This window comes from Enterobacter chengduensis (genome assembly GCF_001984825.2).
GTDB classification, from domain to species: Bacteria; Pseudomonadota; Gammaproteobacteria; order Enterobacterales; family Enterobacteriaceae; genus Enterobacter; species Enterobacter chengduensis.
Window position 1 is genome coordinate 4,289,713 of record NZ_CP043318.1, and the last position, 113,306, is coordinate 4,403,018.

102 protein-coding genes, 2 tRNA genes, 13 pseudogenes and 1 riboswitch (2 of these 118 only partly in view) are annotated in these 113,306 nt (G+C 55.4%); of the genes and pseudogenes, 53 read left to right on the plus strand and 64 right to left on the minus strand.

Going from position 1 to position 113,306, the window contains the following annotated elements; genetic code table 11:
• Both exbD and exbB read right to left on the minus strand, forming a co-directional pair.
• A protein-coding gene (gene exbD, locus FY206_RS20730) for a TonB system transport protein ExbD (protein WP_032643392.1) crosses the window boundary here: on the minus strand, positions 1-372 show its 5' portion. Its footprint begins 54 nt before the window's first position; only the first 372 of its 426 coding nucleotides appear in the window; its start codon is at positions 370-372; its stop codon lies off the left edge, out of view.
• Positions 373-376: 4 nt separating this feature from the next.
• The gene (gene exbB, locus FY206_RS20735; protein WP_032643394.1) at positions 377-1,108 is read right to left on the minus strand and encodes a tol-pal system-associated acyl-CoA thioesterase; all 732 of its coding nucleotides are present in this window, start codon (positions 1,106-1,108) and stop codon (positions 377-379) included.
• Between the two features lie 251 nt (positions 1,109-1,359).
• Here exbB and metC point away from each other — a divergent pair, with 251 nt between their 5' ends.
• Both metC and yghB read left to right on the plus strand, forming a co-directional pair.
• Positions 1,360-2,547 carry a cystathionine beta-lyase gene (metC, locus tag FY206_RS20740; RefSeq protein WP_032643397.1) on the plus strand — a complete coding sequence of 396 codons (1,188 nt, stop codon included), beginning with the start codon at positions 1,360-1,362 and terminating at the stop codon, positions 2,545-2,547.
• 142 nt (positions 2,548-2,689) lie between these two features.
• Positions 2,690-3,349 carry a DedA family general envelope maintenance protein YghB gene (gene yghB, locus FY206_RS20745; RefSeq protein WP_023309176.1) on the plus strand — a complete coding sequence of 220 codons (660 nt, stop codon included), beginning with the start codon at positions 2,690-2,692 and terminating at the stop codon, positions 3,347-3,349.
• 45 nt (positions 3,350-3,394) lie between these two features.
• On the opposite strand, the gene FY206_RS20750 is transcribed toward yghB, so the two are convergent.
• Complete coding sequence (locus FY206_RS20750; RefSeq protein WP_032643400.1) at positions 3,395-4,294, minus strand: AraC family transcriptional regulator; 900 nt, start codon at positions 4,292-4,294, stop codon at positions 3,395-3,397.
• A 195-nt stretch (positions 4,295-4,489) separates the two neighbouring features.
• Between FY206_RS20750 and yqhD the strand changes: the two genes are divergently transcribed.
• Positions 4,490-5,653: an alcohol dehydrogenase gene (gene yqhD / locus FY206_RS20755; protein WP_032643402.1), complete on the plus strand. Its 1,164-nt coding sequence runs from the start codon at positions 4,490-4,492 to the stop codon at positions 5,651-5,653.
• Between the two features lie 104 nt (positions 5,654-5,757).
• Positions 5,758-6,585 carry a 2,5-didehydrogluconate reductase DkgA gene (gene dkgA, locus FY206_RS20760; protein ID WP_032643404.1) on the plus strand — a complete coding sequence of 276 codons (828 nt, stop codon included), beginning with the start codon at positions 5,758-5,760 and terminating at the stop codon, positions 6,583-6,585.
• An 84-nt stretch (positions 6,586-6,669) separates the two neighbouring features.
• On the opposite strand, the gene FY206_RS20765 is transcribed toward dkgA, so the two are convergent.
• From FY206_RS20765 to FY206_RS20780, 4 genes and pseudogenes are all read right to left on the minus strand, one after another.
• On the minus strand, positions 6,670-7,812 hold the full coding sequence (locus FY206_RS20765) for an IS481 family transposase (protein ID WP_032638743.1): 1,143 nt from the start codon (positions 7,810-7,812) through the stop codon (positions 6,670-6,672).
• A 120-nt stretch (positions 7,813-7,932) separates the two neighbouring features.
• Positions 7,933-8,946 (minus strand): annotated as a pseudogene (locus tag FY206_RS20770) (radical SAM protein); the annotation flags it as partial.
• A 114-nt stretch (positions 8,947-9,060) separates the two neighbouring features.
• Positions 9,061-9,390 carry a hypothetical protein gene (locus FY206_RS20775; RefSeq protein ID WP_000140246.1) on the minus strand — a complete coding sequence of 110 codons (330 nt, stop codon included), beginning with the start codon at positions 9,388-9,390 and terminating at the stop codon, positions 9,061-9,063.
• A gap of 204 nt (positions 9,391-9,594) precedes the next feature.
• Positions 9,595-12,870 carry a P-loop NTPase fold protein gene (locus FY206_RS20780; RefSeq protein ID WP_021242119.1) on the minus strand — a complete coding sequence of 1,092 codons (3,276 nt, stop codon included), beginning with the start codon at positions 12,868-12,870 and terminating at the stop codon, positions 9,595-9,597.
• Positions 12,871-13,728: 858 nt separating this feature from the next.
• Here FY206_RS20780 and FY206_RS20785 point away from each other — a divergent pair.
• From FY206_RS20785 to fghA, 6 genes are all read left to right on the plus strand, one after another.
• The gene (locus FY206_RS20785) at positions 13,729-14,025 is read left to right on the plus strand and encodes a helix-turn-helix transcriptional regulator (protein WP_017384073.1); all 297 of its coding nucleotides are present in this window, start codon (positions 13,729-13,731) and stop codon (positions 14,023-14,025) included.
• Between the two features lie 536 nt (positions 14,026-14,561).
• A protein-coding gene (locus tag FY206_RS20790) for an IS1 family transposase (RefSeq protein ID WP_223479951.1) occupies positions 14,562-15,259 on the plus strand; the annotation gives its coding sequence in 2 pieces (ribosomal slippage) (positions 14,562-14,811 and positions 14,811-15,259; 699 coding nt in all).
• A 113-nt stretch (positions 15,260-15,372) separates the two neighbouring features.
• Complete coding sequence (frmR, locus tag FY206_RS20795) at positions 15,373-15,648, plus strand: formaldehyde-responsive transcriptional repressor FrmR (RefSeq protein WP_017384071.1); 276 nt, start codon at positions 15,373-15,375, stop codon at positions 15,646-15,648.
• Positions 15,649-15,682: 34 nt separating this feature from the next.
• The gene (gene frmA, locus FY206_RS20800) at positions 15,683-16,792 is read left to right on the plus strand and encodes an S-(hydroxymethyl)glutathione dehydrogenase (RefSeq protein ID WP_017384070.1); all 1,110 of its coding nucleotides are present in this window, start codon (positions 15,683-15,685) and stop codon (positions 16,790-16,792) included.
• Positions 16,793-16,835: 43 nt separating this feature from the next.
• The gene (locus FY206_RS20805) at positions 16,836-17,234 is read left to right on the plus strand and encodes a VOC family protein (protein ID WP_012561111.1); all 399 of its coding nucleotides are present in this window, start codon (positions 16,836-16,838) and stop codon (positions 17,232-17,234) included.
• Between the two features lie 64 nt (positions 17,235-17,298).
• On the plus strand, positions 17,299-18,135 hold the full coding sequence (gene fghA, locus FY206_RS20810) for an S-formylglutathione hydrolase (RefSeq protein ID WP_012561110.1): 837 nt from the start codon (positions 17,299-17,301) through the stop codon (positions 18,133-18,135).
• 27 nt (positions 18,136-18,162) lie between these two features.
• Here fghA and FY206_RS20815 read toward each other — a convergent pair.
• The 4 genes and pseudogenes from FY206_RS20815 to FY206_RS20835 all read right to left on the minus strand — a co-directional run.
• A pseudogene (locus tag FY206_RS20815) lies at positions 18,163-18,315 on the minus strand (recombinase family protein); the annotation flags it as partial.
• Positions 18,316-18,429: 114 nt separating this feature from the next.
• Positions 18,430-18,706 (minus strand): annotated as a pseudogene (locus tag FY206_RS20820) (IS3 family transposase); the annotation flags it as partial.
• Between the two features lie 16 nt (positions 18,707-18,722).
• On the minus strand, positions 18,723-19,799 hold the full coding sequence (locus FY206_RS20825) for an IS110 family RNA-guided transposase (RefSeq protein ID WP_077064597.1): 1,077 nt from the start codon (positions 19,797-19,799) through the stop codon (positions 18,723-18,725).
• A 272-nt stretch (positions 19,800-20,071) separates the two neighbouring features.
• Positions 20,072-20,940: pseudogene (locus tag FY206_RS20835) on the minus strand (IS3 family transposase); the annotation flags it as partial.
• Positions 20,941-21,021: 81 nt separating this feature from the next.
• Here FY206_RS20835 and FY206_RS25870 point away from each other — a divergent pair.
• From FY206_RS25870 to tnpC, 3 genes and pseudogenes are all read left to right on the plus strand, one after another.
• Positions 21,022-21,342 (plus strand): annotated as a pseudogene (locus tag FY206_RS25870) (IS66-like element accessory protein TnpA); the annotation flags it as partial.
• Positions 21,339-21,689 (plus strand): IS66 family insertion sequence element accessory protein TnpB, encoded by a 351-nt coding sequence (gene tnpB, locus FY206_RS20845; protein WP_016151369.1) that lies wholly within the window; start codon positions 21,339-21,341, stop codon positions 21,687-21,689. The pseudogene FY206_RS25870 and the gene tnpB, both read left to right, overlap by 4 nt.
• 30 nt (positions 21,690-21,719) lie before the next feature.
• Positions 21,720-23,312, plus strand: a pseudogene (gene tnpC / locus FY206_RS20850) (IS66 family transposase).
• Positions 23,313-23,511: 199 nt separating this feature from the next.
• On the opposite strand, the pseudogene FY206_RS20855 reads toward tnpC, so the two are convergent.
• The 3 genes and pseudogenes from FY206_RS20855 to FY206_RS20870 form a co-directional block, all read right to left on the minus strand.
• Positions 23,512-23,796, minus strand: a pseudogene (locus FY206_RS20855) (copper-binding protein); the annotation flags it as partial.
• A gap of 56 nt (positions 23,797-23,852) precedes the next feature.
• Positions 23,853-24,821 carry an IS5-like element IS903B family transposase gene (locus FY206_RS20860; protein WP_022649395.1) on the minus strand — a complete coding sequence of 323 codons (969 nt, stop codon included), beginning with the start codon at positions 24,819-24,821 and terminating at the stop codon, positions 23,853-23,855.
• 55 nt (positions 24,822-24,876) lie between these two features.
• A pseudogene (locus FY206_RS20870) lies at positions 24,877-26,052 on the minus strand (YgiQ family radical SAM protein); the annotation flags it as partial.
• Between the two features lie 199 nt (positions 26,053-26,251).
• On the opposite strand from FY206_RS20870, the gene FY206_RS20875 reads away from it, so the two are divergent.
• Positions 26,252-27,727: a TrkH family potassium uptake protein gene (locus tag FY206_RS20875; RefSeq protein ID WP_077064479.1), complete on the plus strand. Its 1,476-nt coding sequence runs from the start codon at positions 26,252-26,254 to the stop codon at positions 27,725-27,727.
• A 30-nt stretch (positions 27,728-27,757) separates the two neighbouring features.
• On the opposite strand, the gene ftsP is transcribed toward FY206_RS20875, so the two are convergent.
• The 4 genes from ftsP to FY206_RS20895 form a co-directional block, all read right to left on the minus strand.
• Positions 27,758-29,170, minus strand: a complete 1,413-nt coding sequence (gene ftsP, locus FY206_RS20880; protein ID WP_032642049.1) for a cell division protein FtsP — start codon at positions 29,168-29,170, stop codon at positions 27,758-27,760.
• Between the two features lie 58 nt (positions 29,171-29,228).
• On the minus strand, positions 29,229-29,966 hold the full coding sequence (gene plsC / locus FY206_RS20885) for a 1-acylglycerol-3-phosphate O-acyltransferase (RefSeq protein WP_024906505.1): 738 nt from the start codon (positions 29,964-29,966) through the stop codon (positions 29,229-29,231).
• Positions 29,967-30,129: 163 nt separating this feature from the next.
• The gene (parC, locus tag FY206_RS20890; RefSeq protein ID WP_077064480.1) at positions 30,130-32,388 is read right to left on the minus strand and encodes a DNA topoisomerase IV subunit A; all 2,259 of its coding nucleotides are present in this window, start codon (positions 32,386-32,388) and stop codon (positions 30,130-30,132) included.
• A gap of 117 nt (positions 32,389-32,505) precedes the next feature.
• The gene (locus FY206_RS20895; protein ID WP_029485199.1) at positions 32,506-32,907 is read right to left on the minus strand and encodes a YgiW/YdeI family stress tolerance OB fold protein; all 402 of its coding nucleotides are present in this window, start codon (positions 32,905-32,907) and stop codon (positions 32,506-32,508) included.
• 139 nt (positions 32,908-33,046) lie between these two features.
• On the opposite strand from FY206_RS20895, the gene qseB reads away from it, so the two are divergent.
• The 4 genes from qseB (at position 33,047) to FY206_RS20915 (ending at position 36,073) form a co-directional block, all read left to right on the plus strand.
• Entirely contained in the window at positions 33,047-33,706 is a 660-nt protein-coding gene (gene qseB / locus FY206_RS20900) for a quorum sensing response regulator transcription factor QseB (protein ID WP_032642053.1), read from the plus strand.
• On the plus strand, positions 33,703-35,040 hold the full coding sequence (gene qseC, locus FY206_RS20905) for a quorum sensing histidine kinase QseC (protein WP_032642054.1): 1,338 nt from the start codon (positions 33,703-33,705) through the stop codon (positions 35,038-35,040). The genes qseB and qseC overlap by 4 nt, the downstream gene beginning before the upstream one ends.
• A 105-nt stretch (positions 35,041-35,145) precedes the next feature.
• Positions 35,146-35,727 (plus strand): NAD(P)H-dependent oxidoreductase, encoded by a 582-nt coding sequence (locus FY206_RS20910; protein ID WP_032642056.1) that lies wholly within the window; start codon positions 35,146-35,148, stop codon positions 35,725-35,727.
• A gap of 31 nt (positions 35,728-35,758) precedes the next feature.
• Positions 35,759-36,073: a putative quinol monooxygenase gene (locus FY206_RS20915; protein ID WP_032642059.1), complete on the plus strand. Its 315-nt coding sequence runs from the start codon at positions 35,759-35,761 to the stop codon at positions 36,071-36,073.
• Positions 36,074-36,157: 84 nt separating this feature from the next.
• On the opposite strand, the gene FY206_RS20920 is transcribed toward FY206_RS20915, so the two are convergent.
• The 5 genes from FY206_RS20920 to FY206_RS20940 are packed head-to-tail and all read right to left on the minus strand — an operon-like array spanning position 36,158 to position 40,819.
• Positions 36,158-37,033, minus strand: coding sequence for a MurR/RpiR family transcriptional regulator (locus tag FY206_RS20920; protein ID WP_077064482.1), 876 nt, complete (start codon positions 37,031-37,033; stop codon positions 36,158-36,160).
• On the minus strand, positions 37,030-37,980 hold the full coding sequence (locus FY206_RS20925) for an iron-siderophore ABC transporter substrate-binding protein (RefSeq protein WP_032642697.1): 951 nt from the start codon (positions 37,978-37,980) through the stop codon (positions 37,030-37,032). Before FY206_RS20925 ends, FY206_RS20920 begins: the two co-directional genes overlap by 4 nt.
• 9 nt (positions 37,981-37,989) lie before the next feature.
• Entirely contained in the window at positions 37,990-39,030 is a 1,041-nt protein-coding gene (locus tag FY206_RS20930; RefSeq protein WP_032642064.1) for a FecCD family ABC transporter permease, read from the minus strand.
• On the minus strand, positions 39,027-40,010 hold the full coding sequence (locus FY206_RS20935; RefSeq protein ID WP_032642065.1) for a FecCD family ABC transporter permease: 984 nt from the start codon (positions 40,008-40,010) through the stop codon (positions 39,027-39,029). The genes FY206_RS20930 and FY206_RS20935 overlap by 4 nt, the downstream gene beginning before the upstream one ends.
• Positions 40,007-40,819 (minus strand): ABC transporter ATP-binding protein, encoded by an 813-nt coding sequence (locus tag FY206_RS20940; protein ID WP_032642067.1) that lies wholly within the window; start codon positions 40,817-40,819, stop codon positions 40,007-40,009. Before FY206_RS20940 ends, FY206_RS20935 begins: the two co-directional genes overlap by 4 nt.
• A 386-nt stretch (positions 40,820-41,205) precedes the next feature.
• Here FY206_RS20940 and FY206_RS20945 point away from each other — a divergent pair, with 386 nt between their 5' ends.
• Positions 41,206-43,347, plus strand: coding sequence for a TonB-dependent siderophore receptor (locus tag FY206_RS20945; RefSeq protein ID WP_032642069.1), 2,142 nt, complete (start codon positions 41,206-41,208; stop codon positions 43,345-43,347).
• Between the two features lie 126 nt (positions 43,348-43,473).
• Here the strand turns inward: FY206_RS20945 and parE are convergent, their stop codons facing one another.
• Genes parE through nudF form a run of 5 tightly spaced genes read right to left on the minus strand, consistent with a single transcriptional unit; the run spans position 43,474 to position 47,882 of the window.
• Entirely contained in the window at positions 43,474-45,366 is a 1,893-nt protein-coding gene (gene parE / locus FY206_RS20950) for a DNA topoisomerase IV subunit B (RefSeq protein WP_032642071.1), read from the minus strand.
• A 28-nt stretch (positions 45,367-45,394) separates the two neighbouring features.
• On the minus strand, positions 45,395-45,976 hold the full coding sequence (yqiA, locus tag FY206_RS20955) for an esterase YqiA (RefSeq protein WP_008502976.1): 582 nt from the start codon (positions 45,974-45,976) through the stop codon (positions 45,395-45,397).
• Complete coding sequence (gene cpdA / locus FY206_RS20960) at positions 45,976-46,803, minus strand: 3',5'-cyclic-AMP phosphodiesterase (RefSeq protein WP_032642074.1); 828 nt, start codon at positions 46,801-46,803, stop codon at positions 45,976-45,978. Before cpdA ends, yqiA begins: the two co-directional genes overlap by 1 nt.
• Before the next feature lie 27 nt (positions 46,804-46,830).
• Positions 46,831-47,253 carry a DUF1249 family protein gene (locus tag FY206_RS20965; protein WP_003862516.1) on the minus strand — a complete coding sequence of 141 codons (423 nt, stop codon included), beginning with the start codon at positions 47,251-47,253 and terminating at the stop codon, positions 46,831-46,833.
• Positions 47,250-47,882 carry an ADP-ribose diphosphatase gene (gene nudF, locus FY206_RS20970; RefSeq protein ID WP_008502974.1) on the minus strand — a complete coding sequence of 211 codons (633 nt, stop codon included), beginning with the start codon at positions 47,880-47,882 and terminating at the stop codon, positions 47,250-47,252. Before nudF ends, FY206_RS20965 begins: the two co-directional genes overlap by 4 nt.
• Positions 47,883-48,087: 205 nt before the next feature.
• On the opposite strand from nudF, the gene tolC reads away from it, so the two are divergent.
• The 5 genes from tolC (at position 48,088) to FY206_RS25675 (ending at position 52,846) form a co-directional block, all read left to right on the plus strand.
• Positions 48,088-49,566, plus strand: coding sequence for an outer membrane channel protein TolC (tolC, locus tag FY206_RS20975; RefSeq protein WP_032642076.1), 1,479 nt, complete (start codon positions 48,088-48,090; stop codon positions 49,564-49,566).
• Between the two features lie 190 nt (positions 49,567-49,756).
• Positions 49,757-50,425 (plus strand): DUF1190 family protein, encoded by a 669-nt coding sequence (locus FY206_RS20980; protein ID WP_032642078.1) that lies wholly within the window; start codon positions 49,757-49,759, stop codon positions 50,423-50,425.
• Between the two features lie 2 nt (positions 50,426-50,427).
• A complete protein-coding gene (locus FY206_RS20985) occupies positions 50,428-51,588 on the plus strand; it encodes a glutathionylspermidine synthase family protein (RefSeq protein ID WP_032642080.1) in 1,161 nt (386 codons plus the stop codon).
• Positions 51,589-51,713: 125 nt separating this feature from the next.
• Entirely contained in the window at positions 51,714-52,460 is a 747-nt protein-coding gene (locus FY206_RS25670; protein WP_080283015.1) for a helix-turn-helix domain-containing protein, read from the plus strand.
• Positions 52,445-52,846 carry an integrase core domain-containing protein gene (locus FY206_RS25675; RefSeq protein WP_050488820.1) on the plus strand — a complete coding sequence of 134 codons (402 nt, stop codon included), beginning with the start codon at positions 52,445-52,447 and terminating at the stop codon, positions 52,844-52,846. The genes FY206_RS25670 and FY206_RS25675 overlap by 16 nt, the downstream gene beginning before the upstream one ends.
• Positions 52,847-52,965: 119 nt before the next feature.
• Here FY206_RS25675 and ygiD read toward each other — a convergent pair whose 3' ends face one another.
• Positions 52,966-53,754, minus strand: coding sequence for a 4,5-DOPA-extradiol-dioxygenase (ygiD, locus tag FY206_RS21000; protein ID WP_032642083.1), 789 nt, complete (start codon positions 53,752-53,754; stop codon positions 52,966-52,968).
• A gap of 196 nt (positions 53,755-53,950) precedes the next feature.
• On the opposite strand from ygiD, the gene zupT reads away from it, so the two are divergent.
• From zupT to FY206_RS21025, 5 genes are all read left to right on the plus strand, one after another.
• Positions 53,951-54,724 carry a zinc transporter ZupT gene (zupT, locus tag FY206_RS21005; RefSeq protein WP_032642085.1) on the plus strand — a complete coding sequence of 258 codons (774 nt, stop codon included), beginning with the start codon at positions 53,951-53,953 and terminating at the stop codon, positions 54,722-54,724.
• A gap of 361 nt (positions 54,725-55,085) precedes the next feature.
• Complete coding sequence (locus FY206_RS21010; RefSeq protein ID WP_032642087.1) at positions 55,086-55,646, plus strand: fimbrial protein; 561 nt, start codon at positions 55,086-55,088, stop codon at positions 55,644-55,646.
• A gap of 74 nt (positions 55,647-55,720) precedes the next feature.
• A complete protein-coding gene (locus tag FY206_RS21015; RefSeq protein ID WP_032642089.1) occupies positions 55,721-58,159 on the plus strand; it encodes a fimbria/pilus outer membrane usher protein in 2,439 nt (812 codons plus the stop codon).
• 6 nt (positions 58,160-58,165) lie between these two features.
• A complete protein-coding gene (locus FY206_RS21020; protein WP_032642091.1) occupies positions 58,166-58,927 on the plus strand; it encodes a fimbrial biogenesis chaperone in 762 nt (253 codons plus the stop codon).
• Positions 58,911-59,972, plus strand: coding sequence for a type 1 fimbrial protein (locus FY206_RS21025; protein WP_032642094.1), 1,062 nt, complete (start codon positions 58,911-58,913; stop codon positions 59,970-59,972). The genes FY206_RS21020 and FY206_RS21025 overlap by 17 nt, the downstream gene beginning before the upstream one ends.
• Before the next feature lie 44 nt (positions 59,973-60,016).
• On the opposite strand, the gene ribB is transcribed toward FY206_RS21025, so the two are convergent.
• Positions 60,017-60,670 (minus strand): 3,4-dihydroxy-2-butanone-4-phosphate synthase, encoded by a 654-nt coding sequence (gene ribB / locus FY206_RS21030; RefSeq protein WP_032642096.1) that lies wholly within the window; start codon positions 60,668-60,670, stop codon positions 60,017-60,019.
• Positions 60,671-60,776: 106 nt separating this feature from the next.
• A riboswitch (FMN riboswitch) is annotated at positions 60,777-60,927 on the minus strand.
• 119 nt (positions 60,928-61,046) lie between these two features.
• Here ribB and ubiK point away from each other — a divergent pair.
• Positions 61,047-61,343 (plus strand): ubiquinone biosynthesis accessory factor UbiK, encoded by a 297-nt coding sequence (gene ubiK, locus FY206_RS21035; protein WP_014071796.1) that lies wholly within the window; start codon positions 61,047-61,049, stop codon positions 61,341-61,343.
• Positions 61,344-61,458: 115 nt separating this feature from the next.
• On the opposite strand, the gene hldE is transcribed toward ubiK, so the two are convergent.
• The 3 genes from hldE to FY206_RS21050 are packed head-to-tail and all read right to left on the minus strand — an operon-like array spanning position 61,459 to position 67,108.
• A complete protein-coding gene (gene hldE / locus FY206_RS21040; protein ID WP_032642099.1) occupies positions 61,459-62,889 on the minus strand; it encodes a bifunctional D-glycero-beta-D-manno-heptose-7-phosphate kinase/D-glycero-beta-D-manno-heptose 1-phosphate adenylyltransferase HldE in 1,431 nt (476 codons plus the stop codon).
• A 40-nt stretch (positions 62,890-62,929) separates the two neighbouring features.
• Positions 62,930-65,785, minus strand: coding sequence for a bifunctional [glutamate--ammonia ligase]-adenylyl-L-tyrosine phosphorylase/[glutamate--ammonia-ligase] adenylyltransferase (gene glnE / locus FY206_RS21045; RefSeq protein WP_032642102.1), 2,856 nt, complete (start codon positions 65,783-65,785; stop codon positions 62,930-62,932).
• Positions 65,786-65,806: 21 nt separating this feature from the next.
• Positions 65,807-67,108, minus strand: a complete 1,302-nt coding sequence (locus tag FY206_RS21050; RefSeq protein WP_032642104.1) for a CYTH domain-containing protein — start codon at positions 67,106-67,108, stop codon at positions 65,807-65,809.
• Positions 67,109-67,337: 229 nt separating this feature from the next.
• On the opposite strand from FY206_RS21050, the gene FY206_RS21055 reads away from it, so the two are divergent.
• Together FY206_RS21055 and FY206_RS21060 are read left to right on the plus strand one after the other, a co-directional pair.
• Positions 67,338-67,958: a TIGR04211 family SH3 domain-containing protein gene (locus FY206_RS21055; protein ID WP_024906484.1), complete on the plus strand. Its 621-nt coding sequence runs from the start codon at positions 67,338-67,340 to the stop codon at positions 67,956-67,958.
• 60 nt (positions 67,959-68,018) lie between these two features.
• Complete coding sequence (locus FY206_RS21060) at positions 68,019-69,260, plus strand: multifunctional CCA addition/repair protein (RefSeq protein WP_032642106.1); 1,242 nt, start codon at positions 68,019-68,021, stop codon at positions 69,258-69,260.
• Positions 69,261-69,273: 13 nt separating this feature from the next.
• Here the strand turns inward: FY206_RS21060 and bacA are convergent, their stop codons facing one another.
• Complete coding sequence (gene bacA / locus FY206_RS21065) at positions 69,274-70,095, minus strand: undecaprenyl-diphosphate phosphatase (RefSeq protein ID WP_032642108.1); 822 nt, start codon at positions 70,093-70,095, stop codon at positions 69,274-69,276.
• Positions 70,096-70,201: 106 nt separating this feature from the next.
• Positions 70,202-70,570, minus strand: a complete 369-nt coding sequence (gene folB, locus FY206_RS21070) for a bifunctional dihydroneopterin aldolase/7,8-dihydroneopterin epimerase (protein WP_008502956.1) — start codon at positions 70,568-70,570, stop codon at positions 70,202-70,204.
• Between the two features lie 107 nt (positions 70,571-70,677).
• Between folB and plsY the strand changes: the two genes are divergently transcribed.
• Positions 70,678-71,292: a glycerol-3-phosphate 1-O-acyltransferase PlsY gene (gene plsY, locus FY206_RS21075; RefSeq protein ID WP_008502955.1), complete on the plus strand. Its 615-nt coding sequence runs from the start codon at positions 70,678-70,680 to the stop codon at positions 71,290-71,292.
• 90 nt (positions 71,293-71,382) lie between these two features.
• Positions 71,383-72,849 (plus strand): MFS transporter, encoded by a 1,467-nt coding sequence (locus FY206_RS21080; protein WP_032642111.1) that lies wholly within the window; start codon positions 71,383-71,385, stop codon positions 72,847-72,849.
• A gap of 40 nt (positions 72,850-72,889) precedes the next feature.
• Here FY206_RS21080 and FY206_RS21085 read toward each other — a convergent pair whose 3' ends face one another.
• Entirely contained in the window at positions 72,890-73,312 is a 423-nt protein-coding gene (locus FY206_RS21085) for a MarR family winged helix-turn-helix transcriptional regulator (protein WP_032642113.1), read from the minus strand.
• Positions 73,313-73,458: 146 nt separating this feature from the next.
• Between FY206_RS21085 and FY206_RS21090 the strand changes: the two genes are divergently transcribed.
• From FY206_RS21090 to ureG, 9 genes are all read left to right on the plus strand, one after another.
• The gene (locus FY206_RS21090; protein WP_032642115.1) at positions 73,459-74,472 is read left to right on the plus strand and encodes an alpha/beta hydrolase; all 1,014 of its coding nucleotides are present in this window, start codon (positions 73,459-73,461) and stop codon (positions 74,470-74,472) included.
• A gap of 145 nt (positions 74,473-74,617) precedes the next feature.
• Positions 74,618-75,445 carry an urease accessory protein UreD gene (locus FY206_RS21095; RefSeq protein WP_032642117.1) on the plus strand — a complete coding sequence of 276 codons (828 nt, stop codon included), beginning with the start codon at positions 74,618-74,620 and terminating at the stop codon, positions 75,443-75,445.
• A 10-nt stretch (positions 75,446-75,455) separates the two neighbouring features.
• Positions 75,456-75,758 carry an urease subunit gamma gene (locus tag FY206_RS21100; RefSeq protein ID WP_006811999.1) on the plus strand — a complete coding sequence of 101 codons (303 nt, stop codon included), beginning with the start codon at positions 75,456-75,458 and terminating at the stop codon, positions 75,756-75,758.
• A gap of 10 nt (positions 75,759-75,768) precedes the next feature.
• The gene (locus tag FY206_RS21105) at positions 75,769-76,083 is read left to right on the plus strand and encodes an urease subunit beta (protein WP_032642120.1); all 315 of its coding nucleotides are present in this window, start codon (positions 75,769-75,771) and stop codon (positions 76,081-76,083) included.
• Positions 76,076-77,779 carry an urease subunit alpha gene (gene ureC, locus FY206_RS21110; RefSeq protein WP_032642122.1) on the plus strand — a complete coding sequence of 568 codons (1,704 nt, stop codon included), beginning with the start codon at positions 76,076-76,078 and terminating at the stop codon, positions 77,777-77,779. Before FY206_RS21105 ends, ureC begins: the two co-directional genes overlap by 8 nt.
• A gap of 9 nt (positions 77,780-77,788) precedes the next feature.
• Positions 77,789-78,253: an urease accessory protein UreE gene (ureE, locus tag FY206_RS21115; RefSeq protein ID WP_032642124.1), complete on the plus strand. Its 465-nt coding sequence runs from the start codon at positions 77,789-77,791 to the stop codon at positions 78,251-78,253.
• A gap of 9 nt (positions 78,254-78,262) precedes the next feature.
• Positions 78,263-78,802, plus strand: coding sequence for a HupE/UreJ family protein (locus FY206_RS21120; RefSeq protein WP_032642126.1), 540 nt, complete (start codon positions 78,263-78,265; stop codon positions 78,800-78,802).
• Positions 78,802-79,476: an urease accessory protein UreF gene (locus tag FY206_RS21125; RefSeq protein ID WP_032642128.1), complete on the plus strand. Its 675-nt coding sequence runs from the start codon at positions 78,802-78,804 to the stop codon at positions 79,474-79,476. Before FY206_RS21120 ends, FY206_RS21125 begins: the two co-directional genes overlap by 1 nt.
• 9 nt (positions 79,477-79,485) lie before the next feature.
• Complete coding sequence (ureG, locus tag FY206_RS21130; protein ID WP_032642132.1) at positions 79,486-80,103, plus strand: urease accessory protein UreG; 618 nt, start codon at positions 79,486-79,488, stop codon at positions 80,101-80,103.
• Between the two features lie 87 nt (positions 80,104-80,190).
• On the opposite strand, the gene tsaD is transcribed toward ureG, so the two are convergent.
• The gene (gene tsaD, locus FY206_RS21135) at positions 80,191-81,204 is read right to left on the minus strand and encodes a tRNA (adenosine(37)-N6)-threonylcarbamoyltransferase complex transferase subunit TsaD (protein WP_032642134.1); all 1,014 of its coding nucleotides are present in this window, start codon (positions 81,202-81,204) and stop codon (positions 80,191-80,193) included.
• A gap of 236 nt (positions 81,205-81,440) precedes the next feature.
• On the opposite strand from tsaD, the gene rpsU reads away from it, so the two are divergent.
• The 3 genes from rpsU to rpoD all read left to right on the plus strand — a co-directional run bounded on the left by rpsU (position 81,441) and on the right by rpoD (position 85,529).
• The gene (gene rpsU, locus FY206_RS21140) at positions 81,441-81,656 is read left to right on the plus strand and encodes a 30S ribosomal protein S21 (protein WP_001144069.1); all 216 of its coding nucleotides are present in this window, start codon (positions 81,441-81,443) and stop codon (positions 81,654-81,656) included.
• A gap of 115 nt (positions 81,657-81,771) precedes the next feature.
• The gene (gene dnaG, locus FY206_RS21145) at positions 81,772-83,517 is read left to right on the plus strand and encodes a DNA primase (protein ID WP_032642136.1); all 1,746 of its coding nucleotides are present in this window, start codon (positions 81,772-81,774) and stop codon (positions 83,515-83,517) included.
• Positions 83,518-83,681: 164 nt separating this feature from the next.
• Complete coding sequence (rpoD, locus tag FY206_RS21150; RefSeq protein ID WP_032642138.1) at positions 83,682-85,529, plus strand: RNA polymerase sigma factor RpoD; 1,848 nt, start codon at positions 83,682-83,684, stop codon at positions 85,527-85,529.
• Between the two features lie 102 nt (positions 85,530-85,631).
• On the opposite strand, the gene mug is transcribed toward rpoD, so the two are convergent.
• On the minus strand, positions 85,632-86,138 hold the full coding sequence (gene mug / locus FY206_RS21155; RefSeq protein WP_032642140.1) for a G/U mismatch-specific DNA glycosylase: 507 nt from the start codon (positions 86,136-86,138) through the stop codon (positions 85,632-85,634).
• A 125-nt stretch (positions 86,139-86,263) separates the two neighbouring features.
• Here mug and FY206_RS21160 point away from each other — a divergent pair.
• Positions 86,264-86,339: transfer RNA gene (locus tag FY206_RS21160), tRNA-Ile, on the plus strand.
• A 545-nt stretch (positions 86,340-86,884) separates the two neighbouring features.
• Positions 86,885-87,903: pseudogene (locus tag FY206_RS21165) on the plus strand (phage portal protein).
• A 31-nt stretch (positions 87,904-87,934) separates the two neighbouring features.
• Here FY206_RS21165 and FY206_RS21170 read toward each other — a convergent pair.
• The 10 genes from FY206_RS21170 to FY206_RS21215 form a co-directional block, all read right to left on the minus strand.
• The gene (locus tag FY206_RS21170) at positions 87,935-88,675 is read right to left on the minus strand and encodes an HIRAN domain-containing protein (RefSeq protein WP_077064483.1); all 741 of its coding nucleotides are present in this window, start codon (positions 88,673-88,675) and stop codon (positions 87,935-87,937) included.
• Positions 88,672-89,586 (minus strand): HipA domain-containing protein, encoded by a 915-nt coding sequence (locus tag FY206_RS21175; RefSeq protein WP_077064484.1) that lies wholly within the window; start codon positions 89,584-89,586, stop codon positions 88,672-88,674. Before FY206_RS21175 ends, FY206_RS21170 begins: the two co-directional genes overlap by 4 nt.
• Positions 89,587-89,941: 355 nt before the next feature.
• Complete coding sequence (locus FY206_RS21180) at positions 89,942-90,754, minus strand: hypothetical protein (protein WP_149067768.1); 813 nt, start codon at positions 90,752-90,754, stop codon at positions 89,942-89,944.
• A gap of 19 nt (positions 90,755-90,773) precedes the next feature.
• The gene (locus FY206_RS21185) at positions 90,774-91,046 is read right to left on the minus strand and encodes an ogr/Delta-like zinc finger family protein (RefSeq protein ID WP_048958009.1); all 273 of its coding nucleotides are present in this window, start codon (positions 91,044-91,046) and stop codon (positions 90,774-90,776) included.
• Positions 91,046-91,807 (minus strand): phage polarity suppression protein, encoded by a 762-nt coding sequence (locus FY206_RS21190; RefSeq protein WP_149067769.1) that lies wholly within the window; start codon positions 91,805-91,807, stop codon positions 91,046-91,048. Before FY206_RS21190 ends, FY206_RS21185 begins: the two co-directional genes overlap by 1 nt.
• A 400-nt stretch (positions 91,808-92,207) precedes the next feature.
• Positions 92,208-94,880: a TOPRIM and DUF927 domain-containing protein gene (locus FY206_RS21195; RefSeq protein ID WP_149067770.1), complete on the minus strand. Its 2,673-nt coding sequence runs from the start codon at positions 94,878-94,880 to the stop codon at positions 92,208-92,210.
• On the minus strand, positions 94,877-95,260 hold the full coding sequence (locus FY206_RS21200) for a DUF5375 family protein (RefSeq protein WP_149067771.1): 384 nt from the start codon (positions 95,258-95,260) through the stop codon (positions 94,877-94,879). Before FY206_RS21200 ends, FY206_RS21195 begins: the two co-directional genes overlap by 4 nt.
• Positions 95,257-95,541 (minus strand): hypothetical protein, encoded by a 285-nt coding sequence (locus FY206_RS21205; RefSeq protein ID WP_149067774.1) that lies wholly within the window; start codon positions 95,539-95,541, stop codon positions 95,257-95,259. The genes FY206_RS21200 and FY206_RS21205 overlap by 4 nt, the downstream gene beginning before the upstream one ends.
• Before the next feature lie 31 nt (positions 95,542-95,572).
• A complete protein-coding gene (locus tag FY206_RS21210) occupies positions 95,573-95,932 on the minus strand; it encodes a hypothetical protein (RefSeq protein ID WP_142631409.1) in 360 nt (119 codons plus the stop codon).
• Positions 95,925-96,101: a host cell division inhibitor Icd-like protein gene (locus FY206_RS21215; protein ID WP_001118612.1), complete on the minus strand. Its 177-nt coding sequence runs from the start codon at positions 96,099-96,101 to the stop codon at positions 95,925-95,927. Before FY206_RS21215 ends, FY206_RS21210 begins: the two co-directional genes overlap by 8 nt.
• A 175-nt stretch (positions 96,102-96,276) precedes the next feature.
• Between FY206_RS21215 and FY206_RS25385 the strand changes: the two genes are divergently transcribed.
• Complete coding sequence (locus tag FY206_RS25385; RefSeq protein WP_165473091.1) at positions 96,277-96,453, plus strand: YlcI/YnfO family protein; 177 nt, start codon at positions 96,277-96,279, stop codon at positions 96,451-96,453.
• Between the two features lie 30 nt (positions 96,454-96,483).
• Here the strand turns inward: FY206_RS25385 and FY206_RS21220 are convergent, their stop codons facing one another.
• The 3 genes from FY206_RS21220 to FY206_RS21230 form a co-directional block, all read right to left on the minus strand.
• Positions 96,484-96,675: a helix-turn-helix domain-containing protein gene (locus FY206_RS21220; protein ID WP_077064514.1), complete on the minus strand. Its 192-nt coding sequence runs from the start codon at positions 96,673-96,675 to the stop codon at positions 96,484-96,486.
• Between the two features lie 146 nt (positions 96,676-96,821).
• Positions 96,822-97,604, minus strand: coding sequence for a hypothetical protein (locus FY206_RS21225; protein WP_131825686.1), 783 nt, complete (start codon positions 97,602-97,604; stop codon positions 96,822-96,824).
• Positions 97,601-99,001, minus strand: a complete 1,401-nt coding sequence (locus FY206_RS21230) for a site-specific integrase (RefSeq protein ID WP_077064513.1) — start codon at positions 98,999-99,001, stop codon at positions 97,601-97,603. Before FY206_RS21230 ends, FY206_RS21225 begins: the two co-directional genes overlap by 4 nt.
• 159 nt (positions 99,002-99,160) lie before the next feature.
• Here FY206_RS21230 and FY206_RS21235 point away from each other — a divergent pair.
• Positions 99,161-99,237, plus strand: a tRNA-OTHER gene (locus FY206_RS21235).
• 723 nt (positions 99,238-99,960) lie between these two features.
• Here FY206_RS21235 and FY206_RS21240 read toward each other — a convergent pair.
• From FY206_RS21240 to FY206_RS25480, 7 genes and pseudogenes are all read right to left on the minus strand, one after another.
• Positions 99,961-100,221, minus strand: coding sequence for a bacteriocin immunity protein (locus FY206_RS21240; RefSeq protein ID WP_032642188.1), 261 nt, complete (start codon positions 100,219-100,221; stop codon positions 99,961-99,963).
• A 1-nt stretch (position 100,222) separates the two neighbouring features.
• The gene (locus tag FY206_RS25780; protein WP_322934277.1) at positions 100,223-100,585 is read right to left on the minus strand and encodes an HNH endonuclease signature motif containing protein; all 363 of its coding nucleotides are present in this window, start codon (positions 100,583-100,585) and stop codon (positions 100,223-100,225) included.
• A gap of 38 nt (positions 100,586-100,623) precedes the next feature.
• Positions 100,624-101,568 carry an S-type pyocin domain-containing protein gene (locus FY206_RS21245; protein WP_243144147.1) on the minus strand — a complete coding sequence of 315 codons (945 nt, stop codon included), beginning with the start codon at positions 101,566-101,568 and terminating at the stop codon, positions 100,624-100,626.
• A 149-nt stretch (positions 101,569-101,717) separates the two neighbouring features.
• Positions 101,718-101,978, minus strand: coding sequence for a DUF7683 domain-containing protein (locus tag FY206_RS21250; RefSeq protein WP_032642191.1), 261 nt, complete (start codon positions 101,976-101,978; stop codon positions 101,718-101,720).
• The gene (locus FY206_RS21255) at positions 101,975-103,540 is read right to left on the minus strand and encodes a colicin E3/pyocin S6 family cytotoxin (RefSeq protein WP_045890496.1); all 1,566 of its coding nucleotides are present in this window, start codon (positions 103,538-103,540) and stop codon (positions 101,975-101,977) included. Before FY206_RS21255 ends, FY206_RS21250 begins: the two co-directional genes overlap by 4 nt.
• Positions 103,541-103,543: 3 nt before the next feature.
• Positions 103,544-104,029, minus strand: a complete 486-nt coding sequence (locus FY206_RS21260) for a hypothetical protein (RefSeq protein WP_032642195.1) — start codon at positions 104,027-104,029, stop codon at positions 103,544-103,546.
• A 208-nt stretch (positions 104,030-104,237) separates the two neighbouring features.
• A pseudogene (locus tag FY206_RS25480) lies at positions 104,238-105,196 on the minus strand (hemagglutinin repeat-containing protein); the annotation flags it as partial.
• Between the two features lie 296 nt (positions 105,197-105,492).
• On the opposite strand from FY206_RS25480, the pseudogene FY206_RS21270 reads away from it, so the two are divergent.
• Positions 105,493-105,945, plus strand: a pseudogene (locus FY206_RS21270) (SymE family type I addiction module toxin).
• 67 nt (positions 105,946-106,012) lie between these two features.
• Here the strand turns inward: FY206_RS21270 and FY206_RS21275 are convergent.
• The 3 genes and pseudogenes from FY206_RS21275 to FY206_RS21285 form a co-directional block, all read right to left on the minus strand.
• A complete protein-coding gene (locus FY206_RS21275; RefSeq protein ID WP_032642209.1) occupies positions 106,013-106,348 on the minus strand; it encodes a hypothetical protein in 336 nt (111 codons plus the stop codon).
• Positions 106,348-107,376, minus strand: a pseudogene (locus FY206_RS21280) (DNA/RNA non-specific endonuclease); the annotation flags it as partial. The gene FY206_RS21275 and the pseudogene FY206_RS21280, both read right to left, overlap by 1 nt.
• Positions 107,367-107,969 (minus strand): annotated as a pseudogene (locus FY206_RS21285) (POTRA domain-containing protein); the annotation flags it as partial. The pseudogenes FY206_RS21285 and FY206_RS21280, both read right to left, overlap by 10 nt.
• A gap of 288 nt (positions 107,970-108,257) precedes the next feature.
• Between FY206_RS21285 and FY206_RS21290 the strand changes: the two are divergent.
• Positions 108,258-109,427, plus strand: a complete 1,170-nt coding sequence (locus tag FY206_RS21290; protein ID WP_032642211.1) for a coiled-coil domain-containing protein — start codon at positions 108,258-108,260, stop codon at positions 109,425-109,427.
• On the opposite strand, the gene FY206_RS21295 is transcribed toward FY206_RS21290, so the two are convergent.
• Entirely contained in the window at positions 109,428-110,192 is a 765-nt protein-coding gene (locus FY206_RS21295; protein ID WP_032642212.1) for a siderophore-interacting protein, read from the minus strand.
• A 147-nt stretch (positions 110,193-110,339) separates the two neighbouring features.
• Between FY206_RS21295 and FY206_RS21300 the strand changes: the two genes are divergently transcribed.
• Positions 110,340-110,834 (plus strand): PadR family transcriptional regulator, encoded by a 495-nt coding sequence (locus FY206_RS21300; RefSeq protein ID WP_032642214.1) that lies wholly within the window; start codon positions 110,340-110,342, stop codon positions 110,832-110,834.
• Here FY206_RS21300 and FY206_RS21305 read toward each other — a convergent pair.
• Together FY206_RS21305 and FY206_RS21310 are read right to left on the minus strand one after the other, a co-directional pair.
• Positions 110,831-112,390 (minus strand): methyl-accepting chemotaxis protein, encoded by a 1,560-nt coding sequence (locus FY206_RS21305; protein WP_045890495.1) that lies wholly within the window; start codon positions 112,388-112,390, stop codon positions 110,831-110,833. The two genes, FY206_RS21300 and FY206_RS21305, sit on opposite strands and share 4 nt — an antisense overlap.
• Positions 112,391-112,726: 336 nt before the next feature.
• A protein-coding gene (locus FY206_RS21310; protein ID WP_032642218.1) for a methyl-accepting chemotaxis protein crosses the window boundary here: on the minus strand, positions 112,727-113,306 show its 3' portion. 941 nt of this gene lie beyond the right edge of the window; only the last 580 of its 1,521 coding nucleotides appear in the window; its start codon lies off the right edge, out of view — the gene reads right to left on this strand; its stop codon occupies positions 112,727-112,729.

A 113,306-nucleotide genomic window follows, 5' to 3' on the forward strand; every position in this document is an offset into this window, starting at 1 on the left:
CTGATGCAGCGTGTCCATTACCTTCATCATGGTTTCATAATCTACGGTTTTATCCGCACGGAAGAAGACGGTGGTGTCCTTCTTGCCGCCGGTAAGCTGATCCAGGGCTGGAATAACCGAAGCGTCCGTTACCGGGTCGTTGCCCAGGAACATCGATTTATCGGCTTTCACGGAAAGATAAATAGGCTTTTCCGGACGCGGCTGCGGCTGGCTCGATGAGGCTGGCAGATTCACCTTCACATCAACCGTCGCCAGCGGCGCGGCCACCATGAAGATAATCAGCAGAACCAGCATGACGTCGATAAACGGCGTCACGTTGATCTCATGCATTTCGCCGTTATCGTCCAGATTTTCGTTTAGACGCATCGCCATAGTATCAACCCACGCGCAGTTTGGACGCCGCGTGCACCGGCTTAACCGAGCTGGCATTCAGGTCGAGATCGCGGCTTTGCAGCAGCAGGACCTGCGCGGCAACGTCACCGAGCGTCGCTTTATAGCTGCCAATCATGCGCGCGAAGATGTTGTAGATAACCACCGCCGGGATAGCGGCAACCAGGCCGATTGCCGTCGCCAGCAGCGCTTCTGCGATACCCGGCGCCACGACCGCCAGGTTGGTGGTTTGGGTCTGCGCGATACCGATAAAGCTGTTCATGATGCCCCACACCGTACCGAAGAGACCCACGAACGGTGAGATCGCGCCGATGGTTGCCAGATAACCGTTGCCGCGTCCCATGTGTCGGCCAACGGCCGCGACGCGACGCTCCAGGCGGAAACCGGTACGTTCTTTGATGCCTTCGTTATCTTCACTGCCCGCTGAGAGTTCCAGCTCGTTTTGGGCTTCATTCACTAGCAGGGTCGTCAGGCTTTTCGCGTGGAAAGATGAGGTCATGTCTGAAGCCTGATCCAGAGAGCGGGCTTCAGCCAGCTGCTGCTGCTCACGCTTGAGGCGACGCTTCTGCGAAAGCAGCTCGGCGCTTTTGCTGAAGAAGATAGCCCAGGTGACAACGGACGCCAGAATCAGGCCGATCATCACAATCTTAACCACGATGTCAGCATGCTGATACATGCCCCAAACGGAGAGATCCGTCTGCATCAAATTATTACCCACTCTGTATCTCCAGGACGCAAATCACAAAATCTGAACGTAATAATATCAAAACGCCGTCGAATTGATAGTAGTTCTCATTAGTATTTGCATGGTGCCGTAATTTTCGCTCACTTTCCTTGCGCTTACGCAGTAAAAATTTCTTATGCGGATTTTTGCTAATATTTTCTGCTTATTCGATAAGCCTGCGGGTGCAGTTTTTTGCAATCGTGGTAGTCTGGACGTCCAGACGTATAAAAACAGGGTTAGCGAACATGACTAAGAAGCATCTTGATACCACGCTGGTACAGGCAGGACGCAGCAAAAAATATACGCAAGGATCGGTTAACAGCGTGATTCAACGCGCTTCCTCGCTGGTGTTTGACACCGTTGAGGAGAAAAAAATCGCCACGCGCAACCGCGCAAAAGGCGGGCTGTTTTATGGCCGTCGCGGCACGCTAACCCATTTTTCTCTGCAGGAAGCGATGTGCGAGCTGGAAGGCGGCGCAGGCTGCGCGCTGTTCCCGTGCGGGGCGGCGGCGGTCGCCAACACCATTCTGGCGTTTGTGGAACAGGGCGACCATATCCTGATGACCAACACCGCCTATGAACCCAGCCAGGACTTCTGCACCAAAATCCTCAGCAAGCTCGGCGTGACGACGGGCTGGTTCGACCCGCTGATTGGTGAAGGTATTGCTGAACTTATTCAGCCAAACACGCGCATTGTGTTCCTGGAATCGCCGGGGTCGCTCACCATGGAAGTGCACGACGTGCCCGCAATCGTAAAGGCCGTGCGCAGCAAAGCGCCGGAAGCCATCATCATGATTGACAACACCTGGGCGGCGGGCGTGCTGTTTAAGGCGCTGGAATTCGACATTGATATCTCGATTCAGGCGGCGACGAAATACCTGATTGGCCACTCTGACGGCATGATTGGCACGGCGGTCTCCAACGCGCGCTGCTGGGATCGGCTGCGTGAGAATGCCTACCTGATGGGCCAGATGGTGGATGCCGACACGGCCTACATGACCAGCCGCGGACTCCGCACGCTGGGCGTTCGCCTGCGTCAGCACCATGAAAGCAGCCTGAAGGTGGCGGAGTGGCTGGCGCAGCATCCGCAGGTTGAGCGCGTGAATCACCCCGCGTTACCGGGCAGCAAAGGGCACGAATTCTGGCAGCGTGACTTTACGGGCTGCAGCGGGTTGTTCTCGTTCGTGCTGAAAAAACGGCTGAATAACGACGAGCTGGCGAGCTATCTGGATAATTTTACCCTTTTCAGCATGGCCTACTCCTGGGGCGGTTTTGAATCCCTGATTCTGCCCAACCAGCCGGAACAGGTTGCGGCTTTGCGCCCCGGCGGCGAGGTGGACTTTACCGGCACCCTGATTCGACTGCATATCGGTTTAGAAAATGTTGACGATTTAATTGCGGATTTGTCAGCAGGGTTTGAACGTATCGTGTAGAGTGCAGGCTGAAATGTACTCTCTGGACGCTTTTGTGAACACCGCAAGCAGAAAAGTCTGTATGAGTTGCGCCCGGGATCAAACCCAACGGGCGAATTAGGGAGTACAATAGCTTCATATCTGCTGTTCCACAGGAAAGTCCATGGCTGTTATTCAAGATATTATCGCGGCGCTCTGGCAACACGACTTTGCCGCGCTGGCGGATCCTCACGTCGTCGGTATCGTCTATCTGGTGATGTTCGCAACGCTGTTTCTGGAAAATGGATTACTGCCAGCCTCTTTTTTACCCGGTGACAGCCTCCTTTTACTTGCCGGGGCGTTAATCGGGAAAGGCGTCATGGACTTCACGCCCACGATGGTGATTCTCACCTCCGCCGCCAGCCTCGGCTGCTGGCTGAGCTATCTGCAGGGCCGCTGGCTGGGAAATACCCGCGTCGTGAAGGGCTGGCTGGCGCAGTTACCGCATAAATACCATCAGCGTGCGACCTGCATGTTCGACCGACACGGCCTGCTGGCACTGCTGGCGGGGCGTTTCCTCGCGTTCGTTCGCACTCTTCTGCCGACGATGGCGGGCATTTCCGGCCTGTCGAACCGCCGCTTCCAGTTCTTTAACTGGCTGAGCGCCCTGCTGTGGGTTGGCGTGGTAACAACGCTCGGCTACGCGCTGAATATGATCCCCTTTGTGAAACACCACGAAGATCAGGTGATGACCTTCCTGATGGTGCTGCCGATGTTCCTGCTGGTGGCGGGTCTGGTGGGAACCATTGCGGTGGTGATTAAGAAGAAGTACTGCAGCGCGTGATCCCCTCACCCTGACCCTCTCCCCATAGGGGAGAGGGAAAAAAGCCTAAGCTCCCTGCATCGTTCTGATACGTGACGCATCCTCTCCCGGCGTAACGCCGAAATAGCGCTTAAACTCCCGACTGAACTGCGAGGCACTTTCGTAGCCCACCCGCATCGCCGCCGCGCTGGCCTTCATGCCGTCGTGGATCATCAGCATCCGCGCCTTGTGCAGCCGGTAGGTTTTGAGGTACTGCAGCGGCGAGGTGCTGGTCACCGACTTAAAATTATGGTGAAACGCCGAGACGCTCATGTTCGCTTCCGCCGCCAGCTGGTCGACGCTGAGGTTTTCAGTGTACTGGCTTTCGATACGCTTGAGCACGCGGCTTATCAGGCTGAAGTGGGTCTGACGGCTCACCAGGGCCAGCAGCGCCCCGCCGCCCGGCCCCAGCAGCACGTGGTAGAGAATTTCGCGGACGATCTGCTTGCCGAGAATGCGCGCGTCCAGCGGCCTCTCCATTACGTCCAGCAGACGCTCGATGGCGCAGAGGATCTCTTCCGACAGCGTCGCCGAGTTGATTCCGCTCGACGCCATCGACGGCTGGAAGAGTTCATCTTCGCCAATCTCCATCAGCAGCTCCTGAAGCTGGAGGATGTCGACGTTGACGCGAATTCCCGCCAGCGGAACGACCTCTGTCGCGAAAGTTTCACATTCAAAGGGTAAAGGTACTGTCAGGAGCAGATATTCATTGGTGTCGTAGCGGAACACGCGCTCGTTGATATAGCCAATTTTATGGCCCGAGAAGAGAAAAACGATCCCCGGCTGGTACATAACCGGCGTGCGCGTCCCGGGCTGCGTGCCGTAGAGCAGGCGAATGTCCGGCAGCAGATCGCCTGCACGATTTTCATTATCTATCAATCTCTTAATCTGCGCAGTGAGCTGCTGGCAGATAGCCTCACGGTTCATCTTGCGTTACTCCGGGTACGGTTTTCGACGTTAACAGTGTGCGTGCTTTTCCGCGCTTTCTCCAGCGCTCTGTAGAAATGGGCAAGACATCGGCAGGAATGTGCATTGAGGGCATAGCCCCGGACCGCCACAATGTGCAGCATCAGGTAGCCATCAGTGCCGCCACGGTTTTTCACCCACTTAAGGGAACGAGCAATGAACAACTTTAATCTTCACACCCCCACCCGCATTCTGTTTGGTAAAGACGCTATCGCTGACCTGCGCGCGCAGATCCCCGCTGACGCCCGCGTGCTGATCACCTACGGTGGCGGAAGCGTGAAAAAAACCGGCGTGCTGGATCAGGTTTACAGCGCCCTGGACGGTCTGGACGTGCGCGAGTTCGGCGGCATCGAGCCAAACCCGTCTTATGAGACGCTAATGAATGCGGTGAAAATCGCCCGCGAAGACAACATCACCTTCCTGCTGGCGGTCGGCGGCGGTTCCGTGCTGGACGGCACCAAATTCATCGCGGCTGCAGCGCACTACGCTGACGGCATCGATCCGTGGCACATTCTGGAAACCCGCGGCAGCGACATCAAAAGCGCTATCCCAATGGGCTCCGTGCTGACCCTGCCAGCGACCGGTTCTGAATCCAACAAGGGCGCGGTGATCTCCCGTAAAACCACCGGCGACAAACAGGCCTTCATGAACGAACACGTTCAGCCGGTCTTCGCGGTCCTGGATCCGGTTTACACCTACACTCTCCCTGCGCGTCAGGTGGCGAACGGCGTGGTCGATGCTTTTGTTCATACCGTTGAGCAGTACGTAACCTACCCGGTAAATGCCAAAATTCAGGATCGCTTCGCGGAAGGCATTCTGCTGACGCTGATTGAAGAAGGTCCGAAGGCGCTGAAAGAGCCGGAAAATTATGACGTTCGCGCCAACGTCATGTGGGCCGCAACGCAGGCGCTGAACGGCCTGATCGGCGCTGGCGTGCCGCAGGACTGGGCAACCCACATGCTGGGCCACGAGCTGACGGCGATGCACGGTCTGGATCACGCCCAGACGCTGGCGGTCGTGCTGCCCGCGCTGTGGAACGAAAAACGGGATACCAAACGCGGCAAGCTGCTGCAGTACGCCGAGCGCGTGTGGAATATCACCGAGGGTTCTGACGACGCGCGTATTGACGCGGCTATCGAAGCGACGCGCAGCTTCTTTGAAAGCCTGGGCGTGCCAACGCGCCTGTCTGGCTATGGTCTGGACGGTAGCTCCATCCCTGCTCTGCTGGCGAAACTCGAAGAGCACGGCATGACCCAGCTGGGCGAGCACGGCGACATCACGCTGGACGTCAGCCGTCGTATTTACGAGGCGGCACGCTAAGCCTTTTTGCCTCTCGCCTTTCGTTTTTTGACATTTCGTCCAGACTTAATGCACACCCCATCGCCGGAGGAACCCTCCGGCGATGCGCACCTGAAGGAGGAAAAATGGCAAACCAAACCGTAATCAAGCTGCAGGACGGCAACGTGATGCCCCAGCTGGGGCTAGGTGTATGGAAAGCCGGTAACGACGAGGTCGTCTCCGCCATTCATAAAGCCCTGGAAGTCGGCTACCGGTCGATTGATACCGCCGCCGCGTACAAAAATGAGGACGGCGTGGGTAAGGCACTGGCCAGCGCCGGCGTTCCTCGCGATGAGCTATTCATCACCACGAAGCTGTGGAATGACGATCAAAAGCGCCCCCGCGAAGCCCTGCAGGAGAGTCTGGAAAAACTCCAGCTCGACTTCGTCGACCTGTATCTGATGCACTGGCCGGTTCCGGCCATCGACCATTATGTCGAGGCCTGGAAAGGGATGATTGCGCTGCAAAAAGAGGGGCTGGTGAAAAGCATCGGCGTCTGTAACTTCCAGGTGCATCACCTGCAGCGGCTGATTGACGAGACCGGCGTCGCGCCCGTCATTAACCAGATCGAGCTGCACCCGCTGATGCAGCAGCGTCAGCTTCACGCCTGGAACGCCACGCATAAAATCCAGACCGAGTCCTGGAGCCCGCTGGCGCAGGGCGGTGAAGGGGTATTCGATCAGAAAATTATCCGCGAGCTGGCGGATAAATACGGTAAAACGCCCGCGCAAATCGTCATTCGCTGGCATCTGGACAACGGCCTGGTCGTCATTCCGAAATCGGTCACGCCATCGCGTATCGCCGAGAACTTCGACGTCTGGGATTTCCGCCTGGACAAAGATGAGCTGGGTGAGATTGCGAAGCTGGACAAGGGCAAGCGTTTAGGCCCGGATCCGGATCAGTTTGGCGGGTAGTTTCCCCTCACCCTAACCCTCTCCCGCAGGGTGTACGGTCCGGGGACATGGTAGACAGGTGTTCGGGGACATGGTGAACACTTTTTAACATCCTTTACCCATGGTGATCGACTTTTTCTTCAGGTCGATCACCCCCACTTTCGTGCTGTACCACCACACTTCATAGCAGCCATCCTCCTGCGTCTCCTTCAGCCCCACCCGTTCTCCCCTGAACGCCTTTCCTGCATTCAGACTGGCTCCCTGTAAGCTCAGCTTCCCGCTGATATCCACTTTCCTGACCAGCACACCTTCATCATATTCCGGGGGCGTCACGCTGCCGCCGTACTGCCGCGCAGACGGCTGATAGCGTGAGGCCGGGACCGCCATATCCAGCGCCTCGTGCGGGCGTTCAAGGTTATAGACCGTCCGCCAGTGGTCGAAGGCACGCTGCAGCTCGCCGCTGTCCGCGAACCATTTCCCCTGCAGCACTTCCGCCTTCAGGCTGCGGTGAAAACGCTCCAGCTTGCCCTGCGTCTGCGGATGATAAGGCCGGGAATGGCCCACCCGGATACCGTGGCGCATCAGCCACAGCTCCAGCGCCGTCCAGGTGCCGGTTGTGTCGCCCCACGGTGAGCCGTTATCCATCGTCATCCGGTCCGGCAGGCCGTAGCGTTCAAAGACGCTGACCAGCTGTTGCTGCACGGTCTCACGCCGTTCATCGGTACAGTGTGTGAGGCACAGGGAAAAACGGGAGTGGTCGTCGAGCAGGGTGAGCGGATGGCAACGGCCGCCGCCAAAGGGGAAGTGCCCCTTAAAATCCATCTGCCAGAGCCGGTTCGGGGCGTCATGTTCGAACCGTCCGGTGGCCGGAATACCCGGAGCCGTGCCGGGCAGCAGGCCGTGACGGGCCATCAGGTTATGGACAGTGCTGAAGGCAGGCATACGGTGTCCCTGGTCTTCCAGCCAGCGCTTAATCTTGCGGGCGCCCCAGCGTTCATGACGCTCATGTGCCATGCGCAGCAGGGCGGTGACGTCGTCAGACGAGCGGTTGGGGGAATGATGCGGCGTGCGGGGGCGGTCCTGCAGGCCGGGTTCGCCCTCGACAGCCCAGCGCTGAAGCCACTTGTAGCCGGTAGCAGGTGAAATGCCGAAGCGACGGCAGAGGGAACGGATGTTCGCCCCGTCCTGCGAGGCGAACAAAACAAACTCGGTACGTAATGACATGGTATCTCTCGCATCCCACGGCATAAGCGACTCCATAAACGGGTTCTTATGCCTTAGTTGTAAGTGTCTACCATGTCCCCGAACAAGTGTTCACTATGTCCCCGGACTGTACACAGGGAGAGGGCCGGGGTGAGGGCATCATCGTTATCCGATCTTACGTTTTCCCGTTTTTTTCGTCCCCGAAGCCCCACCGTTCGAACGCTGATGCACAATCGGGGTGTGCTTGGTCAGCGCCGGGCGCGTATTGCGATTCTGGCGGCGCGCTTCGCGCATCTCATCCAGCGTCGGGGCCGGTACCAGGCAGTCGCGGCGCGAGCCGATCAGGTGTTTTTTACCCATCTCTTCCAGCGCCTGACGGATCAGCGGCCAGTTTTTCGGATCGTGATAGCGCAGCAGCGCCTTGTGCAGACGACGCTGTTTATCCCCTTTCGGCACCACCACCTCTTCACTCTTGTAGCCAATCTTACTCAGCGGGTTCTTGCCGGTGTAATACATGGTCGTCGAGTTGGCGAGCGGTGACGGATAGAAGTTCTGCACCTGATCCAGACGGAAGCGACGCTGCTTCAGCCACAGCGCCAGGTTTACCATGTCCTCATCGCGCGTGCCCGGGTGGGCGGAGATGAAGTATGGGATCAGATACTGCTCTTTACCCGCCTGCTTCGAGTAGGTGTCGAACAGCTCTTTAAAGCGATCGTAGCTCCCCATGCCCGGCTTCATCATCTTCGACAGCGGGCCTTCCTCGGTGTGCTCCGGCGCAATCTTCAGGTAGCCGCCAACGTGGTGCGTCGCCAGCTCTTTAATGTAGCGCGGATCTTCCACGGCGATGTCGTAACGTACCCCGGAAGCGATGAGGATCTTCTTGATGCCCTTGAGATCGCGCGCGCGGCGGTAGAGGTTGATCGTCGGCTCGTGGTTGGTGTCCATGTGCTCGCAAATGCTCGGATAGACGCAGGAGAGACGGCGGCAGGTTTGCTCCGCGCGCGGCGATTTGCAGCGCAGCATGTACATGTTCGCGGTTGGGCCGCCAAGATCGGAGATCACGCCGGTAAAGCCCGGTACCGAGTCGCGAATCGCTTCGATCTCGTTGATGATCGAATCTTCAGAGCGGCTCTGGATAATACGCCCCTCGTGCTCGGTAATAGAGCAGAGCGAGCACCCTATAATTCTGATCATTTAGAAATTTTTTTGCGTTTAAAATCAATGAATTGAAAGATTTCATTTTTCTAAGTCTGATAAAACAGATGAAAACCCAACTGACTATACTCATAAAACTCAATCTTTGCGCTGCTGTACGATACCAGTAATTACAGGTGCCGAGTTTAACATCATGAAAAGTAGCCCAATAATGAATGACGCAACGCCAGCTGCGGTGCCTAACTTCTGACTGAACACCATTGAAACAAAGTACATATTTGGGATAAAAACGGACATAGCAATCACGAAAAGTAACTTATTCAGATAATTATTTATTCGGGTCTTAACCTCAACTCTATCATAAAAAGCCATCGAAACGTAAGCAGTTATCAGTGAATAAAAAGACCATGTCATATAGTTAACCGATTCATTAAATGCCTCTCGCAAAAGCAAAGCACTTTCTGTCATTCCCTACCTCATTAAATCAATAGAAAATAAATCTGAATAATTTATTTTTAAAAGAAAAGAACACAACATAACTTCAGTAGTTATGATTAATCCCTGAATGATTATTTCTTAGCAAGATATAACATGCTTAATGTATATCAGGCAATAAAAAAACTCCCAAAGACCACCGCTGTGGTCTTCAGGTATAGGATTTAAAGAACGAACTCAGTCCGGAAACGTATCACTATCTTCTGTAACGTCCGCTTTCTCTGGTAACATTCTGTTTTTAATATACTGTGAATTCCTGCAGATGAGAGGAAAAATCTCCGAGTTATTCATTATACAACTCGTTGCCGTACGGGCGTCCTCCGGAGACCATGATGAAAATGAAAACGTCTGACGGTCAAGCCATTGAGACAATAATACATTATCAACAGAAGCGCTAAACAGCGCCGCAATAGCCCTGCGTTCAACGGCCTTCTCAGGTTCAATAAACGACAACTCATTATGAAAACGGGTAATAATCGCAATACGGCTGTCAATACGAATATGTCTTTCAAGTAAGACATCGTGCAACTCATCAAGTACAGTCTCTCTCTGGGTATCGTCGAGGCAAGACCACAGAAAATGAATGTTCTCGGCATTTGTGACAACGTCTGGCTCTGCATCACGGAACCATGATGCAAAGATACCCACACTACCTTCCATCCGGATATGCTGCCCCTGAAGTTGCATTTGTTCAAGGATAAAGCGCATGTTCACAGGAAGAACCGTAAAACACTCAATAAGCCTTTCAGAAGAACTAAATACTCCACATGCCAGGGCGTTCAGCTTTTTCTTCAAAATATCAAACTGCTCACCTGACTGATATACGTCATGGAGAAATACTGGACCCATAGCATTCACATCAGACTCAATTATTTTCTCTGACAGTGCTTTTTGACGCTCTCGCACAAATATTAAAAGAGAGGTTGCATTTGTAGCTTCTTTGATGACGTCATACTGACCTTTAACAAAGCTCAGGACAGGTATATTCACCAGAAGACCTAAATCAACAATCCTGCCAACAGCATTTTTGATGTACGGCAGAACATTTTTATCCTTAAGTGCTATAAAGATACTCTCGGCAGTACGTAGATAACGAAGATATGCAGCCAAAGCCAGGTCAAACCGTTCCTCACCAATATGTTCACTGTACGACTCGATACCGGCATAGTTACCATGGAGCACCATGTGAGCAACAGCCTGTGCAGCAAATTCCGCAGGGAAGAGATTCCTCGTCGCCGTATTATTAAGATAATATTGATTTAAAACATTATTATTCCAGTCCGGGCTCAGAACAATTTTTCTGAAATGGATAACGTCCTCAACAACCTGACGATTTTTAAGCGTCATTATTGCAGAGCTAACCTGAGCCCCACCTGTACCATCATTCTTTCCAATTACGTTCTGTACCGCCTTCGATGCAATATTGATATGCCGGATAATTCCCGGATTAAAAAGGTCTATCTGAGGTTGCTCAGCTCCATAGCGTAACATCTCCTCCCGACCGTGATTTCCGATATCTAGTGTGCCAATTTTCAGGTTTGACAAGGTCTCTTCATTATTGACAAGGTATTCCACATAAAATACGCCATCTACAAAATTCTCCATTTTATTCAGTAGTGATTCACCGGCCAGAACAGAGTATGAATCAGCTTCCTGCAGCAACGTCTTCGTGGATTCAGCCTCCAATTTTTCTGAATCCTGAATTTCATCAAGTTTACTCACAATAAACGATATTTGCCTTTCGACGAAAGGCTCTAGGCTTATCCGCCCGTCAGCCATCAGTTTCTGCAGACTCAATACGAAACCTTCATCATTCTTTTCTCTGAGTGAAACAGCATAACTCTGATTCAGCATTTGCACTGCGACTTTGAGTTGCGGTTCGGCGAGAGCCTGACACTTCTCATCCATCCGGCTATAAGAAACCAGCCAGTCTCGCATCTGAATATGTGGTGCCACTCGCTGCCATGCTTCAGCGAAACCCCACAAGGCCGTCAGTTCTTCAAGCCGTGGGATATTTATAGCACCAATCGCGTCTTTAAGAGGCGTATCAAGCAACTCGCTCCTGGCAAGCTCCACCGTGGACTGATAGTGGATGCTCATCAGAAATTCGCTCCATCTTTCTGTATCGTTATTAAAAATTCGGGATATTTGTTGATAAGTTAGCGAGAGCATCTCGTCAAAATCATCCGGAGCAATACCGGGTTCGGTCTGACTAGCTTTGGGATCGCGAAGTAATACTTTAATATCTCGCTCCCCGTATCTGACCACCAGTAAGTAGAGAGCAATAAGAATATGGCGATGATCTTCTGTTGCAGGAACGGTAAGGTTCAGAATATGAATATCATTAACAAACTTCTTCATTAATCGCGGTGTGATACGAGGATACTCAGAGGGTTTCCAGCGCTCAAGCAACACCGTTGCTTCCCGGCACGCTATCCCTGCATCCTCATTTACTGTTTCTTTCCAGTACTGCCTTAACGCTTCCTGCCATCCTGCCGAAATAAGAGGAGGAACCTGAAAACTTACAGGAATCCGCTTTGCAATAAACTCACGCCCGCTGAAACCCGCCACAGAAAGTGAGGCTGAAACCTGTCTTGCCGAATAGGGCACCACTATCCTGAAGTGTTCATGAGTGGCTCCGGCAATAAGCTCCATATCACTCCAGAGCTCTTTCACTTTGTCTGCACTGATTCGGTCCAGATTATCAATGATAAGGATGAAGCGATCTCCATGGGAAATGACCTCTTTGGAGGTAAATCCCTGCAGAGCTTCAGCCAGCTCAATAGCTCCGACCTCCTTATTAACTAGCCAAGTCTCTTCAATCCTGTCAGTACTGTTGCGTTTGAACAAATCACCAATACTCGAATACCCTTTCTTTCTGTACCATTCCATGTTCTGCAGGCATGCCAGTCCTGCGACCATAATGGCAGGAGAAAGAAACGCGGCCACCTCAACATAAAAAAGCCACCCTAATAATGACTCCTTGTTAGTAAAATATTGATTAAGGTCTGTTAGCACATAACGAAGCATCTGCACGGAAAGCAATGACAGTAAAATAAAAACGACGGTCAACCAGCTTAGCCTGCTGCTGACCCTCTTGTCGTATTCAACGATGTTACCCAGAGCCAGATTTTTATACTTATCCAACACATCCCGGGAGCCCGGACATTGTAGGCTGACCCCGTGGTGGATGACATCGATAAGCGCTTTTTTAGTTGAGCCATGATGGTAACGTTCTGCATCAAAGTTAATGAACGTAAAATCATCTTTAAGCTTTTTCTGCAGGAACTTCAATATTGTTGACTTACCTGAACCCAGCTCACCTTCCAGACCAATAATATTGACATCAGGTGTCCTGATGATCTGAGCCACATTCTCTGCAACTTTTTCATGACTGCTGCCTCTAAACATATCCTGGTCAGCGGGTGATTCCGTCTGCAATCGTAGAGTCATTCAGCAATTTCCTTCGTTATAACGTAAGATTCTTTCACTATTAGACACAGTACAGAGCCCACAGCAACCAAATGACTGCAGCCGGGGCAGTTTAGTTTTAAGCATGCATAAGCCGATTTCGATGGAATCCCTTTCACACAATAATATTGAATTGAAGCAATGAAAACATTAATGTGTTTGTTGTGACTAGCTGCAGGGGCCTGGAAGAAATTCCAAAGCCTGACAAACCGGAACAGGGCTTGCTCTGCTCCGGTTTTATCCAGTTCATCTTGAAGCCCTTGTTTTTGTTACATATCCCTGCTCACTCTTTCAGCCATTGTTAAGCTTCTTGTGTGTAATCTGCGAATAATACGGATGCAAAATTGATGCAATGGATTATACATACCTACAGCGCACGTTACGCTGAGCTGAATCGAATTTCAGAGAACGTTCTTCGCTATTACCCTGCCCAGCCAGTTGAACACATTTTATCATCCGGCCCCGAGAGTGACATGTTCTCTGCCTGGTACAGCCTTCATCAGAGTCAAACTAGACGTTATTTACAGGCAAAAGAAGACAGCTACAGAGCTTAAGTCTGACATTATTCGTGGCTGTGTCTGCCTTCGGAGTTTTCAGCTTATCCCGATAACAGCGGTTTTGAAAAATTGACGTTTTTTACACCGGTACATTGCCCGAACGCAATCTCCCCCGTAGCGAAATACCGCCCCGCAGAAAATCGTCCATGCTCGGCATGCCCCTGGAACATCAGCATCTTTTCAATAAAGGTTTTACAGCCTATAGTCTGTATAACACAAAATACACCTTACCTGCTGTATTACAGGGCGGTACTCCCTACTCAGTCTGCGAGGCAGGTCACTTATGAATAATCAGTTCCCGATAAAAACGCTGAACCAGCTCAGACCTGTGCTAATCGGGTTTCGCAAAATCAAGGGCTTCACGCAAAAAGATGTGTCTGAGAGGCTTGGCGTAACGCAGCAAACCTATGCCCGCCTGGAAGCAAACCCTGCTAGCGCCAGTATTGATCGTCTGTACAAGGTATTCAGTATTCTGGGCGTAGAAATAACGCTGTCATCTATTTCCCCTTCACCCTTCATTTCCCACACAGAGATGAGGGGGGCATTTGACAGCACTCCCGCCAGACGGGAGAAATGGTGACTATTAGAAGTTTGCTAGTTTTGTCGAATGACGCCAACTACATGTCCGCATCCATCGAGTAGTGGCTTCAAGCCACGATTGTCACTGCCTCCGCTGCCTTTTTCCAGTAACTCTCTCCTTTTAATTCTAATATTTAGGGGTGTCAACGCAAAGCAGAAACGGCACCTTCTTTGCGAGACAGAAATGACCTGTGATTGCCTGGCCGATTTATGGCAGCTAAGTGCGAGAAGCGGATATAGCGAATTCGCCATTGTACGGGATTAGCAGGTTTACTGAAGCAACCTGCGATGGCGTTATGGCAATAGTCAGTCCCCTGTCCAGTCGGCATAGGTGGCCACCTCGTCACCGCCGGGGATAAACTGATTGAAGCCTCCGCGCAAAATCACTTATTCTTTTCCGTTAATAAAATGCAGGAGCAAAGTCATGACTGGCGAAATTCGTGGGCGAGGCAGGCCACGAAAAACAGAGAGTACCTATACAGGGTAAGGGTGCCAACTTACTGATTTAGTGTATGATGGTGTTTTTGAGGTGCTCCAGTGGCTTCTGTTTCTATCAGCTGTCCCTCCTGTTCAGCTACTGAAGGCGTGGTGCGTAACGGTAAAAGTACTGCCGGACATCAGCGCTATCTCTGCTCTCACTGCCGTAAAACATGGCAGCTACAGTTCACTTACATCGCCTCTCAGCCCGGTACACACCAGAAAATTATTGATATGGCCATGAATGGCGTCGGATGTCGCGCCAGTGCACGCATTATGGGCGTTGGCCTCAACACGATTTTACGACACTTAAAAAACTCAGGCCGCAGTCGGTAAACTCACGCATACAACCGGGCAGTGACGTTATTGTTTGCGCGGAAATGGACGAACAGTGGGGTTACGTCGGCGCTAAATCACGCCAGCGCTGGTTGTTTTACGCGTATGACAGGATACGGAGGACGGTTGTGGCGCACGTATTCGGTGAACGCACGTTGGTCACGCTGGAGCGTCTTCTGGGCCTGCTGTCGGCCTTTGAGGTCGTGGTATGGATGACGGATGGCTGGCCGCTTTATGAATCACGCCTGAAGGGAGAACTGCACGTTATCAGCAAGCGATATACGCAGCGCATTGAGCGGCATAACCTGAATCTGAGGCAGCATCTGGCAAGGCTGGGCAGGAAGTCACTGTCTTTCTCAAAATCGGTGGAGCTGCATGACAAAGTCATCGGGCATTATCTGAACATAAAACACTATCAGTAAGTTGGAGTCATTACCGGTGCTCTGATATATTTATTATACTATAGTGGGGTATGTGTTGATCTTAATGTAATACTCCCCTATAGTATAAGAAATACAGAGCAGTGAGGTAAGCAATGCCCAGTACTCCTGAAGAGAAAAAAAAGGTCCTAACCCGGGTTCGCCGTATCCGGGGTCAGATTGATGCTCTGGAAAGAGCACTTGAAAGTGGCGCTGAATGCCGTTCCGTTCTCCAGCAAATCGCCGCCGTCCGGGGCGCCGCTAACGGACTGATGGCAGAGGTGCTGGAGAGCCACATACGGGAAACCTTTGACCAGAATGACAGCTACAGTCATGAAGTCAGTAAATCAGTTGACGATACGATTGAGCTGGTTCGTGCCTATCTTAAATAGGTGAGGCCATTATTACATTGAGGATATATTACGTATGAAATCACGTGCCGCTGTTGCATTTGCACCAGGGAAGCCCCTGGAGATTGTTGAAATTGATGTTGCTCCGCCTAAAAAAGGCGAGGTGCTGATTAAAAACACCCACACAGGTGTCTGCCATACCGATGCCTTTACCCTCTCAGGGAATGACCCTGAGGGCGTTTTCCCGGTGGTTCTCGGCCACGAGGGAGCCGGTATCGTCGTTGAAGTTGGTGAAGGCGTCACCAGTGTGAAGCCGGGTGACCATGTTATTCCGCTCTACACCGCTGAATGCGGGGAGTGTGAATTCTGCCAGTCCGGTAAAACGAACCTCTGTGTATCGGTTCGCGAGACTCAGGGCAAAGGACTGATGCCTGACGGGACCACTCGCTTTTCATACAACGGTCAGCCTCTTTACCACTACATGGGATGTTCCACATTCAGTGAATACACCGTTGTGGCCGAGGTTTCTCTGGCAAAAATTAACCCGGAGGCGAACCATGAACACGTCTGCCTGTTGGGTTGTGGCGTGACTACCGGTATTGGCGCCGTCCATAACACGGCTAAAGTGCAGCCGGGCGATTCAGTTGCCATTTTTGGTCTGGGGGCAATTGGTCTGGCTGCGGTACAGGGGGCCCGTCAGGCAAAAGCGGGACGTATTATCGCTATCGATACTAATCCGACAAAATTTGACCTGGCCCGTCAGTTCGGGGCCACTGACTGCATTAACCCGAATGATTATGACAAACCGATTAAAGATGTTCTGCTGGATATCAACAAGTGGGGTATTGACCATACCTTTGAATGTATCGGTAACGTTAACGTCATGCGTGCAGCGCTGGAAAGTGCTCACCGTGGGTGGGGGCAGTCCGTTGTCATTGGTGTCGCAGGGGCCGGACAGGAGATTTCCACCCGTCCTTTCCAGCTGGTCACCGGGCGCGTATGGAAAGGTTCCGCGTTTGGCGGAGTAAAAGGCCGCACTCAGCTCCCCGGTATGGTCGAGGATGCCATGAAGGGGGATATTGACCTTGAGCCATTTGTAACCCATACGATGACACTGGATGAAATCAATGACGCCTTCGAGCTTATGCATGAAGGCAAATCTATCCGGACAGTGATTCATTACTGATCCCATCAGAATTTTAATCAACTCAAACTGAAGGAAGTGGAAAATGACAACTCCGGTAATTTCTGGTGACGGCATCTTTTCTCATGTGTTCATTGGCGCAGCCGATGTCGAGAAATCCTCCGCATTTTACGATGTCGTCCTGGGCACGCTTGGTATCAATAACCTCGGCCCGTTTGGCAACGGCTGGGTACTCTATGGCCGCGAAAAGCCGGCATTTATCATTGCCCGTCCGGGCAACGGTGAAGCACCTTCCGCTAACGGGGTGACTGTCGGCTTCGCTGCTGCCACCCCGGAAGAGGTTGATGCTTTCCATGCTGCCGGCCTTGCCGCCGGTGGAGCTGATGAAGGTCAACCTGGCCCGCGTGGTCACCTTCCCGGGGCCTATGCTGCCTACCTGCGGGATCCGGCGGGTAACAAAATCACGGCGTATACGTTTATCTGACGTCCGGATTTAAAGATACTTCCCCTGGCTTCGGTCAGGGGAAATAACCATGAGATAACGGCTGATGGAACTCATTGAGCAGCATGCCAGCTCTGGCGGCTGGCAAAACGTGTACCGGCATTATTCACAATCCCTTAATTGTGAAATGAATTTCGGTGTGTATCTTCCTCCCAAAGCAGTAACAGAAAAACTGCCGGTACTATACTGGTTGTCGGGCCTGACCTGTACTGAGCAGAATTTCATCACCAAATCAGGTATGCAGCATTATGCAGCCCGGCATAACGTCATCGTTGTTGTCCCGGATACCAGTCCCCGGGGTAATAATGTCCCGGATGCCGACAGTTACGATCTTGGCCAGGGGGCCGGTTTTTATCTGAACGCGACGGAACAGCCGTGGAATGTTCATTACAGGATGTATGACTATATTCTCAGAGAGCTTCCGGATGTCGTCATGAATCATTTTCCTGCAACGGCAAGAAAATCTATATCCGGTCATTCTATGGGAGGGCTGGGTGCTCTGGTGCTGGCTCTGCGAAATCCTGGTGAATATGTGAGCGTATCAGCATTTTCCCCGATAGTATCGCCTTCTCAGGTGCCATGGGGGCAACAGGCATTTAGCGCTTACCTGGGTGAAAACAGAAAAACGTGGGAAGCCTACGATCCAGTCAGCCTCATTTTACAGGGTGAAAAATTACCAGAAATCTTCATTGATCAGGGGCTGAGTGACGCCTTTTATGAAGAGCAACTGCGCACCAAAATCCTTGAGAGAGTATGCAATGAGATGAACCTCAATGCGTCGTTCCGATATCATACTGGATACGACCACAGCTATTATTTCATTTCCAGCTTTATTGGTGAGCACATTGCTTACCATGCCAACAGGCTCAGGCTGTCAGCATGAGTTGATTTCCAGCCTCAGAAAATGTGCTTAATTTTCAGGCCTGAACAGGGCCTGAACCCTGCAGACCTGAGATGTACTGTAACTGGTGGCTTCAGCAGTTTCTCTTATGCTCAGTTTCTTGACCTGTCGGTAATACAGAACTTTCTTATGTCGTTCCTGATCGGCCTGTTTGCCCCGGTGAATAGCCACGGATAATCTAGACACTTCCGAGCCGTTGATGGACTGACCCCGCCCCGGTAGACGATCCTGCCCTATAGTTTGGACTGACCCCACGCCTGTAGACAAATCCTGTCCTCACGACGAGGCCTGTTCGAAGGCCTCCGGACTGACGCCGCCGAGGTGGCTGTGGCGCCGGGACCGGTTATAGAAGACTTCAATGTAATCGAAGATCCGCCCGGGCCAGATCCCTGGTTTTATATATGCGTTTTCTGATCCGTTCTTTTTTCAGCGAACTGAAGAACGATTCGGCCACCGCATTATCCCAGCAGTTGCCACGCCGGCTCATGCTCGGCGCCAGGTTATTGGCCCGGTAGAAGCGCTGCCAGTCGTCACTGCCGTACTGGCTGCCCTGGACGCCCTTCTAAGAGTCAAGCTGTTATCGGGATACTGTTGATCCGCCTGTTTTGATTGCGCAGTAACGTGTAAACTTCGCGGGAGATATATCGCTTTAGACAGCGTATCGCTTCCATTTTTGTATGTCCTTCGGCTACACGCCTGGCGACATATTCCTTTGTTTTTGCGTCAGTTCGTAAGCGTCCGATGGCGATGATGTGAAGTGCACTATTTGCAGCACGATCTCCACCACGATTAAGTCGGTAACGGTTCGTTTTTCCAGAAGAAACGGGGACCGGGCTGACACCACACAGTGCCGCAAATCCTGATTCTGATCTTAACCGTTGAGGATTGTCTCCGGCAGTGATCAGCAACTGTGAAGCGCTTTCGTATCCGATAGCATTACGTTTAATCAGCTCAGGTGCCAACTCGTCGACAATTGCCGCAATCATGACATCCAGATCAGCGATTTCGTCATGTAACTCGAGATAGCGTCGGGCAAGGGACTTTAATGAAATGCGATAAACGTTGGTTACATTGCGGTATTCACTGGCATCAGGTCTCCAGGAACCCAGGGTCCTGATGAGCTGCATGCGCGTCATATTTCTGAGCTGTTCACGTAATTCATCCGGGGCAGAGATAATATTTGAATGGATAATCTGGAGAGCGACTCTGCGGGCTGATATTGCTGTTTTTCGGCAAGTTTTTAATACCCGCAGGGACTCAATCATGCCATCACGCGTTTTGGGAGTAACTGTCCTGATGCCTGAGAATGCTGCATGAGCGGCACATTCAGCATCAATTGTGTCACTTTTACCCCGTTTGCGTCGCTCCATCCGGTCTGGAGCAGTCACCTCAAGAACTTCTAACCCGGCGTTCTGAAAATAACGAAGCAAACCGGAACCATAGGTACCTGTGCACTCAACACCAATTCGCTTTAATGTCCCAAACGAGGTCATCCATGCCAGCATCTGCCGGCAACCTTGTCGTGTTGTGGAGAAATACTGAGTCCCAAGGACTTTATTGTTCTGATCTACGACAGCGGCAACGTGCAAATCTTTATGTGTATCCACGCCACCCACAACGGCAGCTTCGGTAACTTTATCAACCATGACAGAGCTCCTGTGAGGAAACAGAGTTGAATCTCCAGACAGATAACCTGGACAGGACAGTAACGAGACAAGCCGTCAGGCCCTTCTTGAGTCACGCGCATCGGTGAGGAGATGCCTCGCATGAAGGCGCTTCCGGCAACCGACGGGTCCAGGGCAGGACACAAAAGGTCGATCGCTGTGTGAGTCAGGATGCGGGAAGGTCTTCACTGCATCAGTAATCACACCAATCTGGTTAAACGGCAAACTAAGTGGTGGTAAAGACTGACATCGGCATTATTACTATCGCTGTGGAACATCACCCCGACGGGCTTACCACGGGTTTCCCATGCCATTTCCAGTGCTTTCATGGTGAGCCTGCTGTCCGGCGAGAACGACATGGCCCAGCCCACTGGTTTTCTTGCGAACAGGTCGAGAACAACGGCGAGGTACGCCCAGCGCTTACCCGTCCAGATATAGGTCACATCACCGCACCACACCTGATTTGGTTCCGTTACGGCGAACTGTCGCTCAAGATGATTCGGGATAGCAACGTGCTCATGACCGCCACGCTTATACCGGTGAGTCGGCTGCTGGCAACTGACCAGCCCCAGCTCTTTCATGAGTCTGCCAGCAAGCCAGCGCCCCATCTGGTAGTCTCTCTGGGTTGCCATTGTGGCGATGCTTCTTGCTCCGGCAGAGCCGTGGCTGATGCCATGAAGTTCAAGTACCTGACTGCGTAATACAGCCCGTCTGCCGTCTGGCTTTTCAGGACGGTTTTTCCAGTATTTGCAGCTGCTGCGATGAACCCCGAACACATGGCAGAGAGTGGCCACAGGATAACGCGCCCTGAGTTTCCCGATTATCGAGAACTGTTCAGGGAGTCTGACATCAAGAGCGCGGTAGCCTTTTTTAATATTTCATTTTCCATTTCAATACGTTGTAGCTTTTTCCTGAGCTCACGGATTTCAATTTGTTCCGGGGTAATGGGGGAGGCTTTTGGTGTTTTGCCCTGCCGTTCATCACGTAATTGTTTCACCCATCGCGTCATTGTGGAAAGGCCGACATCCATAGCGCTGGCTGCATCTGCCACGGTGTAGTTCTGGTCAACGACCAGTTGAGCGGATTCGCGTTTAAACTCTGCGCTGAAATTTCTTTTTTTCATTATGACACCTGTGTTGTTCTGAGGTGAGCATATCACCTCTGTTCAGGTGGCCAAATTCAGTAAACCACTTCATATCAGCCTGGAGCCTGTGTTGCCCGGTTGGCGCGGGATAATGGAATTAATGACAATCTGCTGTTTACCTGGCGCCAGCGTTACAGACATCTTCTGCCCGATGAAATACAACGGTCAATCAGAGAGCAAGACTCTGTTATCCCCGTTGTCCTGCCTGATATGGTCCTGTCACACCATGCTGAGCCGCACTATGAACCCGCCGCTCCAGCCTGCCGCGAGGCCATGACATGCGAGGTGACTGTCGGCGGTGCCAGCCTGCGTCTGTCCGGGGATTTATCACCTGCACTTCTGAAAACGCTGATCCGCGAGCTGAGCGGGAGGAGCCGATGATACCCTTACCGTCAGGCACTCGTATCTGGCTGGTTGCCGGGGTCACCGATATGCGTAAGTCCTTCAATGGTCTGGGCGAACTGGTCCAGCATGTTCTTGATGACAATCCGTTCTCCGGCCACCTGTTTATCTTCCGTGGTCGTAAAGGTGACACCGTGAGGATCCTCTGGGCTGATGCTGACGGTCTGTGTCTGTTTACCAAACGTCTGGAAGAGGGACAGTTCGTCTGGCCTGCTGTACGCGACGGCAAAATCGCCATCACCCGCTCACAACTCGCCATGCTCCTCGATAAGCTGGACTGGCGGAAACCTAAAACTGCACGCCTTAACTCACTGACGATGTTGTAAAAAGCGCATGACCGCATTATAAATGGGGTCATGAGTCAGGACTATCTCGCCCGTATCGCTGCGCTGGAAGACGCGCTTCGCCAGAAAGACAGCCAGCTCAGTCTCGTTGCTGAGACTGAGTCGTTCCTGCGTTCAGCGCTGGCCCGCGCAGAAGAGAAAATAGAGAACGAAGAGCGTGAAATAGAACATCTGCGGGCTCAGATAGAAAAACTGCGCCGAATGCTGTTCGGTACCCGTTCAGAAAAGCTACGCCGGCAGGTCGAAGAAGCCGAAGCCCTGCTGAAACAGCAGGAGCAGCAAAGCGATCGTTACAACGGCCGGGACAATGATCAGCAGGTTCCGCGTCAGTTGCGCCAGTCCCGTCATCGTCGCCCGTTACCGGAACATCTTCCCCGCGAAATAAACAGACTGGAGCCAGCTGAAACCAGCTGTCCTGGTTGCGGTAGTGATATGGCCTATCTCAGCGAAGTCAGCGCGGAGCAACTGGAGCTGGTCTCCAGCGCCCTGAAAGTGATCCGCACGGTCAGGGTGAAAAAGGCCTGTACCCGATGCGACTGCGTCGTTGAAGCGCCAGCGCCCTCACGTCCTATCGACCGGGGCATCGCCGGGCCGGGTCTGCTGGCCCGCGTGTTAACGGCCAAATACTGTGAACACCTGCCGCTGTATCGCCAGTGCGAAATCTTTGCCCGTCAGGGTGTGGATCTGAGTCGTGCGCTGCTCTCCAACTGGGTGGATGCGTGCTGCCGGTTAATGGCCCCGCTGGATGAAGCCCTCTACCACTACGTGATGGACTGCCGCAAACTGCATACGGATGACACTCCGGTGCCCGTGCTGGCGCCGGGCAGAAAGAAGACGAAAACCGGGCGTATCTGGACATATGTCCGTGATAACAGAAGCGCGGGTTCATCAGATCCGCCAGCGGCATGGTTCGCCTTCTCACCGGACCGACAGGGGAAACACCCTCAGCAACATCTTCGGCACTATCATGGCGTGCTGCAGGCAGATGCCTTCGCAGGGTACGACAGGTTGTTCAGCGCAGAGCGTGAAGGTGGCCCGTTGACAGAAGCGGCATGCTGGGCTCATGCGCGGCGCAAAATCCATGACGTCTATATCAGCACCCGGACGGCCACAGCAGAGGAGGCTCTGAAGCGCATCAGTGAGTTATACGCGATAGAAGAGGAAATACGCGGCCTTCCGGCATCTCAGCGGCTGGCCGCCAGACGGTCCCGAAGTTAACCGTTGCTGATATCCCTGCATGACTGGTTGGTGGAGAAAAGTGCCACTCTGTCGAAAAAATCCCGGTTAGGCGAGGCGTTCGCTTATGCACTGAACCAGTGGGATGCCCTGTGTTACTACTGCGATGATGGTCTGGCAGAGCCGGATAATAACGCTGCTGAGCGCGCGCTACGAGCGGTCTGTCTGGGCAAGAAAAACTACATCTTCTTCGGCAGTGATCATGGTGGTGAACGTGGTGCCCTGCTGTATGGTCTGATCGGAACGTGCAGGCTGAACGGTATCGATCCAGAGGGTTACCTTCGCCATATCCTGAGCGTATTGCCGGAGTGGCCCATCAACAAAGTGGCCGAACTGCTGCCATGGAACGTAGATCTCACCAATAAATAGCCGTCAATACGGCGCTCACTTAACGCTTACGTTCACCTGAGGTGTTTTTGTAGTTATCTGGCGTTACGTGACAGTGTTGGTCAGATACTTCCACCTCTTCAGAGTTAAAGTTTGATATATGGGAAAAAAACGCTCCCGGACGGGAGCGTAAGCCAGTGACTTCGGCGTCAAATGAGGGTCTGACAAGTGGAGCTGCGGGTTAATTCTGGGTGATCTGGCTGCGATGCTTTTCAGCCTGCTGCTGATGAATAACGGAAGATAGACCATTATTCGCCTTCTCATGCACAACAGCGGCTTTCTCATGCTCGTTCATTTCGGAAAATGGCTTAGCAGTTTCTTGGGTGTTCTCAGGTTTGGATTTCATCATTTTTTTATGCATTTCAGCCATGTCCTGATGGGCAGCAGAATTGCCGTTTTGCATCATTTCATGGGACATTGCGGCCTGATCGTGACCGCTCATATCCATCATTTTCATGCTCTCCCCGGCTTTGTTGAATAAATCAGATTTCGGGTAAGTCTCCCCCGTAGCGGGTTGTGTTTTCAGGCAATACGCACGCTTTCAGGCATACCTGCTTTCGTCATTTTGTTCAGCGCTCGTACCAGGGCCATAGCCTCTGCAACCTGACCATCGTAGTCACGCAGTGTCAGTGAACCTCCGAACAGCTGTTTTACCCGGTACATCGCCGTTTCCGCTATCGAGCGACGGTTATAATCTGTTGTCCATTTCCACCGCGCATTACTCCCGGTCAGCCGCTGATTCGCAACAGCACGGTTACGGTCTGCATATTCACCGGGCCAGTAACCCGCGCCTTTTCGGGGCGGGATAAGCGCGCTGATTTTCTTACGCCGCAGTTCATCGTGACAGAGCCGGGTGTCGTAAGCGCCGTCTGCCGATGCTGCCCTGATTTTTCTGTGAGTCTGCCGGATAAGACCCGGGAAGGCTTCTGAGTCCGTCACATTGTTCAGCGACAGGTCTGCACAGATGATTTCATGTGTGTTGCTGTCAACTGCCAGATGCAACTTTCGCCAGATACGGCGGCGTTCCTGGCCATGTTTTTTGACTTTCCATTCGCCTTCACCAAAGACCTTCAGCCCGGTGGAATCAATCACCAGATGCGCGATTTCACCCCGGGTGGGCGTTTTGAAACTGACATTAACCGACTTTGCGCGCTTGCTGACACTGGTGTAATCCGGGCAGCGCAACGGAACATTCATCAGTGTAAAAATGGAATCAATAAAACCCTGTGCAGCCCGCAGGGTCAACCTGAACACGCGTTTAATGACCAGAACGGTGGTGATGGCGAGATCAGAATAGCGCTGAGGTCTTCCCCGTGATGAAGGCGTTGCCGACTCATACCAGGCCTGAATAGCTTCATCATCCAGCCAGAAAGTTATGGAGCCACGGTTGATGAGGGCTTTATTGTAGGTGGGCCAGTTGGTGATTTTGAACTTTTGCTTTGCCACGGAACGGTCTGCGTTGTCGGGAAGATGCGTGATCTGATCCTTCAACTCAGCAAAAGTTCGATTTATTCAACAAAGCCTCTAAATACATAAAAACAAGAGTAAACGAGCAGCCGCCGAAGCAGCCGCGCATGATGTTGATCGAGAAGCGGATCATCTCATACGCCGGAATACGGGCGTTGCCGTACGCCGGGTGCGGCACGCGCTTGTACGGCAGCGCGAAGACGCTGTCCATCTCTTCGGTGGAGAGCGGGATGGCCGGCGGGTTGATCCAGATAAAGCGCTCGCCGTGCTTCTGCATCAGCGCGCGGGCGCAGCCCGGGTTGGTTTCATGGTGCAGAATACGGGACGCATGGGCGTAGAGCACCTTGTCGGCTTTCACCTTCTCGTAGGACGGCAGCAGCACGTAGGTCTTTTCCCACGGCTTCGGGCGCGGCGGCTGCACGACGATAGCCTTCGCTTCCGCTTTCTTTGGCTCTACCGGTTTGTTATCCGCACACGGCAGATCGTCGCCATACGGGTGTGGGATCGGGTCGATTTTGCCCGGCATATCGATGATGCGGGAATCCACGCCGCGCCAGCCCGGCAGCGCCTCTTTCACCATGATGGCGGTATTGCGCACGTCGCGGATGCTGCTCACCGGCTCGCCCTGCGACAGACGGTGCGCCACTTCCACCAGCGGACGCTCGCCGTTGCCGTAAATCAGCATGTCGGCTTTGGAATCCACCAGCACCGAGCGGCGCACGGTATCAGACCAGTAGTCGTAATGCGCGGTGCGGCGCAGGCTCGCCTCGATGCCGCCCAGGATCACCGGCACGTCTTTCCAGGCTTCTTTACAGCGCTGGGTGTAGACGAGGGTAGCGCGGTCAGGGCGTTTACCCGCCACGTTATCGGGCGTGTAGGCATCGTCATGACGCAGCTTACGGTCGGCGGTGTAGCGGTTGATCATTGAATCCATGTTGCCTGCGGTCACGCCGAAGAACAGGTTCGGTTTGCCCAGACGCATAAAGTCGTCTTTGCTGTTCCAGTCAGGCTGGGAGATGATCCCCACGCGGAAGCCCTGCGCCTCAAGCATACGGCCACAGATGGCCATGCCGAAGCTCGGATGGTCAACGTAGGCGTCGCCCGTAACCAGAATGATGTCGCAGCTGTCCCAGCCCAGCTGGTCCATCTCTTCCCGGGACATCGGCAGGAACGGCGCCGGTCCAAAGCAGGCCGCCCAGTACTGGGGCCAGGAGAAGAGGTCACGATCCGGCTGGATCAGGGAAATTGCGCTCATAATGCTTCCGAAGAAAAAATAGACAAAAGGAGCGGGATTATACGCTGTTCATCCGTCCAATTTGAAGAAAAGGATGCAGGAAGCAGGCAGATATTCGTGGAAGCCGTTAAAATACGGCGCCCTGAAAATTTTGAATCATAATATTCACTATATTTTCCGGTGATTTGCCCCGGAACGTGTTATTGCGCGGAGTTCTGTTGTGACGTCCAACGATTCGTTACATGTATCCCAGCTGCGGGTTGTCCTTCACCTCTGCGGTTTTCTGGTTTTGCTGTACAGCCTTTCCATGCTGCCGCCGATGGTTGTCGCCCTACTGAATAAAGAGCGGACCTACTTTGCCTTCCTGACCACCTTTTTAACCTTTTTTACTCTCGGGGGGTTAGCCTGGCGGGCGACCCGTCACGCCGGGATACAGCTGCGCACCCGTGACGGTTTCGTGATTATTGTGCTGTTCTGGCTACTGTTTTCAGTGATAAGCGCCATGCCGCTTTGGATGGATGACGGGTTACAGCTCTCCTTTGCCGACGCGCTCTTTGAAGGGGTTTCCGGGATCACCACCACCGGGGCAACGGTGATCGGGGACGTCAGCGCCCTGCCTAAATCTTACCTTTATTACCGCGCTCAGCTCAATTTCATTGGCGGGTTAGGCGTTATCGTGCTGGCCGTCGCGGTCCTGCCGCTGCTGGGCATCGGGGGCATGAAGCTCTATCAGTCAGAAATGCCGGGGCCGTTCAAGGAGGAGCGTCTTACGCCCCGCCTTGCCGATACCGCGCGCACGCTGTGGTTGACCTATTTCGCGCTGGGCGTGGCCTGCACCCTGGCCTACTGGCTGGCGGGAATGTCCTTTTTTGACGCCCTCTGTCACGGGCTTTCGACAGTGTCGCTGGGCGGGTTCTCCACCCGCAGCGAGAGCATTGGTTTTTATGACAGCCACGCAATAGAGCTGGTTGCCGGGGCCTTTTCGCTGCTTTCTGCCTTTAACTTTACCCTCTGGTACGTCGCCATTGTCAGACGCACGCTGAAACCGATCCTTAGCAGCCCGGAGGTCAAATTCTTTCTCGGTGCCGCCGCGCTGATTATCCTCATCACCGCCTGGCAGGTCTGGCATGCGGGAATGTACAACCCCACGGATAGCCTGGTGCACGCCTTCTTCCTTGCCAGCTCAATGATGACCGATAACGGTCTCGCGACGGCCGACTACGCCCAATGGCCCACCCACACTATCTTCCTGCTGTTGAGCGCCAGCTTTTTTGGCGGCTGCGTCGGCTCGACCTGCGGCGGGATCAAAGCCCTGCGTTTTCTCATTATGTTCAAGCAGAGTATTCAGGAGATGAATCAGCTGGCCCATCCGCGCGCGCTGCTGAGCATTAAGGTGGGCAAAAGCGTGGTGAATGAACGCGTCCTGCGTTCGGTATGGAGCTTCTTTTTTCTCTACGTGATGATTACCGGCTTTTTTGTCTGGTCGCTCAATCTGATGGGCTACGACCTGTTTACGTCATTCGCCACGGTTGCCGCCTGCATAAACAACATGGGGCTGGGGTTTGGCGAGACGGCCTCAACGTTTGGTACCTTAACCGAAGGGGCAAAACTGCTGATGTGCGCGGCGATGATCCTGGGGCGTCTGGAAATTTACCCGGTGCTGATTCTGTTTTCGCGCTTTTTCTGGCGGGCATAAACCATTCCCGGCGAACCGGGAATGTCAGGATTATGGCGCAGGGTTGATCAGCATCTGCCCCACGGAGCCCCTGTCCATCATCTCCAGCGTCTGGCTGTGGAACAGGAACGGGAAGTGCGGCCACGAAGGCTGGCCGTAGTAGACAAGCAGCTCCACCTGGCCGTCCACCCAGACGGTATCTTTCCAGCCGCGATCTTCCGGGAACGGCATCGCGCCGTTAACGTTGCGGATCAGGAATGACACCCCTTCAATATGGAACGACTGCGGCATGTCTGAACGCACCGTCCAGCGCTCCCAGGTGCCCTGCTGGGCGGTGATGTCGATGCGGTTGACGTCCCACAGCGCGCCGTTGATGCCCGGATCGTCGCCCAGGCTGATATCACGGCTGCGCACCGGCGAACCGCTCACGATCTCCTGCGGCAGCAGGCGCATGGGCAGGCTATCGGTCACCAGCGGCAGCAGGCCGGTTGGGCGCAGGGTCAGCACCAGGGTTGAGACCAGAATGCTCGACGGTTCAAAGAACCCGCGAATACGGTCAACGATGCTGGCCGCTTCGCCGCAGGTGACAGAAACTTCATCCCCGTTGGTCATATCAATGAGAACTTCGCGACGCTCACCCGGCGAGAGCGCCAGCTGCTTCACGGATACCGGCGCCGGTAAAAAGCCCTGATCGCCGGAGATCACGTGCAGCGGACGGCCATCGCTCATCTGGAGCTGGTAGCGGCGCGAGTTGGAGGCATTCAGCAGGCGCAGGCGCACCCAGCCGCGAGACACTTCCACGTACGGGCTTTGCGCGCCGTTAACCAGCAGCGTATCGCCGACGAAGCCGCCGCTGCCCGGCTCGCTGTATTCCGGCGTACCGAAATTATCCAGACGTTTGTCCTGGATGATAATCGGGAAGTCATCCACGCCGTAATGGTTGGGAATCGGCAGGGATTTGCTGACCTCATCTTCCACCAGCCACATGCCGGCCAGGCCGTTATAGACCTGCTGCGCCGTGCGGTTAGGCGTGTTGGCGTGATACCACAGGGTGGCCGCGCTCTGGCGAATGGGCAGCACGGGCGCCCAGTCGGCGCTGGGTGACATCATTCGCGCCGCGCCGCCAATCAGCGGGCCGGGTACCTGTAAACCGCTGATGGTCATGGCGACGTTTTCAGGAGTACGGTTACTGTAGATAAGCTTTACGTCATCGCCATTCCACACGCGGATGGTCGGCCCAAGATAACGTCCGTTAATCCCCCAGACCGGCGCACGCGTCCCCTGGGTGAAGGACCAGTGGCTGCGCTGCAGCGTCAGGAAAAGCGGCTGACCGCGACGGGATTCAATTAATGGCGGAATGGGCAGCGGCTGTTGCTGCCCGGCGGCGCTGGCTGTCAGCGGCATCGCACCCGCACAGAGGGCGATCCCTGAAGCCTGAATAAACTGACGCCGACTGAGTGACATATAAGCTCCATCTGAAACGACTAACAACGCGGGAATTCGTTTTCCCTTCAACGCCGGGTTAAATTTTACCGGCGGCTTCTCTCTCTGCGACTTCTTTATCGAGCAGCGCAATATGCTCAGCCATCAGATCGCGGCAATGCGCTGCCAGCTCGCGCACCTGATCTTTACCGTATTTGCTGGTATCAACGGGCGGCAGCATTTCGACAATCACCAGCCCGTTATTCAGGCGGTTAAGATTAATCTTATTCGAAGTATTCGAAACGCACACAGGAATAATTGGAACACCAGCCGCAATTGCGGCATGAAATGCACCGGTTTTAAACGGCAGCAGGCCGCGACCGCGGCTGCGCGTTCCTTCCGGGAACATCCAGATGGAGATTTTGCGCTTTTTAAAATGGTTCACCACTTCCGCAATGGTGCTGTGCGCTTTTGCACGGTTGTTACGGTCGATCAGCAGGTTACCGGTCAGCCAGTACAGCTGGCCAAAAAACGGGATCCACAGCAGGCTTTTTTTGCCCACCGTCACGGTCGGTGGCAGCACGATATTGGAGGCCGTGACCATATCGTAGTTATTCTGATGGTTGGCGATATAGATGGCGTTACCGAAATTCTCCGCCCCTTCCGGCAGACGTTTTTCAACCTTCAGGCCAAACAGCGGCGCAAGACGCCCGAACATATGGCCAAAGGTGGCGACATGCTTCGGATTGCGCGGGCTGAAAAGGCAATAAATAGAGCCGAAAATACAGACCAGAATACAGTAGATAACGGTAAGAATAAGACGAACAATATATAGCATAGCGACCTCTGAAGCCCCAACAGCTGACAATTATACTTCACCTGTGGCCAGGTAAGGACTTTATTACGAGCGCGTATTGTTAATCGCAACGCACGAATTAACAACGATTTTACGGGAAATTTTCTTGAAATTCCCCCTCCGGACAGAGGGGGATAACACGACATTACTCTTCGCTGTCACCCGCCGCGCCGCGTGCAGGAGAGTCAATCTCCACGCGGTCGATGCGCTGCAGGCCGCGCATCAGCGAGCCGCGACGACCGCGCTCGCCCACCACCTTCTGCAGCTCTTCCGGACGAAGCTTGATTTTGCGCTTGCCGACGTGAATGGTCAGCGTGCTCTGCGGCGGGAGGAGGAAGAGGTGCGCCAGGCTATCTTCGCCTTTCGCGGCCTCCGCCGACGGGATGTTGACGATCTTGTTGCCCTTGCCTTTCGACAGCTCCGGCAGATCGCTGACCGGGAACATCAGCATACGACCGGCGGTGGTGATCGCCAGCAGCATGTCGCTTTCGTTCTCAATCACCAGCGGTGCCATCACGCGGGCGTTGTCCGGCAGGCTAATCAGCGCCTTACCCGCACGGTTACGGGAAACCAGATCGTTAAAGGTACAGATAAACCCGTAGCCCGCATCGGACGCCAGCAGCAGCTTCTGGTCATCGGCTTCCATCAGCATATGGTCGACCGTCGCGCCCGGCGGCAGCGTTAGTTTGCCGGTGAGCGGTTCGCCCTGCCCGCGCGCGGAAGGCAGCGTGATCGGGTCAATGGCGTAGCTGCGGCCGGTGGAGTCAATGAACGCCACCGGCTGGTTGCTCTTGCCTTTCACCGCCGCTTTGAAGCTGTCGCCCGCCTTGTAGCTGAGCCCCGGCGCGTCGATATCGTGGCCTTTGGCGCTGCGCACCCAGCCGCTCTGCGACAGGACAATGGTCACCGGCTCGGACGGCTGCATGTCGTGCTCGTTCATCGCCTTCGCTTCTTCACGCTCGTGCAGCGGAGAACGACGGTCGTCGCCAAACGCGTCGGCATCGGCCTGCAGCTCTTTCTTCAGCAGGGTGTTCATCTTGCGCTCGGACGCGAGGATCGCCTGCAGCTGATCGCGCTCTTTTTCCAGCTCGTTCTGCTCGCCGCGGATCTTCATCTCTTCCAGCTTGGCGAGATGGCGCAGCTTCAGCTCGAGGATCGCTTCGGACTGGGTTTCGCTGATGCCAAAACGCGACATCAGGGCGGGCTTCGGCTCGTCCTCGGTACGGATGATCTCAATCACCTCGTCGATATTGAGGAACGCCACCAGCAAACCTTCAAGGATATGCAGGCGCTTAAGCACTTTCTCGAGACGATGGTTCAGACGACGGCGGACCGTATCGCGGCGGAACGTCAGCCATTCGGTGAGGATCTCCAGCAGGTTTTTCACCGCCGGGCGTCCGTCGAGGCCGATCATGTTCAGGTTGATGCGGTAGCTTTTTTCCAGATCGGTGGTGGCGAACAGGTGGTTCATCACCTGCTCCATGTCCACGCGGTTGGATCGCGGCACAATCACCAGACGGGTCGGGTTCTCGTGGTCGGATTCGTCGCGCAGGTCGTCCACCATCGGCAGCTTTTTATTGCGCATCTGGGCGGCGATCTGCTCCAGCACTTTGGCACCGGAAACCTGGTGCGGCAGCGCGGTGATGACCACGGCGCCGTCCTCTTTATTCCACACCGCGCGCATGCGCACGGAGCCACGGCCGTTCTGGTAGATTTTGCGGATTTCCGCGCGCGAGGTGATGATCTCGGCTTCGGTCGGGTAGTCCGGCCCCTGCACGATATCCAGCAGCTCGTCCAGCGAGGTTTTCGGCTGCTCAATCAGGGTGATGGCGGCTTTCGCCACTTCACGCAGGTTGTGCGGCGGAATGTCCGTCGCCATACCGACCGCGATCCCGGTGGTGCCGTTCAGCAGGATGTTCGGCAGACGCGCAGGCAGCATCTTCGGCTCCTGCAGCGTACCGTCGAAGTTTGGCACCCAGTCAACGGTTCCCTGACCCAGCTCGCCCAGCAGCACTTCGGCATATTTAGACAGGCGGGATTCGGTATAACGCATCGCCGCGAAGGATTTAGGATCGTCCGGCGCGCCCCAGTTCCCCTGCCCGTCCACCAGCGGATAGCGGTAAGAGAACGGCTGCGCCATCAGCACCATCGCTTCATAACAGGCGCTGTTGCCGTGCGGATGGTATTTACCCAGCACGTCACCGACGGTACGGGCGGATTTCTTGAACTTGGCGGTGGCGTTCAGCCCCAGCTCGGACATCGCATAGACGATGCGGCGCTGAACGGGCTTCAGGCCATCTCCGATAAACGGCAACGCCCTGTCCATGATGACGTACATGGAGTAGTTCAGGTAGGCGTTTTCCGTGAATTCATGTAGCGCGAGGCGCTCTGCCATATCGCTCATTACGTGTGATTCCTCAACTCAGAAACCGAAGGGTTCCAGGCAATATTGCCGCAGATACTACCTCATCTGACGAATTGAGTCACAAAGAAAAGGGCCGCACAGGCGGCCCTTTTCGGGTTATTTGTTCAGCTTGATGACCTGCTTCACGTCGATTTCAAACTCGTTCCAGTCTTTATCGACTTTACCCTGGAGTTCGACCTTATCCTGCGGGCTAACGGTCACGCCGTTCCAGCGCTTGTGGTCAATCTCAACCACCACCGTGCCGGTTTCATCGCGGAAGGTGTAGCGGTCATCGGACAGGCGCTCGGTGATATTCCCGCGCAGCTTCACCCAGGCATCGTCCTTCAGATCCTTTACTTTTGCCGCCGTCGTCAGGTTGGCGTTGTTATCCACAAAACCGCCCTGCTGGGTTTGCGTCTGGGTCGCGGTTGCGGACGGGCCGTTAAATCCGCCCTGCGCGGCAAAAACAGGGGCAGTGGTCATCATCATGATGGCAGCAAGTGCAGCGAATTTTTTCATCTTAATCTCTCCCTTTAATGTGGTTTCGCGGTCCATTTAACAGGGTAATCCTTAACAACTTCTTAAGGGGAAAATTTATTTATTTTTTCTGTACAGCGCACGGGCGCAGGAGGTTTACTGGCGGCATCAAGGAGGGAATATGCGCATTTTACTGGTAGAAGACGACAGGTTAATCGGCGACGGCATCAAGGCGGGTTTAGGCAAAATGGGCTTTAGCGTGGACTGGTTTACCGACGGCAAAACCGGTCAGGCTGCGCTTTCGTCTGCGCCCTATGATGCCGTGGTGCTGGATCTGACGCTGCCGGAAATTGACGGGCTGGAGATCCTGCGCGCCTGGCGCGAGAGCGGGCGCAGCGAGCCGGTACTGATTCTGACGGCGCGGGATGCGCTTAGCCAGCGCGTCGAGGGGCTGCGTCTCGGCGCGGATGATTATCTCTGTAAGCCGTTCGCGCTGATCGAAGTGGGTGCCCGCCTCGAAGCGCTGGTCCGCCGCAGCCACGGCCAGGCGCGCAGCGAGCTGCGCCACGGGAAGGTGACGCTCGATCCGACCCGTCTCATCGCCACGCTGGACGGCGAGCCGCTGACGCTCAAGCCGAAAGAGTTCGCCCTGCTGGAGCTGTTGATGCGCAACGCGGGCCGGGTGCTGCCGCGCAAGCTGATCGAGGAAAAACTCTATACCTGGGACGACGACGTCTCCAGCAACGCGGTAGAAGTCCACGTTCATCACCTGCGCCGCAAGCTCGGCAGCGAGTTTATCCGCACCGTGCACGGCATCGGCTATACGCTGGGGGATGCATGAAACTGAGCCTGAAGCTGCGCCTGACGCTTCTCTTCCTGCTGCTCTCGCTGACGGCCTGGTTTGCCGCCAGCCTGGTGGCCTGGCAGCAAACGACCCACAAGCTCGATAAGCTGTTCGATACCCAGCAGATGCTGTTTGCTAAACGGCTGCTGACGATGGATCTTAACGAGATCCGCGCCCCCGAACGCATGCGTGAGATCCCCAAAAAAGTGAAGCACGGTCGTCTGGATGATGACGCGCTGGCTTTCGCCATTTACGCCGTCGACGGCAGGATGCTCCTGAACGACGGGGAAAACGGCCGCGATATCCCGTATCACTATCGCCGTGACGGCTTTGACGACGGACGGCTTCAGGATGATAACGACGAATGGCGCTTTTTATGGCTGACCTCGCCAGACGGGAAATACCGCGTAGTGGTCGGCCAGGAGTGGGAGTACCGCCAGGACATGGCGCTGGACGTGGTCAGCTCGCAGCTCACGCCGTGGCTGGTGGCGCTGCCCGTCATGCTGCTGTTGCTGATCCTGCTGTTGAGCCGGGAGCTGAAGCCGCTGAAAAAGCTGGCGCAGACCCTGCGCTCCCGCTCGCCGGACGCCACGGATGCGCTGCCCCTTGAGGGCGTCCCCACGGAAGTGCGCCCCCTGCTCGACGCGCTGAATCATCTCTTCGCGCGTACCCAGGAGATGATGACCCGCGAGCGCCGCTTCACCTCTGATGCCGCCCACGAGCTGCGCAGCCCGCTGGCGGCCCTGAAGGTGCAAACCGACGTGGCGCAGCTCTCGCAGGACGATCCGCAGGCGCGGGAAAAGGCGCTGATGCAGCTGCACGCGGGGATTGACCGCGCTTCCCGTCTGGTGGACCAGCTCCTCACCCTGTCGCGTCTGGACTCGCTCGATAGCCTCGACGGTGTGGAACAGATCGCGATGGCCGATTTGCTCCAGTCCGCGGTAATGGATATCTACCCTCCGGCGCAGCAGGCGGGCATTGATATGCGTCTGAACCTCAACGCGCCCGGGGTGACGCGCACGGGACAGCAGCTGCTCCTGAGCCTGCTGGTGCGCAACCTGCTGGATAACGCGATTCGCTACAGCCCGCGCGGCAGCGTGGTGGACGTGACGCTGGACGCGCATCGCTTTACCGTGCGCGACAACGGCCCGGGCATTTCGTCCGACGCGCTGGCGCGCATCGGCGAGCGCTTTTACCGTCCGCCGGGCCAGGATGCCACAGGCAGCGGGCTGGGGTTATCCATTGTGAAGCGCATCGCCGCCCTGCACGGGATGCACGTCGCGCTGGGCAATGCCCCTGAAGGCGGTTTTGAAGTGAAGGTCAGCTGGTGAGGGATTATTGCTTCTAGCGCAAAAGACTTTGCACATTTTGCTCATTTTTCCGCTCCGTCCTCGCGCGTAGAATACCCGCCATACTCTCATCATCGAGGACAAATAATGAGCAACATTCTGATTATCAACGGTGCAAAAGAATTTGCGCACTCTAAAGGCCAGCTGAATGACACCCTGACCGAGGTCGCGGACGGTTTCCTGCGCGACGCCGGGCATGATGTTAAGGTCGTGCGTGCGGACAGCGAGTATGACGTGAAGGCCGAAGTGCAGAACTTCCTGTGGGCCGACGTGGTGATTTGGCAGATGCCGGGCTGGTGGATGGGCGCGCCGTGGACCGTGAAAAAATACATGGACGACGTGTTCACCGAAGGTCACGGTTCGCTCTATGCCAGCGACGGTCGTACCCGTTCTGACGCCTCCAAAAAATACGGTTCCGGCGGCCTGATCCAGGGTAAAAAATATATGCTCTCCCTGACCTGGAACGCCCCGCTGGAAGCCTTCACCGCGAAAGACCAGTTCTTCGAAGGCGTGGGCGTGGACGGCGCCTACCTGCCGTTCCACAAGGCGAATCAGTTCCTGGGCATGGATCCGCTGCCGACCTTTATCGTCAACGACGTGATTAAAATGCCTGACGTCCCGCGCTATATCGCAGAATATCGCAAGCATCTCGCGGAAATTTTTGCTTAACTGGTAGCCTGGAATTAAAGGAGTAGTCAACATGCTTACCGTAATCGCAGAAATCCGTACTCGTCCAGGTCAACATCACCGTCAGGCGGTGCTGGATCAGTTCGCGAAAATTATCCCGACCGTACTGAAAGAAGAAGGCTGCCACGGCTACGCGCCGATGGTGGATGCCGCCACTGACGCCAGCTTCCAGGCGACCGCACCGGACTCGATCATCATGGTTGAGCAGTGGGAAACCGTCGCGCATCTTGAAGCGCACCTGCAGACCGCGCACATGAAAGCGTGGAGCGACGCGGTGAAAGGTGACGTGCTGGAAACCCACATCCGTATTCTGGAGCAAGGGGCGTAAGTTTCCCCTCACCCCAGCCCTCTCCCGAAGGGAGAGGGAGAACAAATCCAGGCCCGGTAAGCGCTCGCGCCACCGGGCTTTGTTTTAGCTGCTCTTCTTCCCCGGCTTTAACCCGCGATGTAGCTCGTTGATGCGCTTCATCGACTTGATGGTGCGCTGCGGCTCGGTGGAGGCGACGGATAAAATAATCATCTCCAGACACAGCAGCACCGTGCCGTGGAGCGGGATTTTGCCCTTTTCGCCGCCGCGCGGAACGTGGATGACCACGCTGGCCTCCTTGCTGAAGCGCGAATCGAGGGCATTGGTCAGCAGGATGGTGGGGATCCCCAGACGTTTTGCTTCACGGAGCGTGGTTTGCCCTTCCCGATGCGCGGATTTCTGCGCCATCATCACCAGCACGTCGCCGCGCTGAAGCGCAATCAGCTGCTCGGCAAGCCCGATTCCGGTCCGGTTAAGCGGCGTGGCGGGTAACCCCATGCGGCTGAACAGCCTGGCGGTGTACTCGGCCAGAATGCCGGAGGCGCCAATGCCAAAGATGGCGACCTGCCTCGCCTGCGCCAGCAGCGAGACCGCCTGCGCCATCGCGAAGCGGTTGTGGGGCTCGGATAACACCTCGCAGGTGTGCTGATGTCCCTCCAGCACAAAATCAATGCTCGCGTTCACGTCGCTGGCGAGCGTGTTCACCGTAGTGGAGATCTTTTCACTGGAGGTGACCACCGGACCAAACCACTGCTCCAGCGTCTGCTTGAGGTCGCGCAGCCCGGCGAAGCCCAGCGCCTGAATGGCGCGAACGACGGTGGCATCCGAGGTTTTCAGCAACGTCGCGATCTCCATCGCCGTCTGCTCCATTACCGCTTCACGATTCTCGTTGATGTAGCGCGCCACCTGCAGCACCCGCGGCGTCAGCTGGTGCGCTCGCGAGCGGAGGCGGTCGCCAAAGACGTCGACTTTTCGACTCACCGTGATGCCTCCGGCAGCGGACGCCCGGCAATCTGCGACTGCACCTGCGCGGCCATCAGCCCTAAAGACGCGAACGAATTCGAGATCGCCTCTTCACGCGAGATCAGCACGTAATGCCCGGTGCGGCAGGCGTTCAGGAACTGGCACCAGCCCGGCATGACCGCATCCATCGCCGCCAGCTCGTCCTGCGGTTTACCGCCCGTATCCCCGCGCCAGGTGGCGAAGACGAAATCGGCGTCCAGCTCCGGCAGGCGCTCGGCGCTGACGTCAATCCGTCCGCCCTCCGGAATGGACTCAATCAGCGGCGGGAATTTGAATCCGGCGTCGCGCAGGACGCGGCCCAGCGAGTGGTAGCTGTGCATGGCGTTGATTTTCCCCTGATTGGCCTGAATCACCGACACGGAAATTTTGCGCGTGTCGAGGGTCGCCTTCAGCGCCTTGATCTGCTCCTGATAGCGGCGCTCCAGGATTTTTAGCCTTGCCTGCGTGCCCGTGAGCTGCGCCAGCTTGCGGTAGATCTCCGGCGCGCCGCCGTCGAGATGATCGATGCTCACCGTCGGGGCAATTTTCGCCAGCTGTTCCACCGGGGTGTTGCGCGTCGGCTCGGTGATAATCAGGTCAGGCTTCGCGGCGGCGATGGCCTCTATGTCGATATCCGCCGTGCCGATAAATTTGATGTCGGAATTATCAAAGTCGACGCCGGTCAGCATGCCGCTGGAGCGCAGAAAGTGGCTGCCGTCCGGCCTCGTGCGGCCATGGCTCGCCACCGGCGGCACGCCAAGCTCAATCAGCGGAATGGTGATATCCAGATCGTGTAACGAGACGATCCGCTTCGGGTGCTCCGGCACCGCCACCTTGCGGTTAAGATCGTCGGTAAACGTCCGGGTCGGCTCCGCCGCGCTCGCCGCAAAGCCCACCAGCAACAGCATCGAAAACAGTACGCGCATCATAGTCCCCTAAAATCTGTCCCGACGCTGCCAGAGCAGCAGCAGGAAAAACGGTCCGCCAATCAGTGAAATCACAATCCCCGCCGGCAGCTGCAGCGGGAGGAATGCCAGGCGTCCGACGTTATCCGCCAGCAGCACCAGCAGCGCGCCCAGCACGGCGCTTCCCGTCAGGAGCGCGGTTTGCCCGCCGCGCAGCAGCAGGCGCGCCATGTGCGGGGCAATCAGCCCCACGAAGCCAATGCTGCCCACGCAGGAGACGCAGGCCGCCGTCAGCACCACCGGGGCGAGAACCCGCAGCAGCGCCAGCCGGGTTGTGCGCACGCCGAGGCCCGCCGCGGCGTGGTTGCCGAGCAGCGCCACGTCCGCAGCCCGGGCGGTAAAGATCAGCAGCGCAAACGCGGGGGCGGCCCAGAGCGCGGCCAGGCCCACCAGCGTCCAGCTAGCCGCGTGCAGGCTTCCCGCCAGCCACAGCATCGCCGTCTGCACGTCGCGCACGTCGGCGGTGGTCATAAAAACGCCCATTGCCGCAGCGAAGGCCCAGGACACGCCGATGCCGATCAGGATGAACCGCGGGCGCGAGATGTCGCGCGCCAGGGCAATCACCAGCAGCGCGGTGAGCAGCCCGCCGGCCATGCCGACCAGCGGTCGCCAGGCCAGGCCCAGCGCCGGAAACTGAAAAATCAGCAGCAGTACCGCCGCGCTGCAGCCCTCCTTCACGCCGATTAGCCCCGGATCGGCCAGGCCATTGCGTGTGATTGACTGCATTGCCGCTCCCGCCATGCCGAGCATCGCGCCGCACAGCAACGCCATCAGCAGGCGCGGCAGGCGGATATCCATCACGATGTAGCGCGTCTCCGCCGTCAGACTTTCAGGCGAAAAAAGCGCGCGCCCGATGGCGGAGGCGGGAATGGGTAATGAGCCGTGCGTCAGGCCAAAAACGGTCAGCACGCAGGCCGCCAGCATCAGCACGGCCAGACACGCCAGCGCTTTTGGACGAACCAGCGTCGAGCAGGCACCCACGCGTAACGCACGCAGCCCGGCCCGGTTCATTTGAACATCCTCGCGGCCATCAGGATGAACACGGGGGCACCGACCAGGGCCGTCATGATGCCGGTTGCCAGCTCCCAGGGCGTAAACAGCGTGCGGGCGGCGATATCCGCCAGCAGCAGAATCAGCGCGCCGCACAGGGCGGACAGCGGCACCATCACGCGTAAATCGACCGACGCCAGACGGCGAATAAGCTGCGGCACGACCAGGCCGATAAAGCCAATCGGCCCGGCGATTGAGACGGCCGCACCGCAGAGCAGCGCGATGGCCAGCAGGGCGAGCAGGCGGGTTTTCAGCAGCGACACGCCGAGCCCCTGCGCCATTCGGTCTCCCAGCGCCAGCATGTTGAGCGAGGGCGACAGCCCGACAGCGAGAACAAACCCGGCGGCTGCAGACCAAAGCGCCCCCTGAAGCGTCTGCACGCTGACCCCGGCCAGATCCCCCGCCAGCCAGGTGCGCATGGCGAGCAGCGTCTGCTCATCAAGGATTAATACCGCGGCGGTAATCGACGAGGCAAACGCCGACATCGCCACGCCGTACAGGGTGATCTTCATCGGCGTAAGCCCGGTGCGGCCGGACGAGGAGAACGTCAGCACCAGCAGAAACAGCGCGGCGGCACCGGCGGCGGCAACGAGCGGGCGGCCATACGGCAGCGACAGCCCAAGCGCGCTCGTCAGTACCACCGCCAGCGCCGCCCCGGCGTTGAGCCCCAGAATATGCGGCTCGCCGAGCGGGTTGCGAATCACGGACTGCAGCAGGACGCCCGCGACGCCGAGCGCGGCGCCGGTTACCGTCGCGGCGCAGAGGCGCAGCAATCTGAGTTTGATAATGACGTTATGGTCGAAATTGCGCGGGTCGAAATGAAAGAGTGCCTCTACCACCGTCTGCGGGGCGATAAAGCGTGCGCCGATCCCAAGATGCAGAATCGCACCCAGTGCCAGCAGCAAGGCGAAGAGCAGGAAGGCCAGAGAGGAGCGCATCATGGCTGAAGGGTACTCTGGCGAAACGGCATAAAGAACGGCTTGCCGGTCAACGGGTTAATGGACATATGCACGTCGACATCAAATACCGCTTTAATCAACTCAGGCGTGCAGACGTCGCCCTCATGCAAGACGCCTTCCACTTTCCCCTGACGTAAAAAGACCAGCGAATCGCCGTAGTTCACGGCGAAGTTAAGGTCATGCAGCACCACCACGACGGTACGCCCGTGCTGGCGGGTCAGGGTATGCAGCAGTTCCAGGATCTCCACCTGGTAGCGGAGATCGAGGAAGGTTGTCGGTTCATCCAGCAGGATATAGGGCGTCTGCTGCGCCAGCGCCATGGCGATCCAGCAGCGCTGACGCTGGCCGCCGGACAGGCTCTCCACCGGCATATGGGCAAACTCCGCCGTGCCGGTGAGGCGCAGCGCCTCTTCCACCGCCCGCTCGTCCTCGTCGCTCCACTGGCGCATGAAATTTTGCCAGGGAAAACGCCCGCGCGAGACCAGTTCAAAAACGGTTAACCCTTCCGGCAGCAGCGGAGACTGCGGGAGAATGCCAAGATGACGGGCGACCGCTTTGGTCGGCTGCGCATGAATGACTTTGCCATCAAGCAGCGCGGCTCCCCCCAGCGGCTGGAGCAAGCGCGCGATAGTGCTCAACAGCGTGGATTTGCCGCAGCCGTTCGCCCCTACCAGCACCGTCATTTTCTGCTGAGGGATGGCCAGAGAGATATCATCAACGATGATTTTTTTTTGATAGCCCGCAGAGAGGTTCTCCAGAACCAGTCCCGGTTTTTGAGTGTTGTGAGCCACGTGAACGCCAACGTAATAAAAAACAGCAATAAATATAAATAAAAATCATTCTCTTTTGAGAGTTTGACGCCCCGCCATGTAGTAGTCAAGAGAAGAAACACCCTGAAAAAACCAGGGATAAGCCAGAAGGAAGAGGGACAAAGGAACGCTTAAAAATTCATTATTTTTAATAAGTTAAACATCATGCCGTTGCGCTTATATTCACGGCTTAATCCTGTAGCCGATTTTTTCTTTTTTCCATTTACTACTACATTCGCACATGATTGAATGATTCTCAATTACATGTTCGATGCCGGTTCTGGCTAACGAGCAGACCATTAAGGGCAATGACTCACACATTTTTCTGCGAAACGTCATTCGCGGGATATTTCGGGATAACAGATGTAATGGCTACGTTCACACCTTCACTCTCTGGGGTAAAAGGGCGCGCGCTCTTTTCACTGCTGTTCATGGCGCCGCTGGCGCAGGCAGCAGACGCCAATGCGGCTAAGGACGGCGAAACGCTTACCGTCACCGCCAATCCAAATACGACGGTGGAGGCCACCAACGGCTATCAGCCGTTGAATACCTCCACCGCGACGCTGACCACCATGCCGATGCTGGATATCCCGCAGGTGGTGAATACCGTCAGCGATAAAGTGCTGGAGGATCAGCACGCCACTACGCTGGATGAAGCGCTCTATAACGTTAGCAACGTAGTGCAGACCAACACCCTGGGCGGCACGCAGGATGCCTTCGTGCGCCGCGGGTTTGGCGCGAACCGCGACGGCTCGATCATGACCAACGGTCTGCGCACCGTCCTGCCGCGGAGCTTTAACGCTGCCACCGAGCGCGTGGAGGTGCTGAAAGGCCCGGCCTCAACGCTGTACGGCATTTTAGACCCGGGCGGCCTGATTAACGTCGTCACCAAACGTCCGGATAAGACCTTCGGCGGCTCGATTTCCGCCACCTCCTCCAGCTTTGGCGGCGGCACCGGACAGGTTGACGTCACCGGCCCGATTGACGGCACGCGCCTGGCTTATCGCCTCACGGGCGAGTATCAGGACGAGGATTACTGGCGTAATTTTGGCAACGAGCGCAGCACCTTTATTGCCCCGTCGCTCACCTGGTTTGGCGACGATGCCACCGTGACCGTGCTCTATTCGCATCGCGACTATAAAACGCCGTTCGATCGCGGCACGATCTTCGACCTCAACACCAAACAGCCGGTGAACGTGGATCGCAAAACCCGCTTTGACGAGCCGTTTAACATCACCGACGGGCAGTCCGATCTCGCCCAGCTTAACGCGGAATACCGCCTTAACAGCCAGTGGACCGCGAAGTTCGACTACAGCTACAGCCAGGACAAGTACAGCGATAATCAGGCCCGCGTGATGGCCTATGACTCAAAAACCGGCAACCTGACCCGCCGCGTGGATGCCACCCAGGGGTCGACCCAGCGCATGCACTCGACGCGAGCGGATCTGCAGGGGAACGTGGACATCGCGGGCTTTTACAATGAGATCCTGACCGGCGTGTCGTATGAGAATTACGATCTGCTGCGCACGGACATGATCCGCTGCAAGAACGTGAAGGACTTCAATATTTACAACCCGAGCTACGGCAGCCTCGGCAAGTGCACTACCGTCTCGCCATCCGACAGCGATCAAACCATCAAGCAGGAGAGCTACTCCGCCTACGCGCAGGACGCGCTGTACCTGACCGATAAGTGGATCGCCGTCGCCGGGCTGCGCTATCAGTATTACACCCAGTACGCGGGGAAAGGCCGTCCGTTTAACGTGAACACCGACAGCCGCGACGACCAGTGGACGCCGAAGCTGGGGCTGGTCTATAAGCTCACCCCGGCGGTCTCGCTGTTTGCCAACTACTCCCAGACGTTTATGCCGCAGTCGTCCATTGCGAGCTACATCGGCGACCTGCCGCCGGAAACGTCGAACGCGTATGAAATCGGCGCTAAGTTTGACCTGTTCGACGGCATTACCGCCAACATCGCGCTGTTTGATATCCACAAGCGCAACGTGCTGTACACGGAGAGCGTAGGCGATGAAACCGTCGCTAAAACCGCGGGCCGCGTGCGCTCTCAGGGCGTGGAGGTCGATCTTGCCGGATCGTTGACCGAGAACACCAACATCATCGCCAGCTACGGCTATACCGACGCGAAGGTGCTGGAAGACCCGGACTACGCGGGCAAACCGCTGCCGAACGTGCCGCGCCATACCGGCTCGCTGTTCCTCACCTACGATATTCATAATGCGTTTGCCGGGAATACCCTGACGCTGGGCGGCGGCGGGCACGGCGTGAGCCGTCGCTCAGCAACCAACGGTGCGGATTATTATCTGCCGGGCTATTTCGTGGCGGATGCGTTTGCGGCGTACAAGATGAAGCTGCAGTATCCGGTAACGCTGCAGGTCAACGTGAAGAACCTGTTTGACAAGACCTACTACACGTCGTCCATTGCGACCAACAACCTGGGCAACCAGATCGGCGACCCACGCGAAGTGCAGTTTACGGTGAAGATGGAGTTTTGATCTCAGTGCGGGGTGTTCCCCTCACCCTAACCCTATCCCCATAGGGGCGAGGGGATCGATCGTAGGCCCGGTAAGCGCAGCGCCACCGGGCAAAAAAAAGCCCTGCATCGCAGGGCTTTTTCAGCATCAGGCCTCAATATCCGCCATATCGCCCTTCTCCTGCAGCCAGTTACGTCGGTCTTCCGAACGTTTCTTGGCAAGGAGCATATCCATCATGGCGTTGGTCTGCTGTTCATCTTCGTCGCTGATGGTCAGCTGCACCAGACGGCGGGTATTCGGATCCAGCGTCGTTTCGCGCAGCTGCATCGGGTTCATCTCGCCCAGCCCTTTAAAGCGCTGCACGTTAGGCTTGCCCTTCTTACGCTTCAGCTGCTCCAGCACGCCCGCTTTCTCTTCTTCGGTCAGCGCGTAGTAAACCTCTTTGCCGAGGTCGATACGGTACAGCGGCGGCAGCGCCACGTGGACGTGACCGTTTTTCACCAGCGTGCGGAAGTGCTTCACAAACAGCGCGCACAGCAGCGTGGCGATGTGCAGACCGTCGGAGTCCGCATCCGCGAGGATACAGATCTTGCCGTAGCGCAGCTGGCTCAGATCGTCGCTGTCCGGATCGATACCGATCGCTACGGAAATATCATGCACTTCCTGCGAAGCCAGCACTTCATCTGAAGAGACTTCCCAGGTGTTCAGGATCTTACCCTTAAGCGGCATGATCGCCTGATATTCACGATCGCGCGCCTGCTTGGCCGATCCGCCCGCCGAGTCCCCTTCCACGAGGAACAGCTCGGTACGGTTGAGATCCTGCGCGGTGCAGTCCGCCAGCTTGCCCGGCAGCGCGGGGCCGCTGGTCAGCTTTTTACGCACCACTTTCTTGGCGGCACGCAGACGTCGCTGGGCGCTGGAGATCGCCATTTCAGCCAGCATCTCCGCCGCCTGAACGTTCTGGTTCAGCCACAGCGTAAACGCATCTTTCACCACGCCGGAGACGAACGCCGCGCACTGGCGTGACGACAGGCGCTCTTTGGTCTGGCCGGCAAACTGCGGGTCCTGCATCTTCACGGAGAGCACGTAGGCGCAGCGGTCCCAGATATCTTCCGCCGACAGCTTCACGCCGCGCGGCAGAATGTTGCGGTATTCGCAGAACTCGCGCATCGCATCCAGCAGCCCCTGGCGCAGGCCGTTGACGTGAGTACCGCCGAGCATGGTGGGGATCAGGTTAACGTAGCTTTCCGTCAGCAGCTCGCCGCCTTCCGGCAGCCACAGCAGCGCCCAGTCAACCGCTTCGGTGTCGCCGCTAAAGTTACCCACGAACGGTTTTTCCGGCAGCGTCGGCAGGCCGTTGACCGCTTCGCACAGGTAGTCGTTCAGACCATCGGCGTAGCACCAGCTTTGTTCAGTGTTATTAACGTGGTCTTTAAAGGTGATTTCCACGCCCGGACACAGCACCGCTTTCGCTTTCAGCAGGTGCGTCAGACGAGAAACGGAAAAACGCGGGCTGTCGAAGAAGCTCTCGTCAGGCCAGAAGTGGACGCTGGTGCCGGTGTTGCGTTTGCCGCACGTGCCGACAACCTGCAGATCCTGCACCTTCTCGCCGTTTTCAAACGCGATGTTATAGATCTGACCGTCGCGACGGACGTTCACCTCCACGCGTTTGGACAGGGCATTCACCACGGAAATGCCCACGCCGTGCAGGCCTCCGGAGAACTGGTAGTTCTTGTTGGAGAACTTACCGCCCGCGTGCAGACGACAGAGGATCAGCTCAACGGCCGGGACGCCCTCTTCCGGGTGGATATCCACCGGCATGCCGCGCCCGTCGTCGATAACTTCCAGCGACTGATCGGCGTGCAGGATAACGTCGACGCGTTTGGCGTGTCCCGCCAGCGCTTCGTCCACACTGTTATCAATAACTTCCTGGCCCAGATGGTTTGGGCGCGTCGTATCGGTGTACATCCCCGGGCGGCGGCGAACCGGCTCAAGCCCGGTGAGGACCTCAATGGCATCAGCGTTATAGGTTTGCGTCATGATTTAAACTAGCAATTCGCATTGATTGTCAGTGGCTGTGCAGTCCAAGAAAATCGACAATCTGGGTGAAATGATTCTCAAAGCCCGTGAAAGCATGGTTTCCGCCCTCTTCTATAGTCTGGCGGCAGGAGGCGTAATACGCCACTGCCTGGCGGTAATCCAGCACTTCATCACCCGTCTGCTGCAGCAGCCAGATGAGATCCGGCGCCTCAAGCGGGTCGACCTGCATAACTTTGAGATCGTAAATATGGCGTGACTCTAGCACATATTGCTGGCCGGTGTAGGGGTTCTCGTTTTCGCCAAGAAAGTCCCGCAGCAGCTCAAATGGCCGTACCGCCGGATTCACCACCACGGCGGGCAGCATGAAGCATTGCGAGAGCCAGGTGGCGTAGTACCCGCCCAGCGATGAACCGACCACGCCGAACGTTTCGCCGCCGTGCGCAAGCACGATAGATTCCAGCATTTCCGCGGCCTCCGCCGGGTACGGCGGCAGCTGCGGGATAATCATCTCGACGTCGGGGTGATGCTCGCTCAGCCACTGGCGAAACTGTGTCGCTTTTGCGGAGCGCGGCGAGCTGTTGAATCCGTGCAGATAAAGGAGCGTAGACATCAATAGCCTTCTGAAGCGGTGTCCGGGCGGAACTGTGCACCGGTCAAACGGCAGACCTCCGTGGTCAGCGTGCCGTCGGCATGCAGTTCCAGCCAGCGCCAGCCTGGCGCGATGGTGTCCAGCGTAAAGTTGGCGCAGTGCGGCTTAAACTGCACGCAGGTTGACGGCGTCGCCAGCATGCGGCGCCCGTTCCAGTCGAGATCCTGTTCCTGATGGATATGCCCACACAGCAGGTTTTTCACCCGCGGGAACTTCGCCAGCACGCGATCCAGCGCCGCGGAGTTGCGCAGGCTGTGCTGATCGAGCCAGCTGCAGCCCGCCGGCAGAGGATGATGATGAAGCAACAGCAGCGTGTGACGTTCAGGTTCAGCAGCCAGTTTGGTCTCCAGCCAGTCGAGCTGAAACTCGCTTAACTCACCGTGCGGAACGCCAAACACCTGGCTGTCCAGCAGCAGGATCTGCCACTGCTCACCCGCAAAAACACATTTCGCCGGAGAAATCCCCGCATCCTGCAGAGAGCCGTACATCGCGGGCTGGAAATCGTGGTTGCCCGGCAGCCAGACGCAAGGCGCGCTAAAGCTCGCGATGCCTTCAGCAAAATGCTGGTAGGCCGCGGAAGATTGATCCTGCGCCAGATCGCCGGTTGCGACAATCAGATCGCATGCACGATGTTCAGCGTGAATGGCGCTCAGTACCGCCTGATAACTCTCCCAGGTATTGACCCCCAGCAGCGTTTCATGCTTTTCGGCAAAAAGGTGGGTATCGGTGATTTGTAATATCCTGACTGGCGCCCCACCAGCAACAGTCAGGTTCAACAGGCTTTCCAAATGGTGTCCTTAGGTAGGTTTATGACGCTAACAAACCGGAATCGCCATTGCTCCATGTGCTAAACAATATCTTAGCCAGTCGGCTAAAAACTGGTTAATTTGATGCTTTTCGTCGCGTTGATGCAACTTTTTATTCGGGTAATCATACCGCGCCTTGAAGCGAAAGATCTGCTGGCTCGAACACACTTCAGCGACCATCGCGTCATGATAGAGACGCACCGTCATTGACGGCAGGCTCCAGTAGCTAATGCTGGGCGCCGTTTGTTCAATTTCGACCAGCGTAGTGTAGCGCGTTGATTCTGTTATCGTTAATCGATACTGCGCGTTGCTCACCTGATAGCTTACCGTTTCGCCGGGTGCGTCGTTTCTCGGCAGCAGGCGGCGCAACTGTGCGAAATTGGTTTCGCACAGGCGCATCATTTCTGGGAAGTCAGGCGTATAGCGCTTCATTTTTTCCACTCGTTTCGTAATGTCTGATAATGCAGCTGCAGCCATTGCAGGGCGATGACAGACGCTGCGTTGTCGATTTTCCCCTCTTCTACCCACTGGTAAGCCTGTTCCCGGCTTACCACATGAACCCGAATATCTTCGTTTTCATCAGCCAGACCGTGAATGCCTTCTGCGGTCGTGGCGTCCACTTCGCCCACCATAATGGATAAGCGTTCGCTGGTGCCTCCCGGGCTTGCCAGATAGCTCAACACCGGTTTGGTGCGACCGACCACCAGCCCCGCCTCTTCAAGCGCCTCGCGCCGGGCGACGTCTTCAACCGTCTCGCCTTCTTCGATCATCCCGGCCACCATCTCCAGCAGCCACGGGCTCTCGCTGACGTCGTACGCGGCGATGCGAATCTGCTCCACCAGCACAACTTCATCACGCACTGGGTCAAAGGGTAGCAAGACTGCAGCATGCCCGCGCTCAAAAATTTCGCGTCTGATTTCGCCGCTCATTTCCCCGTTAAACAGGCGATGCCTGAAACGGTAAAGATCCATTGAAAAAAAACCGCTATAAAGCGTTTCTCGTGCAATAATTTCTACATCGTTTTTGGCGAATGTCACGGGCAACTTTTCTGGTTTTTGCATGAGTCGAGTCCTGGTAGCAATGGTGATGAAATTGTGAATTTCAAGGCTGTTTGGCTGCCGTTTGTAAGGCTATATGGTAGATTGGTGCAAATTACCGCCAGATGGCACGTAACGCCAACCTTTTGGTGTGGATGATTCTGTTAGAATCGGCAATTATTTTTTTAATTAGATCAGCGCTAATACTGCTTCACAACAAGGAATGCAAATGAAGAAATTGCTCCCCATCCTTATCGGCCTGAGCCTGACGGGCTTCAGCGCAATGAGCCAGGCGGAAAACCTGTTACAGGTCTACCAGCAGGCACGTCTGGGCAACCCTGATTTACGTAAATCAGCGGCCGATCGTGATGCTGCGTTTGAAAAGATTAACGAAGCGCGTAGCCCACTGCTGCCGCAGTTAGGTTTAGGTGCAGATTATACCTACAGCAACGGTTTCCGCGACGCTAACGGCGTAAACTCCAATGCTACCAGCGCCTCACTGCAATTAACACAGACGCTGTTTGATATGTCCAAATGGCGTGCCCTGACCCTGCAGGAAAAGAGCGCGGGTATCCAGGATGTGACCTATCAGACCGATCAGCAGACGCTGATCCTGAACACGGCCACCGCGTACTTTAACGTGCTGAGCGCCATCGACGCGCTCTCCTACACCGAAGCGCAGAAACAGGCGATTTACCGTCAGTTAGATCAAACCACCCAGCGCTTCAACGTGGGCCTGGTGGCGATCACCGACGTGCAGAACGCCCGTTCACAGTACGACACCGTGCTGGCCAACGAAGTGACCGCGCGTAACAACCTGGACAACGCCTTAGAATCGCTGCGTCAGGTCACCGGCAACTATTACCCTGAGCTGGCGTCCCTGAACGTCGACAGCTTCAAAACGGATAAGCCGCAGGCCGTTAACGCCCTGCTGAAAGAGGCGGAAAACCGCAACCTGAGCTTGCTGCAGGCGCGTCTGAGCCAGGATCTGGCACGCGAGCAAATTCGCCAGGCGCAGGACGGCCACCTGCCAACCCTGAGCCTGAGCGCGTCTACCGGCGTCTCTGATACCACCTATAGCGGCTCTAAAACCAATACGTCCCAGTATGACGACAGCAACTTAGGCCAGAACAAAGTGGGCCTGAGCTTCTCCCTGCCGCTGTATCAGGGCGGCCAGGTCAACTCTCAGGTGAAACAGGCGCAGTACAACTTTGTTGGCGCGAGCGAGCAGCTGGAAAGCGCCCACCGCAACGTGGTGCAGACCGTACGTTCTTCCTTCAACAACGTGAACGCCTCTATCAGCAGCATCAACGCCTATAAACAGGCCGTTGTGTCTGCACAGAGCTCTCTGGACGCGATGGAAGCGGGTTACTCGGTCGGTACGCGTACGATTGTTGACGTGCTCGACGCCACCACCACGCTGTACAACGCGAAGCAGCTGCTCTCCAGCGCGCGCTACCAGTACCTGATTAACCAGCTGAACATTAAGCAGGCTCTGGGTACGCTGAACGAGCAGGATCTGCAGATGCTGAACAGCGCGCTGGGCAAACCGGTCTCCACCTCTCCGGACAGCGTTGCGCCGGAGAACCCGCAGCAGGTTGCCGCGGTTGATAACTTCAACGCTAACGGCAGCGCCCCTGCGGCACAGCCTGCCGCCGCGCGCACCACCGCGCCTGCCAGCAAAGGCAACAATCCGTTCCGTAACTAAGAGCGTCATCAGGCCCACTGCGGCTTGATGCCCTCACCCCGGCCCTCTCCCACAGGGAGAGGGAGCATCTGAATCACATCCGAACGTAAGCCAACGTAAAGATCCCCCTGATTCCGCCCCTCTTCGCTTCATTTTCAACCACTCATCCTCTATCCTGAGCGTTATTACCACTGGGTCCTGGAAGACAAATATGAAACGGACAAAAACGATTAATCACGCGTCGTTCCGCAAAAGCTGGAATGCGCGTCACCTCACCCCTGTCGCGCTGGCGGTTACCGCCGTCTTTATGCTGGCAGGCTGTGAGAAAAACGACGAAACGGTTTCCCTGTATCAAAACGCGGACGACTGCTCTGCCGCCACCGGTAAAGCGGCCGAATGTAAAACGGCCTACACGAGCGCGCTGAAAGAAGCGGAACGCACCGCGCCGAAGTATGCCTCGCGCGAAGACTGCGTAGCGGAGTTTGGCGAAGGTCAGTGCCAGCAGGCACCGGCGCAGGCCGGCACCGCGCCTGAAAATCAGGCGCAGGCACAGTCCAGCGGCAGCTTCTGGATGCCGCTGATGGCCGGCTACATGATGGGCCGTCTGATGGGCGGCGGCGCAGGCTACCAGCAGCAGCCGCTGTTTAGTTCGAAAAACCCGGCCAGCCCGGCTTACGGTCAATACACCGATGCCAGCGGTAAAGGCTACGGCGCAGCGACGCCAGGCCGTACCGTGACCGTGCCGAAAACGGCGATGGCGCCCAAGCCTGCGACGACCAGCACCATCACCCGCGGCGGGTTTGGTGAGTCCGTGGCGAAACAGACCAGCATGCAGCGTAGTGCATCAGGCACCTCCTCTACTCGCTCAATGGGCGGCTGATCATGGAACGAGTCAGTATCACCGAGCGTCCGGACTGGCGCGAAAAAGCCACCGAGTACGGTTTTAACTTCCACACCATGTACGGCGAACCGTACTGGTGTGAAGATGCCTACTACAAGCTCACGCTCGCCCAGGTTGAAAAACTGGAAGAGGTGACGGCCGAGCTGCACCAGATGTGCCTGAAAGTGGTGGAGAAAGTCATCGACAGCGACGAGCTGATGGCCAAATTCCGCATTCCAAAGCACACCTGGAGCTTTGTCCGTCAGTCGTGGAAAACGAATCAGCCTTCGCTTTACTCTCGCCTGGATCTGGCGTGGGACGGCAAAGGTGACCCGAAGCTTCTGGAAAACAACGCCGATACGCCAACCTCGCTGTACGAAGCGGCGTTCTTCCAGTGGATTTGGCTGGAAGACCAGGCCAATGCCGGAAACCTGCCGGAAGGCAGCGACCAGTTCAACAGCCTGCAGGAAAAGCTGATCGAGCGCTTCGCCGAGCTGCGCGAACAGTTTGGCTTTAACCTGCTGCATCTCGCCTGCTGCCGCGATACGGAAGAAGACCGCGGCACGGTTCAGTATCTCCAGGACTGCGCCGCCGAAGCGGAAGTGGCGACCGAGTTTCTCTATATCGAGGACATCGGCCTGGGTGAAAAAGGCCAGTTTACGGATATGCAGGATCAGGTCATCAGCAACCTGTTCAAGCTCTATCCGTGGGAATACATGCTGCGCGAAATGTTCTCCACCAAGCTGGAAGACGCTGGCGTACGCTGGCTGGAGCCGGCCTGGAAGAGCATCATCTCCAATAAAGCCCTGCTGCCGATGCTCTGGGAGATGTTCCCGAATCATCCGAACCTGCTGCCCGCCTACTTTGCGGAAGACGATTATCCGCAAATGGAGAAATACGTCGTTAAGCCGATCTTCTCCCGCGAAGGCGCCAACGTGTCGATTATCGAAAACGGTAAGACGCTGGAAGCGGTCGAAGGGCCGTACGGCGAAGAAGGGATGATCGTCCAGGCGTTCTGGCAGCTGCCGAAGTTTGGCGACAGCTATACGCTGATTGGCAGCTGGCTCATCAACGACCAGCCGGCCGGGATCGGCATTCGCGAAGATCGCGCGCTGATCACGCAGGATCTGTCACGGTTCTATCCGCATATTTTTGTGGAGTAAGACTTGCCCGGTGGCGCTAGGTATGAACCGGCAACATGGGTAACACTTTAGACCGGATACATGGGTAACAGTTATAACTGGCATAGAAGAGGAGACTCACTATGCCCTGGACTGAGACCTGACCTATGCAACGTCTTGATTTTATCCGTGCCTGCCATGCAGGTACGGACTCCTTCTCCGCGCTTTGCCGCCTTTTTGGCATCAGCCGTAAAACCGGCTATAAATGGCTTCAACGTTTTGACCCTTCTGACCTCTCATCTCTCTCTGACCGGTCGCGCGCCCCACGCTCCCGTTCCCGGACGGTTCCTGATGATGTCGTCGGTCACCTCACTGCCCTGCGTCAAAAACACCCTGACTGGGGCCCGAAAAAACTGCGGATGTGGCTGCTTAATCATCACGTCGATTTTACCGTTCCTGCTGCCAGCACTATCGGCGATATCCTCAAGCGTGAAGGCCTGGTTCCGGATAAAAAGCGAAAACGCAGGACCCCGGGTAATCGCCAGCCTCTGACCGTCATCAGCGAGAACAATCAGGTCTGGAGCGCTGATTTTAAAGGCAAGTTCAGGCTGCTGAGCAGAGAGTACTGCCATCCCTTCACGCTAACCGACAATCACAGCCGGTATCTGCTGAGCTGCCGGGGAACACACCGGGAGAGTGAACCCTTCGTCAGAGAGTGCCTGACAGAGGCGTTCCTGGAATACGGTCTGCCGGAAGTGCTCAGAACCGATAATGGTCAGCCCTTCGCGGGAACAGGGATAGCCGGATTAAGTCGTCTTGCCGTCTGGCTAATCAAGCTGGGTATCAGGCCGGAGCGTACAGAAAGGGTCATCCGGAAGAAAATGGACGCCATGAGCGGATGCACCGTTCCCTGAAAAGTGCGGTGAAACAGGGCAACACCTTCATGACGATGGAAGAACAGCAGCGGTGGTTCACTGATTACCGGGAAGAATTTAACCACGAAAGGCCGCATGAAGCACTGGCGGGTGCAACACCCGGAACGGTATGGCAGCCCTCGGACCGACGCTGGGATGGCCGTGTGCCTGAATATGCTTATCCGGAAGGATGTGCAGTCTACAGGGTAAAATCGAGGGGTACACTCTATATGGGGAAAAAGGGGACGGTATTCCTGAGTGAAGCGCTTACTGATGAGTACATCATGCTGGAAGAACAGGATGATGGCCTTGAGGCCATCATCTTTAACGGAATAACGCTTGCGTACTACGACCGAAGAACCCAGAGTGTGATCCGGATAGACTAAAAGTGTTACCTATGTTCCCGGTCTGATCTGTCACCTATGTATCCGGTCATACACTACGCTTACCGGGCCTACACGCGACACGTAGGCCGGGTAAGGCAAAGCCGCCACCCGGCATGTTTTTACCCAATCTGCACCGACAGCATACTCAGACTCCCCATCTCGATACCATCGACCGGGATCGTAACCGGTTCCTGACCATTCCACGCGCCAAGCACGTACAGCAGCGGCAGGAAGTGTTCCGGCGTTGGGTTAGAGAGCGAACCGCCTTCGTGATCCAGGTAATTAACCAGCGGATGCGCTTCAACCGGGCCTTGCCAGGTCAGGTTTGCCTTAACGTAGTCGTTAAAAGAGGTTGCCCACGGGTACGGCGTGTTCTCACCGTGCCAGCGTGCGGTACGCAGGTTGTGCACCACGTTGCCGCTGGCAATCAGCATAATGCCTTCATCACGCAGCGTCGCCAGCTTGCGGCCCATCTCCAGATGCCAGGCGGCTGGCTTAGTGCTGTCGATGCTGAGCTGCACCATCGGGATATCCGCATCAGGATACATCTTAATCAGCACGCCCCACGAGCCATGGTCAAAACCCCAGGCTTCTTTATCGAGCGCAACCGGCACGGGAGCCAGCAGCTCCACCAGCCTCTGAGCCAGCTCAGGCGAGCCGGGAGCAGGATAGTGCGTGTCGTACAGCGCCTGGGGGAAGCCGCCAAAATCATGAATAGTTTTCGGCGCTTCCATGGCGGTCACGCCCGTGCCGCGGGTGAACCAGTGCGCTGACACCACCACGATCGCTTTCGGACGCGGCAGCGTCTCGCCCAGACGACGCCAGGCACGGGTATAGACGTTGTCTTCCAGAACGTTCATAGGGCTACCGTGACCTAAAAACAGGGCTGGCATACGGGAAGAAGTCATGGTGATATCCTTACAGAAGGTGTCAAATTAATGGTGTCAGATTACGCGCTATCTGACGAAGATGAACGCAGATAAGCGTGAAGATCATCATCAGGAAATTTGAATGTAAGGAATGTGTAAAGCCGAGGTTTGCCCCTCGCTTTGCCAGAAATGAATCATTTATATTAATGATAATCATTATCATAAGGAGCCGTACATGTCAGTCCCCTTGATCCTGACCATACTCGCGGGTGCCGCGACCTTTATCGGTGCGATCCTCGGCGTGCTCGGTCAAAAGCCCTCTAACCGCGTGCTGGCCTTTTCACTGGGCTTTGCGGCCGGGATCATGCTGCTTATCTCCCTGATGGAAATGCTGCCTGCCGCGCTGGGCACGGAAGGCATGTCTCCGCTGCTGGGTTACGGCATGTTTGTTTTTGGCCTGCTGGGATACTTTGGCCTCGATCGGATGCTACCCCACGCGCATCCGCAGGATTTAATGCAGAAAAACGTGACGCCCATACCGCGCAATATCAAGCGCACCGCCGTGCTGTTAACGCTTGGCATCAGCCTGCATAATTTTCCTGAAGGGGTCGCGACTTACGTTACGGCCAGCAGCAATCTTGAGATGGGCTTCGGCATCGCGTTAGCGGTCGCCTTACACAATATACCTGAAGGCCTGGCCGTCGCCGGACCGGTGTATGCCGCCACGGGCTCGAAACGCACAGCGGTGTTCTGGGCAGGGATTTCCGGCATGGCTGAAATTTTGGGAGGCGTCCTGGCATGGTTGATCCTCGGCAGCCTGGTCTCGCCGGTCGTCATGGCAGCCATTATGGCTGCAGTAGCCGGAATTATGGTGGCGCTCTCCGTGGATGAATTAATGCCGCTGGCGAAAGAGATCGATCCGAACAACAACCCAAGCTACGGCGTACTGTGCGGAATGTCGGTGATGGGTCTCAGCCTGGTCCTGCTCCAGGCTGCGGGTATCGGCTAACATCATGTTGCCACCGCGTGGCGGTGGCAAACATATCAAAAATTAATAATTTCGGTAAAAGAAATTTCTGCTTATATTGCCTCGCTTTTTTTACGTATTTTTACATCTATTTATTTTCTGAAAGTCAATATTTAAATAAGATATTATTATAACAATATAAATATCGCGACAAATGAGCAAAAAATTAGCTTCTCCTTTAAAATCACACGATAAAGCTCACCCTTGGCTATATTTTAAAGTCGCCTACATTTATTTTTAAGCACAGCTAATAGCATTCCCGCTTTTTCCATAGATATAATCTCATGGTAATTTTCTGAAATATATCATTCAGATTATGAATTCATTGGAAAAGGATATTTTCATGCATGCAGGTAAAAAAGCACTGTTAGCCATTGCAATGGCGACGATTGTCTCTGGTTCAGCATTTGCAGCCGATCAGGGTTCCGGAAAAATTAAATTTAAGGGCGTTGTTATTGACGCACCTTGCAGCATTGCGCCAGACAGTGTTGATAAAGAAGTCGATCTCGGCGAAGTAACCACCGCCGTTATCAATGCGAACAAGAAGTCCACCCCCGTTGCGGTAGACATCAACCTCGAGAACTGTCAGCTGGAAGACCCGGAGGATGAAACAGCGGACCCAATTACTAAGGTAGAAGTGACCTTCTCCAGCACCGCAACCAACGCTACAGATACCAGCCTGCTGAGCAACACCTATGCAAACGGTGCGCAGAACGTCGGCGTCCGCCTGCTGGACAACGCGGAAGCGAACATCACCCTCGGGACCGCAAAATCCGTGGATCTGCTGTCGGGTTCAGCCACCCAGACGCTGCACTTTAAAGCACGTATGGAAGTCCCGACCGGCACGACGGCCACCGCGGGCCAGGTCGAAGCTAACGCTAGCTATGTGCTGCAGTATAAATAAGTTTTAAACATGATCCGTTATACCGACTGGTGATGTTTGCCAGTCGGCTTTTTATTTCTTCGAGTAACAGAATGATGAAAAATAAATCACAATGGATAATCATCATTGCTGCCTTCATGCTCTCGCATGCCGCCTCGGGCACTGAATTTAATATCAATGCTATTGATAAAGATTTACGGTCAAGCATCGATCTCTCACGCTTTAAAGAAGAAACGTCCGTCACGCCCGGGCGTTATTTCGTCACTATCGCAATCAATGACATCCCCCTGGCAAACGGTTGGGAACTGACGTGGAAAGAGGTCAACAATAAAGCGGAAGTTTGTATTCCTGCGGAACTGGCCGATACTTTTGGCCTGCAGGATAACATTCGCCAGACGTTAACGCTCAGTCAGGGCTGCGTTGATTTTACCCCACTACCGGATATCAAATTTCGCTTCGAGCAGTCCACCCAAACGCTGCACGTGACGGTGCCGCAGGCTATGCTGCAATTTCGTCCGAACGACTGGATGCCGCCCTCCACCTGGGACAACGGCGTGGCCGGCGTGCTGCTGGACTACAACCTCTTTGCCAGCCATTATCAGCCGCAGGAAGGCAGCAGCACGGACAATGCCAATGCCTACGGTACGGCAGGCGCCAACCTGGGCGCGTGGCGGTTGCGCAGCGATTATCAGTACACCCAAACGCATGCCGACAGTGGTTCAACCCATGACGGCCGCTTCTCGCGCGTCTATATGTTCCGTCCGCTGCCGACGCTCGGCGCGAAGTTGACGCTGGGTGAGACGGACTTTCAGTCCGCCATCTTTGATGCCTTTACCTATACCGGGGCTTCGCTGATCAGCGACGAGCGCATGCTGCCCTGGTCCCTTCGCGGCTATGCGCCGCAAATCGCCGGGATTGCGCAAACCAACGCCACGGTCACGGTGAGCCTCTCTGACCGCGTGATTTATCAAACCAAGGTGCCGCCCGGCCCGTTTGTGATTCAGGATTTGAACCAGTCCGTTCAGGGCACGCTTGACGTGAAAGTTACCGAAGAAGACGGTCGCGTTAGCACGTTTCAGGTCTCTGCCGCCTCCGTCCCCTTCCTGACGCGAAAGGGTCAGGTTCGCTACAAGCTTGCCGCAGGTAAACCCCGAGAAAACGCGTCGCATGCCGTTGAGGACAGCGCCTTTATGAGCGGCGAGTTTTCGTGGGGAGTGCTCTCCAACACCTCGCTGTACGGCGGCACGCTCGCCGACGGGGATAACTATCGCTCTGTCGCAGCGGGTATCGGGCAGAACCTCGCGCTGCTCGGGGCTATCTCCTTCGATGTGACCCAGGCGACCAGCCAGCTCCCGGACAAGGCTTCTCAGACGGGCTACAGCTATCGCGTAAACTACAGCAAACGCTTTGATACCACGGGAAGCCAGCTCACCCTGGCCAGCTACCGTTACTCCGATCCGCAGTTCCTGAGCTACGCGCGCTACCTGGACCGCGACAATAATGACGGCCAGACGGAAAAACAGACGTTTAGCATTACGGCCAGCCAGTACATTCCCGCGCTGTCGCTTAATCTTTACCTCAGCCTGCTCCGTCAGACCTGGTGGGATGACGCGCCGTCCAATACCGGCAGCCTGACCGCGGGATATAACTTCGATCTGGGCCGCTGGAAAAACCTCGGCGTTTCGGTCTCGTTCAGCAAAACCCACTATGAAGATCGCGAAGACGACAATCAGTTCTATCTGTCCCTCAGCGTGCCGCTGGATCCTGATCATCGTCTCAGCTACGACCTGCGCAACAGCGACAACCTGAGCCAGACCGTCTCGTGGTACGACACCGCCGACCGGAACAACACCTGGGGCGTCTCTGCCGGTACCGAAAGCAAGCAGGCCGACGCGGGCGCACAGTTCAGCGGAAACTACCAGCACTACTCCTCGCTTGGCGATCTCAACGTCTCAGGAAGTTACAAGGCGAATGAGTACAGCTCCCTGAGCGCCAGCTGGAATGGATCGTTCACCGGCACGGCAAAAGGCATGGACCTCCACCGTCGCAGCTACGGCAACGAGCCGCGGGTCATGGTCAGCACGGACGGCATCGGCAATATTCCGCTCAACATGTCGCGGGACCAGACCAACGCTTTCGGGATCGGGGTGCTGCCATCCTTCTCCAGCTACTCACCGTCGAGCGTGCAGGTCAACCTGAACGATCTCCCCGAAGGCGTTGACGTGGATAACCGCGTCATGACCTCAACCTGGACGGAAGGCGCTATTGGCTACCGCCAGATTGCCACCCGGGCGGGAAATGATGTCGCGGGTATCCTGCGCACCGCGTCGGGCACGCCACCGCTGGGCGCGCGCGTCCAGCTGGCGGAGAGCGGGAAAGACGTGGGCATCGTCGCCGACGAAGGTCATATCTGGCTGGGCGCCGTCCAGCCCGAGCAGCAATTCCTGGTAACCTGGGGCGACGCCAGCCAGTGTCGCTTCACGCTGCCTTCACACCTCACTAACCTTTCGCAGCTTATGCTGCCGTGTCAGTAAATCATGATGAAACTCACTCCACTGAAAAGCCTGTGCCTGATGTTGATCGGCACAGCATTCACCACCCAGGCCGCCATCAATCTGGATCGTACCCGCATCGTTTTTCCCGAAACCGACAAGGCCAGCAGCCTGAAGGTCGATAACCAGAGCAAAGCGCTGCCCTATCTTGCACTCTCCTGGATCGAAGACGAAAAGGGCCATAAGGAGGACAACCACTTTATGGCGCTTCCTCCAATCCAGCGCATTGAGCCCGGATCGTCATCCCAGGTCAGGATCGTTAAGCAGGCGGCCACCAGCGCGCTGCCAAAAGATCGGGAATCGCTCTTCTACTTCAACCTGCGCGAAGTGCCGCCAAAAAGCGCCAGCCTCAACGATGACCGCAGCGTTATGCAGGTCGCCATGCAGAGCCGCATCAAGCTGTTCTGGCGTCCGAAGGCCATCGTGAAAAAAGCAGGCGACCGTTCTGAAATGCGCATGGAGGTGACGGCAACGGCAACAGGGCTGACCATCCACAACCCCACGCCCTATTACCTCACTCTCGCGTGGCTGAGCAAAAACGGTAAAACCATGCTGCCCGGCTTTGACAGCCTGATGCTCGCGCCTTTTGCCACCTCTTCGGTTGCCACGGGCGGCTATCACGGTAGCTATTACAGCATTGGCTACATTGACGATTACGGCGCGCTGAGAAAGCTTGACGCGACCTGCCAGGGCGCGTCGACCTGCCAGCTTAAGGATGCGAAGGCCAAAAGCGATGCGAAAGCTCACTAACGTTTTGATCGCCACGCTGCTGGCGCTACTCCCCTTAAAAGCCGCGCTGGCGCTCGACTGCTATCTGGGCGCTCAGGGCGGCCCGGTGGAAGAGACAAAAACGATCACCCCGTTCGCCATCCCCAGCAACGCACAGGTGGGGCAAAAGATCTGGGAATCCGACGACATTAAAATCCCGGTCACCTGTAACCACGATGTGGCGGGCAGCTTCGAAAAAGAGGACGTCTATGCCTGGGTCAACCCCTATCCGTCCGCTTCCGATCCCTACTACGAGCTGGGTGTGACTTATGAAGGCATGGATTATGATGCGACGGGACAGCCTAACGGCGTAGATACCCGCCAGTGCCTTGATAATAACAACATCACCATGTACACCCCGGAGCAAATCAAGCAAATGGGGTGGGAGAACCGGCTTTGCTCAGGCAATGCCAATGATATTCACACCACGCGCACGTTCATCGCCCGACTGCGCCTTTACGTCCGCATCAAGGCCGTTCCGCCACACGGCTACATAAGTTCGCTGGGGGACTACATCGTGGTGCAGTTTGACGGAAAAGGCGGGGTCAACCAGATGGCCGACGCCAAAAACCTCAAGTACCACATCAACGGGTTGAATAACATTACCGTCCTCGACTGCGGCGCCACCTTCAGCATTTTTCCTGAGAACCAGGAGATTGATTTCGGGACCTTCAGCGCCCGCGACATCGTGAATCAGCAGACGCGCAAGCGCACCTTTACGGTAAAAACCACCAAAGTGCAGGACGCACAGTGTTCAGATGGCTTTAAAATGGACTCGTCGTTCTACACCACGGAATCGCTGTCAGAAAACGACACCGCGCTGTTGATTGGGAATGGATTAAAGCTACGCATCCTGAACGGAACCGAGCCTTATACCTACAACCACTACGAAGAGTATGCGGATTTCACCGGGAGTACGTTGAACTATGAACAAACCTATACGGCGGAACTCTCCCCTGACGCGGGAAAAGCCATTCAGTCCGGCCCGTTCGAAACGGTAGTGCTGTTTAAAATCAACTACCACTAGGCACAAAAAAGCCGGGTTTCCCCGGCTTTTTCACATCAGCGGTTTCAGCTGGCTTTGCGCTCGTGCGCCTGGCGGTACTCCACCAGATCTTCAATCGTCACCACCGGCATATTGTGCAAACGCGCAAAGGTGATGCACTCCGGCGCGCGCGCCATGGTGCCGTCATCGTTGGTCAGTTCACACAGCACGCCAGCAGGTTTGAAGCCCGCCAGCGTCACCAGGTCGATCGTCGCCTCGGTGTGGCCGCCACGGGTCAGCACGCCGCCAGCCTGCGCACGCAGCGGGAAGACGTGGCCAGGACGGTGCAGATCGGATGGCTTCGCATCATCAGCAATCGCAGCACGTACGGTGGTCAGACGGTCAGCCGCAGACACACCGGTGGTCACGCCGTGCGCGGCTTCAATGGTTACGGTAAAACCGGTCCCGAAGGCGCTGGTGTTGTTTTCGACCATCATCGGCAGCTCAAGCTGCTTACGACGATCTTCGTTAATACACAGGCAGACGATGCCGCTGCCGTGACGGATGGTCAGCGCCATCTGTTCAACGGTCATGTTTTCGGCGGCGAAAATCATGTCGCCTTCGTTTTCACGGTTTTCATCGTCAAGCACCATCACACCGCGGCCTTCGCGCAGTGCATCCAGTGCATGTTCAACACGTTGAGTTGAAGTGCCAAAAGAGGAAAGTAGCGTCTGATTCATGGTAAAAAAACCTCATTAACATTATGGTTACCAGAATCAGGGCAGTCTTAGGAGCGCCGTATAAGCGGCAAAAAGATAACGTGAGCGGGCCCATGCCCGACTGGATCGTTACTCTCTCCCATCCGGACTCTAACCGTCGGCCCCGGAATTACACCGGATCTGCTGACCTTTGAGAATTCACCCAAAGCGCTCGCGGGCTTTCAGCGTTAAGCTGATTTACCGCCGGTGGGGAATTTCGCCCCGCCCTGAGAATAAGCGAGATAACTATAACGCTATTGATTATCCTGGGCAATGCATAAGCATCAAACAATTTTGTTTACCCCGGGCATGACGCGCTACAATGTTCATCAACACCGTTTTATCAAGGGAAGCCACGATGATTGACCCGAAGAAAATTGAGCAGATCGCGCGTCAGGTTCACGAATCCATGCCAAAAGGCATTCGTGAATTTGGTGATGACGTCGAAAAGAAAATCCGCCAGACGCTGCAGGCCCAGCTGGTTCGCCTTGATTTAGTCAGCCGCGAAGAGTTTGACGTGCAGACCCAGGTGCTGTTGCGCACCCGCGAGAAGCTGGCGCTGCTGGAACAGCGTCTGACCGAGTTGGAAAACCGTAATGCACCGGAAGAAGTGAAGCCGGCACCGGCTATTCCACCGGTGGACGACCAGGAGTAAGTGCGGCCTGTTGTGCCCGGTGGCGGCTACGCCTTACCGGGCCTACATGAACGCGTAGGTCGGGTAAGGCGCAGCCGCCACCCGACATAAAAAACGGGCCTACTGGCCCGTTTTTTTACTGACTGTCTTTCTGGATCTTCTTGATGATGTTGGTGGTTGAACACCCGTCCTCAAAGTTGAGCACCATCACCTCGCCGCCGTTGGCCCAGACCTCTTCGCTGCCCGCGATTTGCTCCGGCTTGTAATCCCCGCCTTTTACCAGCAGGTCCGGCAGAATCCCGGCAATCAGGCGCTGCGGCGTGTCTTCTTCAAACGACACCACCCAGTCCACGGCCTCCAGCGCGCCGAGCACGATCATGCGCTGCTCCAGCGGGTTCACCGGACGCGTTTCGCCCTTCAGGCGTTTGGTCGACGCATCGCTGTTGACCGCCACAATCAGACGATCGCCCAGCTTGCGCGCGTTCGCCAGATAAGAGACGTGGCCCGCGTGCAGAATGTCGAACACGCCGTTGGTCATCACCACTTTTTCACCGCGCTTGCGCGCGGCGGCGACGGCCACCTTCAGCTCGTCTTCGGTCATGACGCCAAAACCGGTGTCCGCACGGCCGCGCACCGCGTTTTCCAGCTCGATTGGCGAAACGGTTGATGTCCCGAGCTTGCCGACCACCACGCCCGCCGCGGCGTTGGCGAAGTAACACGCCTCTTCCAGGGAATTGCCCGCGGCCAGCGTCGCCGCCAGCACGCCGATCACCGTATCACCGGCACCGGTCACGTCGTAGACTTCCTGCGCCTGAGTCGGCATGTGAAGCGGCGCCTTGCCCGGCTGCAGCAGCGTCATCCCCTGCTCGGAGCGGGTCACCAGCAGCGCGGACAGCTCGAAGTCAGCAATGATCTTCATGCCGCGCTCAACCAGCTCTTCCTCGGTTTTGCATTTGCCCGCCACCGCTTCAAACTCGGAGAGGTTTGGCGTCAGCAGCGTCGCGCCGCGATAGCGCTCAAAGTCGGTGCCTTTCGGGTCGATTAGCACCGGCACATTCGCTTTACGCGCCAGCTGGATCATCGTCTGCACGCTGGCCAGCGCGCCTTTCGCGTAGTCGGACAGCACCAGCGCGCCGATATTGCCCAGAGCCTGGTTGATGCGCTCGTGCAGCGGCTCGGGATCGACGCCTTCAAATCCTTCTTCAAAGTCGAGGCGGATCAGCTGCTGGTTGCGCGACAGCACGCGCAGCTTGGTAATCGTGGGGTGGGTCGGAACCGAAACGAAGTCGCACTTCACGTTCACGTCCGCCAGCGACTTGCTCAGCGCGCGGGCCGCATCGTCAATGCCGGTTAAGCCCACCAGACGCGACTGCGCGCCCAGGGAGGCAATGTTCATCGCCACGTTTGCCGCGCCGCCGGGACGCTCTTCAATGGTGTCGACCTTAACGACGGGTACCGGCGCTTCCGGAGAGATGCGGCTGGTCGGCCCATACCAGTAGCGATCCAGCATCACATCCCCGACAACCATTACTCCAGCACGTTCAAACTCTGGCAGTGTTACTTTCATTCCTGACTCCAGAAAGATTCACAATTTGCGCGCGATAATATCACACTTGATTTGTTACGCACGGCTCCACCAGCCATTTCTGCCAGCTTGCCGTTACCTGGGCGCGCTCTGCGACAAAACGGTCCAGCGCCACGTGGCCCGGCTGCTCCTGCAGCGCAAGGTGATGAAGCTCGTCGCGCAGCGTGGTGTAGGCGCGGGTTAAGGCCTGCGCCTCCTGCTCGTCCATAATGTCGTTTTGCGCCAGCAGCTCCAGAATGCGCACGTTGTCGGACCAGCGCGTCAGCTTCGGCTTGTCGTGCGCGTGGAGCAGCACCAGATACTGGGTAATGAACTCAATATCGGTAATGCCGCCCTCGTCGGCTTTAATATCAAAGCGATCGCGATGCTTATTGCCCAGGTGCGCGCGCATTTTCTCGCGCATTTCGCGCACTTCCGTTTGCAGCGTGCTGCCCTCGCGCACGGTGGTCATCACCGCTTTACGGATGGCATCGAACTGCGTTTTGAGCTGCGGATCGCCATACACCACGCGGGCGCGCACCAGCGCCTGATGCTCCCACGTCCAGGCTTCACTCTTCTGGTAGTCGGCGAAGGACTCCGTCGAGGTGACCAGCATGCCCGCCGCGCCGGACGGACGCAGGCGCGCATCCACTTCGTACAAAATGCCCGACGAGGTGCGGGTGCTGAACAGGTGCATGATGCGCTGGGCAAGGCGAAGATAAAACTGACGACCGTCGATTTCGCGCTCGCCGTCGGTCATCACGTCAACCGGGCAGTCGTGGAGGAAAATTAAATCCAGATCGGAGCTGTATCCCAGCTCCCAGCCGCCGAGCTTGCCGTAGCCGACCACCGCAAAGCCGCGCCCCTCTCGGTCGGCCAGGTGCTTCGGCTGGCCGTAGCGGGCAACCATCTGCACCCACGCCTGCTGCACGACCGCGTCAATAATCGCTTCCGCGAGCCAGGTTAAGTGATCGCTCACTTTCATCACCGGCAGCGTTCCGGCGATATCCGCGGCCGCCACGCGCAGCATCTGGGCCTGCTTAAACTGGCGCAGCGCCTCCAGCTGCTGCTCCTCGTCCTCTTCCGGCACGCGCAGCAGATACTGGCGCAGCTCGTCCCGGTAGGCGTCGGTCGCCGTCGGCTGATAGAGGGTATTCGGATCGAGCAGCTCGTCCAGCAGCAGCGGGTAACGTGCCAGCTTGTTGGCCACCATCGGCGAGGCGGCACAGAGGGAAATCAGGTGCTTGAGTGCCCCCGGGAACTCGCTCAACAGCTCAAGATAGGTGGTACGGGTGATAATCCCGCTCAGCAGCGGCATCATGCGCGACAGCGGCACCGGCGCATCCGCGCGCGAGCAGACCTCGCTCAGCAGGTGCGGCATCAGGTGATCCAGCACCTGCCGACCGCGCGGGCCGATGGCGCGCTTGTTCAGCTCAAGACGGAAATCGGCGATCAGCGCCACCACGCGATGGCGCGCGTCGTCGGTCAAGTGCGTCAGCACCGGCGTGGTGTCATCTTCCTGAAGCGCGTCCTGCCACAGCTCGCGCCAGTGCTCGGAGATCGCATCGTCCGGCGATTCACTTTCGTCGTCGCCAATCAGATCGTTAAAGATGCGGCGCACGCCTGCCATGTGTTCGTCCAGCCGTTCGATCAGCGTTGACCAGTTTTCCACGCGCATCCCCCAGGCCAGACGCGCCCGATTCAGGTCATCGCCCGGCAGGGTCTGGGTCTGTTCGTCGTTGATGCTTTGCAGCAGGTTTTCCAGACGACGCAGGAACAGATAGGCCTCGCGCAGGGTTTGCGCGTCGCCGTCCGGCAGCAGGTGCAGCTGCTCAATGGCGCTCAGCGTCGGCAGCAGCGAGCGGGACTGCAGCGACGGCTCGCGCCCGCCGCGAATCAGCTGGAAGACCTGGACGATAAATTCGATTTCGCGGATGCCGCCCGCGCCGAGCTTAATGTTGTCCTTCAGCCCACGACGGCGCACCTCGCGGGCAATCATCCCTTTCATATTGCGCAGGGACTGAATCACGCTGAAGTCGATATAGCGACGGAACACGAACGGGCGCAGCATGGCGCGCAGCTCGTTGGCGTAGGCGTCGTCGCTGTCGCCCATGATCCGCGCTTTAACCATCGCGTAACGCTCCCAGTCGCGCCCCTGCTCCTGGTAATAATCCTCCAGCGCGGCAAAGCTCAGCACCAGCGGGCCGCTGTCGCCAAACGGGCGCAGGCGCATGTCCACGCGGTAGACAAAGCCGTCCTGCGTCGGCTGGTCCAGCGCCTTAATCAGGCGCTGGCCGAGGCGGGTAAAGAACTGGGCGTTGTCCAGCTCGCGACGCCCGCCGCGCGTGGAGCCGTTCTCTGGCCAGGCAAAAATCAGGTCGATATCGGAGGAGAAGTTCAGCTCGCAGCCGCCCAGCTTGCCCATCCCCAGAATCAGCAGCGGCTGAGGAACCCCTTCCTCACTGCACGGCGTGCCCCACTCTTTACAGCAGGCGGCGTAGAGCCAGTCGCGCGCGGCGACAATCAGCGTTTGCGCCAGCTCACTCAACTGCTGCAAGGTACTCTCTTCGCTCACCAGCGCCAGCGACTGCGCCCAGGCAATGCGTACCATTACCCGACGGCGGAACTGGCGCAGAACGCGCATCAGCGAGGCTTCATCCGCTACCTCCGCCAGCGCGGTGTGCAGCCAGCCGGCATACTGCCGCCACTCGTCCGCCTGCGGGGGGGCATTTTCAAGCTCCGCCAGCCAGTCCGGATTAGCGGTGATACTTTCCTGCACAAAATCACTGAAGGCGAGCACGCTCCTGGCCTGCTCGCTTAACGATGACGCCGGTAATGACTCGGGCAGACGTTCGCAAACGGTCTGCCACTGCTGCTGTAACTGCGAAGAAAGCGGCATTTTGGGGGTTCCTTGCCAGAGTTAACGTTTTCCGCTGTGCAGCCAGAACGGCTCCTGCGAAATGGCCTCGTTACGGAAATGCTCAATCTCAATATGCTGGCGGGTTTCAATGGCATGCTTCAGCCCCTGCCAGTTTTCCAGCCAGGCCTGCGCCCGTGGCCCGTCGTAGGCACCGGAAAGGAGCAGCATGCTGTCGATGTTGCGCGAAAGGCGGGGCAGCTGATCGCCATACTTATCGCCGAGCGGATACGCAAAGGTGCTCTTCAGCTCGGCAGCATGGCGGGAAAGATGAATGTCCGCGAAACGCTTAAAGTTTTCCGCGATTTTGGCCTCTGCTTTCGCATCCAGGAAGGCGCGCCAGCCGCGCGTGACCAGAAACTCGGTTAGCGCCAGTTTTGCGGCAGCGGCTTGCGGGCTGTAGATCGCCGTTTGCGCGGAGACGTCCGAGAGCATCAGCGTTTCGGTTTGCGTCAGCAGATCACGTAAGTGAGCGCTCGCTTTGCGAGGAACGATACCGCCGAACAGCGCCAGGGTATGGCGCACCAGTGCAATGGCCGCCAGCACGTGGGTTTTGGCATGCTTCACATTACGCGCCCACAGCTCTTCGTGGTACTGCCACTGCGAAAGCGCCAGCTCCAGCGCGGCTTCCAGACCCTGCTCAACGCTGGCTTTCGGCGCAACGTGCAGGATGGTCATCTCTTTCAGGACGCGCGGCGCATTTCCGGCGGCCAGATGGTAACCGCGCGCGGCTTTACTCAGGCTTCCCTGACGCAGTCCGGACTGATTCACCAGCCTGCGCGCCAGCTTCAGCACGTCATTCGCGTCCCCTTCCAGCAGCTCAAGCTCCAGTTCGCAAATCGGCTCCTGGTACTCACCCGCCTTCACGTCGCCCAGATCGAGGGCGATTTCGATACGGCTTTTACCTTCCGTCACCAGCCATTTCTCACGCCAGAAATCGGTGCTGAACAGCGGCTGCACCTGTTCCGCCAGCGTGGCAGGCAGTCCACCTTCCGGCCAGACGTCCGCCGGAAAACGTTCCAGCTCAAGTTCTGGCTGGTTGATGTCGATATTGTATTCCGGACGCTGATGTAAACCGCCGACCACGCGGCCAGCAATTTTCATCGTCATCTCGTAGCGGCCGTTCGCGCCACGGATGCGCAGGCCCATATTGTGGCGACGCAGCCAGTTGTCCGGCGTTTCGTAATAGATATTAAGCAGTTGTACCGGTGCATGGTGTTCGCCGGAAAGCGTATGCAGATGCTGGCGGAGTGCGTCAACGCTGTCTTTTTCGACGATAAATTTTAATTCGATTTCCTGAGCCATAGCCTTGTACTTTTGCGGGCGTCACAGACGCGTCAATGAGGGCGAACTTCCTCGCCATTTGTTTGTCAGTACATAGTATTTTGCGCCAAATTGCCATGCAATGAGCAATTTGTCGGGCGTAAATGTCCAGAGTCGTGACACAGATGATTCCGATTGCTGACGAATGCTTTGCGTAGAGACACTGTTGCCACTACTATCGTTCCACTATTTATGAAAATAACGACTAATGATGCTTAAATTACGCCTGATTGGACTTACTTTACTCGCTTTTAGCGCCGCAACCGCAGTGCACGCTGAAGAGAAGCGTTACGTTTCTGACGAACTGAACACCTGGGTACGCAGTGGCCCCGGAGATAATTATCGCCTCGTGGGCACGGTGAATGCCGGCGAGGAAGTCACCCTGTTACAGACCAATGCCGACACCAACTATGGTCAGGTTCGCGACAGCACCGGCCGTACGTCCTGGATCCCGCTGAAAGAGCTTAGCACCGTCCCTAGCCTGCGCACCCGCGTGCCGGATCTGGAAAATCAGGTGAAAACCCTGACCGACAAGCTGAACAACATCGACGGCACCTGGAACCAGCGCACCGCAGAAATGCAGCAGAAGGTAGCGCAGAGCGACGGCGTGATTAACGGCCTGAAGGAAGAGAACCAGAAGCTGAAAAACGAGCTGATTGTCGCGCAGAAGAAGGTGAATGCCGCCAATCTGCAGCTCGATGACAAACAGCGCACCATCATCATGCAGTGGTTTATGTATGGCGGCGGCGTGCTGGGCGTGGGTCTGGTGCTGGGTCTGGTCCTGCCGCATCTGATCCCAAGCCGTAAGCGTAAAGACCGCTGGATGAACTAATTCGTCTTCTCTGCCAGACTTACGTATCATTCTGGAAAAGAGAAAACGGGAGAGTGGGGCGTGAAGAGTTATCTGGTCGGTGGTGCGGTTCGTGATGCGTTGTTAGGTCTGCCGGTCAAAGATAAAGACTGGGTGGTGGTGGGCGCCACCCCGGAAGAGATGCTCGACGCGGGCTACCAGCAGGTAGGCCGCGATTTTCCCGTATTTCTGCACCCGAAAAGCCGTGAAGAGTATGCCCTGGCGCGTACCGAGCGGAAATCCGGCTCGGGCTATACCGGCTTCACCTGCTATGCCGCGCCGGACGTCACGCTGGAGCAGGATCTGCTGCGTCGCGATCTCACCATCAACGCGCTGGCGCAGGACGAAAACGGCCAGATCGTTGACGCCTATGGCGGCCAGGACGATCTGCGCAACCGCCTTTTACGTCACGTCTCCCCCGCGTTTTCTGAAGATCCGCTCCGCGTGCTGCGCGTAGCCCGCTTTGCCGCGCGCTATGCCCATCTCAGCTTCCGTATTGCCGATGAGACAATGACGCTGATGACCGCCATGACCGAGGCGGGCGAGCTTGAACACCTGACCCCCGAGCGCGTCTGGAAAGAGACGGAAAATGCCCTCACCACGCGTAATCCGCAGGTCTTTTTCCAGGTGCTGCGCGACTGCGGCGCGCTGAAGGTGCTGTTCCCGGAAATCGACGCGCTGTTTGGCGTCCCTGCCCCGGCGAAATGGCACCCGGAAATTGATACCGGCGTGCATACGCTGATGACCCTGAGCATGGCGGCCATGCTCAGCCCTGACTTGGACGTGCGCTTTTCGACCCTGTGCCACGATCTCGGCAAAGGCTTAACCCCTAAAGAATTCTGGCCTCGCCACCACGGGCACGGCCCGGCAGGGGTGAAGCTGGTCGAGGGGCTGTGCCAGCGTCTGCGCGTGCCGAACGAAATCCGCGATCTGGCGAAACTGGTGGCCGAATTCCACGATCTGATCCACACCTTCCCCATCCTGAAACCGGCCACTATCGTGAAGCTGTTCGATAACATCGACGCCTGGCGCAAGCCCCAGCGCGTGGAGCAAATTGCGCTCACCAGCGAAGCGGACGTGCGCGGTCGGACCGGGTTTGAAGCGTGCGACTACCCGCAGGGACGTTTACTGCGTAAAGCCTGGGAGGTGGCAAAAGCGGTGCCGACGAAGGACGTTGTCGAGGCAGGGTTTAAAGGCCCGGAGATCCGCGAAGAGCTGACAAAACGGCGGATTGATGCCGTCGCGGCGTGGAAGGAAAAGCATTGCCCTCAGCCAAAAGACTGAGGGCTGTGGGTCATCAGAAGAAGACCACGTATACCGCAGCCGCCACGATAAAACGATAGATCGCGAACGGAATAAACGAGATGCGCTTAATCAGCTGCAGGAAGGTTTTGATGGCAATCAGCGCCACGATAAACGCGGTGATGAAGCCGACGGCGAACATCGGAATGTCGCCAGCCGTCAGGAAGTGATAGCTCTTATAGACGTCAAGCACGGTGGCGCCCATCATCATCGGCACCGCCAGCAGGAACGAGAACTCTGACGCGGCGTAACGGCTCACGCCCATCAGCATCCCGCCGGAAATGGTTGCGCCTGAACGGGAGAAGCCCGGCCACAGTGCCAGACACTGGAAGCAGCCGATCATAAACGCCTGACGATAGGTCATATCGTCCAGCCCTTCCGCGCGCGGCGTTTTTGGCTTCAGCACTTCGGCGGCAATCAGCAGGAAGCCGCCGACCACCAGCGCATACATCACGTTAATCGGATTAAACAGCGATTTGATGGCGTCGTGGAAAACCAGGCCCAGCACCACCGCCGGGATCATCCCGAGCAGAATATGGATCAGCGACAGGCGGCCTTTACCGGCCCCCTCGTGCTGAGGCGGACGGCCAAAGTGAATGCCGATCAGGCCAAACAGGCGGCGCCAGAACATCACCACCACCGCCAGAATGGACCCCAGCTGGATCACGACTTCAAACGTTTTCGCGGTATCGCCTTCAAAGCCCAGCAGATGGCCAACGATAATCATATGGCCGGTACTGGAAACCGGTAAAAACTCCGTCAATCCTTCGACCACACCCAGTATTGCCGCCACCAGCAGCGAGTGCATATCGCTCATCTATAAACCCCTAAAAAAGATATAAAAAAACGGTGTCCCATGCGGACCACCGATAAGATACAGTCTTGAGACCGTTATAGCCTAAAATGGTTTAGCTATTATGACGTTAAATCTTTCCTTTCAGATTTGTGCCACGCTCGATGATGACCCCCACGTTGGCGGCGCGCGCCACCGCGCCAGGCTTGCTCAGCTTGATGCGCACCCACGGTGAGTTGAATTTTTTCAGCAGCAATTCTGCGACCTCTTCCGCCACCCGCTCCACCAGCGCAAAACGCTGCCCTTCCACATGGCCGATGACCGTTTCGCTGATGTCGGCATAGCTCAGACAGTCGTTCACGTCATCGCTTTTTGCCGATTTGCGGTTATCCCACCCCATTTCGATATCGAACACCAGCTTCTGCTCGATGGTCTGTTCCCAGTCGTAAACACCAATAGTGGTGATTACCGAAAGTTGCTCTATAAATACAATATCCATCACGACCTGCCTGCTTTTTGGCTAAACCGGATACCACTTCCGGCGAATTATGCGTATTATCCACAGATGCTGAGAATACAGATACCTTTTCAAAACGGAACAGCGTTATGAGTGCAATCGCGCCTGGAATGATCCTCCTCGCCTATCTTTGCGGCTCAATCTCCAGCGCCATTCTGGTCTGCCGCATTGCCGGGTTACCTGACCCGCGTGAAAGCGGTTCCGGGAATCCGGGAGCGACCAACGTACTACGAATTGGCGGCAAGGGAGCAGCCGTAGCGGTTTTGATTTTTGATGTTCTGAAAGGAATGCTGCCCGTCTGGGGTGCCTATGCGCTGGGCGTCACGCCGTTCTGGCTGGGGCTGATTGCGATCGCCGCCTGCGTCGGGCACATCTGGCCCGTATTCTTCGGTTTTAAAGGCGGCAAAGGCGTTGCAACCGCATTTGGCGCCATTGCGCCCATCGGCTGGGACTTAACCGGCGTGATGGCCGGAACCTGGCTACTGACCATTTTGCTGAGCGGCTATTCGTCGCTGGGCGCTATCGTCAGCGCGCTCATCGCCCCGTTTTACGTCTGGTGGTTCAAGCCGCAGTTCACCTTCCCGGTGTCGATGCTCTCCTGCCTTATCCTGCTGCGCCATCACGACAATATTCAGCGCCTGTGGCGTCGTCAGGAGACCAAAATCTGGACGAAGCTCAAGAGGAAGAAAAAAGACGCTCCGTAAGGTTAGTTATGCCTTATAGCCAAATGTGATTTTGGTCACCTTCTGCCTGTGGTAACTGTTAATGACACAACACAACCACACAAGAAGAAAATGGCAGAGATCACAGAAACAACTCCCCTTTCAACGGCAGGAAAACGCCCCGACGGCGACATCCAGTGGGTGCGCAGCGCATCGGATGTATCACGCCTCGTTAATGACGGTTCTCAGGGCCGGGCAAACGCCCGTATCGTGGTCGGTATCGCGCTGGGCGGGATATTCCTCGATGCCTACGATCTGGGCGCGCTGGCGTTCGGCATTAAAGACATTACTCGCGAATTTAACCTGACGCCCGCCGGTACCGGTATGGTGGCCTCGGCGATTACCTTTGGTGCCATTGTCGGGGCGCTGCTCGGCGGTTACCTCACGGATAAAATCGGGCGCTACCGCGTTTTTATGGCTGATATGGTGTTCTTCGTGGTAGCGGCCATCGCCTGTGCGCTGGCCCCGAACGAATATGTGCTGGCGGGTGCCCGTTTTGTGATGGGGCTTGGGGTCGGGATCGACCTTCCCGTCGCGATGGCGTTTTTAAGCGAGTTCGCCAGGCTGAAAGGCCCCGGAAACAAGGCCTCCAGCGTCGCGATGTGGTGCCCCACCTGGTATGCCGCCATCAGCGTCTCCTACCTGCTGGTGCTTTTCTTCTACGCCGTGCTGCCGGCAAGCCACAGCGACTGGCTGTGGCGTTTGATTCTCGGCTTTGGCGCGGTGCCCGCGCTGGTCATCATCGCCATCCGCAGCCGCTATATGAGCGAATCGCCGGTCTGGGCGGCGAATCAGGGTAACCTGAAAGAGGCGGCGTCCATTTTACGCCACTCCTATAACATCAATGCCCACGTGCCGCAGGATGCGCTCGGCCAGCCAGCCTCTGTGGTGAATAAAGCGAAATGGTCAAACTATTTGAACCTGTTTCGTGGCATTTATCTAAGGCGCACCACGCTCGCCACGCTGCTGTCCGTCGTCTCCTCGTTTGCCTATAACGCCGTGGCGTTTGGTCTGCCGGCGATCGTCTCCAGCTTCTTTGTCCAGTCGATGCTCGCCACCATCCTGATTTCTCTGGCGCTTAACCTGCTGTTTGCCTTCGTCGGCGGGCTGCTGGCGGTACGCTACGTGCCGCGCTTCGGCGCATGGCGAATGTCGCTTGCGGGATATGCCTGCCAGCTTGTCGCGCTGCTGGGCCTGGCGCTGATTGGCCGACCGGAAGGCACCGCTGAAGGCGCGCTCGCCGTCGCGATGCTGGCGCTTTTCCTGTTTGGTCAGGGCTTTGGCCCGGGCGCGCATACCATGACGTTTGCCTCGCTGAGCTACCCGACCTCGCTGCGCGGCGTGGGCGTGGGTCTCAACCAGACGCTGATGCGCAGCAGTTCCACGCTGTCGCTGTTCCTGTTCCCGCTGCTGGTCGCGTCGCTCGACACCGCCGTATTCTGGGTGATTGCGCTGGCGCCGTTTATCGGCCTGGCGTCGCTGCTGGCGATCCGCTGGGAGCCGTCCGGATATGACGTAGATGCGGAGGACTATCGGTAACAACACATCGCTTCGGTGGGCCAACCCCACCGAAGCGCTCTTAGAAATCGTCCAGCAGCGTTCGGGAGAGTCTTTTTAACATCTCGAGCTCTTCATCATTCATCCGCATGCTGCAGCGAATCTGGTCCGGCAGCGCCATCACCTGTTTTTTCAGAGCGTTAGCCTTTTCTGTCAGGACGACATTTTTCATTCTTTCATCCCCCACAACCGCGACCCGTTTGAGAAATCCTTTCGCCTCAAGCTTTTGAACCAGCGGGGTCAACGTGCCCGAATCAAAAAACGTCTTATCGCTGAGCTCGCGAAGCGGGATGTTGTCTTTCTCATAAAGCGCCATCAAAACAACGAACTGCGGGTAGGTCAGATCCATCTCCTGCAGTAAGGGACGATACTGGCGAACGAACGCATTGGTGACCGAGTACAGCGAGAAGCAAAGTAAATCGTCTAGCGTTTTGTTTTCTTTCATTTTTCTAGCCACTCCTAATGTGTTGCCTAAAAAAATTATAAATAATGTTTGACTAAAAGTATCTTGCGCGCAAGTATTATGTCAGAAACTAAATAGCGCACCACTTAGTTAATCAATCCGATCAAATACGTTAAAGAGGCAACACCATGAAAACACTCACCGCCATCCTGGTTTCTTCCGTCTTCGCGTCAGCTGCGGCGTCTGCCCAGACCACCAATACCCCAACGCCGACCGCAGGCGTACAGGCATTTCTGAATGTACTGAATTCTGGAAAAGGGAAACCGATGGAACAGATGACCCCTCAGGAGGCCCGCCAGGTGCTGATCGGCGCGCAGCAAGGCGCAAAACTGCCGCCCGCTCAGGTTTCTGAAAAAACAATCCAGGTAAACGGTCAGGCGATCAAGCTGAAAATAGTGAAACCTGAAAACGCGACCGGCACGCTCCCGGCATTTATGTTCTTCCACGGCGGCGGCTGGGTGCTGGGTGATTTCCCAACCCACGAACGCTTAATCCGCGACCTCGTTCGCGCTTCGGGTGCCGCAGCGGTTTACGTTGATTACACCCCATCACCTGAGGCCCATTTCCCGGTGGCTATCAATCAGGCCTATGAAGCGACAAAATGGGTAGCCGAGCACGGTCAGGAAATTGGCGTGGACGGTAGCCGTCTGGGTCTGGTCGGTAACAGCGTGGGCGGCAATATGGTGGCGTCTGTGGCGCTGCAGGCAAAACAGTTCAAGGGACCAAAAATTCGCTACAACGTCATGCTCTGGCCTGTGACCGATGCGAATTTTGATACTGCCTCGTATAACCAGTTCGAGAACGGCTATTTCCTGTCGAAAAACATGATGAAATGGTTCTGGGATAACTACACCACCCGCGATGCCGACCGCAACAATATCCTGGCCTCTCCGCTTCGCGCCAGCGCCGCACAGCTGAAGGGCTTCCCGGAAACGCTGATTCAGACAGCAGAGCTGGACGTTCTGCGGGACGAAGGCGAAGCGTTCGGACGCAAGCTGGATGCGGCTGGCGTCCCGGTGACCGTCACGCGCTATAACGGCATGATCCACGACTACGGCCTGCTTAACCCGCTGAGCCAGGAGCCGACGGTTAAAGTTGCTCTTGAGCAGGCGGGCGCAGCGCTGCATGAGCACCTGAAATAGGATCGTCATTCTTCACCCAGAGCACGGCCCCGGGCCGTGCTTTTTTATTTCGCCAGCCCGCACATCCATAAGCGACTCATATGACAGCCTTCATTTCCGCCAGGGCATACTGAAACGACCCCGATGATGAGCAGATGGATGCAGCATGTTAGCAGCTCAGGTCACTGATAATTCGTACAAAGGCTGGCAGGCGTCGCTTGCCCTGCAGTTTTGTCACACCCCTGAGAAAACCCTCCTGTACTCCGCCCACCACGTCGGGCCACTTACCGTTCAGCGGCCGTTTTACCCCGAGGACGAAACCTGTCACCTCTACCTGCTGCACCCGCCCGGCGGCATTGTGGGCGGCGATACGCTGGACATTTCCGTTCGGCTGGACGCCAAAAGCCACGTGCTTATCACCATGCCCGGCGCCAGCAAGTTCTATCGCAGCAGCGGCCCGCAGGCTCGCCTGAGCCAGCACTTTTACCTTGAAGAAGACGCGACGCTGGAGTGGCTGCCGCAGGACACCATTATTTTTCCCGGGGCGAATGCCGCGCTGCGCTCAGTCTTCCACCTCAAAGCCTCCAGCACGCTGCTGGCGTGGGAGCTGTACTGTCTGGGACGCCCGGTAATCGGCGAGACCTTCAGCCACGGCACGCTGGAGAGCCGCCTTGAGGTCTGGGTCGACGACGAACCGCGCCTGATCGAGCGCCAGCATCTTAACGGAGGCGATCTCGCGCCCGTTGCCGGGCATCCCTGGCTCGGCACCCTGCTGTTCTATCCGGCCCGTGAAGAGCACCTGGAATCGGTGCGCGAGCGGCTCGCGCCGCTGGAACACTTTGCGGGCGCAACGCTCACCGACGGCCTGCTGTCGGTGCGTTTCCTCTCGCACGACAACCTGATTTGCCAGCGGGTGATGCGCGACGTCTGGCGGTCGCTTCGCCCGCTTCTCACCACCAAAACCGCCTGTTCGCCGCGTATCTGGCAGACATAAGAGAAACGTTATGGAACTGACCCCCAGAGAAAAAGACAAGCTGTTGCTGTTCACCGCCGCGCTGGTTGCCGAACGCCGCCTTGCGCGCGGGGTAAAGCTCAACTATCCGGAATCGGTCGCGCTGATCAGCGCCTTTATTATGGAAGGCGCGCGCGATGGCGAAACCGTCGCCTCGCTGATGGAGGCGGGCCGCCACGTCCTGAGGCGCGACCAGGTGATGGAGGGCGTCCCGGAGATGATCCCGGATATTCAGGTCGAAGCCACCTTCCCGGACGGATCCAAGCTCGTCACCGTCCACAACCCGATCGTCTAAGGAGCGCGTAATGATCCCAGGCGAATACCAGATCCAGCCCGGCACGATTGCGATCAACGCCGGGCGCAAAACCCACACCGTGATTGTCGAAAATCACGGCGACAGGCCGATCCAGGTCGGATCGCACTATCACTTTTACGAGGTCAACCCGGCGCTGAAGTTCGAGCGGGAAGCCACCAAAGGCTACCGGCTGAACATCCCGGCGGGCACCGCCGTGCGCTTCGAGCCCGGGCAGAAGCGGGAAGTCACGCTGGTGCAGGTTGCCGGCGCGCAGCGCATCTTCGGTTTTCGCGGCGAGGTAATGGGCGAGGTGCAGCATGGCTGAGATTTCGCGCCAGGCGTATGCCGATATGTTCGGTCCCACCACCGGCGATAAGGTGCGGCTGGCGGATACCGAACTGTGGATCGAGGTGGAAAACGATCTCACCGTTTATGGCGAAGAGGTGAAGTTTGGCGGCGGCAAAGTGATCCGCGACGGCATGGGCCAGGGGCAGATGACCGCCGACGACTGCGTGGATCTGGTGCTCACCAACGCGCTGATCGTCGATCACTGGGGGATCGTGAAGGCCGATATCGGCGTCAAGAACGGGCGGATCTTTGCCGTCGGTAAAGCCGGTAACCCGGATATTCAGCCCGGCGTGACGATCCCGATCGGTGCGGCAACGGAAGTCATCGCCGCCGAAGGGAAGATCGTCACCCCGGGCGGGATCGACACCCACATCCACTGGATCTGCCCTCAGCAGGCGGAAGAGGCGCTGGTCTCCGGCGTCACCACCATGATCGGTGGCGGCACCGGCCCCGCGGCGGGCACCAACGCCACCACCTGCACGCCGGGGCCGTGGTATATCGCCCGCATGCTGCAGGCTGCCGATGCGCTGCCGGTGAATATCGGCCTGCTCGGCAAAGGTAACGGATCCAGCCCGGACGCCCTGCGCGAGCAGATTGCCGCCGGTGCCATCGGGCTGAAGATCCACGAAGACTGGGGCGCCACGCCTGCGGCCATCAACTGCTCGCTGGAAGTCGCCGAGGAGATGGATATTCAGGTGGCGCTGCACAGCGACACGCTGAACGAGTCCGGATTTGTGGAAGACACGCTGGCGGCGATTGGCGGGCGCACCATCCACACCTTCCATACCGAAGGGGCGGGCGGCGGCCATGCGCCGGATATTATCACCGCCTGCGCGCACCCGAATATTCTGCCCTCCTCCACCAACCCGACGCTGCCCTACACGGTGAACACCATCGACGAGCATCTCGACATGCTGATGGTCTGCCACCACCTCGACCCGGATATCGCCGAGGACGTAGCCTTTGCTGAATCGCGCATTCGTCGGGAGACCATCGCCGCCGAAGACGTGCTGCACGACATCGGCGCGTTCTCGCTCACCTCGTCAGACTCGCAGGCGATGGGCCGCGTGGGCGAAGTGATTGTTCGCACCTGGCAGGTGGCGCACCGCATGAAGGTCCAGCGCGGCGCGCTGGCGGAAGAGACCGGCGAGAACGATAACTTTCGCGTGAAGCGCTACGTCGCCAAGTACACCATTAACCCGGCGCTGACCCACGGTATCGCTCATGAAGTGGGTTCGATTGAGGCGGGCAAGCTGGCGGACCTGGTGGTCTGGTCCCCGGCGTTCTTCGGCGTGAAGCCCGCCACCATCGTCAAGGGCGGGATGATCGCCTGCGCGCCGATGGGCGATATCAACGCCTCCATCCCCACGCCGCAGCCGGTGCATTACCGCCCGATGTTTGGCGCGCTGGGCGCCGCGCGCCACGCCACGCGGCTGACGTTTATCTCGCAGGCCGCCAGCGCGAACGGCGTCCCGCAGCAGCTTAACCTGCAGAGCGCCACGGCGGTGGTGAAAGGCTGCCGCACGGTGAAAAAGGCCGACATGATCCACAACGGCCTGCAGCCCAACATCACCGTCGATGCGCAAACCTACGAGGTGCGTGTCGACGGCGAACTGATTACCAGCGAACCGGCCGACGTTCTGCCGATGGCGCAACGCTATTTCCTGTTTTGAGGAGTGATGATGATCTATTTAACCCAACGCCTGGACCATGCCCACCCGGTAACCGCCAGCGTCACGCTGCCGATTGACGTGCGGGTCAAAAGCCGCGCCCGCGTGTCGCTGAACGACGGCCGCGACGCCGGGCTGATGCTGCCGCGCGGCCTGCTGCTGCGCGGGGGAGACCTGCTGACCACCGACGACGGCAGCGAGGTGATCGAGGTGATCGCAGCAGCAGAGTCCGTCTCCGTGGTGCGCTGCGCCGATCCGTTCCTGCTCGCCCGCGCCTGCTACCACCTGGGCAACCGCCACGTGCCGCTGCAGATCATGCCCGGCGAGCTGCGCTATCACCACGATCGCGTCCTCGACGACATGCTGCGCCAGTTCGGGCTGGACGTGGCCTACGCCAGCCTGCCGTTTGAACCGGAAGCGGGCGCGTACGCCAGCGATGCCCACAGCCATAGCCATTCTCACGCTCATTCACATTAAGGATCCCTCATGCGCAAGTATCTACCCCTGCTACTGCTGGCCTTTTCCGTTCCCGCGCTCGCCCATCCCGGCCACGGCGCCGACAGCTTTCAGGCCGGTTTTCTCCACCCGCTGACGGGGTTCGATCACCTGCTGATGCTCACCGGCGCGGGCGTGCTCTCGGCGCTGAGCGGCCGCAGGCTCCTGCTGCCGTTTGCCACGCTCGGCATGATGCTCGTGGGCGCCATTGCGGGCAGCCTGCTCGGCGGCTTTAGCGGCATGGAGATGCTGATTATCGCCTCGCTGGCGGTCTGCGGCGTGATGATGTTTAAAACGGAAAACCGCCTGCTGCTGGCGGTGCCTGTCCTGGCGATGTTCCACGGCTGGGCGCACGGCGTGGAGATGTCCGGCCACAGCTTCTGGCTCTTCACCAGCGGGTTTATGTTCGCCAGCGCCACGGTGCTGTGCGCCAGCTTCGCGGCGGGGTTACTGCTGCGCCGTCACGACGGCCTGCGCAAAGCCTTCGGCGGCGGGCTGATCGTCTCCGCCCTGCTGGCGCTGATGAGCTGATGGAGCACGTTCGCCAGCGGCTGCGCCTGATGCAGCTCTCCAGCAGCAGCCTGCCGGTCGGGTCGTTTACCTGGTCGCAGGGGCTGGAGTGGGCCGTTGAGGCGGGCTGGGTCGCGAGCGCCGACGCCTTTAAACGCTGGCAAATTCAGCAGATGGAGCAAGGTTTTTTCTGCGTCGATCTGCCGCTGTTTATTCGTCTGTTTCAGGCCTGTACGCAGAGCGATCTGGCTGCGGCCAAACGCTGGACCGCCTGGCTGCTCGCCTGCCGGGAGACGCGCGAGCTGCGCGAAGAGGAGCGCAACCGCGGGGCGGCCTTTACGCGTCTCATCAAAAGCTGGGAGCCGGACTGCCCGGCAGAATGGCTGGCGCTGAGTATGCAAAGCCAGCTCACCGGCATGGCCTGGCTCGGCGTGCGCTGGGGCATTGACGCGCGCGAGCTGGCGCTGAGCCTCGGTTACAGCTGGATGGAGAGCGCGGTGATGGCGGGCGTCAAGCTGGTACCGTTTGGGCAACAGGCCGCGCAGCAGCTTATTATCGAACTGAGCGACCATTTTGCCGCCGGGCTTGAACGGGCATTTTTGCGCAGTGATGACGAGATCGGCGCGGCGACACCGCTGTCCGCTATCGCCTCCGCGCGGCACGAAACCCAATATTCACGACTATTCCGTTCCTGAGGAGTCAACATGGCTGATTACAAACATCCCCTGCGCGTGGGCGTGGGTGGCCCGGTAGGGTCGGGCAAGACCGCGCTGCTGGAAGCGCTCTGCAAGGCGATGCGCGACACGTACCATCTGGCGGTGGTGACCAACGATATCTACACCAAAGAGGATCAGCGCATCCTGACCGAGGCGGGCGCGCTGGCGCCGGAGCGCATCGTCGGCGTGGAGACGGGCGGCTGCCCGCACACCGCCATCCGCGAAGACGCCTCGATGAACCTGGCGGCGGTGGAAGCGCTCAGCGAGAAGTTCGGCAATCTGGATCTGATCTTCGTGGAAAGCGGCGGCGATAACCTGAGCGCGACGTTCAGCCCGGAGCTGGCGGATCTGACCATCTACGTGATCGACGTGGCCGAAGGGGAAAAAATTCCGCGCAAGGGCGGGCCGGGGATCACAAAATCCGATTTTCTGGTGATCAACAAAACCGATCTCGCGCCGTACGTGGGTGCGTCGCTGGAGGTGATGGAGCGCGATACCAACCGCATGCGCGGCGAGCGTCCGTGGACCTTTACCAACCTGAAGGCGGGGGACGGTTTAGCAACGATTATTGCGTTTCTGGAAGATAAAGGGATGCTGCGGGTGTAGTGCGGCTTATTGCCCGGTGGCGGCTTCGCCTGACCCGGCCTACGGTTTTTGTAGGCCCGGTAAGCGCAGCGCCACCGGGCAAAAAACTCACGCCTCCGGCAGTTCTGCCAGCGGCCAGCGCGGACGCACGGACACGCTCAGGTCGGACGTTGCGCCCGCGTTCAGGCGCACCATACCCGCGTAGGCGATCATCGCCCCGTTATCGGTACAGAACTCCGGACGGGCATAGAACACCTCCCCGCGACGCTTTTGCATCATCTCGGCGAGCTTCGCGCGCAGCGTGCGGTTAGCGCTCACGCCGCCCGCCATCACCAGACGCTTAAAGCCGGTCTGATCCAGCGCGCGCTTGCACTTGATCATCAGCGTATCCACCACCGCATCTTCAAACGCGCGGGCGATATCGGCGCGGGTCTGATCGCTGTCGTCGTTATTGCGGATCGTGTTGGCTGCGAAGGTTTTCAACCCGGAGAAGCTGAAGTCCAGCCCCGGACGGTCGGTCATCGGACGCGGGAAGACAAAGCGCCCTTCCGTTCCCTGCGCCGCCATTTTCGACAGCATCGGGCCGCCGGGATAATCCAGCCCCAGCAGCTTGGCGGTTTTGTCGAACGCTTCACCGGCGGCGTCGTCGATCGACTCGCCCAGCAGCGCGTACTGGCCAATGCCCGTTACGCTAATCAGCTGCGTATGGCCGCCGGAGACCAGCAGCGCCACAAACGGGAATTCAGGCGGATTCTCTTCCAGCATCGGTGCCAGAAGATGCCCTTCCATATGGTGAACCGGAATGGCCGGCACATCCCACGCGAACGCCAGCGAACGGCCAACCGTCGCGCCAACCAGCAGCGCACCGACCAGACCCGGGCCTGCGGTATACGCCACTGCATCAATCTCTTTTGCCGTTAATCCGGCTTCTTTCAGCGCCGCCTGAATCAGGGGAACCGTTTTACGCACGTGGTCACGAGAGGCCAGTTCCGGCACGACGCCGCCGTAGTCAGCGTGCAATTTCACCTGACTATACAGCTGGTTGGCCAGAAGTCCTTTTTCGTCGTCGTAAATGGCGATGCCGGTTTCATCGCAGGATGTTTCAATACCCAGTACACGCATGACTTGTTTTACCTCGTTTCAATACCGCGCAGTGTAGAGCCTGGGCGGGTTGATGTAAAACTTTGTTCGCCCCAGGAAGAAGGCTCGTGTATACTCCTCACCCTTATTAAAGTCCCTTTCAAAATCGCATCGGTGCTTTACAAAGCAGCAGCATTTGCAGTAAAATTCCGCACCATTTTGAAATAAGCTGGCGTTGATGCCAGCGGCAAACCGAATTTATTAAAGGTGAGAGTTACATGCCGGTAATTAAAGTACGTGAAAACGAGCCGTTCGACGTAGCACTGCGTCGCTTCAAACGTTCATGCGAGAAAGCAGGTGTTCTGGCTGAAGTTCGTCGTCGTGAGTTTTATGAAAAACCAACGACCGAACGTAAGCGCGCTAAAGCTTCCGCTGTGAAACGTCACGCGAAGAAACTGGCTCGCGAAAACGCACGCCGTACTCGTCTGTACTAATTGGTTGAGGGCCTCAGCCCTCAATTGACAGACAGAGTAATAGTCGTAAGGCCGTGCTTCCGGAAGGAATGCGCGGCTTGTTTTCGTTTATAAGTCGCTTAACATTTTGGGGCATATGGCCGGAAGAATCCCACGCGTTTTCATCAATGACCTGCTTGCCAGAACCGACATCGTCGATCTCATCGACGCGCGGGTAAAGCTGAAAAAACAGGGCAAGAACTACCATGCGTGCTGTCCGTTCCATAACGAAAAAACCCCCTCCTTCACCGTAAACGGTGAAAAGCAGTTTTACCATTGCTTCGGCTGTGGCGCACACGGTAATGCCGTTGATTTTTTAATGAACTACGACAAGCTCGAGTTCGTTGAAACCGTCGAAGAGCTGGCGGCGATGCATAACCTTGAAGTGCCGTATGAAGCAGGCAGTGGGCCAAGTCAGATCGAGCGCCATCAGCGGCAAACGCTGTATCAACTGATGGATGGCCTGAATTCGTTTTACCAACAGTCTCTTAAGCACTCTGCGGCTGAACCTGCGCGTCAGTATCTGAACAAGCGCGGACTGAGCGACGATGTCATTGCGCGTTTCGCTATTGGTTACGCCCCGCCCGGCTGGGACAACGTGTTAAAGCGTTTTGGCGGCAATAGCGAAGATCGTAAGTCTCTCATCGATGCAGGCATGCTGGTCACCAACGACCAGGGACGAAGCTACGACCGCTTCCGCGAACGGGTGATGTTCCCGATCCGCGACAAGCGTGGCCGGGTCATTGGTTTTGGTGGTCGCGTGCTGGGTGATGCCCTGCCGAAGTACCTCAACTCCCCGGAAACCGATATTTTCCATAAGGGCCGCCAGCTTTACGGTCTTTATGAGGCGCAGCAGAATAATGCGGAACCTCCGCGTCTTCTGGTCGTCGAAGGCTATATGGACGTCGTGGCGCTGGCGCAGTACGACATCAACTACGCGGTTGCGTCGTTAGGGACGTCCACCACCGCCGATCATATTCAGCTGCTGTTCAGGGTGACCAACAACGTCATCTGCTGTTACGACGGTGACCGCGCAGGCCGCGACGCCGCCTGGCGAGCGCTGGAAACCGCGCTGCCGTATATGACCGACGGGCGTCAGCTACGCTTTATGTTTCTGCCCGACGGTGAAGATCCGGATACGCTGGTGCGTAAAGAGGGCAAAGCGGCGTTTGAAGCGCGGATGGAGCAAGCTCAGCCGCTCTCCACGTTTTTGTTTAACAGCCTGATGCCGCAGGTCGATTTGAGTACCCCTGACGGGCGCGCGCAGCTCAGCACGCTGGCGCTGCCGTTAATCAGCCAGGTGCCCGGCGAAACGCTGCGCATCTATCTGCGTCAGGAGTTAGGCAACAAGCTCGGCATTCTGGATGACAGCCAGCTTGAACGTTTAATGCCAAAACAGGCTGAAAACGGCACGGTTCGCCCCGCGCCTCAGCTAAAACGCACAACCATGCGTATACTGATAGGGTTGCTGGTACAAAACCCCGAGCTTGCGCCGCAGGTGCCGTCGCTGGCGGGGTTGGACCACGAAAAATTGCCCGGGCTTGGCTTATTTTCAGAGCTGGTCAACACCTGTTTGTCACAGCCAGGTCTGACCACCGGACAACTTTTAGAGCATTATCGCGGCACAAAAGAGGCCGCTACCCTTGAAAAATTGTCGATGTGGGACGATATAGCTGATAAGGACATTGCAGAAAAAACGTTCACCGACTCACTCAACCATATGTTTGATTCGATGCTTGAGCTGCGCCAGGAAGAGTTGATAGCTCGCGAGCGCACACACGGTTTAAGCAGCGAAGAACGCCGGGAGCTCTGGATGATTAACCAGGAACTGGCGAAGAAATAAGTCAAAGACAAAGTTTTTAACGGCTTAAGTGCCGAATATCGATCGGGAAGCCCCCGGCAGCCGCACTGAGAGGCAGCGGCAAAAATATAAGTACGCCCTCGCTTTAAAGGTTGGCAGCCCCATCGCCGACACCAATCAAACGAATTAAGTGTGGATACCGTCTTATGGAGCAAAACCCGCAGTCACAGCTGAAACTTCTTGTCCAACGTGGTAAGGAGCAAGGCTATCTGACCTATGCCGAGGTCAATGACCATCTGCCGGAAGATATCGTCGATTCAGATCAAATCGAAGACATCATCCAAATGATCAATGACATGGGCATTCAGGTGATGGAAGAAGCACCGGATGCCGATGATCTGTTGCTGGCTGAAACCTCCAACAACACTGACGAAGATGCGGAAGAAGCTGCTGCACAGGTACTGTCCAGCGTGGAATCTGAAATCGGGCGTACCACTGACCCGGTCCGCATGTACATGCGCGAAATGGGTACCGTTGAGCTGTTGACCCGCGAAGGCGAAATTGACATCGCAAAACGCATCGAAGACGGGATCAACCAGGTTCAGTGCTCCGTTGCCGAGTACCCGGAAGCGATTACCTACCTGCTGGAGCAGTACGATCGCGTTGAAGCGGAAGAAGCGCGCCTGTCTGACCTGATCACCGGTTTTGTCGACCCGAACGCTGAAGAAGATATGGCGCCTACCGCCACTCACGTCGGTTCTGAACTGTCTCAGGAAGAGATGGATGACGACGAAGACGAAGATGAGGAAGAGAGCGACGACGACACCGCGGATGATGACAACAGCATCGACCCGGAGCTGGCGCGCGAGAAGTTTGCCGAGCTGCGTACCCAGTACGAAGTGACGCGTGACACCATCAAAGCGAAAGGCCGCAGCCACGCTGCCGCTCAGGAAGAGATCCTGAAGCTGTCTGAAGTGTTCAAACAGTTCCGCCTGGTGCCAAAACAGTTCGACTACCTGGTGAACAGCATGCGCGTGATGATGGATCGCGTGCGCACCCAGGAACGCATCATCATGAAGCTGTGCGTTGAGCAGTGCAAAATGCCGAAGAAGAACTTCATCACCCTCTTCACCGGCAACGAGACCAGCGAAACCTGGTTCAACGCGGCTATCGCGATGAACAAGCCGTGGTCTGAAAAACTGCACGACGTGAAGGACGATGTCCATCGCGGCCTGCAGAAGCTGCAGCAGATTGAAGAAGAGACCGGCCTGACCATCGAGCAGGTCAAAGACATCAACCGTCGTATGTCTATCGGTGAAGCGAAAGCCCGCCGTGCGAAGAAAGAGATGGTTGAAGCGAACTTGCGTCTGGTTATCTCTATCGCCAAGAAATACACCAACCGCGGTCTGCAGTTCCTGGATCTGATTCAGGAAGGCAACATCGGTCTGATGAAAGCGGTAGATAAGTTTGAATACCGTCGTGGTTACAAGTTCTCCACCTACGCAACCTGGTGGATCCGTCAGGCTATTACCCGCTCTATCGCGGATCAGGCGCGCACCATCCGTATTCCGGTGCATATGATTGAGACCATCAACAAGCTCAACCGTATTTCCCGCCAGATGCTGCAGGAGATGGGCCGCGAGCCGACGCCGGAAGAGCTGGCCGAGCGCATGCTGATGCCGGAAGACAAGATCCGTAAGGTGCTGAAGATCGCCAAAGAGCCAATCTCCATGGAAACACCGATCGGTGACGATGAAGATTCGCATCTGGGTGATTTCATCGAGGATACCACCCTCGAGCTGCCGCTGGACTCTGCCACCACCGAGAGCCTGCGTGCCGCAACGCACGACGTTCTGGCTGGCCTGACCGCCCGTGAAGCGAAAGTCCTGCGTATGCGTTTCGGTATCGACATGAACACCGACCACACGCTGGAAGAAGTGGGTAAACAGTTCGACGTTACCCGCGAACGTATCCGTCAGATCGAAGCGAAGGCGCTGCGTAAGCTGCGTCACCCAAGCCGCTCTGAAGTGCTGCGTAGCTTCCTGGACGATTAATCCAGGTAAACAGCAAAAAGCTCCCAATCGGGAGCTTTTTTTTGTGTATTCCCTCTCCCCGTGGGAGAGGGTCAGGGTGAGGGCAACAAGCCGCAGAAGCCCCTAAAGCCCCCGCACCATCAGCGCCTCATCCAGCTCCCGATACGCCTCTACCAGCTTATCCAACGAGGCCCTGTTCAGCCCGCTCGGATTCGGCAGCACCCACACCTGCGTCACGCCTATCATGATGCTCTGCTTGCCCCACTGCGTTCCACGCTGGCTAAACGCCTGCTCGTAGGCCTGCTTGCCGAGGATGGCCAGCGCGTCGGGCTGATAATCCTCAATCTTCTTAATAAGTTCGCGTCCGCCGCTGCGCAGCTCATGCAGGTTAACCTCACTCGCCTGTACCGTCGGCCGCTCGACCAGCATGGTAATTCCGCAGCGCGTGTCCAGCAGGTGCTGCTCCTCTTCGGGCTTGAGTAACCTGTCGGTAAACCCGGCCTGGTAAATCACCTTCCAGAAGCGGTTGCCCGGATGGGCGAAGTGAAAACCGGTGTGCGCCGAGGACTTGCCCGGGTTAATTCCGCAGAACACCACCCGCAGGCCAGGGGCCAGAATATCGTTGATCATCTTTACTCCCGCTCGATACATCGTTGGGTAAGTATAAAGGATTGATTATGCGTTGTTTATAAAAACAGCAGGCAGGTGTGAATGGCTGGATTGCTGAGGGGAGTTACTTTATAATTCACCGCCACGGCCCCTTAGCTCAGTGGTTAGAGCAGGCGACTCATAATCGCTTGGTCGTTGGTTCAAACCCAACAGGGGCCACCAGATAAAACAAGGACTTGCGAGAAATCACAAGTCCTTTTTGTTTTATTAAGGCTACTTATAGGCTACTTTTTTCGATTATCACTGATTATTTAAACAGCAAAAAACCTGCATGAATTCACTCTCATCTTTAAAAATGTAAAGATAATCTCTAAATAAAAAGTCACGAATTCTTTGATTAACATCTGTCGACTGAAAAATGATCAAAAAAGTTATCACACCCCACGCATTATACAATGCTACTCGCAAACCAGCGCCAGCTCTGGAAGTCAGGGGTATATCCACTAAAGTATTTTTTTCACTTTCTGTATACCGGAATGGCTTTAAATTGCTCATCATCCAGCGCTATAACCGGGTTTAACCGTGTATACCATCGTCCCACGTGATATGACGTATTTTCATTCATAAATCCCTTTATTGTATCGAATTTGACACAATGCCCGCCCGCAGTAATCAGGCCGTCAAGCAAATATCGTTGTGCTGTTCATGACACACCTAATCTCTCAAGAATTGTTCACAGCGAGAAAAATATTGATAACCCGGACAAAATTTCCATCCCTGAGGTCACTGCAGCGACAGAGCCGCAGTCCTCTGCAGAATGCTTCACCTTTGGCGATCCCATCCCGGTACTGGACCGGCGCGAACTGCTGGACTATGTGGAATGCGTGCAAATGGATCGCTGGTATGAGCCGCCGGTGAGTTTTGCAGGGCTGGCACGCACCTACCGCGCTGCCGTGCATCACAGTTCACCAATTGCCGTTAAGCGTGACATTCTCAGCAGTACCTACATCCCGCACCGCCTGCTCAGCCAGCAGTCCTTTGCCCGTTTCGTTCAGGATTATCTGGTGTTTGGTAATGCCTATCTGGAAAAGCGTACTAACCGACAGGCGGTGTCCTCACACTGGAGCCAGCGCTGGCAAAATACACCCGTCGTGGCATTGACCCGGACACCTACTGGTTTGCACAGTATGGCTACAACTCGCAGCCCTATCAGTTCGATGAGGGAGGCGTGTTTCACCTGATGGAACCCGACGTTAACCAGGAGCTTTACGGGATGCCGGAATACCTCTCCGCCATTCCCTCCGCCCTGCTGAATGAATCGGCCACGCTGTTTCGCCGTAAGTATTACCTAAACGGTAGCCATGCTGGCTTTATCATGTACATGAGCGACCCCGCCGCCGATCAGAAAGACGTGGACAACATACGCGAAGCGCTGAAAAAATCGAAAGGGCCAGGCAACTTTCGCAACCTGTTTATGTACAGCCCGAACGGCAAGAAAGACGGCATTCAGATCATCCCGTTGTCAGAAGTCGCAGCGAAAGATGAGTTTCTTAACATCAAGAATGTGAGCCGTGATGACATGCTGGCAGCTCACCGCGTGCCGCCGCAGCTGATGGGGATTATTCCAACGAATACCGGCGGATTTGGTGATGTTGAGAAAGCGGCGCGCGTTTTCGTACGCAATGAATTGAGGCCTCTCCAAAAACGTCTACAAGAACTGAATGATTGGCTTGGTGAAGAAGTGATGCGTTTTGAGCCATATGATCTTGACATTAAAGCTGAATAAAAAAAAGCCACCGAGAAGGTGGCTTTTTTTACTATTCAATATCTTCGAACTCATCCTGAAGAATCAACGAGGATTTACAGTCTGGGTTTAGTGTTCCAGATAACTTGCATAGCAAACGATAATTATGTGGAGCATCGTCACTGATTTGTTCAACTGATAATCTGACCGATTTCGAATCGTTCAACAGCATTTTCTTGATGTCGTTACTCAGATATCTTGGACAATAGCCGACAATTTCAGCTGGCTTATCAGCGCGAACAACAACAGCATCACCGTCGTATTCATTTTGAAGATCCAAACAAAGCCGCAAAGTCTGGCCTGGTTTAAGCTCTGACACTCGATCATTAGCCATAGAGTTCAAATAGCTTAATCCATGCAAAAAGAAGAAATGCTCAAACTTACCGTTTGAATCGACTTCAATTTTTTTGAAGATCTGCAGTTGATCAGTGCTTCGCAATCCGCCAGATCGAGCCAAGATGTCAATCGGTGTCACGCTATCATCTTCAAAACCAAGCCACTTAATGAAACGCGGAAACTCCGGGCGTCTTGGTGATAAAAGCCTGTTTTTAAAGAGAGGGAACAACTCCTCCGACACGTATGTTTCACGGACATCATTCATGCCGCTGAATTTGGTAAATTTGGAGGACTTAAGAGCACCTTTGGTGTACTTGAAGACATACCCCGAGTTGCGCTCTTGCAAATTGCCGACGACATGCCAGTCTCGGGTATCTGGTGCCTGCCATGCGACATAAACGGAGTTTGTGTTAGTCATTCTAATAGCCTTCTACGATTTTCCAATACCATGAGTGTTGCAAATTTGCGTGCGCTATCGGAGATACACGATGACGGCACCTGGTTAAACACATCCGTAATGGAATCTTCTGTTAAATCGCTCAGCTTACCCAACCAATGGTCGCGAGCTGTAAGTCTACCCTCAACAGCATGCTGAAATGCTTCAACTGTAAACAAGGGTTTTTTATCGGTTTTTGCTTTGAAAAGCTCTGAACGAGCTTTATTTACAAAGCATGGGATTTGACGATTTTTATCTTTGGTCGTAAGTCTTTCATCACGTTCATCATCTAACATCTCCCTTCCCAAACTGGCAGCATGATCATACGTTGGACATAAAAACTGCTCACCAGTTTCATTATTAAGCATAATCGCCCAATTTTCATGATGGCGGTCTTGGTTGCTGATTAAGGCATCAAGCATCAAATATCCACAGAACACATCAGCTGCATTCAATCCATCAAGCATATAGGAACTTGGGGGGGGTTGGATTGACTCTTTATCAAGGCAACCTAAAACCCTTGTTACAGTATGCTCTCGAACCCTTACAGGCTTTTCCCCAGGCTGTAGAGGTTGAGGATAATCTGCCGTTGAGCTGTGTAAGACCTCATTCCCCATGACCATTCGAAAACCAACTGGGATGAGGTTCTGGCAAACCACACCGAATCTATCATTGCACTTAGCTAAATCATAGCTTGCATGAGGAATGTTCAAAAGATGGCAGAGCTCTGCAGCGCATTTTTCAGACCAATGCTCACCTGTTCCGGGCCTAGAGTACTTGAACAACTGTAAATTTACAGTGTCATGAGAGTAATAAAACCAAAACTTTTCTTTGGTTCCTAACTGCTCCAGATCGTTAGCAACTGGGCTAAGCACCACCAACTGGTAAGGCATATGACGTCCCTGTTTGGCTTAAAAAATTACATTGAACCTATTTTAACCAAACAACGCCAAAAGCCCTAAAGGTTAATAGATGATAGAACAACACTGTATACATGTCCAGTATCATACCCTTTTCATAGCATTTTTAGCTGTAAGCGCGCGCTCGTAGCCCCGCCACGCCTGCCCGCTTTATGGAGTGGTTTTCATGCAGTTGCATGATAGGCTCTTAACCGCGCGTTATCTGGCCTGGGAGGCAAAAATGCAAGTGCATAAAGTCATGCGATTTCATGCAGTATAGACATGCACTCTGGCTACAGACATCAAAAACCCGGCACTGGCCGGGTTTAACTGAGCTGTTCTGTTCAGGTTAAAACAATTTTCTTTTTTTTCTGTCCTCATGTGAGCCTGATACCGGCGCTGAACCGGTCAGGCTCATCACGTCGTCGCGGAATCTCAGCGGCAATATTTCACTCGTCCACTTCAGCATCAGATTAAGGATGAATTCACGATACAGTGTATCTGCATCATTTGTACCTTCAATAATGCCCGGTATATGTGCTGAGCTATCCCGTTCAAATTGTCTGTACTTCATCCTGAGCAGGCTGCTCAATTCAGCACCGTTGAAAATAAAAAAGTCACGCAGAAGCTCATCTATACGCTCTTCCGTGATGCCATGATGGCAGTTTACGTAGGCGTTTGCCTTACGACCGGTCGCGTCAGCCAGTACCGGCAACTGCTCTTCTTTTTCAGTGATCAGACCGGCCAGCTCGGCGGCTGTTTCCTGTTGTTCCAGATACTCAGCCCGAAGAGCTTTCATCTCTGGAGTCACGATACCGCCGTTCTGGCTAAGCAATTCCCTGAACTGGACCCGATTGTCTTTGCTCGCCTGTTCAGTTTCGATCTGATGCTGACGCAGAGCCCTGAGGTTCTCAATAGCTGCATCTTCGGCCTGTCTGGCTTCCACCCAGGCCTGCATTTTTTGGTAAAGGTCAATAATCCGGGACTGCCAGCCGGAGGCAAGACCTTTTGTCAGTGTTTCTGTCTGGCGGGTGATTTCATCTGCAGGCAACCGCATGAGCCAATCCGCATCCTGAAGTGGTTTTTTTGCTCTGGCGAGGAGTGTTACTACGTGTCCGGTTGCGGCCTGAATCTGGTTTTCCGTCAATTGTTGTTCTGTCATATTATGGTTCCTCTCCATTTTATTGTGCATGACGGTCTTTAAGGGTACAGGCCGAACCGTAGCGGCCCAGCGTCTGCGGCTTACGTGCGGGAGAATCATCCTGCGACTCAGGTTCAGATGGCACGGGTTTATGCGGCTTCATAATTATCGTGTCAACGCTTTCCAGCGCTGTAAATGTGCAGGAACATTCAAGATTCTGGCACTGATACCATGAGCGTTTAACCGAAGGTGCTTCATAAGAACTGGTTCTGGCATGGGCCATAGTGCCGCATTCAGGACATTTCAGCGCCATTACAAACCCTCCGATACACTATTGTTTTTTTGCAGCAACATCTGTTCCTGACGTATCTTCATCTTATGCAGGGCAGCAGGGGATAGTTGCTTACTGAAATCCAAACGGGCCGCATAATCCGGGGCTACGCCCGCCAGTTTAAACACAGGGTCCTGGTCCGGCATCGCATCGTTAGTGAGAGCCGGTTTGGTGATATTTTTATGAATAAAGTCTTTCAGCAGTGTGTCCGGGTCATTAACTGAATTCACCACCCCCACAACGGCACTGGCTTCCCGCCCCATTGTGGTTTTGAGCAGGCTCAGTGTCTGGATTAATGCCTTACCATGCGCCTGCATGAAGTCTTCCCAGATTTGCTTTGCGCGAATTTCCACAAGGGTGTTATGTGCGCTGATATACTGCCCGGCTAATTTCCCGGCTTCCTGCGGTAATAAGGCATTTTCGCTTTCCTGAGCTGCCAGCAGTTCATCAAAATCCTCAAGCGTTTCGCGTCCCAGCGCAATTTCCGTGCGCAGCTTTTTCATTTCCTTTGAGACAACGCCCTGACTTTCACGAAACAGCGTGCGCCACTCCTCATTCAGTGCGTTCGTCGTGGCTTCCATTTCAGCCCGGCGCTGGCGGATAGTTGCAATATTATCCGCTGACGCTTTCTGCCGACGACGTGCTTCAAGCCATGCGCTTCTGGCTGTGTTCAGGGTTTCCATTGCCTGCTGCGTTACAGCCGGAAAAGTGGAAAGGTTGTTATTCTCTGCGGTGTTGTTCATGACTTCTCCTGCCGGGTTGGTTCGTTACGTCAATTGTGTCGTGACTGACACAAGCGCACTATCGGCGCTCAGTGTGTGGTGGCTGGCACAACGGGCGTTTGCGGTTATTCAGACGCGGCCATGACAGCCAGCCAGATAAAAATGCCTCTGTTTCAGCCTGCTTTATGTCCCGGATGCGGTGAAACAGGTGGAACAGGTGTTACAGCATTGTTTTGTAAAACATTTATATGCACATCACAGGTGAAACATCGCAGGTAACAAGGTGGAACAGCGGATCGGCTGGCGTTCCACCTGTTCCACCTCACTATTTCAGAAGGTGAAACAGGTTTAGCCCTTGTAAAATACGGGTGTTCCACCTGTTTCACCTGTTACCCTTAATAAATAAGACTCACGCAAAGCCTTAACCCGGCACCTCGCTGTTGAAGACATAGAGTCTGCGGGGATTCATCTCTGGCGGGCGAATGGTTGTCTGCAGCTTGCCATCGGTGGAGGGCAGCAGGTATCCACGATCCGCGCACAGACGCGCCACCTTGCGCGGGTCAAATCCCCGGCAGATTTCTTTCCAGCCGGACGGCATGACGTAGAACGTGGTGACGGCCTCCGTGCCCTGCGCGGTACTGCCTTTCTCCACCCTGCGCCAGCCCACCATATTGCCGGGGCGGTTACGCTCGTCGTGCCAGTCAGCAAAGCGGCTGTACTGATTCGCGGTAAAGAAGCTGCGTACCTGCTCCAGTGCGGCAATATCTTCCTGATTGGCGGTGTGCCCGCGATCTTTCAGCCATGCGTTCAGGCAGACGCGGGTTGCCCGCAGCGCTTCACCCTCAGGCCAGCCGGTAATACCCAGCCGGGTTGCCAGCTCGCCCGCCATCGCCACCAGTGCAAAGCGGTTCACAGCCCGGCCTACCTGATTACCCGCATCTTTCGGGGTCAGGGCGGCTGTATATTCCTTCATCAGTGACTTTGCCTGTGCCGTCAGCCCGTTAAGGTCAGCGGTCAGGGCTTTCAGCCACTCCCTGAACGGCGAACCGTAGTAGCTGGACGTGGCCCACTCCAGATGTTCCGCCAGAGCCTTGCCGCTGTCGAAGCCGTGCAGCTCCTCAAATACGCCAAATTTCCCGGAATCGCTGGGGATCTGGATCATCCTGACTTCCATCCCGGCAAAGGTACGCTCACCGGCTTTTGCCGCATGTTCGGTCAGTGACAGCTCGCCGGTTGAAAAGAACAGCAGCCGCCACTGCTTACGGGTGCGCAGCTCACCGTCCGTACCGGCACGGCCCTTGCCCTGACCGTTTGCCAGCATGTAGGCGATATTACCCGCCTCGCGTCCGTCCACCTCCCGGATCTCATCAAGCATCATGGCGGCATCGTTGCGGCGGCTGGCGCATCCCTCCAGCGCGTTGCCGGTTGCCCGCCACGTCTGCCAGTAGTCAGGCCCGCCGCAGACAGAGGTTGCCGCTTTCATGGTGGTGGTCTTACCGTCCGTCGATTCCCCCTTAAGGTGGTAGCCGCCGCCGTCCATACCAACCAGCCGTAACAGGGGGGCAGCAAAGGCCAGACTGACGGCAAACGCCACGCGGGAGTTGCCGGTGCAGTAACGGGATACGTGCTCCCGCCATTCCTCCGTTGTGCCTGACACACGGAAATCGCGCCCCTGCACGGAAGTGGTCTGGAGAATGACACTTTCCGCACCCTCACCGCTGACCTCATCCTGCAGGACGTAAACCTGACCATGCCACCCGGTACGGCTGACGCAGGTCACGCGGCGTTCCGGTTTACACAGCGAGATATATTCCATCAGGCGTGCGCGGGCCTCGCCGGTGGTGCTGATATAGGACAGCCCGTTAACCAGCAGTACCCGGCGCAGCTCCTCACCGCTGCCGCTCAGCATTTCCATCGGCATCGCCCAGCGGCGGCGCTCACCCCACGTATCTTCCCACTCCAGCAGTCGTCCGAAGTTACCGCCATCGGCATCGCAGGTGATTGCCGTCACGCGCAGCGGGTTGCATATTTTGACGTTCTGGATCTCCGTCTCACCGTTGCGCTGTACCTGTTTTTCATACCAGAGATATTCCTGGGTAAGACGGAACCCGTGCGGCAGCTGCGTGCGGCCCTCCCCGCACAGCACCAGACCGTTACGAAAGGCTTCACGGGCACGGGTTATACCGTGCTCACGATGGAAGTCATTCCAGTCGGCCTTAATCTCTCCCGGTGGCAGCGTCATCCAGCCGCCAACGGCTTTTGCCGCACGTTCAGCAAAGGATCTGCCGGGATTCTCGCCCCCGTCCTGAAAATCGTTATCACCGGCGATGATAATTTTTACCTCAGGCCAGCGTGCCCGCAGCGCCTGTGCGACGTTGGGCAGGTTGCCCGCAGATATGGCAGCCACTACGTACCCGGCAGTGAGCTGGCTTACCGTCAGCGCCGTGGCGTAACCTTCGGTAATCACCACCTGTACTGGCGGTTCAGACGGTAACGGGCTGAGCGCCACAAACGCGCCTTTCATCGTGCTGCCGGGCAGTATGCTTTTTTCACCCGTCGGGGCGATAAGCTGCGCACCGGTCACGGCTCCGGCGTTGGTGGTGAGCGGTAACAGCAGGGAACCGGCAGGAAAATCCTTACCGCTGATATGCTGCACGCTCCCGGTCAGGGAGGCCGGGTATCCGGCAAACCCTTTTCCGGTGAGATAGGGGCTTTCTCCCGTGTGGCTCTCTTTCATCAGCGCCGCCACGGTAAGGCTCATGTCACGTTTAGGGGCTTTTTGCCTGGCAGGCTTAACAGACAGTTCCTGCACATCCGGCACATTAAGCACCTGCGCCACCTCCTGCGCGGCCTTTCTGACGCCGTAACCGGTCATGAGCTTAACCAGATCCAGACCGTCACCATTGCCGCACTGGCTGCAAATCCACGTCCCGCGCCCGTCAAGGTCATCGAGGCGAAAACGATCCTTGCCCCCACATTTCGGGCAGGGACCGTGCCTGCCGTTTTCGGGAACATCAATACGCAGCATCTGCAGAATAACGGGCCATTTCCCCCGCGCGGCGGCTGAAATCTGCGTAACCGTCTGTGTTGTCATACTTCCCCCTGATACAGCGCCACACCTGTGCTGCAGAAGTCATCAAAGGCCGCCGGAAGCGTGCGGTACAGCTCCGCCATCACTTCACAGCCGCGCGCGGTCAGTACCGGCGGCGCGGTCAGCTGTGACGGCTCCAGCATGTCAGTCAGCAGTGCCAGCGCAGCAGCGGCTCCCTGTGCTTCGCCGTACTCGTTAATCAGTGCGCATTCGATATGCAGCGCAATGGCCATTTCAATACGCTCAACCGTCAGGCTGTGCGGACCATACTGATCGCTGCCGGTTTCGTTCAGCGTTTTCTGCCGCCATGCCGACGCAATCGCCCGCCGGTACAGCGCGGTGGTCATTTCTGCCGGGAAAATGGAAACCTGCGGCTGGTTCATCTGGCACCTCCTTCAATCAGTGCGCAACTTTGCGCAATATCCGTCAAATCTGCCCGCAGGTACTCCATCAGCGCGGCGACACCCGGCGCACAGCCTGTATCGAGCGCTCCGACCTGAGACGGGTATTCAGAAAAGAGAAGCTGGAGCAGGTCACAGGCATTCTTTGCGCGGGTCAGCTTTCCGAAACCGTCCTCTGACAACCCATAGGCAAAAGCACCGGTATTGTGTTTTTCAGGCAAAGTGTGGCCCTGAGCACTGTTGTGCCCGTTTGAAATATTCATCATGGATTACTCCGTTTTCAGCGGTGTTTTGTCAGAGAAACTTTGAATAGTGACTGTCGTCAGGTTCAGCAGAACGCCGTAGGCTGCGCTCCCGCCAGCGGGTAAATACCACAGACGGATGTAGTGTCAGCGGGCCGGAGCCGCTACCGCCTGCCGGAGCTGGCGAAGGTTTAAAAAGCGGCGCATCAAACAGGCGCGTATACCGCTGTTCAAACCATGCCAGAGGGCAGGAAGAAAGCTGGTTGTCGCTGTCATGACGTATCAGCACTTCACAGCTGAATTCAGGATTAACCAGCGCCACGGAGGGAGACGCTTCAATTAGTCGGATGATTGTGACGGTCCAGCCACGTTCATGCTGCCAGCGTTCGCCGGGTTGCGGATAATTACGCATGTTCACCTCCGCAGGGAATGCGACCGGCAAAGCTCAGCACATAGTCCGGGGCAAGTCTGCGCCGCGCTGACCGCTCGTTATCTGCGGTGATCCTTAACATCACAGGACGGGCATTGCGTTGACTGCGGTTGATCGCAGCAAATAACCAGGTACACTTCTGTTTAGCCATCTTCGTTACCTCTTATAACGGTTGGTTAAATGCCTCTAGGGTGATTCCACGCAACCTAGAGGCATTGCAACTAGGTGTCGGACACAATGTATTTCAAGGTGTCCGACACGTCAAGTGTTGCAACTGTTCTTTTTTTGGCTATCATTGTCCGACACCTACCTTAAAGGACAAATTAATGGCGACTAAATCTATCAATGCAAAATCAAAAAGATTCGATGTGCGTGTGCCTCATGAAATAGCTGATGCTGTAGAAAAACTTAAAAATAAGGATGAAAGCACAGGCCAATTTGTCGTTGCAGCCCTAGAGGCAGAAATAAAGAAACGCCAATCTGCCATTACCCAAAAAAAATAAAATCCGTGCATGGGCATTACAATGCCCATATTAAGCATGCATTCTTTTTGTTGAGCTTATAAATTCATCTAAATCTGTACGTAAATATATTACCTTTTTCAAACCCGCTTTATAGAATGGTATACAGACTTTACCTGTACTAGCCCAATTCGCCATGGTGGCTGGTGTAACACCAATATATTCAGCAGCTTCCTTTCTTGTGAGTCGTTCTTTCAAGTGCATCGTTATCACCTCTTGTCATGCTGGTTTTGATGATTAGAACGATAAATCGAAAGTTAGCTCAGTAAAAGAATCATTAGCCAAATAGTATGATCATTATAAGAAAATAGGTATACTCATTGGCTAATGATCATTTATAAATCAATGCTTTAAGATGTTATTAACTTGAAGCGTCTTGTATATGGCTCTTGAGGAATCTGACATAACTCACTACGGATATCTTGCACCCATCTCATCAATGTTTGCTTGGAAGGTGAATGCTCATGATTTGCAAAATGTACAGCCAACTTATTACTTAGCGAGTAATGTGATACATCAGGGTATTCTCCAATCGTCAAGCAAACTATTCTGTACACATCTTTATAATTTTGGTTCCTTGGTCCTCTTTTTGTAGAAACTGATTTTTCTGTGCCTTGGAAAACGTCATTATTACTATTCAAATAAGAAGATACGACTCTTCTAAACTGTGACTTATAGTAATCAAGATAAACCTTTCTTAATATTCCATCTTTCAAAATAATTAGAATATCTTCCGCTTGCGAGGTATAACCCTGCTCCTTTAAAAAAACAAACATAGATAACGCGCTCAACTCATGCTCATTAAAAGATAATGAACAATCTTTAGCTGCTAATTTTATATTATTTAACACAAAATCAAAGCCTAAAATATTACCAGAGAAATCTCTTCCTTTTGTATTTTTCAAGACCCTGTCAAAATTGAACTTTATATCTCTTTTAGATGCACTTTCAATAATAGCAAGCAACGTTTCGAATACAAAATTTGTATCGTAATGGTTAATTAATGATTGATTTACTGCATTATTAAAGCATTGAACAGTTTGAGGTGATAATATTCCTGACTGTTCTGAACACCCCATCAAAGCCTTTATAGTTTCGTTTATAAATGGCTTAACATTCAAATCAGTGTTCATTTTCTCTCCCTTAGTAATTCTTCAAGAAGCTTAGATTTATCTTCATCAGATAATTTAGATAACAACTCCTTAGTATTGATAAATGGAATTTGAATGCCAGCCTCTTGCATAATTTTCAATTCTATCCTTGCAGCTGGCTCAACTAATTCTTCGACAGGAAGACTTATATAACCAGCTGTCACATCTGAAACCCTGCCTGATTTGTGATTCATAAGCCTTTTCAAAATATAAGTTCCTACACCACTCAACTCTGCTATTGTTGCAAATGTACGCCGAGCATCATGGCAAGTGAAATTAATAGGTGGCTCACCTTCAAATTCACCTGATGCTGTAGCCATAACAATTTTATCTATAACTTTACGGGGATCGGTGATCACTCCACCTCTCAATGCAGGGAAAACAAATTTTGAGTTTTTGTTTTTAAAAGCTAGACGTCTTTCAAAAATAGCCTGTAATGTTTTAGTAATGGGTAATTCTAACGGTTCCCCATTTTTAGTTTTATCAATCCAAAAATAACCACCTGCTAAATTAACTCTTTCCCATTCAAGTCCGAATACTTCACCTCTTCGTAAACCAGTAAATAGTGCCATATCGATAGCATCACAGATAGATAATGCGTGATCATCCCTTATGTTCATAGCATGCTTTCGAACAAATTCAACGGACTTCAACCAACGACCTAAATCTTTATTACGAATACGTGTATTCTTTCTGACCAAGCCATGCCATTGCCGCTTGCTACTTAAAACTACCGTTGGTGGCTCAGGGAGTAATTTGCTACCAAGTTGATCTCTATAGTTATCATTTGCAAAATTATAAACAGCTCTTAATGCACGGCCCCAAAGATCAGCTTGAGAGCGGCTACCCTTACCTACTCCTGTTCTGAGTTTAGATAAGCGTTCCCCAAACCAAACAGTACCATCTGTAATATTTTTATGACGGTTAAATACATCGTCACGTGAGATATTTGCCATAGGCCTATCTAACCAATCACCAGAAAAGTTCTGTAATAGTCCTCGATACTGATTCGCAGTTGCCGATTTGAGTCGATGCCCACGAGTCTTGATGTACAACTCAAGAGCGTCACGCAGAGTTACATTAGAAAGACTTTCCTCACGAGATACAACATTTGGGTTTTGCCCTGTCATACCAATGTCACCAAGCTTATCCAAAGCCTTAGCTCTAGCTTGCTCAATCGTGATTTCAGGAAATCTCCCTAAGCTCGCACGAATGAATGCGCCTTTGACTTTCCTAACTACGCAGAAAGTTTTGATTCCTGAAGCTCCAACTCGTAACCGCAGCCCTTTGACGTGAGAATCATGATAATCAACTTGTTTGCCTTTAGGGGCTGCTGGTAGCTCTGCAAGCTTTGACTTTGTAAACTTGAATGGTTCCACGACGCGGTATCCTAGATTCTTAAAAATCGCCTTAAAATCGCTTGGCCTAAGCCAGGATTCCCTTAGGCTACCTCACATCATGATTTAAAGGGAACTACGTAGAATCAAGGTTAATCTTCAAAAACAACTAACCACATGAAAATTATAGCTAAATAAGAAAAATTATTTATGGTTATTATATTGAGCAGTATCTCATAATCGCTTGGTCGCTGGTTCAAGTCCAGCAGGGGCCACCAGACACCGCAAGGGCAGGCGGGGAGTCACCCACCAGCCTGATTTTTCCGGGGATATGCCGGGGATATTCCAGAAAATTAACTATAGTGATTCATGGTTAATTTATGACCGCTCATACCATCTCACCCCCAATTTTTTATTTTCGCGGGTGCAAAAATTTGATGAAGCGGGCCGTTCGGCGATCTGCATCCAGCAGTGATTGTCATACCCCTCCCTCCCTGCCGGGTTCGCTGGTGGCCCTTTTGGTTAGCCGGTCAGACTCAACGCAATAAAAACGCATATATAGACACAGAAAAAACGTCGGTTCAGTTGGTTCACTGCCCTGCAAGCCGCGCCAGCACTGGATTTATGCGAACCAACAAACGGCAAAATGAGGTTGGTTCAGGCGGGTAAATGTTGGTTCACCGCCACCAGCAAACCTTAACAATTCTTAACATGCAAAACTGCGAATTCGCAGTTTTCACCCTGGCATTTCTTAGCCTCAAAAAATTGCGAATTCGCAGTTTTGTGCATGCCTTAAGGCTGTAGCTGCCAAGGCATTCGCAGGTTACTAATCATCGTTCATACCTTGACATTTCTATACTAAAAAACTGCGAATTCGCAGTTTCAAACCTTAATGAATCTGTATATGAAAAGTGCGAATTCGCAGTTCGAAAACTTAGGGGTGCTGGAGGTCAAATCAAAGAACGTACACACATAAAAAAGCCCCTTTCGGGGCTTGATGCTCAAGATTCTTTAAAGCCTGGTTTGCCATTGGCTATACGCCACTCCTTGACCTCTTTGACGATCCCTTCTGGGCTATCCTCTTTACCTTCCTCTGGATAGAAGATTAAATCTGAACCCGATGGATGCTCGGTAAGGCGTCTGAATTCCCTTACCCTGCGATTGTCGTCTTCTTCTGTTGGACCTTCTGCGTTATAAATTTTACGAACTAAATCTAAAAATTCGCGCTCTGTATAATCTGACAATGTTTTTTGAACAGTCATGTTATTTACTCTTCCACGTAGAATGGATCTCAATATGCCTTTTGGGTGTGGTTATGCCCATATTATCAACGTTGTAAACCTCTCCACCTTGACTTATAGGCTTAATGTGATGAATTTCTAAGCGCTCCCTTCCTCCAGCACGCTCCGCATCACGGGTGAAAGGTGAGTTACCCTTGCGTATATGGGTTTGGTTACTGCCCCTAAACTGCTTTGATAGCTCTGGATCTTTAGAAACCTCTAACCAAAACGCATTACGGAACTGGTCAAAGTTCGCAAACGTCCGTCCACGCAGCCTGTCAGCAATCTGAGTTGGAACTGGTGAGCCGTTTCCCTTACTTGCATCTGAAAGCCATGTTCCGCTCACCTTCTGGCCTTTGCCCGTAACTTGTCCGGGATTGTGCCTTAAAAAATATAAATCGGCGGCAGATCCGGCACCGGCAGGATCAGGATGTAATCCGCGAAGCTTTTTTCTTCCGGCGCCGGGCTGGTGGTGGCTGTTATGCCGCTATTATCCGGCAGCGGGTCAACGATCACCGGGTTCGGCAGCACCGACCGCGCATGGTTGCCCGTATTCGACGGCGTGTTAACTCCGCTGTTATCCGGCGTCCAGATGATGGTTATGCGCGGTTCTTCCTCCGTGGTGAATGTGTACGCCTGCAGCGTGCTGTCATAGTCCATTTTTCTTACGCGCACGTTATCCCGGCCCAGCGGTGTATGCCAGCCACGCGGTACCGGGTTCCCTTTCGCATCTTTCTCCCACGTAAACCGCACGCGGGTTGGCGCTTCCCGCATCTGTTCCGCGCGCATGCGGTCGATAAAATCCTGCTCACCGTCGTTCAGGCGGCCCGGATACATCCCGACCAGCAGACCGGCGATCGGTGCGCCAGGACCAGCGACGGCGATTTCTCCCAGCCCGGCAGCACCGCGCACCGCCCATGTGCCATATGTCAGCCCCCGGCCCGCTATTTGCTCCAGCAGGCTGGCGCCTGCCGTGGCCGTCTGCGCACGGGTAGCAGCTGCAGCAGTTGCAACGGCGGCCTGATAATCCATTTCTTCATGGTTTCCGTTCCACCAGCGATAAAGAGCGCTGCGTTTTTTCGGTTTAGGAATATCTTCTGACTTTTTCTTTTTGGCGGTCTGCGCGTGCTGGAGGGCTTCTGTATCGGTTGCCGGGTCGCTGGCCGATATGGCCTGAAAAAAAGCCATATCAGCAAAATTGGTGTGGGGTTCGCGCCGATCGCCAGCATCATTACAGCCGTTACCGCGCAGGCAGGATTTTGCAAATACCCGGTTGCGCTCCCTTTCTTCCTCCCTGCGTTTTTCTTCGGCCTGCTTTTCTGCTGCCAACTTTGCGGCGTGTTCTTCCCTGGCAATATCTACGGGATCTCGTCCACGCCCAAGCCACTGCCCTGCAGGGGCAATAACCCAATTCGTACCAGGCGGGCAATCACAATGCACTTTTGCCCCATGAACGGCTACTGGCACACCATGAAAACTTACGCGCGGCTCTCGCCTCCAGAGATCTGCAGGGTCACGTCGTCTGAAAAAAACATTCTACCCACTAACAATTCGAGCTGGAGCGCCTGTTTTTTTGTCAGATTATAAACCCCAATACCACACATAAATTCTTCCCGGTCAGTGAACTTTAATCCCAGGATATCAGCCATTTCATGGGCTTTTTCAGGTGGTAACTCTATCTCGGAAAGTAAGTCTTCCGTTTCTTTACTGTAAACATCAATCGTGTAAATAATATTCATTTTTCCACCTTTCTGGATGGGTCGGCAGGCTTCGTCTGTTCGCCTGTGACGTAGTTAAATTCGCCTAGATGATTTCGACCGGAACGATCGTACATTTCAACTGTGCCATGTTGTGAATCCCATTCGTAAATTCTTCCTGAGGAATCTTTCCAACGGTTTCGCAGTTTCCCCCCTCCCTTCACTGGCGTTTTTGCCTGTGCTTTTTTAGCATCCGGGAATGCAGGTAAGGCTGGGTTACCTTTTGGGGGCGTGTAATATTTGTGGTCAGAGTTTAAATAAATATATATCGGCGGCAGATCCGGCACCGGCAGGATCAGGATGTAATCCGCGAAGCTTTTTTCTTCCGGCGCCGGGCTGGTGGTGGCTGTTATGCCGCTATTATCCGGCAGCGGGTCAACGATCACCGGGTTCGGCAGCACCGGCCGCGCATGGTTGCCCGTATTCGACGGCGTGTTAACTCCGCTGTTATCCGGCGTCCAGATGATGGTTATGCGCGGTTCTTCCTCCGTGGTGAATGTGTACGCCTGCAGCGTGCTGTCATAGTCCATTTTTCTTACGCGCACGTTATCCCGGCCCGGCGGTGTATGCCAGCCACGCGGCACCGGGTTCCCTCTCGCATCTTTCTCCCACGTAAACCGCACGCGGGTTGGCGCTTCCCGCATCTGTTCCGCGCGCATGCGGTCGATAAAATCCTGCTCACCGTCGTTCAGGCGGCCAGGATACATCCCGACCAGCAGACCGGCGATCGGTGCACCAGGACCAGCGGCGGCGATTTCTCCCAGCCCGGCAGCACCGCGCACCGCCCATGTGCCATATGTCAGCCCCCGGCCCGCTATTTGCTCCAGCAGGCTGGCGCCTGCCGTGGCCGTCTGCGCACGGGTAGCAGCTGCAGCAGTTGCAACGGCGGCCTGATAATCCATTTCTTCATGGTTTCCGTTCCACCAGCGATAAAGAGCGCTGCGTTTTTTCGGTTTAGGAATATCTTCTGACTTTTTCTTTTTGGCGGTCTGCGCGTGCTGGAGGGCTTCTGTATCGGTTGCCGGGTCGCTGGCCGATATGGCCTGAAAAAAAGCCATATCAGCAAAATTGGTGTGGGGTTCGCGCCGATCGCCAGCATCATTACAGCCGTTACCGCGCAGGCAGGATTTTGCAAATACCCGGTTGCGCTCCCTTTCTTCCTCCCTGCGTTTTTCTTCGGCCTGCTTTTCTGCTGCCAACTTTGCGGCGTGTTCTTCCCTGGCAATATCTACGGGATCTCGTCCACGCCCAAGCCACTGCCCTGCAGGGGCAATAACCCAATTCGTACCAGGCGGGCAATCACAATGCACTTTTGACCCATGAACGGCTACTGGTACACCATGAAAACTTACGCGCGGCTCACCTGATACGATCACGCCCTGCTTTCCACATTTGGGGCAGGGCGTGGTTTTATCACCTACCCTGAGGATTCTGCGCCCAAATTCGGTGCTGTCCGTGATGGAAGCAATACACCTGGCGCCGGTGGTTGTTTTGTCATTCTCAAGCGCCTGCCCGCGCCCATAGTTATCTGTACGATATCCCATGCGTTACGCTCCGGTAACAGCCAGAAAATCCGCCCCGGTTGCAATCCCTTCACGCGTAACCAGGTATGCATGCCCCTGCGGTGTACTGATAATTTCGTCACCGTTACTCAGTACGCTACCCACCAGCGCAACACCAGCCCCTTTAAGCATACTGGCCTCGCCTGCGCTGGTGGATATGGTGGCGGTGCTGCCGTCCTGATAGGTAACGATATCCCCGACGGTGGCTATGCTGGCATACCGGCCATTGTCCAGCAGAAGTTTCCCTTCACTATCCACCGGGGCAACGATCCCCCCACGGCGGGTGATGCTCCCTGATGTCGCAATGCGCCAAATCGCTATAACGGGATGCTTCCTTTCCAGTTCCCTGCCCTCTGCAATAATCGCGCGCGCCTCATCATCCATCGCGGCTTTTTCTTCCCCTGTGAAAGGGGATCTTTTCAGTTCGGCTTTTACTTCTGGCGTTAATTCATTGGTGTATTGCTGGTTCATATAAATTCCCTTTAATTCCAGATAATTAAAAAATCAAATAATTCTACTACGGATATGTACTCTCCTTATAAATAAAGCATTTTTTGCTCATATTTAATCAACTAATAAATTAAAGCGTAAATATACAAGACGGATATTAATGCTCCTGGTTAAGCAGACTGATAGACGCTTAACGGGTCCGTACCCTGGCCGATTTCGTCCAGCGGCATCAGCGCGTCATTGTGTGCGGCGGCTTCGTTCGCCAGCCCCAGCGCCGTGCCGTGCCGTACCAGGTTAATTTGAGCGCCTCCGGCTTTCCGTAAAGGCTGCTGGCCACGCTCTGCGTGGTGGTCTTGCCGGCGCTTGATGAATTGTAAAAGTGAATGCCGAACCCGTCAGAGTCGGTAAGGCCAATCAGCGGCCCGCACAATGACGCGGCGATCGCCGTCATCATGGAATAGTTACCCGCATCCACCATGGTCTCGTTCTGCCAGACGCCGTTACCCTTCTCGTGCCCCTTGCTGCTGTTGGCGTTCGCCGAGACGCTGATGCCCGCCCCACCGGAGCCGACACCCAGGCTGCCGCCGCTGCTGCTGTTTTTACCCGTCGTCTGCTGCGTGTCCTGCGAAGCAATCAGGTTGACGTCCCGTGCCGCATCCAGCATCACATCCTTCCCGGCCTTAATCTGGCTGCCCGCCACGGTGATGTCGCTTCCGGTGGCCTTTATCGTGACGTTATTGCCCGCGCTCAGGGTGCTGTCGTCGTCTCGCTCTCACTGTGCGAGGAGGATTTGGACGACTGCGACCCCAGCGACGCGCTGACGCCGACGGTATTGTTATTACCTTTGTCAGAACTGCCTTTCGCCTGGTCTAGCGCCACCGTCAGCCCGCTGCTCTTCTGCTCAAACGTTTCATCGCGGGTGCGTTTGTCATGCCCCGGCTCAATCACCACGCTGTCGCCAGTCAGGCTGATATCCTTCTGCGCGATGATATCCGCCCCGCCGATATGCGCCTGTTTGCCTGCCGTAATGCTGACGCTACCGCCCGTCGAGCCGACGGTGCTGAAGCTCTCGCTCTGGGTCGTGCCCTGCTCGCGAAGGTCGTGGGTGGTTTTGCTACTGCCGAGGGTGAAACCGATGCCGCCCGTGCCCATCAGGCCGGACTTTTTGGTCTCTTTGAAGCGCCAGGAAATTAAGGAGGACTGTCAGGACAGGTGGACGGTCCAAAAAAAGCTGCCATTGATATTTAGTGAGTAATATTACAATAAACAATAATATTTTCTGAAGCCGCCTCTCAATTTGCATAATTAGCTTTTCATCAGATACTGCATTTTTATTCAGTCCGGTATAATCAGCGCAAAGAAAATCACCTCACAGTAAAGGAAGCGTTAACAGCATATAATTTTTATATTATTAAAGAACGCGACATGAAGGTGTACCACCACCCCCATGCCGCTAACCAAAAACAACTTTCAAGGAGTTGAATATGGCTGAGACGAATTTTAAGCCAGAGCTTACTGTTTTCAAAACAAAATCAGACGCTTTTAACAGTATTACTGAAAACCGCGATCTGATATGCAAAAATGATACCCGACGTTAGCACGGAAACCGGACTGATGCTGCCCCTGTTCATCCCCGCGCAGAAACACCTGAAGACAGTTCTGCATGCTGCGAGCTTTATTCCCGGGTGGACTGTCGATACCTTCCCCTTAGCTGCAAGTGGCTCGCAAATGCAGGTTTTATCAACGGCATGCCTGTCAAAATCCGGGTGATGAAGGATTGTATTGTGATTACGCCACAGCATACGCGTGAGTTATGGGGATGCCTGGAAGGTATGAGTGTGGTGCATATTAATAAAAAGAAAGTGGCCCAGTGGTTGAAGACTTTTCCGGGGGCGTTGAATGATTTGGGAGATGTGCCGATGATTAAGCGAGGGTAAGTAACAATTTAGTCAGATCTGATAAAACGGTCCCGGCCAGAGGAGAGTGTTCTGACCGGGGTTATTTTTAGTCGTAACGATAGTCTAAATTAATTTTCATTTTTTCAAGATCAACTGTAACAAAGCAGCCATGCCATACTGGCCGTCCACCAGTAAGCCCTTGTTCTATGTAGAAGTGCCTTAATTCTACTAATTTCTTAAGGAGTAAACTGTCTGTTGCAGAGGTTCCCGGCAAAAACCACGTTTTCTCACCTTGTTTATTGATGTAATCATATAAAAATTTTGCATGATCATTTTCAGGGGATAGCTCAGCATCCAGGAAGAGCTTCTGCGCATCCTCAGGTGCCGATTCAAACAATATCCGTCCAATTTCTGAATACAATTCATCATCACGAGAAGCCATTACTTACCCCCTGGGGTGTTGTTAAAAATCTCTCTGACTGGTCGATCATTATTTATCTGATAAGTAACTGTAAAACTATCTGGTCTTTTATTACTACCTGTATAAGATGGCTCGATTTTCACATCAACCTGCTTACCATTTTTTAGAGCGCTAGCCCAAGTATTTTCCATCTTTTTCCACGCCCCCTTATTCAGGTTGCCATCCATAGGTACAAGATTAAGCTTTTCGCCACGACCATTAAAAATACTGGCAATTAAATGCCCACCTTCATCACCAGAGGTGCCACATTTTCCGGCCTTACATTGCTGATAAGTGTTTCTGTCATTTTTCGTCCACGCTAATGTAGCCTCCGCAGAACCTGTTCGACCTTCAGCATCAATACGATACGTCTTATTACCATCCACCTGATAAACCGTATTCGGCTCCGGTTTATTCATTGCTTTGTTCCAGGCTCCTTTCTTACCGGAGTCAACAATGACAATGTTTTTTCCTTCTGTTCCTGCGGCTGGTTTCCCGCCTTTACTCATCCCTCCAGTTACAGCCCCAAGCGCAGCAGCTGCTAAAATATCAGCTTGTTGACCATCAATTCCATAACGGGTTTTAAGCTGACTTGCAAATTCTGTACTGGATACAACACCTTCCGCTTCGATCTGTTGCGCTAACAATGAAGACATATCGTTCTTCATTGCAGAAGGCACATCTGCACCTAACACGCGATCTATCGCTTCTCGTACCAGCATTCCGTTAGCTGGTATATCTCCATATTTCTCTTTACAGGCCGCCGGGTTTGTTGCACAGACGGCGATCATTTCCTGTTGCTGCTTCAGGCTGAGATCTTCCATCTCCTTGACGACCTGTTTGCAGTCGCCACGAGTCTCACACCCTCTCACCCTTGCCGCAAAACTGTCAATCCGATCGGCACTTAGCGCATTATTCTCAACCGCATTCTTACCCCCCTGCGCCCCCACTGCAGCCGACGCCGTGCTGTCTCCCGCTATCCCTCCGGCCATCCCTGCCGATAGCCCTGCCTGTCGCCGGGCAAGATTTCTATTTCAACCGGCGTCTGGCGCACGCGATTGAGCTGCTCCATCCCCTGTTCGATATCACGCAGGTTGAGAATTTTTCCTTCGAGCCCGGGGAAGGTCATGCTCAGGGTGCGCGCCGGAACGCCTTCAAGGCGTATTTGCTGGAGCTTACCTTCCAGAACCGCAAGCTGGAGAACACCACCTGAGAGATCCTGTTCGGTCAAAAACGCACGGCTGGTGATATAGCCCCGGCTGATGTACCAGTCAGACACGGCATTAGTCAGGGTATTTAAACGAGCAATATCAAGACACTGATTCAGCCACGGCGCAACCAGCCGTTCTTGAGCTAACGGAGACAGAAGACTGGCACCCGTCAGCTCGATGCGCGAGATAGCAAAACAGGGGCCTTGTGGGGTCGCGGTACTGTCGGGAGATACGGGACGCGGTAACGCCACGCTGCGCTCCAGTTCTTCACGCTGGCGCTGGTTCTCATCAAGCAACTGCTGCTGTTGCTGCTGAATGGTGGTGCGATCGGCCGGCGACAACGGGGCGGCGAGTGCGATGCCCGGCACCAGTAGCTGGATGGCCGCCAGCAGCGTGCGTGCAGATGTTTTCCCTAACACTATGACTCTCCGCTCAAAGTCCGCTTTCAAACTTGACTGTTAAAAAACGAGCAACTTATTTCAAAAAGTAAATAGTGCATATATCAACAAAGAGAACAAGGACATTTCTGGCGCATTTTCAGATTTTTGCAGGGATGCAAACTAAAGCAATATTAAAGAAATCCCCCATCGCGCCGATCATCATCCGTGTGTATTATTTCCTGTAGCGTTTACAACAACTAACCTTAACTCAAATACTTAAGCGCCAAAGCGAAAGGCATCATGAGCACACCGATCAAACGGCTAGAAATCATTAAAAATGCCATTGAGCTGGAAGATGACGACATCATCCAGAGCCAGCTGACACGCCTGAAAAATGAAGCGTTTGACGATGAGCTACAGGCAATCGTCGTGGCGCTTGAGGAGAAGAACTACACCGCGGCGATGGCGGCCATTACCGCGTGGCTCCAGGGCCAGCGCGCCGTAACCCCGTGGCGCGACCCGCAGGTGGCCGCCAGCAAGCTGGAGCTGAAGGCGCTGGAAGAGCGTCTGCGCGATCTCATTGACCGCCGCAACGCCCGCGTGCAGCAGCTTGATGAGTTTAACGACCTCTACTTCTCGCGCCTCGGGCCGCTGATGCAGCAGATCCTCGCCCTGCGTAAAACGCTGGCCGAGCTCAACCTGCGCCGTCAGCAGGCGGAAGCGCGTCGTCGCGAGGAAGATTACCGTCGCTGCCAGCGCTATATGGCGCAGGCGGTGGAGGTGCTGGCGACGCTCACCCAGCGCTGGCGCGATCTCCCGGCCGACTCCGTCCAGGCCGCTGAGGCGCGTAAGCATCTGGAGCAGCAAAGCAATCTGATTGCCAACCTGCTGGCCGAAGCGCTGGAGCTGGAGAGCGGCTTAACGCGCGAAGAGGAGCCTGCGCGTCAGGCGCGCGACGACGCTAACGAAGAGTACGAGAAGTATCGTGAGCAGCATCACGATGCCGAGGTGCGGCTGCGGAAAGGGAAGCATCTTTCAGAAGAAGATCAGAACGAACTCAAGCGTCTCTGGCGGCAGGCGAGCAAGCTCTGCCACCCGGACCTGGTGGCGGACGATCTGAAAGAAGAAGCCAACAGCATGATGGTGCAGCTCAACCAGGCGAAGCAGCGCGGCGATGTGAAAGCCATTCGCTCGCTCGTGGCCCGCCTGCAGCAGGGCTTCGAGCCATTAATGGCAAGCGACAGGCTGAACGATCTGGAACGTATCCGCAAGAAAATGGCCCAGGTCCGCGAGCAGATCGACACCCTGGTAAACGAGCTGGCTGAGCTGGAGAAAGAGGAGTCCTGGCTGCTGGTCTCCTCGCTGAGCAACATGGAAGCGTACTTTGCCCAGCAGGAAAAAGCGCTGCGCGAGGTTCGCGCCTCGCTCGAACATCAGGTGAACGAAGCGCAGCTGGATTCGGCAGCCTGATTATTTGGCGTGCCAGTACGCGCTGGCACGCACCAGCTGAGGGTCAATGTCGTCGGTTTCAAACTGACGGCTCAGGCTTTTCACCACCTTCCCTTCTCCGGTCAGCCAGATAAAGTAGTCGTCCCCCGGAACGGTCAGCGCCGCCAGATGGTCCGCGACTGCCTGCTCGCTGTGGCCTACCACCCAGGTGATATTGAACTCGCTCAGGTGCGCCAGATAGGCCTTATACGATTCATCCCCGACCGTCACGACCGCATGAACGTTCGGGCGAACCGGCAGTTTCGCAATCGCCTCCAAGCGTCGGCGCAGCGCGGGCATGCCGGATTCATCGCACGCGTACAGCTGCCAGGCGTAATCCTCCGGCACCACCAGCGAACCGCGCGGGCCGCCGATGGTCAGCTTGTCCCCTGCTTTCGCGTTTAGCGCCCAGTTGCTGGCAATGCCGCCGTCATGAATGAAGAAATCCAACGCCAGTTCATGACGGGACTCATCGTACAGGGGCGTATAGTCGCGCGCCTGCGGACGCACGCCGTCGCCCCAGTCAATGCCTTCATCGGTCACTACCGGCGGTACAAACGTTGCCCCGGGTGCCGGGAAAAAGACTTTGGTGTGGTCGTCGAAGCCGCGGGAGCTAAACCCCTCCAGCGCCTCGCCGCCTAACACAATACGCTGGAAACCCGCGCTAACGCGCTCAACGCGGAGCACCGTCAGCTCGCGAAAACGCAGATCGTTACGAACACGCTGTGGATAACGGGTAGATGCCATTTTTAGCCCCTTCTCTGGTGAATACGATATATCTAAATCAATTTTTAAATGATAATGATTACTAATAAGGAAAAATGCAAGATCTTTTAGATTGCATCTGAATATATCTTAGATATAGTTTAGATATATCAAATTTAAGGACCTGGTATGCGACACGAACACGAAGGCGGCGGGCGTCGGCCGCGCTTTTTCGGCCACGGCGATCTGCGGCTGGTCATTCTCGATATCCTGACCCGCAGCGCGAGCCACGGCTACGAGCTGATCAAAGAGATCGAGAACCTGACCCAGGGAAACTACACGCCAAGCCCGGGCGTCATCTACCCAACCCTGGATTATCTTCAGGATCAGACCTTTATCACCATTACGGAAGAAGAGAACGGGCGTAAGAAGATTACGATCACCGCTGAAGGACAAGGCTGGCTGGACGAAAACCGGGAACAGCTGGAGCAGATCCAGGTGCGGATCAAAGCGCGCGGCGTCGGTTTTCAGCTGCGAAAAAACCCGCAGATGAAGCGGGCGCTGGATAACTTCAAAGCGGTGCTAGACCTGAAGGTGAATCAGGGCGATCTCAGCGACGCGCAGCTCAGACAGATTATCGGCGTCATCGACCGCGCGGCGCTTGAGATCTCCCAGATGGATTAAGCCGGTGCGTGCTCGCTCACGCGGAAGACGCGTACCAGCTCTTTCAGGTGCATCGCCTGTTCGTTAAGCGATGCCGCCGCCGCGACGGACTCCTCCACCAGCGCAGAGTTCTGCTGGGTGGTGGCATCAATCAGGCCAATCGCGCTGTTAATCTGCGAAATGCCTTCCGTCTGCTCGTGGCTGGCCTGGCGAATTTCGCGCAGAATCACGTCCATCTCCTCCACGTTGCCCACCATCCCGTTGATCAGCGCGCTCGCTTTTTCGACCAGGTTCATCCCGTCCTGGGTCTGGCTGGTTGAGCTCTCAATCAGCTCGCGGATTTCGCTGGCAGACGACGCGCTCTTCTGGGCAAGCTGGCGCACCTCTCCGGCGACCACCGCAAAGCCGCGGCCGTGCTCACCGGCGCGCGCCGCTTCCACCGCCGCGTTCAGCGCCAGAATGTTGGTCTGGAAAGCAATGGCGTCGATCAGGTCGATAATGTCGGACATCCGGTTCGACGTTTCGTTAATCAGGCGCATTTTGCTGGTCACCTGCTTCATCATCTCGCCGTTGTTTTTGACCACCGTGGCGGCATCCGCCGAGAGGTTGGTCGCTTCGCCGGTATGCGAGGCCGTATTTTTCACCGTCGCGGTGATCTGCTCCATCGAGGCGGCGGTCTGTTCAACGGAACTGGCCTGCTCTTCCGTGCGCGCGGCCAGATCCTGGTTCCCGGCGACAATCTGCGCGGCCGCGCTGGAGATATTCTCCGAGCCGGTCTGCACCTGCTGCACAATGTCCAGCAGACGCGTTTTCATCTCCATCAGCGCATGCAGCAGCAGGCCCGTTTCATCTTTGCCGTGCGGCGTGATGCTGCCCGTTAGATCGCCTTCTGAAATGGCTTTAGCAAAATGCACCGCCTCGCCGAGCGGACGGGTGATAGCGCGCACGATAAACCAGCCGATCAGGCTGCCTGCCGCGACGCTAAAGAGCGTAATCAGGATCAGCAGCAGGCGATTAGACCTGAAATCCTCTTCGACCTGCGCGCCTGCGCTCTGCATCTCGCCGTTTTGAATGGCAATCAGCTCCTTCACCTTCGCTTTATAAGCCTGCTGCACGGCGAGGGTGGTGGTCATCATCTCCTGAATGGCACCCGCACGGTTGTTGTTCTGCACCGCCTGCAGGATGCGGTAGCGCGAGTCCAGATACTGCTGGCGCACGCTGCGGATATCCGCCAGCACCTGCTGGGACTTCTGATCCTGCAACACGTTGTTTAGCTCGCCCAGGATCACCGTGATGTGCTCGCTGATCTCTTTCAGGTGCTGCTGAGATTGCCCCGTGTAGGTCCCCTGCTCGTCCAGCAGCATCAGCTGTTGCGTGCTAATAAATTCCTGGAAATTATCGATTAACTGGTTCGCTTTTACCGTGGTTGGATAATCACTGGTAATAATGGATTGCATCCCGTTATTTGCCCGGTTCAGGCTCAGCAGAGACAGGCTCGCGCTGATCGCCATCAGGACAATAAAGAACCCAAATGCCAGAAATAATTTCGTGCCGATCTTTACGTCATGTAAGAACATATTTTCTCCATCGATGTGATTATTTCTCAGACGATCGCTGTTATCGGTAACGATTTTGCTAACTTTATGACTTTGATCGTTTTTTTATTTCATAATCACCACAATGGATAGGTACAGACTATTAATATCGCCACATCGATCGTTACCAGACCACCAGAGGGGTAATTTTCGAAATAGCACGCTGAATAACTGACTTAGGCAGGGATAAATAACTGAGGCACTTTCTTTAGTTATTTAATATTAACTTAACAATAAAACTCAGCAATAGTCACAAGCAGACGTTAAAAAACCGCTTATTCCTTACGGAATAAACGGCTTTATTGGAACATGACTGACTCAATGGAGCACGGTCACCGCATCCTTAAGACGCCCGGCGCGGTGTTTCACCATGGACGAAATGTGCGCGCTCTCCTCAACCAGGTCGGCGTTTTTCTGCGTGATGCTGTCGAGTTCGGCCACCGAACGGGTCAGCTCTGACAGCCCGGTTGCCTGCTCGGAGGTCGCGTGGCTGATCTGGGCGATAAGCTGCGTCACGTTTTTCACCTGCTCGACAATATCGTCCATCGTGCGGCCTGCGGCGTGTACCTGCTCAGAGCCGGACTGCACCTTGCTGGCGCTGGCATCAATGAGTTTACGAATATCATTCGCGGCGCTGGCGCTGCGGCTGGCGAGATGGCGGACTTCACCTGCGACCACGGCAAACCCTTTCCCCTGCTCGCCTGCCCGTGCCGCTTCAACTGCCGCATTGAGCGCCAGAATATTGGTCTGGAAGGCAATGTCGTTAATCAGGGAGGTGATCGAGCCAATTCGCTGCGTGCTGTCGGCGATGTCGTCCATGGTTTTGACGACGGTCTGCATGGCATTGCCGCCCTTCGTCGCCGCGCTGCTCGCGGCTACGGAAAGTTTATCCACCTCG

What these genes read in the sequence shown, in the direction of transcription:
- metC (WP_032643397.1), top strand. Translation starts at nt 1,360, where the DNA reads ATGACTAAGAAGCATCTTGATACCACGCTGGTACAGGCAGGACGCAGC.
- yghB (WP_023309176.1), top strand. Translation starts at nt 2,690, where the DNA reads ATGGCTGTTATTCAAGATATTATCGCGGCGCTCTGGCAACACGACTTT.
- FY206_RS20750 (WP_032643400.1), bottom strand. Translation starts at nt 4,294, where the DNA reads ATGAACCGTGAGGCTATCTGCCAGCAGCTCACTGCGCAGATTAAGAGA.
- yqhD (WP_032643402.1), top strand. Translation starts at nt 4,490, where the DNA reads ATGAACAACTTTAATCTTCACACCCCCACCCGCATTCTGTTTGGTAAA.
- dkgA (WP_032643404.1), top strand. Translation starts at nt 5,758, where the DNA reads ATGGCAAACCAAACCGTAATCAAGCTGCAGGACGGCAACGTGATGCCC.
- FY206_RS20765 (WP_032638743.1), bottom strand. Translation starts at nt 7,812, where the DNA reads ATGCCGTGGGATGCGAGAGATACCATGTCATTACGTACCGAGTTTGTT.
- FY206_RS20775 (WP_000140246.1), bottom strand. Translation starts at nt 9,390, where the DNA reads ATGACAGAAAGTGCTTTGCTTTTGCGAGAGGCATTTAATGAATCGGTT.
- FY206_RS20780 (WP_021242119.1), bottom strand. Translation starts at nt 12,870, where the DNA reads ATGACTCTACGATTGCAGACGGAATCACCCGCTGACCAGGATATGTTT.
- FY206_RS20785 (WP_017384073.1), top strand. Translation starts at nt 13,729, where the DNA reads ATGAATAATCAGTTCCCGATAAAAACGCTGAACCAGCTCAGACCTGTG.
- frmR (WP_017384071.1), top strand. Translation starts at nt 15,373, where the DNA reads ATGCCCAGTACTCCTGAAGAGAAAAAAAAGGTCCTAACCCGGGTTCGC.
- frmA (WP_017384070.1), top strand. Translation starts at nt 15,683, where the DNA reads ATGAAATCACGTGCCGCTGTTGCATTTGCACCAGGGAAGCCCCTGGAG.
- FY206_RS20805 (WP_012561111.1), top strand. Translation starts at nt 16,836, where the DNA reads ATGACAACTCCGGTAATTTCTGGTGACGGCATCTTTTCTCATGTGTTC.
- fghA (WP_012561110.1), top strand. Translation starts at nt 17,299, where the DNA reads ATGGAACTCATTGAGCAGCATGCCAGCTCTGGCGGCTGGCAAAACGTG.
- FY206_RS20825 (WP_077064597.1), bottom strand. Translation starts at nt 19,799, where the DNA reads ATGGTTGATAAAGTTACCGAAGCTGCCGTTGTGGGTGGCGTGGATACA.
- tnpB (WP_016151369.1), top strand. Translation starts at nt 21,339, where the DNA reads ATGATACCCTTACCGTCAGGCACTCGTATCTGGCTGGTTGCCGGGGTC.
- ftsP (WP_032642049.1), bottom strand. Translation starts at nt 29,170, where the DNA reads ATGTCACTCAGTCGGCGTCAGTTTATTCAGGCTTCAGGGATCGCCCTC.
- plsC (WP_024906505.1), bottom strand. Translation starts at nt 29,966, where the DNA reads ATGCTATATATTGTTCGTCTTATTCTTACCGTTATCTACTGTATTCTG.
- parC (WP_077064480.1), bottom strand. Translation starts at nt 32,388, where the DNA reads ATGAGCGATATGGCAGAGCGCCTCGCGCTACATGAATTCACGGAAAAC.
- FY206_RS20895 (WP_029485199.1), bottom strand. Translation starts at nt 32,907, where the DNA reads ATGAAAAAATTCGCTGCACTTGCTGCCATCATGATGATGACCACTGCC.
- qseB (WP_032642053.1), top strand. Translation starts at nt 33,047, where the DNA reads ATGCGCATTTTACTGGTAGAAGACGACAGGTTAATCGGCGACGGCATC.
- qseC (WP_032642054.1), top strand. Translation starts at nt 33,703, where the DNA reads ATGAAACTGAGCCTGAAGCTGCGCCTGACGCTTCTCTTCCTGCTGCTC.
- FY206_RS20910 (WP_032642056.1), top strand. Translation starts at nt 35,146, where the DNA reads ATGAGCAACATTCTGATTATCAACGGTGCAAAAGAATTTGCGCACTCT.
- FY206_RS20915 (WP_032642059.1), top strand. Translation starts at nt 35,759, where the DNA reads ATGCTTACCGTAATCGCAGAAATCCGTACTCGTCCAGGTCAACATCAC.
- FY206_RS20925 (WP_032642697.1), bottom strand. Translation starts at nt 37,980, where the DNA reads ATGCGCGTACTGTTTTCGATGCTGTTGCTGGTGGGCTTTGCGGCGAGC.
- FY206_RS20930 (WP_032642064.1), bottom strand. Translation starts at nt 39,030, where the DNA reads ATGAACCGGGCCGGGCTGCGTGCGTTACGCGTGGGTGCCTGCTCGACG.
- FY206_RS20935 (WP_032642065.1), bottom strand. Translation starts at nt 40,010, where the DNA reads ATGATGCGCTCCTCTCTGGCCTTCCTGCTCTTCGCCTTGCTGCTGGCA.
- FY206_RS20945 (WP_032642069.1), top strand. Translation starts at nt 41,206, where the DNA reads ATGGCTACGTTCACACCTTCACTCTCTGGGGTAAAAGGGCGCGCGCTC.
- parE (WP_032642071.1), bottom strand. Translation starts at nt 45,366, where the DNA reads ATGACGCAAACCTATAACGCTGATGCCATTGAGGTCCTCACCGGGCTT.
- yqiA (WP_008502976.1), bottom strand. Translation starts at nt 45,976, where the DNA reads ATGTCTACGCTCCTTTATCTGCACGGATTCAACAGCTCGCCGCGCTCC.
- FY206_RS20965 (WP_003862516.1), bottom strand. Translation starts at nt 47,253, where the DNA reads ATGAAGCGCTATACGCCTGACTTCCCAGAAATGATGCGCCTGTGCGAA.
- nudF (WP_008502974.1), bottom strand. Translation starts at nt 47,882, where the DNA reads ATGCAAAAACCAGAAAAGTTGCCCGTGACATTCGCCAAAAACGATGTA.
- tolC (WP_032642076.1), top strand. Translation starts at nt 48,088, where the DNA reads ATGAAGAAATTGCTCCCCATCCTTATCGGCCTGAGCCTGACGGGCTTC.
- FY206_RS20980 (WP_032642078.1), top strand. Translation starts at nt 49,757, where the DNA reads ATGAAACGGACAAAAACGATTAATCACGCGTCGTTCCGCAAAAGCTGG.
- FY206_RS20985 (WP_032642080.1), top strand. Translation starts at nt 50,428, where the DNA reads ATGGAACGAGTCAGTATCACCGAGCGTCCGGACTGGCGCGAAAAAGCC.
- FY206_RS25670 (WP_080283015.1), top strand. Translation starts at nt 51,714, where the DNA reads ATGCAACGTCTTGATTTTATCCGTGCCTGCCATGCAGGTACGGACTCC.
- FY206_RS25675 (WP_050488820.1), top strand. Translation starts at nt 52,445, where the DNA reads ATGCACCGTTCCCTGAAAAGTGCGGTGAAACAGGGCAACACCTTCATG.
- ygiD (WP_032642083.1), bottom strand. Translation starts at nt 53,754, where the DNA reads ATGACTTCTTCCCGTATGCCAGCCCTGTTTTTAGGTCACGGTAGCCCT.
- zupT (WP_032642085.1), top strand. Translation starts at nt 53,951, where the DNA reads ATGTCAGTCCCCTTGATCCTGACCATACTCGCGGGTGCCGCGACCTTT.
- FY206_RS21010 (WP_032642087.1), top strand. Translation starts at nt 55,086, where the DNA reads ATGCATGCAGGTAAAAAAGCACTGTTAGCCATTGCAATGGCGACGATT.
- FY206_RS21015 (WP_032642089.1), top strand. Translation starts at nt 55,721, where the DNA reads ATGAAAAATAAATCACAATGGATAATCATCATTGCTGCCTTCATGCTC.
- FY206_RS21020 (WP_032642091.1), top strand. Translation starts at nt 58,166, where the DNA reads ATGAAACTCACTCCACTGAAAAGCCTGTGCCTGATGTTGATCGGCACA.
- FY206_RS21025 (WP_032642094.1), top strand. Translation starts at nt 58,911, where the DNA reads ATGCGAAAGCTCACTAACGTTTTGATCGCCACGCTGCTGGCGCTACTC.
- ribB (WP_032642096.1), bottom strand. Translation starts at nt 60,670, where the DNA reads ATGAATCAGACGCTACTTTCCTCTTTTGGCACTTCAACTCAACGTGTT.
- ubiK (WP_014071796.1), top strand. Translation starts at nt 61,047, where the DNA reads ATGATTGACCCGAAGAAAATTGAGCAGATCGCGCGTCAGGTTCACGAA.
- hldE (WP_032642099.1), bottom strand. Translation starts at nt 62,889, where the DNA reads ATGAAAGTAACACTGCCAGAGTTTGAACGTGCTGGAGTAATGGTTGTC.
- glnE (WP_032642102.1), bottom strand. Translation starts at nt 65,785, where the DNA reads ATGCCGCTTTCTTCGCAGTTACAGCAGCAGTGGCAGACCGTTTGCGAA.
- FY206_RS21050 (WP_032642104.1), bottom strand. Translation starts at nt 67,108, where the DNA reads ATGGCTCAGGAAATCGAATTAAAATTTATCGTCGAAAAAGACAGCGTT.
- FY206_RS21055 (WP_024906484.1), top strand. Translation starts at nt 67,338, where the DNA reads ATGCTTAAATTACGCCTGATTGGACTTACTTTACTCGCTTTTAGCGCC.
- bacA (WP_032642108.1), bottom strand. Translation starts at nt 70,095, where the DNA reads ATGAGCGATATGCACTCGCTGCTGGTGGCGGCAATACTGGGTGTGGTC.
- folB (WP_008502956.1), bottom strand. Translation starts at nt 70,570, where the DNA reads ATGGATATTGTATTTATAGAGCAACTTTCGGTAATCACCACTATTGGT.
- plsY (WP_008502955.1), top strand. Translation starts at nt 70,678, where the DNA reads ATGAGTGCAATCGCGCCTGGAATGATCCTCCTCGCCTATCTTTGCGGC.
- FY206_RS21080 (WP_032642111.1), top strand. Translation starts at nt 71,383, where the DNA reads ATGGCAGAGATCACAGAAACAACTCCCCTTTCAACGGCAGGAAAACGC.
- FY206_RS21085 (WP_032642113.1), bottom strand. Translation starts at nt 73,312, where the DNA reads ATGAAAGAAAACAAAACGCTAGACGATTTACTTTGCTTCTCGCTGTAC.
- FY206_RS21090 (WP_032642115.1), top strand. Translation starts at nt 73,459, where the DNA reads ATGAAAACACTCACCGCCATCCTGGTTTCTTCCGTCTTCGCGTCAGCT.
- FY206_RS21095 (WP_032642117.1), top strand. Translation starts at nt 74,618, where the DNA reads ATGTTAGCAGCTCAGGTCACTGATAATTCGTACAAAGGCTGGCAGGCG.
- FY206_RS21100 (WP_006811999.1), top strand. Translation starts at nt 75,456, where the DNA reads ATGGAACTGACCCCCAGAGAAAAAGACAAGCTGTTGCTGTTCACCGCC.
- FY206_RS21105 (WP_032642120.1), top strand. Translation starts at nt 75,769, where the DNA reads ATGATCCCAGGCGAATACCAGATCCAGCCCGGCACGATTGCGATCAAC.
- ureC (WP_032642122.1), top strand. Translation starts at nt 76,076, where the DNA reads ATGGCTGAGATTTCGCGCCAGGCGTATGCCGATATGTTCGGTCCCACC.
- ureE (WP_032642124.1), top strand. Translation starts at nt 77,789, where the DNA reads ATGATCTATTTAACCCAACGCCTGGACCATGCCCACCCGGTAACCGCC.
- FY206_RS21120 (WP_032642126.1), top strand. Translation starts at nt 78,263, where the DNA reads ATGCGCAAGTATCTACCCCTGCTACTGCTGGCCTTTTCCGTTCCCGCG.
- FY206_RS21125 (WP_032642128.1), top strand. Translation starts at nt 78,802, where the DNA reads ATGGAGCACGTTCGCCAGCGGCTGCGCCTGATGCAGCTCTCCAGCAGC.
- ureG (WP_032642132.1), top strand. Translation starts at nt 79,486, where the DNA reads ATGGCTGATTACAAACATCCCCTGCGCGTGGGCGTGGGTGGCCCGGTA.
- tsaD (WP_032642134.1), bottom strand. Translation starts at nt 81,204, where the DNA reads ATGCGTGTACTGGGTATTGAAACATCCTGCGATGAAACCGGCATCGCC.
- rpsU (WP_001144069.1), top strand. Translation starts at nt 81,441, where the DNA reads ATGCCGGTAATTAAAGTACGTGAAAACGAGCCGTTCGACGTAGCACTG.
- dnaG (WP_032642136.1), top strand. Translation starts at nt 81,772, where the DNA reads ATGGCCGGAAGAATCCCACGCGTTTTCATCAATGACCTGCTTGCCAGA.
- rpoD (WP_032642138.1), top strand. Translation starts at nt 83,682, where the DNA reads ATGGAGCAAAACCCGCAGTCACAGCTGAAACTTCTTGTCCAACGTGGT.
- mug (WP_032642140.1), bottom strand. Translation starts at nt 86,138, where the DNA reads ATGATCAACGATATTCTGGCCCCTGGCCTGCGGGTGGTGTTCTGCGGA.
- FY206_RS21170 (WP_077064483.1), bottom strand. Translation starts at nt 88,675, where the DNA reads ATGACTAACACAAACTCCGTTTATGTCGCATGGCAGGCACCAGATACC.
- FY206_RS21175 (WP_077064484.1), bottom strand. Translation starts at nt 89,586, where the DNA reads ATGCCTTACCAGTTGGTGGTGCTTAGCCCAGTTGCTAACGATCTGGAG.
- FY206_RS21180 (WP_149067768.1), bottom strand. Translation starts at nt 90,754, where the DNA reads ATGACAGAACAACAATTGACGGAAAACCAGATTCAGGCCGCAACCGGA.
- FY206_RS21185 (WP_048958009.1), bottom strand. Translation starts at nt 91,046, where the DNA reads ATGGCGCTGAAATGTCCTGAATGCGGCACTATGGCCCATGCCAGAACC.
- FY206_RS21190 (WP_149067769.1), bottom strand. Translation starts at nt 91,807, where the DNA reads ATGAACAACACCGCAGAGAATAACAACCTTTCCACTTTTCCGGCTGTA.
- FY206_RS21195 (WP_149067770.1), bottom strand. Translation starts at nt 94,880, where the DNA reads ATGACAACACAGACGGTTACGCAGATTTCAGCCGCCGCGCGGGGGAAA.
- FY206_RS21200 (WP_149067771.1), bottom strand. Translation starts at nt 95,260, where the DNA reads ATGAACCAGCCGCAGGTTTCCATTTTCCCGGCAGAAATGACCACCGCG.
- FY206_RS21205 (WP_149067774.1), bottom strand. Translation starts at nt 95,541, where the DNA reads ATGAATATTTCAAACGGGCACAACAGTGCTCAGGGCCACACTTTGCCT.
- FY206_RS21210 (WP_142631409.1), bottom strand. Translation starts at nt 95,932, where the DNA reads ATGCGTAATTATCCGCAACCCGGCGAACGCTGGCAGCATGAACGTGGC.
- FY206_RS21215 (WP_001118612.1), bottom strand. Translation starts at nt 96,101, where the DNA reads ATGGCTAAACAGAAGTGTACCTGGTTATTTGCTGCGATCAACCGCAGT.
- FY206_RS25385 (WP_165473091.1), top strand. Translation starts at nt 96,277, where the DNA reads ATGGCGACTAAATCTATCAATGCAAAATCAAAAAGATTCGATGTGCGT.
- FY206_RS21220 (WP_077064514.1), bottom strand. Translation starts at nt 96,675, where the DNA reads ATGCACTTGAAAGAACGACTCACAAGAAAGGAAGCTGCTGAATATATT.
- FY206_RS21225 (WP_131825686.1), bottom strand. Translation starts at nt 97,604, where the DNA reads ATGAACACTGATTTGAATGTTAAGCCATTTATAAACGAAACTATAAAG.
- FY206_RS21240 (WP_032642188.1), bottom strand. Translation starts at nt 100,221, where the DNA reads ATGACTGTTCAAAAAACATTGTCAGATTATACAGAGCGCGAATTTTTA.
- FY206_RS21250 (WP_032642191.1), bottom strand. Translation starts at nt 101,978, where the DNA reads ATGAATATTATTTACACGATTGATGTTTACAGTAAAGAAACGGAAGAC.
- FY206_RS21255 (WP_045890496.1), bottom strand. Translation starts at nt 103,540, where the DNA reads ATGGGATATCGTACAGATAACTATGGGCGCGGGCAGGCGCTTGAGAAT.
- FY206_RS21260 (WP_032642195.1), bottom strand. Translation starts at nt 104,029, where the DNA reads ATGAACCAGCAATACACCAATGAATTAACGCCAGAAGTAAAAGCCGAA.
- FY206_RS21275 (WP_032642209.1), bottom strand. Translation starts at nt 106,348, where the DNA reads ATGGCTTCTCGTGATGATGAATTGTATTCAGAAATTGGACGGATATTG.
- FY206_RS21290 (WP_032642211.1), top strand. Translation starts at nt 108,258, where the DNA reads ATGAGCACACCGATCAAACGGCTAGAAATCATTAAAAATGCCATTGAG.
- FY206_RS21295 (WP_032642212.1), bottom strand. Translation starts at nt 110,192, where the DNA reads ATGGCATCTACCCGTTATCCACAGCGTGTTCGTAACGATCTGCGTTTT.
- FY206_RS21300 (WP_032642214.1), top strand. Translation starts at nt 110,340, where the DNA reads ATGCGACACGAACACGAAGGCGGCGGGCGTCGGCCGCGCTTTTTCGGC.
- FY206_RS21305 (WP_045890495.1), bottom strand. Translation starts at nt 112,390, where the DNA reads ATGTTCTTACATGACGTAAAGATCGGCACGAAATTATTTCTGGCATTT.